The sequence below is a fragment of the Streptomyces sp. NPDC107500 genome (genome assembly GCF_055582785.1).
Genome location: NZ_JBVJPF010000002.1, coordinates 284,776 through 400,118 on the forward strand (window position 1 = coordinate 284,776; position 115,343 = coordinate 400,118).

General features: G+C 72.6%; 94 protein-coding genes and 1 tRNA gene (2 of these 95 only partly in view). 32 read left to right on the plus strand and 63 right to left on the minus strand.

Annotated elements, in window-relative coordinates; all coding sequences use genetic code 11:
* From ACZ67M_RS07375 to ACZ67M_RS07385, 3 genes are all read right to left on the minus strand, one after another.
* Positions 1–308 carry the 5' portion of a glycoside hydrolase family 3 C-terminal domain-containing protein gene (locus tag ACZ67M_RS07375; RefSeq protein WP_469849951.1) on the minus strand. Its footprint begins 2,428 nt before the window's first position, so the window shows 308 of its 2,736 coding nt (coding positions 1–308); the start codon lies at positions 306–308; the stop codon falls past the left edge of the window.
* Between the two features lie 38 nt (positions 309–346).
* Complete coding sequence (locus tag ACZ67M_RS07380) at positions 347–2,116, minus strand: discoidin domain-containing protein (protein WP_467321186.1); 1,770 nt, start codon at positions 2,114–2,116, stop codon at positions 347–349.
* 90 nt (positions 2,117–2,206) lie between these two features.
* Complete coding sequence (locus ACZ67M_RS07385; RefSeq protein WP_392235548.1) at positions 2,207–3,292, minus strand: DUF1996 domain-containing protein; 1,086 nt, start codon at positions 3,290–3,292, stop codon at positions 2,207–2,209.
* Between the two features lie 264 nt (positions 3,293–3,556).
* On the opposite strand from ACZ67M_RS07385, the gene ACZ67M_RS07390 reads away from it, so the two are divergent.
* Positions 3,557–5,398, plus strand: a complete 1,842-nt coding sequence (locus ACZ67M_RS07390; RefSeq protein ID WP_469849952.1) for a coagulation factor 5/8 type domain-containing protein — start codon at positions 3,557–3,559, stop codon at positions 5,396–5,398.
* A 57-nt stretch (positions 5,399–5,455) separates the two neighbouring features.
* Here the strand turns inward: ACZ67M_RS07390 and fusA are convergent, their stop codons facing one another.
* Both fusA and ACZ67M_RS07400 read right to left on the minus strand, forming a co-directional pair.
* On the minus strand, positions 5,456–7,501 hold the full coding sequence (gene fusA / locus ACZ67M_RS07395) for an elongation factor G (RefSeq protein WP_392102215.1): 2,046 nt from the start codon (positions 7,499–7,501) through the stop codon (positions 5,456–5,458).
* Between the two features lie 383 nt (positions 7,502–7,884).
* A tRNA-Leu gene (locus tag ACZ67M_RS07400) sits at positions 7,885–7,969 on the minus strand.
* A 140-nt stretch (positions 7,970–8,109) separates the two neighbouring features.
* Here ACZ67M_RS07400 and ACZ67M_RS07405 point away from each other — a divergent pair.
* Positions 8,110–9,441, plus strand: a complete 1,332-nt coding sequence (locus ACZ67M_RS07405) for a DUF2254 domain-containing protein (protein WP_392102214.1) — start codon at positions 8,110–8,112, stop codon at positions 9,439–9,441.
* Positions 9,442–9,445: 4 nt separating this feature from the next.
* Here the strand turns inward: ACZ67M_RS07405 and ACZ67M_RS07410 are convergent, their stop codons facing one another.
* Genes ACZ67M_RS07410 through sucC form a run of 3 tightly spaced genes read right to left on the minus strand, consistent with a single transcriptional unit; the run spans position 9,446 to position 13,061 of the window.
* Positions 9,446–11,005 carry an aldehyde dehydrogenase family protein gene (locus tag ACZ67M_RS07410; RefSeq protein ID WP_469849954.1) on the minus strand — a complete coding sequence of 520 codons (1,560 nt, stop codon included), beginning with the start codon at positions 11,003–11,005 and terminating at the stop codon, positions 9,446–9,448.
* A complete protein-coding gene (gene sucD, locus ACZ67M_RS07415; RefSeq protein WP_469849956.1) occupies positions 11,002–11,904 on the minus strand; it encodes a succinate--CoA ligase subunit alpha in 903 nt (300 codons plus the stop codon). The genes ACZ67M_RS07410 and sucD overlap by 4 nt, the downstream gene beginning before the upstream one ends.
* 14 nt (positions 11,905–11,918) lie before the next feature.
* Positions 11,919–13,061 carry an ADP-forming succinate--CoA ligase subunit beta gene (gene sucC / locus ACZ67M_RS07420; protein ID WP_469849958.1) on the minus strand — a complete coding sequence of 381 codons (1,143 nt, stop codon included), beginning with the start codon at positions 13,059–13,061 and terminating at the stop codon, positions 11,919–11,921.
* A gap of 143 nt (positions 13,062–13,204) precedes the next feature.
* Between sucC and ACZ67M_RS07425 the strand changes: the two genes are divergently transcribed.
* From ACZ67M_RS07425 to ACZ67M_RS07440, 4 genes are all read left to right on the plus strand, one after another.
* Positions 13,205–14,887, plus strand: a complete 1,683-nt coding sequence (locus ACZ67M_RS07425) for a thiamine pyrophosphate-binding protein (protein ID WP_469849960.1) — start codon at positions 13,205–13,207, stop codon at positions 14,885–14,887.
* An 11-nt stretch (positions 14,888–14,898) separates the two neighbouring features.
* A complete protein-coding gene (gene frc / locus ACZ67M_RS07430) occupies positions 14,899–16,131 on the plus strand; it encodes a formyl-CoA transferase (RefSeq protein WP_392013428.1) in 1,233 nt (410 codons plus the stop codon).
* 4 nt (positions 16,132–16,135) lie between these two features.
* A complete protein-coding gene (locus ACZ67M_RS07435) occupies positions 16,136–18,280 on the plus strand; it encodes an acetate--CoA ligase family protein (RefSeq protein ID WP_469849962.1) in 2,145 nt (714 codons plus the stop codon).
* Positions 18,281–18,402: 122 nt separating this feature from the next.
* Entirely contained in the window at positions 18,403–19,782 is a 1,380-nt protein-coding gene (locus ACZ67M_RS07440; protein WP_392013432.1) for an OFA family MFS transporter, read from the plus strand.
* Positions 19,783–19,876: 94 nt separating this feature from the next.
* On the opposite strand, the gene ACZ67M_RS07445 is transcribed toward ACZ67M_RS07440, so the two are convergent.
* From ACZ67M_RS07445 to ACZ67M_RS07535, 19 genes are all read right to left on the minus strand, one after another.
* On the minus strand, positions 19,877–21,094 hold the full coding sequence (locus tag ACZ67M_RS07445) for a sugar phosphate isomerase/epimerase family protein (RefSeq protein WP_361358799.1): 1,218 nt from the start codon (positions 21,092–21,094) through the stop codon (positions 19,877–19,879).
* A gap of 111 nt (positions 21,095–21,205) precedes the next feature.
* Positions 21,206–22,585: an alkaline phosphatase family protein gene (locus ACZ67M_RS07450; RefSeq protein ID WP_361358796.1), complete on the minus strand. Its 1,380-nt coding sequence runs from the start codon at positions 22,583–22,585 to the stop codon at positions 21,206–21,208.
* Positions 22,582–23,754, minus strand: coding sequence for a metabolite traffic protein EboE (eboE, locus tag ACZ67M_RS07455; RefSeq protein WP_469849965.1), 1,173 nt, complete (start codon positions 23,752–23,754; stop codon positions 22,582–22,584). The genes ACZ67M_RS07450 and eboE overlap by 4 nt, the downstream gene beginning before the upstream one ends.
* 3 nt (positions 23,755–23,757) lie before the next feature.
* Positions 23,758–24,606, minus strand: coding sequence for a TatD family hydrolase (locus ACZ67M_RS07460; RefSeq protein ID WP_360887159.1), 849 nt, complete (start codon positions 24,604–24,606; stop codon positions 23,758–23,760).
* Positions 24,606–25,343 carry an EboA domain-containing protein gene (locus ACZ67M_RS07465; RefSeq protein WP_392013437.1) on the minus strand — a complete coding sequence of 246 codons (738 nt, stop codon included), beginning with the start codon at positions 25,341–25,343 and terminating at the stop codon, positions 24,606–24,608. The genes ACZ67M_RS07460 and ACZ67M_RS07465 overlap by 1 nt, the downstream gene beginning before the upstream one ends.
* A 14-nt stretch (positions 25,344–25,357) precedes the next feature.
* Complete coding sequence (locus ACZ67M_RS07470) at positions 25,358–26,272, minus strand: sugar phosphate isomerase/epimerase family protein (protein ID WP_385793485.1); 915 nt, start codon at positions 26,270–26,272, stop codon at positions 25,358–25,360.
* Positions 26,269–27,411 carry an SCO3242 family prenyltransferase gene (locus tag ACZ67M_RS07475; RefSeq protein WP_469849967.1) on the minus strand — a complete coding sequence of 381 codons (1,143 nt, stop codon included), beginning with the start codon at positions 27,409–27,411 and terminating at the stop codon, positions 26,269–26,271. Before ACZ67M_RS07475 ends, ACZ67M_RS07470 begins: the two co-directional genes overlap by 4 nt.
* Positions 27,408–28,580 carry an inositol-3-phosphate synthase gene (locus ACZ67M_RS07480; RefSeq protein ID WP_469849969.1) on the minus strand — a complete coding sequence of 391 codons (1,173 nt, stop codon included), beginning with the start codon at positions 28,578–28,580 and terminating at the stop codon, positions 27,408–27,410. Before ACZ67M_RS07480 ends, ACZ67M_RS07475 begins: the two co-directional genes overlap by 4 nt.
* Before the next feature lie 121 nt (positions 28,581–28,701).
* Positions 28,702–32,412, minus strand: coding sequence for a ThuA domain-containing protein (locus ACZ67M_RS07485; protein ID WP_469849971.1), 3,711 nt, complete (start codon positions 32,410–32,412; stop codon positions 28,702–28,704).
* Between the two features lie 263 nt (positions 32,413–32,675).
* Entirely contained in the window at positions 32,676–33,674 is a 999-nt protein-coding gene (locus tag ACZ67M_RS07490) for a sugar phosphate isomerase/epimerase family protein (protein ID WP_385793495.1), read from the minus strand.
* Between the two features lie 16 nt (positions 33,675–33,690).
* Positions 33,691–34,944, minus strand: coding sequence for a Gfo/Idh/MocA family protein (locus ACZ67M_RS07495; RefSeq protein ID WP_469849972.1), 1,254 nt, complete (start codon positions 34,942–34,944; stop codon positions 33,691–33,693).
* Between the two features lie 95 nt (positions 34,945–35,039).
* Positions 35,040–36,083: a substrate-binding domain-containing protein gene (locus ACZ67M_RS07500; protein ID WP_361358770.1), complete on the minus strand. Its 1,044-nt coding sequence runs from the start codon at positions 36,081–36,083 to the stop codon at positions 35,040–35,042.
* A gap of 17 nt (positions 36,084–36,100) precedes the next feature.
* Entirely contained in the window at positions 36,101–37,120 is a 1,020-nt protein-coding gene (locus tag ACZ67M_RS07505; protein ID WP_361358767.1) for an ABC transporter permease, read from the minus strand.
* The gene (locus ACZ67M_RS07510; protein ID WP_307016133.1) at positions 37,117–38,634 is read right to left on the minus strand and encodes a sugar ABC transporter ATP-binding protein; all 1,518 of its coding nucleotides are present in this window, start codon (positions 38,632–38,634) and stop codon (positions 37,117–37,119) included. The genes ACZ67M_RS07505 and ACZ67M_RS07510 overlap by 4 nt, the downstream gene beginning before the upstream one ends.
* A gap of 109 nt (positions 38,635–38,743) precedes the next feature.
* Positions 38,744–39,925: an ROK family transcriptional regulator gene (locus ACZ67M_RS07515; RefSeq protein WP_122619004.1), complete on the minus strand. Its 1,182-nt coding sequence runs from the start codon at positions 39,923–39,925 to the stop codon at positions 38,744–38,746.
* 240 nt (positions 39,926–40,165) lie between these two features.
* Positions 40,166–40,843, minus strand: a complete 678-nt coding sequence (locus ACZ67M_RS07520) for a GntR family transcriptional regulator (protein WP_361358764.1) — start codon at positions 40,841–40,843, stop codon at positions 40,166–40,168.
* 133 nt (positions 40,844–40,976) lie between these two features.
* Positions 40,977–41,927, minus strand: a complete 951-nt coding sequence (locus ACZ67M_RS07525; RefSeq protein ID WP_361358761.1) for a beta-ketoacyl-ACP synthase III — start codon at positions 41,925–41,927, stop codon at positions 40,977–40,979.
* Between the two features lie 176 nt (positions 41,928–42,103).
* Positions 42,104–42,247 (minus strand): MFS transporter small subunit, encoded by a 144-nt coding sequence (locus tag ACZ67M_RS07530; RefSeq protein ID WP_181849452.1) that lies wholly within the window; start codon positions 42,245–42,247, stop codon positions 42,104–42,106.
* A complete protein-coding gene (locus ACZ67M_RS07535) occupies positions 42,216–43,556 on the minus strand; it encodes an OFA family MFS transporter (protein ID WP_361358758.1) in 1,341 nt (446 codons plus the stop codon). The genes ACZ67M_RS07530 and ACZ67M_RS07535 overlap by 32 nt, the downstream gene beginning before the upstream one ends.
* Positions 43,557–43,725: 169 nt before the next feature.
* On the opposite strand from ACZ67M_RS07535, the gene ACZ67M_RS07540 reads away from it, so the two are divergent.
* The 7 genes from ACZ67M_RS07540 to ACZ67M_RS07570 all read left to right on the plus strand — a co-directional run bounded on the left by ACZ67M_RS07540 (position 43,726) and on the right by ACZ67M_RS07570 (position 50,879).
* Positions 43,726–44,697, plus strand: a complete 972-nt coding sequence (locus tag ACZ67M_RS07540) for a 2-dehydropantoate 2-reductase (RefSeq protein ID WP_392102199.1) — start codon at positions 43,726–43,728, stop codon at positions 44,695–44,697.
* The gene (locus ACZ67M_RS07545; RefSeq protein WP_469849975.1) at positions 44,694–46,637 is read left to right on the plus strand and encodes a molybdopterin oxidoreductase family protein; all 1,944 of its coding nucleotides are present in this window, start codon (positions 44,694–44,696) and stop codon (positions 46,635–46,637) included. The genes ACZ67M_RS07540 and ACZ67M_RS07545 overlap by 4 nt, the downstream gene beginning before the upstream one ends.
* A complete protein-coding gene (locus ACZ67M_RS07550; RefSeq protein ID WP_469849977.1) occupies positions 46,618–48,549 on the plus strand; it encodes an NAD(P)H-dependent oxidoreductase subunit E in 1,932 nt (643 codons plus the stop codon). The genes ACZ67M_RS07545 and ACZ67M_RS07550 overlap by 20 nt, the downstream gene beginning before the upstream one ends.
* Positions 48,546–49,406: a 2Fe-2S iron-sulfur cluster-binding protein gene (locus ACZ67M_RS07555; protein WP_125490634.1), complete on the plus strand. Its 861-nt coding sequence runs from the start codon at positions 48,546–48,548 to the stop codon at positions 49,404–49,406. The genes ACZ67M_RS07550 and ACZ67M_RS07555 overlap by 4 nt, the downstream gene beginning before the upstream one ends.
* 18 nt (positions 49,407–49,424) lie before the next feature.
* A complete protein-coding gene (gene fdhD / locus ACZ67M_RS07560) occupies positions 49,425–50,273 on the plus strand; it encodes a formate dehydrogenase accessory sulfurtransferase FdhD (protein ID WP_385793513.1) in 849 nt (282 codons plus the stop codon).
* A gap of 164 nt (positions 50,274–50,437) precedes the next feature.
* Entirely contained in the window at positions 50,438–50,665 is a 228-nt protein-coding gene (locus ACZ67M_RS07565) for a DUF6400 family protein (RefSeq protein WP_392235582.1), read from the plus strand.
* A complete protein-coding gene (locus ACZ67M_RS07570; RefSeq protein WP_122618995.1) occupies positions 50,649–50,879 on the plus strand; it encodes a hypothetical protein in 231 nt (76 codons plus the stop codon). The genes ACZ67M_RS07565 and ACZ67M_RS07570 overlap by 17 nt, the downstream gene beginning before the upstream one ends.
* A gap of 34 nt (positions 50,880–50,913) precedes the next feature.
* Here ACZ67M_RS07570 and hypE read toward each other — a convergent pair whose 3' ends face one another.
* The 15 genes from hypE to ACZ67M_RS07645 form a co-directional block, all read right to left on the minus strand.
* Positions 50,914–51,981, minus strand: a complete 1,068-nt coding sequence (gene hypE, locus ACZ67M_RS07575; RefSeq protein ID WP_385793518.1) for a hydrogenase expression/formation protein HypE — start codon at positions 51,979–51,981, stop codon at positions 50,914–50,916.
* Entirely contained in the window at positions 51,974–53,110 is a 1,137-nt protein-coding gene (hypD, locus tag ACZ67M_RS07580) for a hydrogenase formation protein HypD (protein WP_392013453.1), read from the minus strand. The genes hypE and hypD overlap by 8 nt, the downstream gene beginning before the upstream one ends.
* Positions 53,107–53,436, minus strand: a complete 330-nt coding sequence (locus tag ACZ67M_RS07585; RefSeq protein ID WP_361358738.1) for a HypC/HybG/HupF family hydrogenase formation chaperone — start codon at positions 53,434–53,436, stop codon at positions 53,107–53,109. Before ACZ67M_RS07585 ends, hypD begins: the two co-directional genes overlap by 4 nt.
* A 10-nt stretch (positions 53,437–53,446) precedes the next feature.
* Positions 53,447–55,870 carry a carbamoyltransferase HypF gene (hypF, locus tag ACZ67M_RS07590; RefSeq protein WP_469849981.1) on the minus strand — a complete coding sequence of 808 codons (2,424 nt, stop codon included), beginning with the start codon at positions 55,868–55,870 and terminating at the stop codon, positions 53,447–53,449.
* On the minus strand, positions 55,867–56,562 hold the full coding sequence (gene hypB / locus ACZ67M_RS07595) for a hydrogenase nickel incorporation protein HypB (RefSeq protein WP_361358733.1): 696 nt from the start codon (positions 56,560–56,562) through the stop codon (positions 55,867–55,869). The genes hypF and hypB overlap by 4 nt, the downstream gene beginning before the upstream one ends.
* Positions 56,563–56,564: 2 nt before the next feature.
* Positions 56,565–56,957, minus strand: a complete 393-nt coding sequence (locus ACZ67M_RS07600) for a hydrogenase maturation nickel metallochaperone HypA/HybF (RefSeq protein WP_307016120.1) — start codon at positions 56,955–56,957, stop codon at positions 56,565–56,567.
* Between the two features lie 145 nt (positions 56,958–57,102).
* Complete coding sequence (locus ACZ67M_RS07605) at positions 57,103–57,219, minus strand: DUF6893 family small protein (RefSeq protein ID WP_373463032.1); 117 nt, start codon at positions 57,217–57,219, stop codon at positions 57,103–57,105.
* A 45-nt stretch (positions 57,220–57,264) separates the two neighbouring features.
* Positions 57,265–57,780 (minus strand): hydrogenase maturation protease, encoded by a 516-nt coding sequence (locus ACZ67M_RS07610; protein ID WP_469849983.1) that lies wholly within the window; start codon positions 57,778–57,780, stop codon positions 57,265–57,267.
* Entirely contained in the window at positions 57,777–59,240 is a 1,464-nt protein-coding gene (locus ACZ67M_RS07615; protein WP_469849984.1) for a hypothetical protein, read from the minus strand. Before ACZ67M_RS07615 ends, ACZ67M_RS07610 begins: the two co-directional genes overlap by 4 nt.
* A complete protein-coding gene (locus tag ACZ67M_RS07620; RefSeq protein ID WP_469849986.1) occupies positions 59,237–59,875 on the minus strand; it encodes a DUF6084 family protein in 639 nt (212 codons plus the stop codon). Before ACZ67M_RS07620 ends, ACZ67M_RS07615 begins: the two co-directional genes overlap by 4 nt.
* A complete protein-coding gene (locus tag ACZ67M_RS07625) occupies positions 59,872–60,534 on the minus strand; it encodes a DUF5947 family protein (protein ID WP_361358870.1) in 663 nt (220 codons plus the stop codon). The genes ACZ67M_RS07620 and ACZ67M_RS07625 overlap by 4 nt, the downstream gene beginning before the upstream one ends.
* Positions 60,535–60,701: 167 nt before the next feature.
* Complete coding sequence (locus ACZ67M_RS07630; RefSeq protein WP_469849988.1) at positions 60,702–61,271, minus strand: hypothetical protein; 570 nt, start codon at positions 61,269–61,271, stop codon at positions 60,702–60,704.
* Positions 61,268–63,049 carry a nickel-dependent hydrogenase large subunit gene (locus ACZ67M_RS07635; protein WP_382812497.1) on the minus strand — a complete coding sequence of 594 codons (1,782 nt, stop codon included), beginning with the start codon at positions 63,047–63,049 and terminating at the stop codon, positions 61,268–61,270. The genes ACZ67M_RS07630 and ACZ67M_RS07635 overlap by 4 nt, the downstream gene beginning before the upstream one ends.
* A gap of 54 nt (positions 63,050–63,103) precedes the next feature.
* The gene (locus ACZ67M_RS07640) at positions 63,104–64,189 is read right to left on the minus strand and encodes an NADH-quinone oxidoreductase subunit B family protein (protein WP_361358715.1); all 1,086 of its coding nucleotides are present in this window, start codon (positions 64,187–64,189) and stop codon (positions 63,104–63,106) included.
* A 55-nt stretch (positions 64,190–64,244) separates the two neighbouring features.
* Positions 64,245–65,975, minus strand: a complete 1,731-nt coding sequence (locus ACZ67M_RS07645; protein ID WP_469849990.1) for a hydrogenase maturation protein — start codon at positions 65,973–65,975, stop codon at positions 64,245–64,247.
* Positions 65,976–66,224: 249 nt separating this feature from the next.
* Between ACZ67M_RS07645 and ACZ67M_RS07650 the strand changes: the two genes are divergently transcribed.
* Together ACZ67M_RS07650 and ACZ67M_RS07655 are read left to right on the plus strand one after the other, a co-directional pair.
* Positions 66,225–66,614 (plus strand): hypothetical protein, encoded by a 390-nt coding sequence (locus tag ACZ67M_RS07650; protein WP_361358709.1) that lies wholly within the window; start codon positions 66,225–66,227, stop codon positions 66,612–66,614.
* Between the two features lie 115 nt (positions 66,615–66,729).
* Positions 66,730–68,619, plus strand: coding sequence for an exo-alpha-sialidase (locus tag ACZ67M_RS07655; RefSeq protein WP_392013467.1), 1,890 nt, complete (start codon positions 66,730–66,732; stop codon positions 68,617–68,619).
* 22 nt (positions 68,620–68,641) lie between these two features.
* Here ACZ67M_RS07655 and ACZ67M_RS07660 read toward each other — a convergent pair whose 3' ends face one another.
* Positions 68,642–69,676: a bile acid:sodium symporter family protein gene (locus ACZ67M_RS07660; protein WP_469849992.1), complete on the minus strand. Its 1,035-nt coding sequence runs from the start codon at positions 69,674–69,676 to the stop codon at positions 68,642–68,644.
* 145 nt (positions 69,677–69,821) lie between these two features.
* Here ACZ67M_RS07660 and ACZ67M_RS07665 point away from each other — a divergent pair, with 145 nt between their 5' ends.
* The gene (locus ACZ67M_RS07665; protein ID WP_307016109.1) at positions 69,822–70,703 is read left to right on the plus strand and encodes a LysR substrate-binding domain-containing protein; all 882 of its coding nucleotides are present in this window, start codon (positions 69,822–69,824) and stop codon (positions 70,701–70,703) included.
* Here ACZ67M_RS07665 and ACZ67M_RS07670 read toward each other — a convergent pair.
* Entirely contained in the window at positions 70,682–71,665 is a 984-nt protein-coding gene (locus ACZ67M_RS07670) for an Lrp/AsnC family transcriptional regulator (protein ID WP_469849994.1), read from the minus strand. The two genes, ACZ67M_RS07665 and ACZ67M_RS07670, sit on opposite strands and share 22 nt — an antisense overlap.
* 114 nt (positions 71,666–71,779) lie before the next feature.
* Between ACZ67M_RS07670 and ACZ67M_RS07675 the strand changes: the two genes are divergently transcribed.
* The 3 genes from ACZ67M_RS07675 to ACZ67M_RS07685 all read left to right on the plus strand — a co-directional run bounded on the left by ACZ67M_RS07675 (position 71,780) and on the right by ACZ67M_RS07685 (position 76,241).
* Positions 71,780–73,285, plus strand: coding sequence for an MFS transporter (locus ACZ67M_RS07675; protein WP_469849995.1), 1,506 nt, complete (start codon positions 71,780–71,782; stop codon positions 73,283–73,285).
* Positions 73,286–73,497: 212 nt separating this feature from the next.
* Entirely contained in the window at positions 73,498–75,324 is a 1,827-nt protein-coding gene (locus ACZ67M_RS07680; protein ID WP_361358694.1) for an AMP-dependent synthetase/ligase, read from the plus strand.
* Between the two features lie 83 nt (positions 75,325–75,407).
* Positions 75,408–76,241: an aldo/keto reductase gene (locus ACZ67M_RS07685; protein ID WP_392013474.1), complete on the plus strand. Its 834-nt coding sequence runs from the start codon at positions 75,408–75,410 to the stop codon at positions 76,239–76,241.
* A gap of 169 nt (positions 76,242–76,410) precedes the next feature.
* Here ACZ67M_RS07685 and ACZ67M_RS07690 read toward each other — a convergent pair whose 3' ends face one another.
* Together ACZ67M_RS07690 and ACZ67M_RS07695 are read right to left on the minus strand one after the other, a co-directional pair.
* Complete coding sequence (locus ACZ67M_RS07690) at positions 76,411–77,331, minus strand: class I SAM-dependent methyltransferase (protein ID WP_469849997.1); 921 nt, start codon at positions 77,329–77,331, stop codon at positions 76,411–76,413.
* Positions 77,332–77,483: 152 nt separating this feature from the next.
* On the minus strand, positions 77,484–79,202 hold the full coding sequence (locus tag ACZ67M_RS07695; RefSeq protein ID WP_361358686.1) for a glycoside hydrolase family 6 protein: 1,719 nt from the start codon (positions 79,200–79,202) through the stop codon (positions 77,484–77,486).
* 514 nt (positions 79,203–79,716) lie between these two features.
* On the opposite strand from ACZ67M_RS07695, the gene ACZ67M_RS07700 reads away from it, so the two are divergent.
* Both ACZ67M_RS07700 and ACZ67M_RS07705 read left to right on the plus strand, forming a co-directional pair.
* Positions 79,717–82,638: a glycoside hydrolase family 48 protein gene (locus ACZ67M_RS07700; RefSeq protein ID WP_469850000.1), complete on the plus strand. Its 2,922-nt coding sequence runs from the start codon at positions 79,717–79,719 to the stop codon at positions 82,636–82,638.
* 243 nt (positions 82,639–82,881) lie between these two features.
* Positions 82,882–85,536 carry a cellulose binding domain-containing protein gene (locus ACZ67M_RS07705; RefSeq protein WP_469850002.1) on the plus strand — a complete coding sequence of 885 codons (2,655 nt, stop codon included), beginning with the start codon at positions 82,882–82,884 and terminating at the stop codon, positions 85,534–85,536.
* 44 nt (positions 85,537–85,580) lie between these two features.
* Here ACZ67M_RS07705 and ACZ67M_RS07710 read toward each other — a convergent pair whose 3' ends face one another.
* From ACZ67M_RS07710 to ACZ67M_RS07730, 5 genes are all read right to left on the minus strand, one after another.
* Complete coding sequence (locus ACZ67M_RS07710) at positions 85,581–87,497, minus strand: caspase family protein (protein ID WP_469850003.1); 1,917 nt, start codon at positions 87,495–87,497, stop codon at positions 85,581–85,583.
* The gene (locus ACZ67M_RS07715; RefSeq protein WP_469850005.1) at positions 87,481–87,903 is read right to left on the minus strand and encodes a hypothetical protein; all 423 of its coding nucleotides are present in this window, start codon (positions 87,901–87,903) and stop codon (positions 87,481–87,483) included. Before ACZ67M_RS07715 ends, ACZ67M_RS07710 begins: the two co-directional genes overlap by 17 nt.
* 140 nt (positions 87,904–88,043) lie before the next feature.
* Positions 88,044–89,918 carry a rhamnogalacturonan lyase gene (locus ACZ67M_RS07720; protein ID WP_469850006.1) on the minus strand — a complete coding sequence of 625 codons (1,875 nt, stop codon included), beginning with the start codon at positions 89,916–89,918 and terminating at the stop codon, positions 88,044–88,046.
* A gap of 76 nt (positions 89,919–89,994) precedes the next feature.
* Positions 89,995–90,735 (minus strand): class I SAM-dependent methyltransferase, encoded by a 741-nt coding sequence (locus tag ACZ67M_RS07725; protein WP_469850008.1) that lies wholly within the window; start codon positions 90,733–90,735, stop codon positions 89,995–89,997.
* A 4-nt stretch (positions 90,736–90,739) separates the two neighbouring features.
* A complete protein-coding gene (locus ACZ67M_RS07730) occupies positions 90,740–91,045 on the minus strand; it encodes a 4a-hydroxytetrahydrobiopterin dehydratase (RefSeq protein ID WP_361358671.1) in 306 nt (101 codons plus the stop codon).
* Between the two features lie 132 nt (positions 91,046–91,177).
* Here ACZ67M_RS07730 and ACZ67M_RS07735 point away from each other — a divergent pair, with 132 nt between their 5' ends.
* From ACZ67M_RS07735 to narI, 6 genes are all read left to right on the plus strand, one after another.
* Positions 91,178–92,005, plus strand: coding sequence for a helix-turn-helix domain-containing protein (locus tag ACZ67M_RS07735; RefSeq protein ID WP_361358668.1), 828 nt, complete (start codon positions 91,178–91,180; stop codon positions 92,003–92,005).
* An 86-nt stretch (positions 92,006–92,091) separates the two neighbouring features.
* Positions 92,092–92,955: a helix-turn-helix domain-containing protein gene (locus ACZ67M_RS07740; protein ID WP_355825533.1), complete on the plus strand. Its 864-nt coding sequence runs from the start codon at positions 92,092–92,094 to the stop codon at positions 92,953–92,955.
* 236 nt (positions 92,956–93,191) lie between these two features.
* On the plus strand, positions 93,192–96,887 hold the full coding sequence (locus ACZ67M_RS07745) for a nitrate reductase subunit alpha (RefSeq protein ID WP_469850010.1): 3,696 nt from the start codon (positions 93,192–93,194) through the stop codon (positions 96,885–96,887).
* Complete coding sequence (gene narH / locus ACZ67M_RS07750) at positions 96,887–98,482, plus strand: nitrate reductase subunit beta (RefSeq protein WP_392013483.1); 1,596 nt, start codon at positions 96,887–96,889, stop codon at positions 98,480–98,482. The genes ACZ67M_RS07745 and narH overlap by 1 nt, the downstream gene beginning before the upstream one ends.
* Before the next feature lie 4 nt (positions 98,483–98,486).
* Positions 98,487–98,981, plus strand: coding sequence for a nitrate reductase molybdenum cofactor assembly chaperone (gene narJ, locus ACZ67M_RS07755; RefSeq protein WP_361358659.1), 495 nt, complete (start codon positions 98,487–98,489; stop codon positions 98,979–98,981).
* A complete protein-coding gene (gene narI / locus ACZ67M_RS07760; RefSeq protein WP_361358656.1) occupies positions 98,978–99,700 on the plus strand; it encodes a respiratory nitrate reductase subunit gamma in 723 nt (240 codons plus the stop codon). Before narJ ends, narI begins: the two co-directional genes overlap by 4 nt.
* 3 nt (positions 99,701–99,703) lie before the next feature.
* Here narI and ACZ67M_RS07765 read toward each other — a convergent pair whose 3' ends face one another.
* The 4 genes from ACZ67M_RS07765 to ACZ67M_RS07780 form a co-directional block, all read right to left on the minus strand.
* A complete protein-coding gene (locus ACZ67M_RS07765) occupies positions 99,704–100,129 on the minus strand; it encodes an OsmC family protein (protein WP_122618962.1) in 426 nt (141 codons plus the stop codon).
* 73 nt (positions 100,130–100,202) lie between these two features.
* On the minus strand, positions 100,203–101,600 hold the full coding sequence (locus ACZ67M_RS07770) for an amino acid permease (protein WP_361358652.1): 1,398 nt from the start codon (positions 101,598–101,600) through the stop codon (positions 100,203–100,205).
* Positions 101,601–101,684: 84 nt separating this feature from the next.
* A complete protein-coding gene (locus ACZ67M_RS07775) occupies positions 101,685–103,829 on the minus strand; it encodes a phage holin family protein (RefSeq protein WP_392013486.1) in 2,145 nt (714 codons plus the stop codon).
* Between the two features lie 102 nt (positions 103,830–103,931).
* Positions 103,932–104,333 carry a hypothetical protein gene (locus tag ACZ67M_RS07780; protein ID WP_361358867.1) on the minus strand — a complete coding sequence of 134 codons (402 nt, stop codon included), beginning with the start codon at positions 104,331–104,333 and terminating at the stop codon, positions 103,932–103,934.
* A gap of 94 nt (positions 104,334–104,427) precedes the next feature.
* Between ACZ67M_RS07780 and ACZ67M_RS07785 the strand changes: the two genes are divergently transcribed.
* A complete protein-coding gene (locus ACZ67M_RS07785) occupies positions 104,428–105,201 on the plus strand; it encodes an MBL fold metallo-hydrolase (protein ID WP_307016086.1) in 774 nt (257 codons plus the stop codon).
* Positions 105,198–105,824, plus strand: coding sequence for a DedA family protein (locus ACZ67M_RS07790; RefSeq protein ID WP_469850013.1), 627 nt, complete (start codon positions 105,198–105,200; stop codon positions 105,822–105,824). Before ACZ67M_RS07785 ends, ACZ67M_RS07790 begins: the two co-directional genes overlap by 4 nt.
* Before the next feature lie 46 nt (positions 105,825–105,870).
* Here ACZ67M_RS07790 and ACZ67M_RS07795 read toward each other — a convergent pair whose 3' ends face one another.
* From ACZ67M_RS07795 to ACZ67M_RS07825, 7 genes are all read right to left on the minus strand, one after another.
* Entirely contained in the window at positions 105,871–106,971 is a 1,101-nt protein-coding gene (locus ACZ67M_RS07795; protein WP_469850014.1) for an MBL fold metallo-hydrolase, read from the minus strand.
* Positions 106,968–108,230, minus strand: coding sequence for an aminotransferase class I/II-fold pyridoxal phosphate-dependent enzyme (locus ACZ67M_RS07800; protein ID WP_392013490.1), 1,263 nt, complete (start codon positions 108,228–108,230; stop codon positions 106,968–106,970). Before ACZ67M_RS07800 ends, ACZ67M_RS07795 begins: the two co-directional genes overlap by 4 nt.
* A gap of 81 nt (positions 108,231–108,311) precedes the next feature.
* Positions 108,312–109,163 carry a hypothetical protein gene (locus ACZ67M_RS07805; protein ID WP_469850015.1) on the minus strand — a complete coding sequence of 284 codons (852 nt, stop codon included), beginning with the start codon at positions 109,161–109,163 and terminating at the stop codon, positions 108,312–108,314.
* Between the two features lie 187 nt (positions 109,164–109,350).
* Positions 109,351–110,145 carry an RNA polymerase sigma factor SigF gene (locus ACZ67M_RS07810; protein ID WP_361358631.1) on the minus strand — a complete coding sequence of 265 codons (795 nt, stop codon included), beginning with the start codon at positions 110,143–110,145 and terminating at the stop codon, positions 109,351–109,353.
* 285 nt (positions 110,146–110,430) lie between these two features.
* A complete protein-coding gene (locus tag ACZ67M_RS07815) occupies positions 110,431–110,847 on the minus strand; it encodes a VOC family protein (RefSeq protein ID WP_361358628.1) in 417 nt (138 codons plus the stop codon).
* A 5-nt stretch (positions 110,848–110,852) separates the two neighbouring features.
* The gene (locus ACZ67M_RS07820) at positions 110,853–111,281 is read right to left on the minus strand and encodes a helix-turn-helix transcriptional regulator (protein WP_125490675.1); all 429 of its coding nucleotides are present in this window, start codon (positions 111,279–111,281) and stop codon (positions 110,853–110,855) included.
* Between the two features lie 58 nt (positions 111,282–111,339).
* Positions 111,340–113,730, minus strand: a complete 2,391-nt coding sequence (locus ACZ67M_RS07825) for an excinuclease ABC subunit UvrA (protein WP_361358622.1) — start codon at positions 113,728–113,730, stop codon at positions 111,340–111,342.
* 200 nt (positions 113,731–113,930) lie between these two features.
* Here ACZ67M_RS07825 and ACZ67M_RS07830 point away from each other — a divergent pair, with 200 nt between their 5' ends.
* On the plus strand, positions 113,931–114,329 hold the full coding sequence (locus ACZ67M_RS07830) for a DUF2795 domain-containing protein (RefSeq protein ID WP_361358619.1): 399 nt from the start codon (positions 113,931–113,933) through the stop codon (positions 114,327–114,329).
* Between the two features lie 25 nt (positions 114,330–114,354).
* Positions 114,355–114,897 (plus strand): type 1 glutamine amidotransferase domain-containing protein, encoded by a 543-nt coding sequence (locus ACZ67M_RS07835; RefSeq protein ID WP_385793592.1) that lies wholly within the window; start codon positions 114,355–114,357, stop codon positions 114,895–114,897.
* 37 nt (positions 114,898–114,934) lie between these two features.
* Here ACZ67M_RS07835 and ACZ67M_RS07840 read toward each other — a convergent pair whose 3' ends face one another.
* Positions 114,935–115,210: a DUF6158 family protein gene (locus ACZ67M_RS07840; RefSeq protein ID WP_125490678.1), complete on the minus strand. Its 276-nt coding sequence runs from the start codon at positions 115,208–115,210 to the stop codon at positions 114,935–114,937.
* A gap of 60 nt (positions 115,211–115,270) precedes the next feature.
* Between ACZ67M_RS07840 and ACZ67M_RS07845 the strand changes: the two genes are divergently transcribed.
* Positions 115,271–115,343: the 5' end (the start) of a baeRF2 domain-containing protein gene (locus ACZ67M_RS07845; protein ID WP_361358612.1), read on the plus strand. 1,049 nt of this gene lie beyond the right edge of the window; the window shows 73 of its 1,122 coding nt (coding positions 1–73); the start codon lies at positions 115,271–115,273; the stop codon falls past the right edge of the window.

Genomic DNA, 115,343 nt, shown 5'->3' on the forward strand with positions numbered 1-115,343 from the left:
GGGGCGAGCAGGACGTCCACGCCCTTGCGCCGGGCCTCGGCGGCGAGGAGGCCGCCGAGGCTCTCGACCAGGGGTTCGTCCCAGGTGGCGGCGAGCGCCGAGGCCGAGGGCAGCAGGACGGAGGTGTCGCGTTCGTCCCATGCCTCGCCCCGTACGCCCGCCGGGCCGTCGGACATCACCAACTCCCGCAGGCCCAGGGCCGGTTCCGCTCTGGTGCGCCAGGTCGTGGCACCGTCGAGCAGCAGCGCGCGGGCGCGCGGTGTCAGCTTGCCGAGCAGCCGGTCGATCTCTTCGTCGCTCGTCCCCACCGGGTCTCCCCTCCCCTGTCGTGCGCGGTCGTCCGGTGTCAGCTGTAGACGCCGAACTCGTAGAGCGAGTAGCCGTAACCGGTGCCGCGCGCGGTGCCGTTGACGCGCACATAGCGGCCGGTGCCGGTCACGTCGAGGGTGTCGACGCCGCCGTTGCCGTCGGTCACCGTGCGCACGGTCTGCCAGTTCTGTCCGTCGTCGGAGGTCTGGACGGTGTAGGCCCTGGCGTAGGACGCCTCCCAGTACAGCTGGACGTGCCGGAAGGTGGTGCGCGTCCCGAGGTCCACCTGGACCCACTGCGGGTCGCTCCAGTCACTCGCCCAGCGGGTGTTCGGGTTCCCGTCCACGGCGTTGGCCGCGGGGCAGGGGCAGTCGCCGTAGCTCGGCTGGAAGGAGGAGGCGGTGGCCGGCTTCCCGAGGGCGACGTTGGTGCCGTCCACGGCGGGCGGCACGACCCGCGCCGAGAGGGTCTCCACCCCGACGTTGCCCTTGCCGTCGGTGGCCTTGACGTACAGCTTCCAGACGCCGGGCCGGTCGGGTGCGGTGACCCTCAGGCGTCCGCCGCCGAGGTCGGTCGCGGGGAGCGTGGTGAGCTGCTTGCCCTGGTCGATGTAGTTGCTGTTGGCCAGCACCTCGTACGCGATCGGGTCGCCGTCGGGGTCGGTGGCGCGGGTGGTGAGGACGAGGTCCTTGCCCGCCTGCACCTTGCCCGCGTCGCCCTCGACGCCGAAGGCGGAGACGACGGGCGGGGTGTTGTCGCCGGAGGTGTCGCCGCCGTAGGCCCGCTTGACCGCGTAGTACGACAGCCGCTTCTGGCCGGCAGGGAGGAGGTTGAACCAGATGCCGCCGAAGTCGTACTCCGTGCCGTAGTGGAACAGGGTCGCGCCCAGGGCGACGCCCCGGTGCCCGGTGACGCAGTTCCAGGCGTCGGTGTATCCCTGGGCCTTGGCCTGGTCGGTGGGTTCCTTCGGTACGCCGTTGGCGTCGTCCGGCACCTCCCACTCGCCGGCCGGACCGCCCTCGGTGACGATGTAGGGCTTGGTGTAGCCGCCCTGCTCCCACGCGCCCCGGACACCGCAGACCGCGTCGTAGGAGTTGACGGCGTACAGGTCCAGGTCGGGGGCGTTCTTCTTGTAGTACGGCCAGGCGCCGACCCAGGCGTCGGTGGAGGTGACCGGGTGGTTCGGGTCGACGGCGTGGATCTTCTTCGTCACGTCGTTGACGAAGGTGGTGTAGGCGTCGCGCTGGCGCTCCAGTTCGTCGCCGCTGTAGCAGTTCTGGAGTCCGAGCACCGACTCGTTGCCGACGTTCCACATCAGGACGCCCGGGTGGTCCTTGTACTCCTGGACCCAGCGCGGGAACTCGGCCAGCATCTGGTCCTTGTACGCGGTGTCGGTCAGGTAGTTCACGCAGCCGCCGCTGCCGGGCCCGCCGCCGGGCTGGAGCCAGAAGCCGGCGATGACCTTGACGCCGTGCGCGGCGGCGGAGTCGAGGAGGGGTTTGCTGCTCGCGTCGGTGCCCCAGGTGCGGATGGTGTTGACGCCCATGGACTTGAGGTCGGGCATGTACCGGTCGGCGTCGTTCGGTGAGGGGCCCCAGGTGAGGCCCTTGACCTGGTAAGGGCTGCCGTCCACGGTCAGCTGCCAGTTGCCCTGGCCGCCGGTGACCTTCACGACGCTGCCGGCGGCGTGCGCCTGCTGGGCGGGCACGGCGGTGAGGGCGCAGGCGGTGAGCAGCGCGGCGGTCAGCGGGACGGTGAGTCTGCGGGCCGGGGCGGGGCCCGGGGTGGGGGTGCGGGGTCGGCTCATGGTGGTGTGTCTCCGGTCTGCGGGTGGGGCGGCCCGGCCGCCCGCGGGGCAGTGGACGGCCGGGCCGCCGGTCTCGGTGGGGGGCCGGGGTCAGGGGAGTTCGTAGTTCGCGTCGAGTGCCGCCCCCGCCTCGGGGTGCGTCTCGTCGTAGCCGCGCGCGTTGCACTGGAGGCCGCCGACGACGCAGTGGTCGACGAGGGCCTTGAGGGTGGGTTCGTCCCAGGCGTTGAAGAAGTCGTAGTGGAACGAGTAGCTCGCGCCACTGGCGAGCCGGACCCGGGACAGGTCGCCGTTGACCGGGAACGCCATCTTGAACTCGATCATCGGCAGGGCGACCGGGTGAGTGGCCGGGCAGATGTTGTTGTTGGTCCCGGGGTTGACCACCGGATACGCCATGTGGCTCTTGTGGTCGGGCGTGTCCAGGTTTCTGCCGTCCCAGCAACTGGGCGCCTGGAAGCGGATGTTGACCTGGACGTCCTGGCGGTCCGGGCAGTTGGCCGGGAAGTCGACGTTGAAGAAGCTGTCGCCGCACTCCCAGCCCTCGACGAAGCCCCGGTGGTTCCGGAACTCCTGGCCGCTCTGCATCGGGCTGCCGACGACGTAGCGCAGGCCCTTCGGGAAGGGCCGGACGCTGGTGTAGTCGGTGACGCCGGCCTTGTAGTAGATGACCTGCGGGCCGATCGGCAGCACCGGCCGGTCGCCGTCGTACATGGTCGGCATCCAGTACCCCGACCGGTCGCCGGGCGCGAGGCAGGTCGTGGAACCCGCCTCCAGCGAGGCCGTCGTGCTGTTCGCGTTGGTCGTGGTGTTGCCCATGAACGTGTGGTCGTGCGACTTGCCGGGCTGCTGCGGATAGACGATCGGGTCGTCCGGTGCCGTGTGGCTGACCGCGCAGTTGGCCTGGAACTCGTGGAAGTAGCGGTGCGGCGGCTCCTTCGTGGACGGGGTGACGCCGGTGACCGGCGGGTTGGCGGGGATGTAGCCGTCGCCGTCCGGGTCCTCGGGCGAGAAGGCGGTCGAGGCGGCCATGGTGTGCCCGGAGTGCGCGGACTGCGCGGTCGCCGGGGGCGGGGTCGCGGCACCGGCGTTCACCGCGAGGGTGCCGACGCCGATCGACGTCAGCAGCAGCGCGCTTGCGACGAGGGTGCCGGACAGGACTTTCGATCTCCGTGGCATGGAGACCTCCTGGGAGTGTCGGGGAAAATCTCGGAGAGCGCTCTCCCACGGCGGAGTGTTGAGGGACGCGGCAGGAGGTGTCAAGGGATTCGACAGGAAGGCCAGGTGCGGGCCAACGCGACTGCTGTCCCTACTTGTTGAACACAGCACACGAGAAACGGTCACAACTCTTGACGCGCCGTGCGGGCGGATGAAACATGCACACCCAGAGAGCGCTCCCCCACCCCCACTTCGTTCATTTTCCGAACAAGGAGAGCCGCCCCCATGCCCTCTTCCCCCACGCCCTCCCCCACGCCTTCTTTCACGTCCGAGCCGTCCGGAGTACGACGGCGCAGCGTCCTGACGGCGGCCGCCGCGGCCCCGGTGATCGCCGGGCTGGCCGGTGCCGTGCCCGCGGCCGCCGCCACCGGCACCGGCACCGGCACCGGCAGCGCCGCCCCCGGCGACGGCCCCCGCGCACTGCCCGGCGGCGGCGACCTCGGGCCGAACGTCATCGTCTTCGACCCGTCCACGGCCAACATCCAGGGGCGTCTGGACGAGATCTTCCGGCAGCAGGAGTCGGCGCAGTTCGGCACCGGCCGCTATGCCCTGCTCTTCAAGCCGGGCACGTACAACGGGCTCAACGCCCAGATCGGCTTCTACACCTCCATCGCCGGGCTCGGCCTCTCCCCCGACGACACCACGATCAACGGCGACGTCACGGTCGACGCCGGCTGGTTCAACGGCAACGCCACGCAGAACTTCTGGCGTTCGGCGGAGAACCTCGCCCTCGTCCCGGTCAACGGCACCAACCGCTGGGCGGTGTCGCAGGCGGCGCCCTTCCGGCGCATGCACGTGCGCGGCGGCCTCAACCTCGCCCCCGACGGCTACGGCTGGGCGAGCGGCGGCTACATCGCCGACAGCCGGATCGACGGCAGCGTCGGGCCGTACTCCCAGCAGCAGTGGTACACCCGGGACAGCTCGGTCGGCGGGTGGCTCAACGCCGTGTGGAACATGGTGTTCTCCGGCGTGGAGGGCGCGCCCGCGCAGAGCTTCCCCGACCCGCCGTACACCACGCTGGAGACGACGCCCGTCTCCCGGGAGAAGCCGTTCCTGTACCTCGACGGCGACGCGTACCGCGTCTTCCTGCCGGAGAAGCGCACCAACGCACGTGGTGTGTCCTGGGGCAACGGCACCCCGCGCGGCACCTCGCTCCCGCTCACGCAGTTCTACGTCGCCAAGCCCGGCGTCTCGGCGGCCACGCTGAACCAGGCGCTGGAGGAGGGCCTGCACCTGCTGCTGACGCCGGGGATCTACCACCTGGACGGCACCGTCGAGGTGAAGCGCGCGGGCACGGTCGTGCTGGGCCTCGGCTACGCCACGCTCATCCCCGACAACGGCGTCACCGCGATGAAGGTCGCCGACGTGGACGGGGTCCGGCTCGCCGGGTTCCTCGTCGACGCGGGGCCGGTCAACTCCTCGACGCTGCTGGAGGTCGGGCCGGCCGGCGCGTCCGCGGACCACTCCGCCAACCCGACCACCGTGCAGGACGTGTTCATCCGGATCGGCGGCGCGGGCCCGGGCAAGGCGACCACCAGCATGGTGATCAACAGCCGGCACACGATCGTCGACCACACCTGGGTGTGGCGCGCCGACCACGGCGAGGGCGTCGGCTGGGAGACCAACCGCGCCGACTACGGCGTGGTCGTCAACGGCGACGACGTCCTGGCCACCGGGCTGTTCGTCGAGCACTTCAACAAGTACGACGTGCAGTGGAACGGCCAGCGGGGCCGCACGATCTTCTTCCAGAACGAGAAGGCGTACGACGCCCCCGACCAGGCCGCCGTCCAGAACGGCTCGATCAAGGGGTACGCCGCCTACAAGGTCGGCGACCAGGTCACCGAGCACGAGGGCTGGGGCCTGGGCAGCTACTGCTACTACAACGTGAACCCGTCCATCGTGCAGCACCACGGCTTCGCCGCGCCGAACCGGTCCGGGGTGCGCTTCCACGGGCTGCTCGTGGTGTCGCTGGGCGGCAACGGGCAGTACGAGTGCGTCATCAACGACACGGGTTCGCCCACGTCGGGGACGTCGACCGTGCCGTCGACGGTGGTGCAGTACCCCTGAGCGTGCCGTCCGGGAGAGCCGCCCCCGCCCGGTACGGGCGGGGGCGGCCCGGCGACGCTACCGCGCCGGTGCCGCGGCCGGTGCCGGCGCGTAGCCGGTGGGCCGGGCCGTGAAGGTGCCGCGGCCCTGGGTGCGGCTGCGCAGCCGGGTCGCGTAGCCGAACAGCTCGGCCAGCGGCACGGTGGCCGTGACCACGGTCGTACCGCCCCGCGGCTCGGAGCCGGTGACCCGGCCCCGGCGCGCGGCGAGGTCGCCGAGTACGGCTCCGACGGCGTCCTCGGGCACGGTGACCGCGACCTCCACGACCGGCTCGAGCAGGACCATCTCCGAGGCGCGCAGGGCGTCGCGGAGACCGAACCGGCCGGCGGTGCGGAAGGCCGTGTCCGAGGAGTCCTTCACGTGGGTCCGGCCGTCGGTGAGCGTGACCCTGAGGCCGGTCACCGGGTGCCCGCCGACCGGGCCCTCGGCGAGGGCGTCCCGGCAGCCGGCCTCGACGGCCCGCACGAACTCCTGCGGCACGCCGCCGCCGGTCACCGTCGAACGGAACACGAACCCGCCCTCCTCCCAGGGCTCGACGTCGAGCACGACGTGCGCGAACTGGCCCGCTCCGCCGTCCTGTTTGACGTGCCGGTGGACGAATCCGGTCACCCCCTCGCCGACCGTCTCGCGGTACGCCACGCCGGGACGGCCGACCGCGACCGCCAGGCCGTGCTCGCTCCTGACCCGCTCCACCGCGACCTCCAGGTGGAGTTCGCCCATGCCCGACAGGACGGTCTGCCCGGTCTCCGGGTCGGTCCGCACGGCCAGCGAGGGGTCTTCCTCGGTCAGCCGGGCGAGCGCGGCGGCCAGCTTGTCGGTGTCGGTGGAGCGCCGGGCCTCCACGGCGACGTGCACGACCGGTTCGGCCACGCCCGGAGGTTCCAGGACCAGCGGGTCGCCCGGCGCGCACAGCGTCGAGCCGGCCCGGGCTGCCTTCAGCCCGACCACGGCGACGATGTCCCCGGCGACCGCCCGCTCCAGGGGGTCGTGCCGGTCGGCCCGCACCCGCAGGATGCGGCCGATGCGCTCGGTGCGGCGCGTGCCCGCGTCCCACACGGTGTCTCCCTTCTCGATGGTGCCCGAGTACACCCTCAGGTACGTCAGCCGTCCCGTCGGGGTGGCGCTCACCTTGAACGCCAGCGCGGTCATCGGCGCCGCCGGGTCGGCGGGCCGTTCCTCGTCCGCGCCGTCGTGGGTGCCGCGGACCGGTGGCACGTCCAGCGGTGACGGCAGGTAGGCCACGACGGCGTCGAGCAGCGGTTCGACTCCGCGGTCGCGGTAGGCCGAGCCGCACAGCACGACCACGCCGTCGCCGTCGCGCGTGAGGTCGCGCAGCGCACCGGCGAGGGTGTCCGCGGTGAGCGTCTCCCGGTCGCAGAACTCCTCCAGCGCGGCCGGATGGCGTTCGGCCACCGCCTCCTCCAGCAGCCGCCGCCTGCGTACCGCCTCCTCGCGCAGGGCGTCGGGCACCGGGCCCTCCTCGGCCGTCTCCGCGCCGTCGGACCACACGAGCGCGCGCATGCGCAGCAGGTCGACGACGCCGGTGAAGCCGTCCTCGGAGCCGATGGGCAGCTGCACCACCAGGGGTACGGGGTGCAGTCGCGCCCGGATCGAGGCGACGGCCGTGTCGAGGTCGGCGCCCGCCCGGTCCATCTTGTTGACGAACGCGATCCTCGGCACGCCGTGCCGGTCGGCCTGCCGCCACACGGACTCGCTCTGCGGCTCGACCCCGGCGACCGCGTCGAACACCGCGACGGCGCCGTCCAGGACGCGCAGCGACCGCTCGACCTCGTCGGCGAAGTCGACGTGCCCCGGGGTGTCGATCAGGTTGATCCGGTGACCGTCCCAGGCGCAGCTGACGGCCGCGGCGAAGATGGTGATGCCGCGATCGCGCTCCTGCGGGTCGAAGTCGGTGACGGTCGTGCCGTCGTGCACCTCGCCGCGCTTGTAGGTGGTGCCGGTGGTGTAGAGGATCCGTTCGGTGACGGTGGTCTTGCCGGCGTCGACGTGGGCGAGGATGCCGAGGTTGCGGATGGTGGCGAGGGGGTTGGTACGGGTACGCACGGCCGGTGGCCTTTCGCTGGTCTGCGAGCAGGGCGGCGCGATTCCCGGAACGGGCGGCACGTCGGAATGGGGTCACGGCCCCTCAGGGCAGGCGTGACGGGACGTCAGAGACCGGTCGCGGGCGTCCGGTGCCGGCCGCGCGGCGGACACCGGAGGACCCAAGACACCAGGATCACCTCGTACCGGGACGGGGGAACGACGGCAGCGGTGCGGATACGCACGGCCCTGCTCCCCTCACTCGGTCTCGGTGTCGTGGTGAGTGTAGGGAGATCGTCGGGGTCCGCGCACCGCGTTTTTCCGGCGCGCGGAGCCGGGGAGGGCGGAGAACGCGAAATGCCGGCCGGGATCTCTCCCGACCGGCATCCCACTGCTGCCTGATCTTGTGTCCGAGGGGGGACTTGAACCCCCACGCCCGATAAAGGGCACTAGCACCTCAAGCTAGCGCGTCTGCCATTCCGCCACCCGGACCAGGTGTCTGTCGCGGCGCGGGGGCGTCCCCGCGGCGACATGGACAACCATACCAAGGTTTCGCAGCGCCTTTCACCTGCGTTTCCTTCCCCTGAGCGGCGGTCCGCGGCCGGCGGGGCCGGGGCGCCTAGGGTCGCACCATGAGTGACTGGATGGTTACCCGGAGCCCGCTTCCGCGTCGCCGGGCGCGGGCGCTGTCGCCGCTCAGGGAGCATCTGCGGGACACGTTCTGGTTCGCGCCCACCGCGGCGATGGTGGGCGTCTTCGTGGTGTGGCTGGTGGCCGAGCAGCTCGATGCCGCTCTGGTCCGTTCGCTTCAGGACGACGGGGACTTCGACACGCTCGCCGAGCTGCTGCGGTTCGCGGACGACGCGAAGACGGTGGTGTCGGCGGTCGGCTCGGCGATGATGACGTTCATCGGGGTGGTGTTCAGCATCTCGCTGGTCGCGGTGCAGATGGCGAGCGGGCAGTTCACGCCGCGCGTGGTGCGGCTGTTCGTCCGCAGCCGGATCACCAAGGCGACCTTCGCGGTGTTCCTGGCCACCTTCGTCCTGACGCTGCTGGTCCTGACCAGTTACGACAGCACGCCTGACCCCCGTGTCGCCACGTCCGTGCCGCTGGTGCAGTCGGTGCTCACCCTCCTCATGGTCGCGCTGAGCCTGCTGCTCTTCGTGCTGTACGTGAACGGCACGCTGCGGCTGATGCGGATCGGCCATGTGATCGCCCGGATCGCGGCGGAGTCCTTCCGGGCGGCGGCGCTGATGCCGGCGACCGCGGAGGACGGGGAAACGGACGGGCCGGGCCCGGTCACGGCGTGGGTCGCGCACGAGGGGCGGGCCGGGGTGCTGCGGGACGTCGACATCGCGCGGCTGGTGCGGGTGGCGCGCGGGCACGGGGTGGTGCTGCGGCTGGTCCCGCGAATCGGTGACTTCCTGGTGCCGGGCACGCCCGTGCTGGCGGTGCACGGCGGGGCCGCGCCGCCGCGCCGGGCCCTGCGGTACACGCTGTCGGTGGGGGTGGAGCGCACCTTCCACCAGGATCCGGCGTTCGGGCTGCGCCAGCTGTCCGACATCGGGCTGCGTGCCCTGTCCCCGGCGGTGAACGATCCGACCACGGCCGTGCAGGCCCTGGACCGGGTCGTGCAGATCCTGGCCGCCCTGTCCCGCGTGCCGCTGGACGCCGTGGTGCACCGGGACCGGCGCGGTGCGGCCCGGCTGGTGCGGTCCGTGCCCGGGTGGACGGAGCTGGTGGACCTGGGCTTCGCCGAGGTCCGCGGCTGCGCGGTGGGGGCGCCGCAGGTCTCGCGCCGTCTGCTGGCCGGGCTCGACGACCTGCTGCTGCTCGCGCCGCCGGAACGGCACGAACCCCTGCTGCGCCACCGCGAGCTGCTGCGGCAGGCCGTCGAGCGTGGCACGCCCGCCCCGGCGGACCGGGCCTTCGCGCTGCTGCCGGACCGCCAGGGCATCGGCTGAGCCGCTACGGCATCAGGTGGTGGTCGGGGAAGTTGCCGGGCAGCCGCTCCCCCGCCGGGCCGCGGGTGACGGCCCGCACCAGCAGCTCGCCGCCCACGAAGGCGCCGCGCCAGGACGCCCCGTGGCCGCCGAACAGCTCGTCGCGGTCCCCGCGGGAGCGTGCCACACCGTGGCCGACCTTGAAGGCGCGGATGTGCGGCGCCAGCCTGTCGTACGTCGCCGGGTCGTCCGTCGACAGGGTGGCCACCAGCGCGCCGTTGGAGGCGTTCATCGCGGCGAGCAGCTCGGCCTCGGTGTCGACCAGGACGATGGTGTCGACCGGCCCGAACGGTTCCGCGTGGTGCAGCGGCGAGGACCGGGGCGGGTTGAGGAGGGTGACCGGATGGACGTAGGCGGAGGTGTCCTGGCCGGGGAGGAACCGCGCGTCGGCGGCGCTGCCGCGGTGCAGGGGCACGGCGCCCCGGTCGACGGCCTCGGCGACCTGGTCGTGCAGTTCCTTGGCCTTGGCCGCGCTGATGACCGGCCCGAGATCGAGCGCCGGGAAGGGGTCGTCCGGTGCCTCGACGGCGAGCGGGTGACCGACGCGCAGGGTGCGGACCGCCGGGAGGTACGCGGCGAGGAACGCGTCGAACAGCTGCCGCTGGACGACGAAGCGCGGGTAGGCGGTGCAGCGCTGCTTGCCGTAGTCGAAGAGGCGCGGGACGACGGCGGCCAGGCTGTCCCAGTCGGTGAAGTTCCAGATGCCCCAGGTGTTGAGGCCCTCCTGTTCGAGGATGTGCCGCTTGCCGAGGTCGGCGACGGCGGTGGCGACGGCGGCGCCGGTGTCGCGGCCGCCGACGAAGGAGACGCAGCCGATCTCGGGTGACCGCACCAGCGCCCGGGACAGTTCGCCCCCGCTGCCGCTGACGAGGGTGACGGGAACGCCCTCACGGGCTGCGAGCGCGCAGGCCAGGGTGAGGCACGCGACGCCGCCGTCGGTCGGGGTCTTGGCGATGACCGCGTTGCCCGCGAGGGCCTGGACGAGCAGGGCGTGGACGAGCACGCTCATCGGGTAGTTCCAGCTCGCGATGTTGGACACCGGTCCGTCCAGCGGGGCCCGGCCCTCGGTCATCGCGTCGATGCCGTCGACGTACCAGCGCACTCCGTCGACGGCCCGGTCGACGTCGGCCCGCGCGAGCCGCCAGGGCTTGCCGATCTCCCAGACGAGCAGCAGCGCGAGCAGGTCCCGGTGCTGGGCGAGGGCGTCGAGGGTGGCGGCGACGCGGGCGCGGCGTTCGGGCAGCGGGACGTGGCGCCAGGCGCGGTGCTGGTCGAGGGCGGCGCGTACGGCGCGGTGGGCGGCCGCGCCGTCCAGCCGGGGCGGGCCGGTGACGGGGGTGCCGTCGACCGGGCTGGTGGCGGGCAGGACGCGGCCGTCGGCCCGCCAGCCGGCGTCCCAGAGGTTGAGGACGCGGTCGTCGCGGAACGCCTCGGGGGCGACGGTGCGGCAGCGCTGCCAGGCGTCGGCCCAGGCGGTGCCGGACTTGAGGGTGAGGCCGTGGGCTCCCTCGGCGGCGGCCGTCATGCGCGGGCTCCGTCGCGTGCGGCGCCGCCGAGTACGGAGAGGACGTGCCGTGCCGTCTCGGTCGGGGTACTGCCGACCAGGACGCCGGCCGCCTCCAGTGCCGCCTGCTTCGCCCGGGCCGTGCCCGAGGAGCCGGACACGATCGCGCCGGCGTGGCCCATGGTCCGGCCCTCGGGTGCGGTGAAGCCCGCGATGTAGCCGATGACGGGCTTGGTGACGTGGTCGCGGATGTAGTCCGCGGCGCGTTCCTCGGCGTCGCCGCCGATCTCGCCGATGAGGACGACGAGTTCGGTGTCGGGGTCGTCCTGGAAGGCGGCGAGGCAGTCGATGTGGCTGGTGCCGACGACGGGGTCGCCGCCGATGCCGACGCAGGTGGAGAAGCCGATCTCGCGCAGTTCGTACATGAGCTGGTAGGTGAGTGTGCCGGACTTGGAGACCAGGCCGACGGGTCCCGGCTTGGTGATGTCGGGCGGGATGATGCCCGCGTTGGACTGGCCGGGGCTGATCAGGCCGGGGCAGTTGGGGCCGACGACCCGGGTGCCGCGCGTCCTGGCGTGGGCGGTGAACGCGACGGAGTCGTGGACGGGGATGCCCTCGGTGATGACGACGGCGAGCCCGATGCCGGCGTCGGCGGCCTCGGTCACGGCGGCCTTGGCGAAGGCGGGCGGCACGAAGACGACGGTGGCGTCCGCGCCGGTGTGTTCGATGCCCTCGCGCACCGATCCGAAGACGGGGACGGCGCGTTCGTCGAAGTCGACGGTGCGGCCGGCCTTGCGCGGGTTGACGCCGCCGACCACGTCGGTGCCGGCGGCCAGCATCCGGCGGGTGTGCTTCATGCCTTCGGCGCCGGTCATGCCCTGGACGAGGACCTTGCTCTCCTTGGTGAGGTAGATCGCCATGTCGATCTGTCTCCTTATCCGGCGGTGGACGCGGCGGTGGCGTGCCGGGCGGCACGGCGGGCGGCGCCGTCCATGGTGGTGGCCTGTTCGACCAGGGGATGGGCGCGTGCGTCGAGCAGGGCACGGCCCCGGGCGGCGTTGTTGCCGTCGAGGCGGACGACGAGCGGCTTGGTCGGCCGGACCTCGTCCAGGGCGCGGACGATGCCGTCGGCGACGGCGTCGCAGGCGGTGATGCCGCCGAAGACGTTGACGAGGACGGACTTCACGGCGGGGTCGGAGAGGACGACGGACAGCCCGTCGGCCATGACCCGGGCGGAGGCGCCGCCGCCGATGTCGAGGAAGTTGGCGGGCCGGGCGCCGCAGCCCGCGACCACGTCGAGCGTCGACATGACCAGTCCGGCGCCGTTGCCGATGACGCCGACCTCGCCGTCGAGCCTGACGTAGTTGAGGCCCTTGGCGGCGGCCCGTGTCTCCAGCGGGTCGGCGGCCGGGTCCGGTCCGCTTCCCCAACGGGTCTGCCGGAAGCGGGCGTTGTCGTCGAGGGTGACCTTGCCGTCCAGCGCCACCATCCGCCCCTCGACGGTCCTGACCAGCGGGTTGACCTCGACCAGCAGGGCGTCCTCGCGGACCAGTACCTGCCAGAGCCGGACGAGCACGTCGACGCTCTGCGGTGGCAGGCCGGCGGCGTCCGCGATGCGTACCGCCGTCGCCGTGGTGACGCCCGCCGCCGGGTCGACGGGGACGCGCGCGACGGCCTCGGGCCGCTCGGCGGCGATCTCCTCGATCTCCGTGCCGCCCTCGGCGGACGCGATGGCGAGGAACCGGCCGGCCGCGCGGTCGAGGACGTAGGAGACGTAGAACTCCCTCTCCATGTCGACGGGTTCGGCGAGCATGACCTCGCCGACGGTGTGGCCCTTGATGTCCATGCCGAGGATGTCCCGGGCGGCCTGCTCGGCCGCGGCCGGGTCGGCGGCGAGCCGTACGCCGCCCGCCTTGCCGCGTCCGCCGGTCTTCACCTGCGCCTTGACGACGGCGCGGCCGCCGAGCGCGCGGGCGATCTCGCGGGCCCGTGCGGGCGAGTCGGTGACCTCGGCCCTCGGCACCACGATGCCGTGTTCTGCGAAGAGTTCCCTTGCCTGGTGTTCGTACAGGTCCATTCCGGCTCCTGACTGAAAGTGCCGCACGCCCCCTGGACACCACCCACCGGATGCGGGATAACAAGCTTCATACAGTATTCGTCGACTGTATGCAATCTACCGCGAGAGCGCCCCAACCCCCCGTGAAGGGACAGGACTTCGCCATGCCCGACGACACCCAGGACCTCATCTCCGGCGGTCACCTCGTCGCCAAGGCACTCAAGGCCGAGGGGGTCGACCGCATCTACACCCTGTGCGGCGGCCACATCATCGACATCTACGACGGCTGCGTCGACGAGGGCATCGAGGTGGTCGACGTACGCCACGAGCAGGTCGCCGCGCACGCCGCCGACGGCTACGCCCGCATCACCGGAAAGCCCGGCTGCGCGGTGGTCACCGCGGGACCGGGGACCACCGACGCCGTCACCGGTGTCGCCAACGCCTTCCGCGCCGAGTCGCCGATGCTGCTGATCGGCGGTCAGGGGGCGCACACCCAGCACAAGATGGGGTCCCTCCAGGACCTGCCGCACGTCGACATGATGACGCCGATCACCAAGTTCGCGGCGACCGTGCCGGACACGGCACGGGCCGCCGACATGGTGTCGATGGCGTTCCGCGAGTGCTACCACGGCGCGCCGGGCCCCTCCTTCCTGGAGATCCCGCGCGACGTGCTGGACGCCAAGGTGGCGGCGGACAGGGCGCGGGTCCCGAAGGCCGGGGCGTACCGCGCCTCGACGCGTTCGGCGGGCGACCCGGAGGCGGTGGAGCGCCTCGCCGACCTGCTGGTGCACGCGGAGAAGCCCGCCATCCTGCTCGGCAGCCAGGTGTGGACGACCCGGGCGACCGAGGCCGCCGTCGACCTGGTCCGCACGCTGAACGTCCCGGCGTACATGAACGGCGCCGGCCGCGGCACCCTGCCGCCCGGGGACCCGCACCACTTCCAGCTCTCGCGCCGGTACGCCTTCTCCAACGCCGACGTCATCATCATCGTCGGCACGCCCTTCGACTTCCGCATGGGCTACGGCAAGCGGCTGTCGCCGGACGCGACCGTCGTCCAGATCGACCTCGACTACCGCACCGTCGGCAAGAACCGCGACATCGACCTCGGGATCGTGGGCGACGCCGGGCTGGTGCTCCGGTCGGTGGCCGAGGCCGCGTCGGGGCGGCTCAACGGGGGCGCGGCCAAGCGCAAGGAGTGGCTCGACGAGCTGCGCGCGGCGGAGCGGACCGCGCTGGACAAGAGGCTGCCGCAGCTCAGGTCGGACGCCTCCCCCATCCACCCCTACCGGCTGGTCAGCGAGATCAACGACTTCCTCACCGAGGACTCGGTGTACATCGGCGACGGCGGCGACATCGTCACCTTCTCCGGGCAGGTCGTGCAGCCCAAGTCGCCGGGCCACTGGATGGACCCCGGGCCGCTCGGCACGCTCGGCGTCGGGGTGCCCTTCGTGCTCGCCGCCAAGCAGGCGCGGCCCGACAAGGAGGTGGTCGCCCTCTTCGGCGACGGCGCCTTCTCGCTCACCGGCTGGGACTTCGAGACCCTGGTCCGCTACGACCTGCCCTTCGTCGGCATCGTCGGCAACAACTCCTCGATGAACCAGATCCGCTACGGCCAGGCCGCCAAGTACGGCAAGGAGCGCGAGCGGGTCGGCAACACCCTCGGCGACGTGCCCTACGACGAGTTCGCCCGGATGCTGGGCGGCCACGGCGAGGAGGTCCGCGACCCCGCCGAGATCGGCCCGGCCCTCAGGCGCGCCCGGGAGTCCGGCAAGCCGTCCCTGGTCAACGTCTGGGTGGACCCGGACGCGTACGCCCCCGGAACCATGAACCAGACGATGTACAAGTGAGGTGAAGGCCCATGACAGCCAAGGCTCTTGAGGGCATCCGCGTCCTGGACATGACGCATGTGCAGTCCGGGCCCTCGGCGACCCAGCTGCTCGCCTGGCTCGGCGCGGACGTCGTCAAGCTGGAGGCGCCGAGCGGCGACATCACGCGCAAGCAGCTGCGCGACCTGCCGGACGTCGACTCCCTGTACTTCACGATGCTCAACTGCAACAAGCGGAGCATCACCCTCAACACCAAGACCGAACGCGGCAAGGACATCCTCACCGAGCTGATCCGGCGCTCGGACGTCATGGTCGAGAACTTCGGGCCGGGCGCGGTGGACCGGATGGGGTTCACCTGGGACCGCATCAAGGAGATCAACCCACGGATCGTCTACGCCTCCATCAAGGGGTTCGGCGACGGCCCCTACACCGCCTTCAAGGCGTACGAGGTGGTCGCGCAGGCCATGGGCGGATCGATGTCCACCACCGGTTTCGAGGACGGGCCGCCGCTGGCGACGGGCGCCCAGATCGGGGACTCGGGCACGGGTGTGCACGCCGTGGCGGGCATCCTCGCCGCGCTGTACCAGCGGGAGCACACCGGGCGCGGGCAGCGGGTGAACGTGGCCATGCAGCACGCGGTGCTCAACCTCTGCCGGGTGAAGCTGCGCGACCAGCAGCGCCTGGCCCATGGTCCCCTCGCCGAATATCCCAACGAGGACTTCGGCGACGAGGTTCCCCGGTCCGGCAACGCGTCCGGCGGCGGACAGCCGGGCTGGGCGGTCAAGTGCGCGCCGGGCGGCCCGAACGACTACGTGTACGTCATCGTCCAGCCGGTCGGCTGGCAGCCGCTCAGCGAGCTGATCGGCCGGCCCGAGCTGGCCGGCGACCCCGAGTGGGCCACGCCGCAGGCACGGCTGCCGAAGCTGGGCAAGATGTTCCAGCTGATCGAGGAGTGGTCGTCCACGCTGCCCAAGTGGGAGGTGCTGGAGCGGCTGAACGCCCACAACATCCCGTGCGGGCCGATCCTGTCCACCAGGGAGATCATCGAGGACGCCTCGCTGGCCGCCAACGAGATGGTCGTCACCGTGCCGCACCCCGAGCGGGGCGAGTTCGTGACCGTCGGGAGTCCGCTCAAGCTCTCCGACTCGCCGGTGCGGGTGACCAGTTCGCCCCTGCTCGGCGAGCACAACGAAGAGGTGTACGTCGGCGAGCTGGGTCTCGGCGACGAGGAACTGCGCCTGCTCAAGTCGAACGGGGTGGTCTGACGTGATGGCCGAGGACCGGGTGGCGCGGGTGCGGGCACTGCTGGACTCCGTGCGGGCCGAGGGGCGCACCGCGCTCACCGCACCCGAGGGGAAGGTGCTGGCGGACGCCTACGGGATCGCCGTACCGGGCGAGGAGCTGGCCCGGGACGTCGAGGAGGCGGTGGCCTCGGCGGCGCGCTTCGGCGGGCCGGTCGTGATGAAGATCGTCTCGCCCGACATCCTGCACAAGACCGACGCCGGCGGTGTGGTCGTCGGGGTCGAGGGTGCGGCGGACGTGCGGGCCGCGTTCCGCCGGATCGTCGACAACGCGCGAGCGTACGACGCGTCGGCGCGCATCGAGGGCGTGCAGGTCCAGGAACTGCTGCCACAGGGGCAGGAGGTCATCGTCGGCGCGGTGACCGATCCGACGTTCGGGAAGGTGGTGGCGTTCGGGCTGGGCGGCGTGCTGGTCGAGGTCCTCAAGGACGTCACCTTCCGGCTGGCACCGGTGGACGCCGACGAGGCGCTGTCCATGCTGGACTCGATCCGGGCGGCCGAGGTGCTGCGCGGGGTGCGCGGGCGGGCCGGCGTCGACCGGTGGGCGGTGGCCGAGCAGATCCGCCGGGTCTCCGAACTCGTCGCCGACTTCCCGGACATCGCCGAGGTGGACCTCAACCCGGTGATCGCCACGCCCGAGGGCGCGGTCGCGGCCGACATCCGGGTCATCCTGGCCACCGACACGCCGAAGGAGCGCCGCCGGTACACGCGCGAGGAGATCCTCACCTCGATGCGGCGCCTGATGCAGCCCTCCTCCGTGGCCGTCATCGGCGCGTCGGCCGAGTCCGGCAAGATCGGCAACTCGGTGATGCGCAACCTCGTCGACGGCGGCTTCGCGGGCGAGATCCACCCGGTGAACCCGAAGGCCGATGACATCTTGGGCCGCAAGGCGTACAAGAGTGTCACCGACGTTCCCGGTGAGGTGGATGTGGCGGTCTTCGCGATCCCCGCGCGGTTCGTGGCGGCCGCCCTGGAAGAGGTGGGCCGCAAGCGGATCCCCAACGCCGTACTCATCCCCTCCGGCTTCGCGGAGACCGGCGAGCAGGCGCTCCAGGACGAGATCGTGGCGGTCGCCGAGCGGTACGGCGTACGGCTGCTCGGGCCGAACATCTACGGCTACTACTCGACCTGGCAGGACCTGTGCGCCACGTTCTGCACGCCGTACGACGTCAAGGGCGGGGTCGCGCTGACCTCGCAGTCGGGCGGGATCGGGATGGCGATCCTGGGCTTCGCGCGGACCACGAAGACCGGCGTGTCGGCGATCGTCGGTCTGGGCAACAAGTCGGACCTGGACGAGGACGACCTGCTGACCTGGTTCGGTGAGGACCCGCGCACCGAGTGCATCGCGATGCACCTGGAGGACCTCAAGGACGGCCGCGCGTTCGTCGAGGCCGCGCGGGCGACGGTGCCGAGAAAGCCGGTGGTCGTGCTCAAGGCGGGGCGGACGGCGGCGGGCGCGAAGGCCGCCGGGTCGCACACCGGGGCGCTGGCCGGGGACGACGCCGTGTACGACGACGTCCTCCGGCAGGCGGGCGTCATCCGGGCGCCCGGGCTGAACGAGATGCTGGAGTACGCGCGCGCGTTGCCGGTGCTGCCCGCGCCGGCGGGCGACAACGTGGTGATCATCACCGGCGCCGGGGGCAGCGGCGTGCTGCTCTCGGACGCGGTGACGGACAACGGCCTGTCGCTGATGGAGATACCTCCGGACCTCGACGAGGCGTTCCGCGCGTTCATCCCGCCGTTCGGCGCGGCGGGCAACCCGGTGGACATCACCGGGGGCGAGCCGCCGTCGACGTACGAGGCGACGATCCGGCTGGGTCTGGAGGATCCGCGCATCCACGCGCTGGTCCTCGGCTACTGGCACACCATCGTCACTCCCCCCATGGTGTTCGCCGAGCTGACCGCGCGGGTGGTGGGCGAGTTCCGCGCGCGGGGCATCGATAAGCCCGTGGTGGCCTCCCTGGCCGGCGACGTCGAGGTGGAGGAGGCGTGCCAGTACCTCTTCGAGCACGGCGTCGTGGCCTACCCGTACACGACGGAGAAGCCGGTCGCCGTCCTCGGGGCGAAGTACCGCTGGGCGCGGGCGGCGGGACTGCTGGGGGGCGGTACATGACGTAAGCCGGCGGTGGGCCGGCCGACGGGTGCGCGTCGGCCGGCCCCGGAACCCGCGCGCGCACGAAAGGCACGGGACAGGGGGCGCTGGCCAGTTCTTTCGACGCAAGGGGTGCGAACGACATGACAACCACAGACGTCACACGGGTCGCCGTCCACCGGGAGGTGACCGACCGGAACGGACGCGTCTACCGGGTGGGCGAGTCCGACATCGACATCATGGGGCGCAAGCGCAAGTGGATGGTGATCCTGCCCTGGATCGGCATGATGGGCATCTCCTCCGCCGAGTACGCGTTCGCGTCCGCGGAGGACACGCTCCACGAGGCTCACAACTGGTCCAGCGGCAGCATCTACTGGATGATGACCGTCTGGATCTTCTGCCAGGCCGCGGTCGCGTTTCCGGCCGGGCGCCTGCGGGAGAACGGCAAGCTGCCGGCCCGCTGGGCGATGATGCTGGGCTCGGGCGGCACGCTGCTGGGCTATCTGTCGCTGGCGTTCGCGCCGCACGTCGTGCTCGCCTTCATCGGCTTCGGCGTCTTCAGCGGCATGGGCGCGGGCATGGTCTACGCGACCTGCGTCAACATGGTCGGCAAGTGGTACCCGGAGCGCAGGGGCGGCAAGACCGGCTTCGTCAACGGCGGTTTCGCCTACGGCTCGGTGCCGTTCGTCTTCATCTTCCACGGCTACATGGACGGCTCCAACTTCCGCTGGGTGCTGGTCTCGGCGGGTGTCTTCCTGGCCGCGATGGTGGCCCTGGCCGGCTTCTACTTCCGGGACCCGCCGAAGAACTGGTGGCCGGCGTCGATCGACCCGCTGAACCCGCCGGACGACCCGCGGGCCCGGCGCTCGCTGGAGAAGAACCCCCCGGCCACCAAGCAGTTCTCCCCGCTGGAGGCCTGGCGGACCGGCCGGGTGGCGCTGATGTGGTTCTGTCTCGCCTGCACCTCGGGCGTGAACATCTTCGGCATCGCCTTCCAGGTCGACATCGGCGAGGAGGCCGGCTTCGCGGCCGGGATCGTGGCCACGGCGATGTCGCTCAAGGCGATCGTCAACGGCACCGGGCGCGGGGTCATCGGCTGGCTCTCCGACCTCTACGGCCGCAAGCAGTGCCTGCTGTACGTGTGCGCCATCCTGGGCCTCGCCCAGTTCGGCATCATCTGGGCCGCCGAGATCCAGAACCTGCCGCTGTTCCTGTTCTTCTCCGCCGTGTCCGGATTCGGCGGCGGCGCCATCTTCCCGATGTTCGCGGCGCTGACGGCGGACTACTTCGGCGAGAACAACAACGCCACCAACTACGGGATGGTCTACAGCTCCAAGCTCGTCTCGGGACTGGGCGCCGGCATGGGTGCCGTGGTCGTGGGCGCCTGGGGCTACAACGGGGCGTTCATGCTGGCGGGCTGCATCTCCATCTTCGCGGGATTCGTGGCGCTGTTCCTGCAACCGCCGGGACGGCCGAGTGACAAGCGCGTCGCGCCCAACCCACGGCCGCTCGGCGAGGAGTGACCGCACCACGCGGCTTCGCACGGCTTCACACGGTACGTACGGACGGGCGGCCCTCCCCGCGGTGTTGGGGAGGGCCGCCCGTCCGTGCGGCGCGTCAGCAGCGCTTGCGCAGGGCCGCCAGGTTGTCGTAGCTGATCTTGGCCTCCCGCAGCGACTGCGCCGGGTCGGTGGCGCTCGGGGAGTTGTCGTCCTCGATCATCGGGTTGTGGTAGTTCCGCTCCCCGACCCGGGAGAAGAACGTGCGGTAGTCGATGACACCCGTGCCGAAGGGCACCATGTCGTAGCCCATGCCGTTGGTCGTGCTGACCACGCCGTCCTTGGCGTGGAACAGCGGGTAGCGCTTGTTGTTGCGGGCGACCAGACCCGCCGGGTCGAAGACGTTCTTCCGGGTCGAGCCGTCGTGGGCGGTGTAGGAGTGGAACTTGTACTGGGCCACGTGGGCCCAGAAGATGTCCATCTCCAGCCAGACCACCTTCGGGTCGGTGACCTTGAGGAAGTACTCCAGCTTCCGGATGCCCGAACTGCGGGTCGGCCGGCCCTGGTCGTCCAGCGGGCCGCCGTCGAGCAGGAAGCCGTAGGCGCCGTCGTGGTTGTGGGTGTAGAGCTTGATGCCCTCGCGGCGGGCGATCTGGCCGAGGGCGTTCCACTTGTCGGCGGCCACGTCCCAGTCGGCGCGGTAGGAGCTGCCGGTGGGGTCGCCGCCGGTGCCCATGTGGTCCATGCCGAGGATGTTGGCGATCTCCAGGTGCTTCTTGAAGGTCTCCTTGTCCTCGGTGGTCAGCGGCCAGGAGGACGGGATGAAGCCGTGGTTGCCCTGGGCGCGCAGGCCGTAGTCGTCGAGCCAGGAGCGGAGCAGCTTCGCGCCCTGGACGGACTCCAGGCTCGCGCCGCCCGGGGCGTTGGCGTGCTGGTTGTATCCGGCGAACTCGACCTGCCGGTAGCCGTGGCGGGCGAGCTGCTTGAACACCTCGCGGAAGCCGGAGGGCAGGTCGGAGGCGAGGGGGTCGCGGGCGGTGGCGTCGCGGACGGTGTAGAGGATGATGCCGCGCCTGTCCGCCGGGACGAGGACCTGCCCGTGACCGTGGCCGTGGTCATGACCGTGTCCGTGGCCGTGGTCTCTGCCGCGGTCCTGCGCGAGGGCCGGGGAGGCCCCGAAGACGGGGGCCGCGACGGCGCCGGCGGCGACGGCGGTGCAGGTGGAGAGGAAGCGGCGGCGGCCCACGCCGAGGCTGCGGCGGAGGCTCTCGTCCGGGCCGTCGAGGGCCGGGTCCGTGCCGGCGTCGGTGCGGGAAGGGTCGGTGAACGGGCTCACGGTGCCTGCCTTCTGGGTCGTGGCCTGCCGCGATGCGGCTCGGGCGGGCCGTTGTCAGTGCCGTGTGTTTCACTCTCAGTAGTCGGATCTCGGGGCGCGGATGCGGGTGCGTCAGTCGAGTCCGGCCAGCCGGAGCAGGAGTTGTTTCACATCGGTGGCCGCTACGCGGTCTCCGACAGCGCGGGGGGTGGAGCAGATGAGGAGCGGACCGTCGTCGTCGCTCGCGGGGAGGCGGCCGTGGCTGCCTCGAATAGGTGAGGGATCCAGGGGCACCACCGCCATGCGGTAGCGCATGCCGAGCTTCTTGCGGGCCAGGGCGGAGGCCGCCTTGACCTTGACGTAGGGGTCGAGCGGGTCCATGAACAGCTCGACCGGGTCGTAGCCGGGTTTGCGGTGGATCTCGACGAGCTGCGCGAAGTCGGGCGCGCGGTCGTCGTCGAGCCAGTAGTAGTACGTGAACCAGGCGTCCGGCTCGGCTACGGCGACCAGCTCGCCGGAGCGGGGATGGTCGAGGTGCTGGGCCTTCTTGCCCTCGTCGTCGAGGAGTTGGGCGAGGCCGGGCAGCCCGTCCAGCGCGGCGCGGGTCGCGTCCAGGTCCTCGGGGCGGCGGACGTACACGTGGGCGATCTGGTGGTCGGCGACCGCGAAGGCGCGGGAGGCCATCGGGTCGAGGTACTCCATGCCGTCCTGGGTGTGCACCTCGAGGAGGCCGGCGCGGCGCAGGGCGCGGTTGATGTCCACGGGCCGGCTGACGGGGGTGATGCCGTACTCGGAGAGCGCGACGACGGTGCGTCCCTCGGCGCGGGCGTCCTCAAGGAGCGGGGCCAGCGCCGCGTCCAGGTCGGCGGCGGCCTTCAGGGAGCGGGGGTCGTCGGGGCCGAAGCGCTGGAGGTCGTAGTCCAGGTGAGGGAGGTAGCAGAGCGTCAGGTCGGGATGCCGGGTGGCCATGATGTGCCGGGTGGCGTCGATGATCCACTGGCTGGAGACCAGGTCCGCGCCCGGCCCCCAGAAGTGGAAGAGCGGGAAGGTTCCGAGCTTGTCGGTGAGTTCGTCGTGCAGGGCCGGGGGCCTGGTGTAGCAGTCGGGTTCCTTGCGGCCGTCGGCGTAGTAGACGGGACGGGGGGTGACGGTGAAGTCGGTGTCGGCGCCCATGGCGTACCACCAGCAGATGTTGGCCACGGTGTAGCCGGGGTGGGCGCGGCGGGCGGCGTCCCAGAGTTTGTCGCCGGCGACAAGTCCGTTGTGCTGGCGCCACAGCAGGACGTCGCCGAGTTCGCGGAAGTACCAGCCGTTGCCCACGATGCCGTGCTCGGAGGGGTGGGTGCCGGTGAGGAAGGTGGACTGGGCGGCGCAGGTGACGGCCGGCAGCACGGTGCCGAGCGGTGCCCGGGAGCCGGACTGGCCCAGCCGCTTGAGGTGGGGCATGTGGTCGAGGAGACGGGGGGTGAGGCCGACGACGTCCAGGACGAGGAGTGGAGTTGGGCGGGTCATGGCAGTTCCTTCAGGCCGAGGTCGGTCAGCAGGTCGCGGGCGAGGGTCAGCTCGGCGGCGATGCCGTCGGTGAGCTGCGCGCGGGCGCGGGGCCGCAGCTCGGGCGGGAGGGCCTGCCAGGTGTAGGTCTCGACCTCCAGGTGGCGGGTGAGGGGGCGCGGCCCGCCGACGAGCCGGGTCAGCGCGGCCTTGAGCACGGGGAGGGTCGAGGTGAGGGGCGCGGCGGGGGCCGCGTGCAGGGGGACGTGGAAGTGGGCGCGCCAGGGCGCCGTGTCGGGCAGCGGGCCGCCCTGGGCCAGGGCCTCGTCGAGGTCGTCGGTGCCGAGCCGGCCGCCGGCCGTGGTGGTCCGGGTCTGGTGCAGGAAGCGCGGCTCGGCGAAGGCGGCCAGCGCCTCCCGGACCGCCGGGTCGCGGGGGTGCTCGGCGTGCAGGGCGGCGGACAGCTGGGACTTGACGACGGGGACGCGGGCGGCGGCGAGGGCGTCCAGAGCGGTGTCCGGATCTTCGAAGGAGGTGGCGAGGTGGCAGGTGTCGACGCAGACGCCGATCCGGTCGTGGCCGATCGCGGTCAGCGGGGCGATCGCGTCGTGGGTGGTCTCCACGACGCAGCCGGGTTCGGGTTCCAGGCCGATGCGGATGGAGCGTCCGGTCAGTTCCTGGAGTGCGTCGAGGCGTTCGGCGAGCGTGCCCAGCGCGGCTTGCGCCTTGTCGGCGCGGGTCTGGTCGTACGCGGTGCGCCAGGCGAGGGGCAGGGTGGAGATGGTGCCGTCCGTGACGTCGTCGGGCAGCAGTCCGGCGAGCAGGCGGGCCAGGTAGGTGGTGTGTTCCAGGCGCTCCGGGTCGGCCCAGTCCGGCTTGTAGACCCGGTACTTGACCTCTTCGGCGCCGAAGCCCTCGTAGGGGAAGCCGTTGAGGGTGACGACCTCCAGGCCCCGCCGGTCGAGTTCGGTGCGCAGGCCGCGCAGCGCGGCGGGGTCGGTGACCAGGGCATGCGCGGCGTCGCGGGCGAGCCACAGCCCAATGCCCAGGCGGTCGCGGCCCAGGCGGCGGCGGACCGGCTCGCAGTGGTCGCGGAGCTGGGCGAGGACGCCGTCGAGGGTCTCGGCGGGGTGGACGTTGGTGCAGTAGGCGAGGTGGACGGTGGAGCCGTCGGGGTGCCGGAAGCGCATGGCTCACTCCCCTCCGCGCAGGATGGAGTTGCCCTCGTGCGTGGCGTCGGCGGTGGCGACGTCCAGCTCCAGCCGCCCGCTGAGTCCGTAGAAGGCGACGGGATTGCGCCACAGGACCAGGTCCACGTCGTCCTCGGTGAAGCCCTCGGCGAGCATCAGGTCGCCGACCTTGCGGGTCTTGAGGGGGTCGCTCTTGCCCCAGTCGGCGGCGGAGTTCACCAGGACCCGCTCCGGGCCGTACTCGCGCAGCAGGGCCACCATCCGGGCCTCGTCCATCTTGGTGTCCGGATAGACGGAGAAGCCGAGCCAGGCGCCGCTGTCCTTCGCCTCCTTGACGGTGGTCTCGTTGAGGTGGTCGACCAGCACGTGGCCGGTGGGCAGCGCGGACTCGCGGACCGCGTCCAGGGTGCGGCGCAGGCCGGCCAGCTTGTCGCGGTGCGGGGTGTGCACGAGGGCGGGCAGGCCGTGGTCGGCGGCGAGCTGGAGCTGGGCGGCCAGGGCGGTGTCCTCGGCCGGGGTCATGGAGTCGTAGCCGATCTCGCCGACCGCCACCACGCGGTCCTTGACCAGGTAGCGGGGCAGTTCGTCGAGGACGGGGAGGCAGCGGGGGTCGTTCGCCTCCTTGGGGTTGAGGGCGATCGTGCAGTGGTGGGCGATGCCGTACTGGGCGGCGCGGAAGGGTTCCCAGCCGAGCAGGGCGTCGAAGTAGTCGCGGAAGGAGTCGGGAGAGGTGCGGGGCTGGCCCAGCCAGAAGGACGGTTCGACCACGGCGCGGACGCCGGCGGCGTGCATGGCCTCGTAGTCGTCGGTGGTGCGGGAGGTCATGTGGATGTGGGGGTCGAAGATGCGCATCAGGACTCCTTGCCGTGGGGGTCGGCGTTGCCGGGCGCGGGAGGCTGCTCGGTCCCGGTCAGGGCCAGGACGCGGTGCAGGTCTTCGGGGACGGCGCGGCCCGCGGCGGTGCGTTCGGCGGCGTAGTCGGCGAGCATGCGGGCGAGTTCGTCGTCGCCGCGGGCCCGGCCGGCGAGATCCGTCACGCGCTCGACGGCGACGCCGGTGAACAGGCACTTCAGTACGGCGTGCCGCCACTGGTGGGCGTCGAGGTGACGGGCGGCGTACGGGCCGAGGGCGGCGGCGACGAGCCGGGTGTCGTTGGTGCGCAGCGCGTCCTCGACCAGCGGGAGGGCGTCCGGGCCGGGCACCAGGTGGGGCAGCGCGTGCAGGACGGCGCGGCGTTCGTCCGCGGTGCCCTGGGAGTAGACCCGGCTCAGGGCCTCCGTGCCGGCGCGGGCGGCGTGCAGGACGAGGACCCGGGCGGCGTCGGCGTGGGCGGGACCGCAGCGCCGGCCCGCCTCGGCGAGGCGCAGCTCCCACACGGAGATGGGGCCGTGGGTGCCGGGGTGGGCGGCGGCCTCGTCCAGGGCCTGGTCCAGCCAGGCGCGGGCGGCTCCGCCCAGCTCGGCGGTGAGTGCGGCGCGCAGGTCGGCGGGCGGGACGTGGGCGGGGTTGGTGCCCTGGCGGTCCTGCCCGGCGGGGTCGCCATCCGTGCCCTGGGTGGGGGTGGCGTGGGTGGCGCGTGGCTGCGTCATGGGTGTGGCTCCCTTCAACGGGTGGCGGAGGGCTCGCCCGAGCGGTCGGTACGGGGTGACGCCGCCGCGGCCCGGCGGAGGAACGGGAGGGAGCGTTCGGCGAAGTGGGGACCGGCGTGGGAGTGGCGGGGCAGTTCGACGACGGTCAGGCCCTGGTAGCCGGTGGCGGCGAGGGCGTCGAGGACGGGCGGGAAGTCGATCTCGCCGTCGCCGAAGGGGAGGTGTTCGTGGACGCCGCGGCGCATGTCCTCGATCTGGACGTGGCGCAGCCAGGGGGCGGCGGCGCGTACGCAGTCGGCGGGAGGGAGGGGTTCGAGGCACTGGCAGTGGCCGATGTCCAGGGTGAGGCCGAGGTGCTCGGGGTCGCCGAGGGCGTGGCGCAGGGTGTGGAAGTCGGCGAGTTCGGCCAGGAGGTGGCCCGGTTCGGGCTCGACGGCGAGGGGGACGCCCGCGGTGGCGGCGGCCTCCAGGACCGGGGTGAGGGACTCGGCCAGCCGCTTCCACGCCGTGTCCTCGTCGGTGCCGGCCGGGGTGACGCCGCTGAAGCAGTGCACCGCGTGGGCCCCCAGGTCGGCGGCGACCCGGACGGCGCGGACCAGGAGGCCGGCGCGGCGGGCGCGGTCGTCGGGGTCCGGGTCGAGCAGGGAGGGGCCGTGCTTGCGGCGCGGGTCGAGGACGTAGCGGGCGCCCGTCTCCACCGTGACGCCCAGCCCGAGCGCGTCCAGCCGGCGGGCGACCCGGCGGGTGCGGTCCGCCAGGTCGTCGCCGAGGGGGTCGAGATGCATGTGGTCCAGCGTCAGGCCGACGCCGTCGTAGCCCAGGTCGGCGAGGAGGCCGAGGGCGTCGTCGAGCCGGAGGTCGGCGAGGCCGTTGGTGCCGTAGCCGAAGCGGAGGGGGGTCGACGGGGTGGTGTGCGGGGCGTGGCTCACGTGATGCTCACCTTCCTCATGGCGGCCCTCCTCGCGAACATCCGGCCGGCCGGGGCCAGGGCCGCGATCAGCAGGGACGTGGCGGGTGCCCCGGCGCGGGCGGCGAGGGCGGCCTGGAGGGGGACCGTGGCCCGGATGCCGCCGCCGACCGCGCGTTGGGTGAGCGGGGGTGAGGGGTTGAGCGTGGCATGGAAGTAGGGACGGGCCGCCGTGGCGGCGTACGCGGCGCCCAGGGCGGCGGTGAGGACGTCACCGGCCTCCGGGGCGCCCGCGGCCCGCTTGGAGCCCGACAGGCCGGGGGCGGCTGCTGCCCGCCGGCCTGCCGGGAGTCGGGTCCGGCGGTGGCCGGCCACCAGCCGGGTCAGCACCCCCGTCGTCGCCAGGGCCGCCGAGGGTGCCAGGACCGAACCGCCGGTGGTCTCCCGGCGGGAGACGGCCGTGACCGCGAGGGTGTGGCTGCCGAGCAGCGCGGCGGAGGGCAGCGCGGCGCGGGTCCCGCCGGAGGTGGCGGCCGCGCCCAGGAGCAGGTCCAATCCGCGGGCGGCGGCCATGGCCGCGGGCCCTGCGGGTGTGTGCTTCAGGACGAGGTCGTAGGCCCACACGGACCCCGCGAGCGGCGCGGCCACCGCGAGGGCGGGGCGCCCGGCCGCGGCGGCGAGTGCGAGACCGGCACCGGTGAGGCCGCAGGCCGCGGCGAGGGCGGCGGCCGGACGGATCCGGCCGGACGGTATCGGGCGGTGCGGACGCTCCGCGGCGTCCTCGGCCCGGTCCGCCCAGTCGTTCAGGGCCATGCCCGCTTCGTACAGGCACAGGGACGACCCGATGGCGAGCAGCGTACGGCGCCCGGGCCGCACCCCGGCCGCGGCGGCCCCGGCCAGGGCGTCGCCGGGGACGGTGAACAGGGCGGGCAGCCGCAGCAGTTCGGCCCAGGCACCGGCGCGGCCGGAGCGGGGGCGGGGCCCGCGGGCCGAGGCACCGGCTGCGGGCGGCGCCGCGAGGCCGGCGCCCTGGTCACCGGCGGGCGGCGGGGCGGCGTCGGCACCATGGCCGTCCGCCGGCACGCCGGGTACGGCGAGCACCCCGGACGAGGCGGACGAGGCCGACGACCCCGATGCGTCCCGCGCCCCGGCGCGGCTCATCGCCGCGCCCCGTCCTCGGCCGCGGCGCCCCCGTCGTCGCGCAACCGTCCGGCGAAGGCCCGCAGCTGCGCGTACTGCTCCGCAAGGGACGATGGGCCGTCGCCGACCGGGTCCTTGAAGTAGAAGCCCAGTTCGCCCAGGGGGCCGGAGAGACCCTTCTCCCGGGCGCGGGCGGCGAGCCGGGCCAGGTCGAGGACGAGCGGAGCGGCCAGCGCCGAGTCGCAGCCCTGCCAGGTGGTCTGGAGGACCATCCGGGCGCCGAGGAATCCGTCGAAGGCGATGTGGTCCCAGGCGGTCTTCCAGTCGCCGAGCGCGGGCACGTCGTCGATGTGGACCTCGCCCTCGGGCGCGGCTCCGAGCGTGTCGACGAGGACGCGTTCCTTGCCGGCGTTCTTGGCGGCGGCCGCCGCGGGGTCGGCGAGGGCCGCTCCGTCGCCGCCGCCGAGGAGGTTGGTGCCGGACCAGGCGCGCACGGCGAGGGCCCGCTGGAGGAACATCGGGCCGAGCACCGAGCGGAGCAGGGTCTGCCCGGTCTTGCCGTCGCGGCCGGCGTAGGGGAGCCCGGAGGACTCGGCGAGCGCGGCCAGCGCCGGGTGGTGCAGGCCGGTGGACGGAGTGAAGTTGACGTAGGGGCAGCCGGCGCGCAGGGCGGCCGCCGCGTACAGCGAGCTGGGCGGCAGGGTGTCGTCGGTGGGCGCGGGCTCGGTGGAGGCGACGTTCACGACGACGGCGCCCGCGAGGTCCTGGCGGCGCACGAAGTCGCGGATGTCGGACGCGAAGGCGTCGATCAGCGCTTCCTGGCTGGGCGCGGGGGCGCCCGGCAGCGGACCGCCGGGCCGGATCTCCCGGTCGGCGGCGACGAGTTCGGCGTGCACCGCGGAGGGCAGGCCGTGCGGCAGCACACCGCCGTCGGCGAGGTGCTCGGCGCGCTTGGGCAGCGGGCAGTCGAGGGTGTCGTGACCGCCGAAGACGAGCGACGACAACGATGGCAGACCGCACGACGTGAAGGGCGCGGTCTCGGTGACCATGCCGGTCGCCGGGTGGAGCCCGGCGGCGACGGCGGCGCAGCCCGCGATCGCGGTGGTGGCCACGGAGCCGCGTGCCCCGATGAGCCAGACGCCGAACCGCGGGGCCGTGGAGGGGGTGGGCAGGAACGGTTCGGCGGACATGGGCAGCCTCCTTGTCGTACGCGAACCGGATGTGAGCGCCGGAAGCGGGGGCCGGGCGCGGGGCCCGGCGGGACGGCGGGCGGAGGTCCGGCGTCCTCCGCCCGCCGCCGTCTGATCGCCCTTAGGAGGGCAGTTCCTTGAGCTGGATGTTGCGGAAGGAGACCTGGTCGTCGGCGCCGTGGTTCTGGAGGCCGACGTACCCGTCGGTCAGGCTCCGCTCGGGGTCCTTGTTGGTGAAGTCGTTGATCTTGACTCCGTTGAGGAACACCTGGAGGCGTTCGCCCTGGACCTTGATCTCGTAGGAGTTCCACTGGCCGGGCGGCCGCAGAACCTGGTCACGGGCCTTGATGTTCGCCGACTTGAAGGAGTAGACGGACCCGGTGGTGCGGTCCGGCGCGTCCGTGGCGTCGATCTGGATCTCGTAGCCCTTGTTCACCGCGGACCAGGGGTCGTCGGAGGCGGGGAAGCCCACGAAGATCCCTGAGTTGTCGTCGCCCTGCATCTTCCAGTCGAGCTTGAGGGAGTACGACTTCAGCTCCTTGGCCTGGTACCACAGCAGGCCCATGCCGCCGTCGGACTCCAGGGCGCCGTCCTTGACGTTGAACTTGCCGGGGCCGGCCTGCTTCCAGCCTTCCAGGGTCTGGCCGTTGAAGATGTCCCGGTAGTCCTTGCCCGGCTTGCAGTCCGCCTTGACCTGGCCGGTGGCGTACTGCATGCCGCCGAGCAGGTGGCCGCGGAAGGCCTCGTCCGCGTAGGACTCCTTGGTGTGGCCGAGGCCGGTGTAGAAGGCGCGACCGCCCTCGTACGGCTGGCACCAGGCGATCGGGTGGTCGCCCTTCATGTTGCCGCCCTGGTAGGTGGTCTCGTCCAGGGTGGCGAGGACCTTGGCCTGCTCGCGCGGGTTGGTGCGGTAGTTGTACAGCTCGTCGGTGTGCTCCCAGGCGTCGTCCAGGTGCGCGGTGGACGGGTGGTCGTGGTCCTCGACGCGGACGGTGGCCTTCTGGATGGCCGGGTGCGAGTCGAAGTAGGCGCCGACCAGGCCGCCGTAGAACTCCCAGTCGTACTCGGTGTCGGCGGCGGCGTGGATGCCCAGGTAGCCGCCGCCGTTCTTGACGTAGTTCTCGAACGCCGTCTGCTGGGCGGCGTTGAGGACGTCACCGGTGGTGGACAGGAAGGCCACCGCGTCGTACTTGGCGAGGTTGGCGGTGGTGAACTGCCCGGCCTCCTCGGTCGCGGTGACGGAGATGCCGGCGGGGGCGCCGATCTCCTTCAGCGCGGCGATGCCCGCCGGGATGGAGTCGTGGCGGAAGCCGGCCGTCTTGGAGAAGACGAGGACCTTCTTGCCGGCCTTGAAGGGCTCGGTGGAGAACTCGAAGTCGTCCACGTCGTACAGCGCGCCCTCGCCGCCCTTGAAGACCAGGTAGACGTCGGTGGTCTTCCCGGGCAGGGACCGCAGCGGTACGTCGACGTCCTGGAACGTCTCCCAGCTGCCGGTCGGCGGGATGTACGCGGAGCCGTGCAGCTTGCCGGTCGGCGAGCCGGTGCGCACCTCGATGTAGCCGCCGGCGCCGCCGGAGGAGGCCCGTACGGTCAGCTTCTTCTGGCCGTCGAACTTGTAGGGGCTGAAGGAGATCCAGTCGCCGTCCTCGATGTTGCCGACGGTCTTGCCTCCGTTGGCCCCGGTCTTGTCGATGACCGAGACGCCGGACTGGCCGCCGAAGTGCTCGGCCTGGCGGTGCGGCGGCTGGATGACGGTGCGGGCGGTGCCGGTCAGGGCCTCCTGGCCGTTGGCCCCGCCGTCGGTGTAGCTGGCACCGACGACGCCGTAGATGTTGGCGTTGGGGTCGTGACCGCCGTCGCCGGGCGGCGGCTTGAGGGTGCCCTCACAGCCCATCTCGCTGGTCAGCTCGTGGGCGTGGGAGTCGTGGCCGAGGCTGTAGGCGACCTTGACCTTGGAGCAGTCGACGGTCTCCTCGGGGTCGGTGACCTTCACCTTGAACGGGATGGGCTCGCCCATCGGGAGCAGGGTGCCGTTGCCCGGGGTCTCGATGGTCACCGTCGGCGCGGTGTTGCCGACCACGATCCGGACGCTGGCGTTGCCGGTGTTGCCCTCGGGGTCCTTGGCGGTGAAGGTCGCGGTGTAGGTGCCGACCTTCTTGTACTTGTGGGTGGGGGTCAGACCCTCGCCCTTGGTGCCGTCGCCGAAGTCCCAGCTGTAGGTGAGGTCCGGGGAGTCGGCGTCCTTGGCGCTCGCCGTGAACTGGACCTTGAGGCCGGCCGCACCGGACGTCTTGTCGGCGCTCACCTCGGCGATCGGGGAGAAGCCGTCCTCGGCGTTCTCGATCCGGTAGAGCGCGGAGTTCTCGTCGCCCTGGAACCAGGAGAGTCCGTAGTCGAGGACGTAGAGCGCGCCGTCGGGGCCGAACTCCATGTCCATGATCTGGGTGCCGGTCCACGGGAAGTCGTTGATCTTCGCGACCGTGCCGTCGGCGTTCTGCTCGATCCGCTTGATCCACTGGCGGCCGAACTCACCCGCGAAGAAGTCCCCGTCGTACTCCTCGGGGAACTTCACGCTGGACTCGAGGTCCGGGTCGTACCGGTAGACCGGGCCGCCCATCGGGGACTCGGAGCCGGTGCCGAACTCGGGCACGGAGGCACCGTCGTACGGGATCCAGGCGGCCTCGGCGGGCGGCAGGTCGGTGAGGCCGGTGTTGTGCCGGGAGGTGTTCTTGGGCGCGGCGCAGTCGAACTTGGCTCCGGATGTCCCGGTGCCGAAGTCGTAGTCGTTGTAGGCGTCGTTGTCGCCCGTGCAGTACGGCCAGCCGAAGTTGGCGGCCTTGGTGACCTTGGCGAACTCGACCTGTCCGGCCGGTCCGCGGTTCGGGTCGGCGGCGCCGGCGTCGGGGCCGTAGTCGCCGACGTAGACCGTTCCGGTCTTCTCGTCGACGTTCAGCCGGAACGGGTTGCGGAAGCCCATCGCGTAGATCTCGGGGCGGGTCTTCTCGGTGCCCGGGGCGAAGAGGTTGCCCTCCGGGACGGTGTACGAGCCGTCCTCGGCGACCTTGATCCGCAGGATCTTGCCGCGCAGGTCGTTGGTGTTGCCGGCGCTGCGGCGGGCGTCGAAGGCCGGGTTGCGGTCCGCCCGCTCGTCGATCGGCGTGAAGCCGTCCGAGGCGAAGGGGTTGGTGTCGTCGCCGGTGGACAGGTAGAGGTTGCCCTCGGCGTCGAAGTCGATGTCGCCGCCGACGTGGCAGCAGGTGCCGCGGGAGGCCGCGACGTCCAGGACCTTCTTCTCGCTGGCCTGGTCGAGGGTGCCGTCGGGCTTGAGGACGAAGCGGGAGAGGCGGTTGACGCCGTCGAACTTCGCGAAGTCCGCCGCGGTGCCGGTCTCGGGGGCGTCGCCCGCCGGGGTGTCGAGGGGCGGGGCGTAGTAGAGGTAGATCGCCCGGTTGTTCGCGAAGTCCGGGTCGATGCCGACGCCCTGGAGGCCCTCCTCGTCGTGGCTGTAGACGTCGAGTTTGCCGGCGACCTTGGTGACGCCGCCCTGGTCGGTCAGGCGGAGCGTGCCGTCGCGCGAGGTGTGCAGGACGCTGCGGTCCGGGAGCACGGCGAGCGACATCGGCTCGCCCATCTCGGGCTCGCCCTTGGCGAGGGGTACCTGCTGGAACTGTCCCTCGGCCGCCGGTTCGTCGTGCTCCGGGTGGCCGGGGTGGGCGCCGGCGACGGCCGCCGGGGCGCCAACGGCCAGCATCAGGCCGGTGAAGAGGGCGAGGGTGGTGCGGAGCCTGGGACGCCTCGTGGTCCTGGTGCTTTTGAGTCTGCTTCTGTGCACGAAGTCCCTCCGGGAACGGGTGGGCCGTACGGAACGGGTGCGATGACGTGCGATGCGGGCGCCGGGGTGCGCCGTCACCCCGGAGGCGTGGGTGTCCTGAACACTTCAGGGACGGTAACCGCGTTCGTCCGGGGCCAACACCCCTTGGGCCGGGACTTGTTTGAACTTTTTCCCAACTCAGGACAAAGCGGGATCCGGGCAGGCCGGACCGGGGACCGGTGCTTTCACCGGCCCCCTTCCCGGCCTGCTGCCGGAAGCGTGGGTCAGCTGTTGAACGCGGCGTCGAAGGACGCGCTGGGCGGCTCGAAGTCGAAGGCCTTGAGGCTGGTGAGGGCCTCGGGGGCGCCCTGGAGCCGGTCCATGCCGGCGTCCTCCCACTCGACGGAGACGGGCCCCTGGTAGTCGATGGAGCGGAGCATGCGGAAGACGTCCTCCCAGGGGACGTCGCCGTGGCCGGCCGAGACGAAGTCCCAGCCGCGCCGCGGGTCGCCCCAGGGCAGGTGGGAGCCGAGGCGGCCGTTGCGGCCGTCGAGGCGTTTGCGGGCCTCCTTGCAGTCGACGTGGTAGATGCGGTCGCGGAAGTCCCACAGGAAGCCGACCGGGTCGAGGTCCTGCCAGACGAAGTGCGAGGGGTCGAAGTTCAGCCCGAAGGCGGGCCGGTGGTCCACCGCCTCCAGAGCGCGCTGCGTGGTCCAGTAGTCGTAGGCGATCTCGCTGGGGTGCACCTCGTGCGCGAACCGCACGCCCTCCGCGTCGAAGACGTCGAGGATCGGGTTCCAGCGGTCGGCGAAGTCCTGGTAGCCGCGCTCGATCATGGACTCGGGGGCCGGCGGGAACATGGCGACCAGGTGCCAGATGGCCGAGCCGGTGAAGCCGATGACGGTGTCGACGCCGAGGCGGGCGGCGGCCCGCGCCGTGTCCTTGATCTCGGCGGCGGCGCGCTGCCGCACCCCCTCGGCGTCCCCGTCGCCCCAGATGCGGGCGGGCAGGATGGCCTCGTGGCGTTCGTCGATGATGGCGTCGCAGACCGCCTGGCCGACCAGGTGGTTGGAGATCGCCCAGCACTTGAGGCCGTACTTGTCGAGCAGCTGGTGCCGGGATTCGACGTAGGAGGGGTCCGCGAGGGCCTTGTCGACCTCGAAGTGGTCGCCCCAGCAGGCGAGTTCGAGGCCGTCGTAGCCGAAGTCGCGGGCGAGGCGGCAGACCTCCTCCAGGGGCAGGTCCGCCCACTGACCGGTGAAGAGAGTGAAGTTGCGCGGCATGTCGCTGCCAGCCTCCTCAGGGAGCGATCGGGGTGTAGACGGAGTTCTTGGCGGCGCTCTCCTCCACCGCCGCGAGCACCCGCTGCACCTGGAGCCCGTCCGCGAAGGAGGGTTCGGGGCGGCGGCCCTCGGCGACGGCGTGGACGAGGTCGCGCGCCTGGTGCACGAAGCTGTGCTCGTAGCCGAGTCCGTGGCCCGGCGGCCACCAGGCGTCCAGGTAGGGGTGCTCGGGCTCGGTGACGAGGATGCGGCGGAACCCGGCGTGCTCCCCGGGCTCCGTACCGTCGTGGTACGACAGCTCGTTGAGCCGTTCCAGGTCGAAGGCGAGCGAGCCGCGCTCGCCGTTGAGTTCGATGCGCAGGGAGTTCTTGCGGCCGGTGGCGTACCGGGTGGCCTCGAAGGAGACCAGGGCGCCGGAGGTGAGGCGGCCGGTGAACACGGCGGCGTCGTCGACGGTGACCTCGCCCGTGGCGCCGTCCGCCGAGCCCGCGCTCAGGCCCCGCGCGGCGCCGGCGGCCAGCGGGCGCTGCCGTACGAAGGTCTCGGTGAGGGCGGAGACGCCCGCGATCCTCTCCCCCGTCAGGTACTGGGCGAGGTCGACGATGTGGGCGCCGAGGTCGCCGAGCGCCCCCGATCCCGCGAGTTCCTTGCGCAGCCGCCAGGTGAGCGGGGCCTGGGGGTCCACCAGCCAGTCCTGGAGGTAGGTCACCCGAACGTGCCGCAGCCGTCCGACGCGGCCCTCGGCGACCATCCGCCGGGCCAGCGCGGTGGCGGGCACCCGGCGGTAGTTGAAGCCGACCATGGCCAGCTGGCCGCGCGTGCTCGCCTCCGCGGCGACGCGCGTCATCTCCTCGGCCTCCTCGACGGTGTTGGCCAGCGGCTTCTCGCACAGCACGTGCTTGCCGGCGGCCAGCGCGGCCAGCGCGATCTCGGCGTGGCTGTCGCCCGGGGTGCAGACGTCGACGAGGTCGATGTCGTCCCGTTCGACCAGGGCCCGCCAGTCCGTCTCGGTGCTCTGCCAGCCGTGCCGGTCGGCCGCCGTGCGGACGGCGTCGGCGTCCCGCCCGCAGATCGCGGCCAGCACCGGGTTCAGCGGCAGGTCGAAGACCCGGCCGGCGGTGCGCCAGCCCTGGGAGTGGGCGGCGCCCATGAAGGCGTAGCCGACCATGCCGACGCGCAGGGGCGGTCTGTTCGCGGATGCCCCCGTAGCCCCGTTTCCGGTCCCGGCGGCTGCTGCCCCGGCCCCCTCGGGCTGCTGCGGCTGTCCCATGCGGATGTCCTCCTCGTCGTGGTGGCGCGGTGGGGGGTGGGACCCGCCCCGGCGGGCTGGTCAGGCCGCTGCCGGGGCCGGGTCCTTGGGACCCGTCACTTGAAGCCCGTGGACATGTACTGGTCGACGTTCTCCTTGTCGACGACGGCCGAGTAGCAGGTGACCGTCGAGGGGATCTCGAACTCGGCGAGTCCGCTGACGCCCTTGCCCTGGCCGAGGGCGCGGGCCAGGTCGATCGCGGAGGCGGCCATGGTCGGCGGGTAGAGCACGGTCGCCTTCAGCACGCCGCTGTCGGCCTTGATGGCCTGGAAGGCGGAGAGCGCGCCGGCGCCGCCGACCATCAGGAAGTCGTCGCGTCCGGCCTGCTCGATGGCGCGCAGGGCACCCACGCCCTGGTCGTCGTCGTGGTTCCACAGGGCGTCGAAGTCCGACTGGGCCTGGAGCAGCTGGGCCATCTTGGACTGCCCGGACTCGACCGTGAACTCGGCGGCCTGGCGGGCCACCTTCTTGATGTTCGGGTAGTTCTTCAGGCCGTCGTCGAAGCCCTGGGTGCGCTGCTGGGTCAGTTCCAGGTTGTCGATGCCGGCCAGCTCGATGACCTTGGCGTTCGGCTTGTCCTTCAGCTTCTCGCCGATGTAGTGGGCGGCGTTGAGCCCCATGCCGTAGTTGTCGCCGCCGACCCAGCAGCGGTAGGCCTGGGGGGAGTTGAAGATGCGGTCGAGGTTGACGACCGGGATGCCGGCGCGCATCGCCTTGAGGCCGATCTGGGTGAGGGCCTTGCCGTCCGCGGGCAGGATGACCAGGACGTCGACCTTCTTGTTGATGAGGGTCTCGATCTGGCCGATCTGCTGGGCGGTGTCGTTGGAGCCCTCGGTGACCTCGAGGGTGACGTCCGAGTACTTCTTGGCGCGGTTCTGCGCCTGGTCGTTGACGGCGTTGAGCCAGCCGTGGTCGGCCTGCGGACCCGCGTAGCCGATGGTGACCTGCTTGCCGGGCTTGTCGTCGGCGGCCGGCTGCGTGTCCGCCGCCTTGTCGCCGCCGTCGTCCGGGTCGTTGCTCGTGCACCCGGTGAGGACGGCACCGGCGGACACGGCGGCGGCTCCGAAGAGCAGCCCTCTGCGACTCGTGAGCTTCGTCATGACGGTGAACCCTTTCCTCAATGCGTGCTTGCGGTACGGCGCTGGACCAGCACGGCGGCGACGATGATCGCGCCCTTGGCGATCTGCTGCACGTCGGTCTGCAGGTTGTTCAGGGCGAAGATGTTCGTGATGGTGGTGAAGATCAGGACGCCGAGCACGGAACCGACGATGGTCCCGCGCCCGCCGCTGAGCAGCGTGCCGCCGATGATCGCGGCGGCGATGGCGTCGAGTTCGTAGAGGTTGCCGTTGGTGTTCTGGCCGGAGCCGGCCAGGGCGATCAGCAGGAAGGCGGCGATGCCGCAGCACAGCCCGGAGAGCAGGTAGATGTAGAGGCGCTGGCGGCGGACGTCGATGCCGGCCAGCCGGGCGGCCTCCGGGTTGCCGCCGACGGCGACGGTGCGGCGGCCGAAGGTGGTCCGGTTGAGCACCAGCCAGCCGATGACGGTGACGGCCGCGAAGACCAGGACCAGCGGCGGGATGCCCAGCACGTAGGAGTCCCGCTCGGCGAGGTCGAGGACGCCCGGCACCGTGACGACCTGGGTGCGCCCGTCGGTGATCTGGAGCGCGAGGCCGCGTGCCGACGCCAGCATGGCGAGGGTGGCGATGAAGGGCACCATCGTGCCGTACGCGATGAGCACGCCGTTGACCAGGCCGCAGCCGACTCCGACGATGATCGCGGTGAAGAGGATGCCGGCGAAGCCGAAGTCCTGGGTGGCGACGGTGGTCGCCCACACCGAGGACAGGGCGACGATGGCGCCCACGGAGAGGTCGATGCCCCCGGACATGATCACGAAGGTCATGCCGACGGTGACGACGCCGATGACGGACGCCTGGGTGAGCACCAGCTGGAGGTTGCGGGTGTCGAGGAACGAGTCGGGCTGGGTGATGCCGCCGATGAGGACCAGGACGGCGAGCACGCCGAGCAGGCTGAGGGTGCGGACGTCGGCGCCGGCCGTCAGGTTCTTCCAGGCGGGCCGGGTGTCCACCGGTGCCGCCTTGCCGGTGCCGTCCCGCGGCGGGGACACGTGCTGCGTCATGACGCCGGGCTTCCTTCCATCACGAGGTCGAGTACGCGGTGTTCGTCGAGTTCGCGGGCGGGGGCCTCGTGCACGACGCTCCCCTCGCGCAGTACCAGCACCCGGTCGGCCAGGCCCAGTACCTCGGGGACCTCGCTGGAGACCAGCAGGACGGCGAGGCCCTCGTCGGCGAGGCGCCGGATGACGGCGTACAGCTCCGCGCGGGCGCCCACGTCGACGCCGCGGGTGGGTTCGTCGAGCAGCAGGACCCGGCAGCCGCGCAGCAGCCAGCGGGCGAGGACCGCCTTCTGCTGGTTGCCGCCGGAGAGGGTGCGCACCGGCGCGGTGGGGTTGTCGGGCCGCAGCGACAGTTCGCGGGTCGCGGCGCGGGCCGCCTTCAGTTCGGCGCCGCGATCGATCCAGCCACCGCGCGAGAAGCGGGACATGGCGGAGACCGACACGTTGCGGGTGACGGACTCCAGCATCAGCAGGGCCTGTGCCTTGCGCTCCTCGGGGGCGAGCCCGAGTCCGGCGCGGACCGCGGCGCGCACGCTGCCCGGCCGCAGCGGTCGTCCGTCGACGAGGACCTGTCCGGCGTTCGGCTTGCGGGCGCCGTAGACGGTCTCCAGGATCTCGGAGCGGCCGGAGCCGACGAGTCCGGCGAGGCCGACGATCTCGCCGGGCCGTACCTCCAGGTCGAGCGGGGCGAATTCGCCGTGCCGGGTCAGTCCGCGGACGCTCAGCACCGGCTCACCGGTGCCGGGGGCGGCGGGCCGCTCCGGGAAGACGTACTCGACGTTGCGTCCCGTCATCAGCGCCACCACCTCGCGGGTGGGCGTCTCCTTGGCGGGCAGCCCGCCGGCCACCGCCCGGCCGTCCTTGAGGACGGTGACCCGGTCGCCGATGCGGCGGATCTCCTCCAGGCGGTGCGAGATGTAGACGACGGCGACGCCGTCCGCGGTGAGGTCGGCGACGATGCGGAAGAGGTTGTCGACCTCGTCCGGGTCGAGCGCGGCGGACGGCTCGTCCATCACGATGAGCCGTACGTCGTGCGAGAGCGCCCGCGCCATGGACACGATCTGCTGCTGCGCCGCGGAGAGGTCCCCGACCAGCCGGCCCGGGTCGACCTCGGGGTGCCCGAGCCGCTTCAGCAGCTGGGCCGTCGAGGTCTTCGCCGCCTTTCCGCGCACGACGAAGCCGGCGCTGGTCGGCTCGTGGCCGAGGTGGACGTTCTCGGCCACCGACAGGTGTTCCACCAGGTCAAGTTCCTGGTAGATGGTGGCGATGCCGAGGCGCATGGCCGCGATGGGCGAGCGCAGGGTGACGTCCTCGCCGCGCCAGCGGATGGTGCCGGTGTCGGGCTGGTGGGCGCCGGCCAGCACCTTGATGAGGGTGGACTTCCCGGCGCCGTTCTGGCCGAGCAGGCAGTGCACCTCGCCGGCCTGGACGTCGAGGTCGACGCCGTCCAGGGCCCGGACTCCGGGGAACGACTTGGTGATGCCGGACATGCTGAGCAGCGGTGGTTCTGGTGCCATGTGAGGTCCCCTCGGCGGGCATGCGGGCCGGTGTCAGGGCAGAGCGGGGCAGAGCAGGGCAGGGCAGAGCGCTGTACTGGTGGAGCGTGGCTGAGGTACCGAACGGTGCCTACGCGGGTGAGAACAGGTGGTCGCTGATCAGGCGGGCCGCGCCGATGACTCCGGCGGTGGGACCCAACTCCCCCAGAACGATGGGGAGGTTGCCGGTCGCCAGCGGCAGCGACTGGCGGTAGACCTGGGTGCGGATCGCGGCGAGCAGGTTGTGGCCGAGGCCGGTCACCCCGCCGCCGATCACCACCAGGCCCGGGTTGAAGAAGCTGACCAGGCCCGCGATGACCTGGCCCGTGCTGCGGCCGCCCTCGCGGATCAGGTCGAGTGCGGTGGCGTCGCCCGCGGCGGCCGCGGCGGCGACGTCGGCGGCGCTGAGGACGCCGTTCGCCTCCAGCCGGTTCGCGAGTTCGGCCGAACCGCCCTGTTCGGCGGCCTCCATGGCGTCGCGGGCCAGCGCCGCGCCGCTGAAGTGGGCTTCCAGGCACCCCCGGTTGCCGCAGGCGCACTGGCGCCCGTCGGGCACGGCCTGGATGTGCCCGATGTCGCCCGCGCTGCCCGTGGTCCCCCGGTACACCTCACCGCCGACGACGATGCCGCAGCCGATGCCGGTACCGATCTTGACGACGAGGAAGTCGTGCACGGTGCGGGCGACGCCCGCGTGCTGCTCCCCCAGTGCCATCAGGTTGACGTCGTTGTCGACCATGACCGGGCAGCCGAGGTCCTGGCTGAGCGCCTCCCGCACGGGGAAGCCGTCCCAGCCCGGCATGATCGGCGGAGCCACCGGCACACCCTCGGGGAAGCGGACCGGCCCCGGGACGCCGATGCCGGCGCCGTCGAAGCCCTCCGCGAGTCCCGAGGCCCGCAGCTTGGCGGCCATGGACAGCACCTGCTCGAAGACCGCGACGGGTCCCTCGCGTACGTCCATGGGCTGGTTGATGTGGCCGAGGATCTCCAGCTCGGCGTTGGTGACGGCGACGTCGACCGAGGTCGCGCCGATGTCGACGCCGAGGAAGCGCAGTTCCGGGTTGAGCCGGACGTTGTGGCTGCGGCGCCCGCCGCGCGAGGCGGCGAGTCCGTCGGCCACGACCAGGCCCGTCTCCAGCAGCCGGTCCACCTCCACGGCCAGCTTGGACCGGGAGAGGTCGACCTGGTCGCCCAGCTGGGCACGGGAGTTGGGCCCGCCGTCGCGCAACAGCTGGAGCAGTCGCGCCTGGTGGGTGTTGGCGGGTCGTGCGGTCATGCGTCTCACGAGCCCCTCCCCGCCTCAATCGGCCTTGAGTGTGCCGGTTTCCGGCCACGTTCCGTGGCCTGCTTTCGGAGGGAACGTAGCAGTGGGCGCCGGGTGTGGGAAGAAGTCACGCACGAATTACTGCGAACTTTCTCCACTGAGTGGACAAAGGCGGGGGTGGCGTCGGTCGTACGCGGGCACGACGAAGCCGCCCGGCCTGTCCGCCGGGCGGCTCGCGTACAGGCTCTGACCTCAGGATTCTCCGCGCGCGTGGTACGAACGCCGGGTGTGCTCGGTGTGCTCGCGCATCAGCCGGGTCGCCGTCTGCTCGTCCCGGTCGGCGATGGCGGCGATCAGCCCGCGGTGCTCGATCCAGGACTGCCGGCCGCGCTGCCGGGCGATCGGCGTGTAGTACCAGCGGACCCGGCGGTCCACCTGTGCGGCCAGTTCACCGAGGACGGCGTTGCTCGCCAGGTCCATGATCTTCGCGTGGAAGCGGGCGTTGAGGACGACGGCGGCGTCCACGTCGTCGGCGGCGACGGCCCGCTCCCCCTCGTCGCACAGCTCCTCCAGCGCGGTCACGCCCGCTCGCCCGGCGTTGGCCGCGGCGAGCCGGGCCGCCTCGGCCTCCAGGAGTGTGCGCACCGTCAGGAGCTGGTCCGCCTCCTCCTCGGTCGGCTCGTGCACGAACGCCCCCTGCGCCGGGCGCAGATCGACCCAGCCCTCGGTGTTGAGCCGCTGGAGGGCCTCCCGCACCGGCTGCCTCGACACCCCCAGGTGGCCGGCGAGTTCGCTCTCGACGAGGTGCTGGCCGGGCCGGAGGGCGCGGGTGGTGATGAGTTCGAGCAGCGCCTCGTAGACGCGGTCGCGCAGCGGGCCGGGGCGTTCGAGCCTGGGCACCGCGCCCTGCGGCAGTCCTGCGGACAACATCGGTCCCCCTCGAAAGCCGGCACACAACCCCGTACGGGGAAGTATCGATTGTCTTTCGTCTACAGTCTACGGCGCACAGCGGACGGGGAGCCGGGGTGTAGGGCACGTCACATCGGGGGGCGGGCCGGGGTGTTCAGGGGCAGCGGACGACCTGTCCGGCGTAGGAGAGGTTGCCGCCGAAGCCGAAGAGCAGGACCGGGTCGCCGGTGGTGATCTCGCCGCGCTCGACCAGCTTGGAGAGGGCGAGGGGGATGCTCGCCGCGGAGGTGTTGCCGGACTCGACGACGTCCCGGGCGACCACGGCGTGGGGCGCGCCGATCTTCGCGGCGAGGGGTTCGATGATGCGCAGGTTGGCCTGGTGCAGGACGATCGCCGCGAGGTCGGCGGGTTCGAGGCCGGAGCGCTCGCAGGCCTGGCGGGCGATGGCGGGCAGCCGCGTGGTCGCCCAGCGGTAGACGCTCTGGCCCTCCTGGGCGAACCTCGGGGGCGTGCCCTCGATGCGGACCGCGTTGCCCATCTCGGGCACCGAGCCCCACAGCACGGGGCCGATACCGGGCTCCTCGCCCGGCGCGCAGGCCTCCACGACCGCGGCCCCCGCCCCGTCGCCGACCAGCACGCAGGTGGTGCGGTCGGTCCAGTCGGTCACCTCGGACATCTTGTCCGCGCCGATGACCAGCGCCCGGCTCGACGAACCGGCCCGGACCGCGTGGTCGGCGGTGGCCAGGGCGTGGGTGAAGCCCGCGCACACGACGTTGAGGTCCAGCGCCGCCGGGCCGGGCATGCCGAGGCGGGCCGCGACGCGGGCGGCGGTGTTCGGGGAGCGGTCGATCGCGGTGGAGGTGGCGACCACGACCATGTCCACGTCGGCGGGGGTCAGGCCGGCCGAGGCGAGCGCCTTGGCTGCGGCGTGGCCGGCCAGCTCGTCGACCGGCTCGTCCGGCCCGGCGATCCGTCGGGTGCGGATTCCCGCCCGGCTCCTGATCCACTCGTCACTGGTGTCGACCATGCCCGCCAGGTCCTCGTTGGTCAGGACCCGGGCGGGCTGGTAGTGGCCGACGGCGGTGATCCGGGAGCCTTGGTGCATGGGTGGAGTCCTCGCTGCCTCGGGTACGGGATCCACCAGTGTGATCAGTGACCGACGGGTACGACGGCAGGTGATACGACAGGAAACGGGCGCCCGGCTTGTCGGCTTCGGTCAGCATCCCTCCGCCGGCGGGACACCCGTTCCCGTCCTCCCCCGTCCGTCCACGTCGGCCTCGGCTACCCGGTGAAGAGCTGGGTCGCCTTGCGGACGAGTTCGTACAGCCCGTAGGCGAGCGGTGCGCCCACCCAGAGCCAGGTGAAGGCGATCAGCGGCCGCCGGTCGGGGACCTCAGGCGGACTCGGGCTGCTGTCGTGGGACATCGGCGGCCTCCTTCGGTGCCTCGGGCGTGGGCCGGTGGTGGCGGGGGTGGACGGGGCGGACGAGTTCGTTGGCGACGAAGCCGACCACCAGCAGCCCGATCATGATGACGAAGGAGGTGCCGTACAGGGCGGAGCCGTGGCGTCCGGCCTCCTCCTGCCGGTCGGCGATCCAGTTGACGATCAGCGGGCCGAGCACGCCGGCGGTGGACCAGGCGGTGAGCAGCCGGCCGTGGATGGCGCCGACCTGGTAGGTGCCGAAGAGGTCCTTGAGGTAGGCGGGGATGGTCGCGAAGCCTCCCCCGTAGAAGGAGAGCACGACGAGGGCGCACAGGACGAACAGCGGCTTGGAGGAGTCGCCGAACAGGGCGATCAGCGCGTACATCACCGCGCCGACACCCAGGTAGACGCGGTAGATGTTCTTGCGTCCGATCAGGTCGGAGGTCGAGGACCAGCCGATCCGGCCCGCCATGTTGGCCGCCGACAGCAGGGCGACGAAGCCCGCCGCGGCGGTCACCGACACCGGTGTGGAGGTGTCGGCGAAGAAGTCCGTGATCATCGGCGCGGCCTTCTCCAGGATGCCGATGCCGGCCGTCACGTTCATGCAGAGCACGACCCACAGCAGCCAGAACTGCGGGGTGCGCAGGGCGGCGCGGGCCGAGACCTGCACGCCCTCCAGGGCGACCGGGGTGCCGTCCGCCCGCTCTTTGGGACGGGGCACCCGCACCAGCAGCACGCCGAGCAGCATGAAGACGGCGTACGCCAGTCCGTGCACGAGGAAGGCGAGCGCGATGCCCGAGCTGTCGGTGCCGAAGGACTCCAGCATCTGCGCCGACCAGGGCGAGGCGATGAGGGCGCCGCCGCCGAAGCCCATGATGGCGATGCCGGTGGCCATGCCCGGCCGGTCCGGGAACCATTTGATCAGGGTCGAGACCGGCGAGATGTAGCCGATGCCGAGACCGATGCCGCCGACGAAGCCGTAGCCGAAGACGATCAGCCAGTACTGCTCCACGGCCGCGCCGAGCGCGGAGATCAGGAAGCCGGACGAGAAGCAGACCAGGGCGACGGTCATCGCCCAGCGCGGCCCGTGCCGTTCCACGAGCGTGCCGCCGAACGCGGCCGACAGGCCGAGCATGACGATGCCGAGCTGGAAGGGCAGCGCGCTCTGGGTGCCGCTGAGGCCGAGCGCGGATTCCAGGGGCGGTTTGAACACGGACCAGGCATAGGCCTGACCGATGGAGAGATGGATCGAGAGTGCTGCCGGGGGAACGAGCCAGCGGCTCCAGCCCGGGGGTGCGACGGGGGGACTCATGGGTCCCCAACCGTATGGACTGGGAAAGCGCTTGAGAAGACTGTTGAGCACACAACCACTAGTGCTGCACAAAGCCTTGCTGCGCCAACCTCCATACTGTAGACAATATTTCGTCGACATCTCGTTCGGCAGTTCCGCGGTATCCCTCGACCGAACGGAGCTTCCCGTCATGAAAGTCGCAGTCCTCGGCGCCGGGGCGATCGGCGCCTACGTCGGTGCCGCGCTCCACCGTGCGGGCGCCGACGTGCATCTCATCGCCCGTGGACCGCATCTGGCGGCCATGAGGCAGTACGGAGTACGAGTACGCAGCCCGCGCGGCGACTTCACCGCGCACCCCCGCGCCACCGACGACCCGGGCGAAGTCGGCCCGGCCGACTACGTGTTCCTGGGCCTGAAGGCCAACTCGTACGCGGCGTGCGGGCCGCTGATCGAGCCGCTGCTGCACGACACCACGGCGGTCGTGGCCGCCCAGAACGGCATTCCCTGGTGGTACTTCCACGGCCACGGCGGCCCCTACGACGGGCGCCGCCTGGAGAGCGTGGACCCGGCCGGCGCGGTCAGCGCGGTGCTCGCGCCCGAACGGGCCGTGGGCTGCGTGGTCTACGCGGCCACCGAACTCGAACAGCCGGGCGTCGTCCGGCACGTGGAAGGCACCCGCTTCTCCGTGGGCGAGCCCGCCCGCGGTGTCTCGGCACGGTGTCTGGCGTTCAGCGAGGCGATGCGCGCGGGCGGCCTCAAGTGCCCGGTCGAGCCCGACCTGCGGGGCGACATCTGGCTGAAGCTGCTGGGCAACATCTCCTTCAACCCGATCAGCGCCCTGGCCCGCGCCACCATGCGGCAGATGTGCCTGCACGGCGGCACCCGGCAGGTCATCGAGACCATGATGACCGAGACGCTGTCGGTGGCCGCCGCGCTCGGCTGCGAGGTCGGCGTCTCCATCGAACGCCGCCTCGCGGGCGCCGAGCGCGTCGGCGACCACCGCACCTCCACGCTCCAGGACCTGGAGCGCGGCAAGCCGCTCGAACTGGACGTGCTGCTCGCGGCCGTCGTCGAGCTGGCGGAGATCACCGGGGTCCCGGTGCCGACCCTGCGCACCGTGCACGCCCTGTCGGACCTGCTCGCGCTGAGGAGCGCCGCATGAGCCAACGCCAACGAAACCACCGGGACCGGAACCCGAAGACCTACACCCGACTCACCCACCCCCTCGTCCGGGACTCGCGTGACGCGCCCTTCCGCCGCGCCACCTGGGACGAGGCCCTGGACCGCACCGCGCGGGGCCTGACCGCGGCGCGCGGCGCCTTCGGGCTGTTCTCCTGCGCCCGGGCCACCAACGAGATGAACTACGTGGCGCAGAAGTTCGCCCGGGTGGTCATGGGCACCCACAACGTCGACTCCTGCAACCGCACCTGCCACGCGCCCAGCGTCGCGGGCCTGTCGGCCGCCTTCGGCTCGGGCGGCGGAACCTCGTCGTACGAGGAGGTCGAGCACACCGACCTGATCGTGATGTGGGGCTCCAACGCCCGTTTCGCGCACCCGATCTTCTTCCAGCACGTGCTGAAGGGCATCCGGGCCGGCGCCCGCATGTACGCCGTCGACCCGCGCCGCACCTCCACCGCCGAGTGGGCGGAGAGCTGGCTCGGGCCCAACGTGGGCACGGACATCCCGCTGGCGCACGCGATCGGCCGCGAGATCATCCACGCCGGGCTGGCCAACGAGGCGTTCATCGCACGGGCCACCACCGGCTACGCCGAGTACCGGGCGCTGGTCGAGCCCTGGACGCTCTCCCTCGCCGAGAAGGTGACGGGCGTACCGGCGGCCGCCATCCGCGATCTGGCGCACGCCTACGCCCGCGCCGAGCGCGCCCAGCTGTGCTGGACCCTCGGCATCACCGAGCACCACAACGGCACCGACAACGTCCGCGCGCTGATCAACCTCTCCCTGCTCACCGGCCACGTCGGCCGCTACGGCTCGGGCCTCCAGCCGCTGCGCGGCCAGAACAACGTGCAGGGCGGCGGGGACATGGGCGCCATCCCCAACCGGCTGCCCGGCTTCCAGGACGTGCTGGACCCGGAGGTCCGGCTGAAGTTCGAGTCGGCCTGGGACACGGTCATCCAGCCGCACCACGGCCTCACCCTGACGGAGATGTTCGAGGCGATGGAAGAGGGCTCGCTGCGGGCCGTCTACTGCATCGGCGAGAACCCGGCCCAGTCGGAGGCGGACAGCGAACAGGCGATCCGCCGGCTGCGGGCGCTGGACTTCCTCGTCGTCCAGGACATCTTCCTGACGAAGACCGCCGAACTGGCCGACGTGGTCCTGCCGGCGACGGCCGGCTGGGCGGAGACCGACGGCACCACCACGAACAGCGAGCGCCGCGTGCAGCGCGTCCGCCGCGCGGTGACCCCGCCCGGTGCGGCCCGGGAGGACATCGACATCCTCTGCGACCTCGCGACCCGCCTCGGCCACGACTGGAAGTACGCGGACGCCGAGTCGGTCTGGAACGAACTGCGTTCTCTGTCCCCGGACCACCACGGGATGACGTACGCGCGCCTTGAGGAGCACCAGGGCATCCAGTGGCCGTGCCCGAGCACCGAGGCACTGGAACCCACCTACCTGCACGGCAGGTTGTGGGAGCCGGACCCGGCCCTGCGCGGCCTGCCCGCGCCCTTCGGGATCGTGGCCCACGACCCGCCCGTGGACCTCACCGACGAGGAGTACCCGATCCGGCTCACCACCGGACGGCGCCTCGACTCCTACAACACCGGTGTGCAGACCAGCGGCTACGCCTCCCCGCTGCGCCGTGGCGAGTCCGTCGAGCTGTGCCCCGAGGACGCCGAGCGCTACGGGGTGGTGGTCGGCGAGGAGGTGCGGGTGACCTCGCGGCGCGGCTCGCTGCTCGCGCCCGTCTGGGTCGACACGGCACTGCGCCCCGGGCTGGCCTTCATGAGCTTCCACTTTCCCGACGAGGTGGACACCAACCAGCTGACCATCGAGGCCAACTGCCCCATCGCCGGGACGGCGGAGTTCAAGGCCTCGGCGATCCGGATCGAGAAGGTGAGCACCGGTGGACCTGCGCTTCGGTGACGGCAAGCCGACGGACGAGGAACGCGCGGCCGTGGACGCCCTGCTCGGCCCGCCCGAGTCGTCCTGGGAGGGCGCCGACCGCTCCGACGCCGACCTGAGGTGGGCCCGCGGCGGCCGCGAGGCCCGGGACCGCCGCGACCTGCTGCTGCCCGGACTGCACGCCCTCAACGACCGGATCGGCTGGATCAGCGAGGGCGCCCTGGACTACCTGTGCCGCCGCCTGACCGTGCCGCCGGCCGAGGCGTACGGCGTCGCCACGTTCTACGCCATGTTCTCGGTCCGCCCCCGCCCGGCGACGGTCCTCCACGTCTGCACCGACCTGGCGTGCACGACGGCGGGCGCGGGCGAGCTGTGCGCGGCGGTGGAGGCACGTCTGGGCCCGGAGAGCGGCGTCAAGGTCGAACGCTCCCCGTGCCTCGGCCTGTGCGAACGAGCACCCGCGGCCTTGGCGATACGCGCGGGCGCTCCAGCCCGTCCGGCGTTCGAGGACGAGACCGTCCAGGCCGACAGCGGCGGTCCGGGGGCGGCAGCCCCCGGGGTCGGGAACGGGAAGGGGCGGCGGGGGCGAGAGACCCGCCACGCCACCGCCGTCGTCGCCCCCGCGACCCCCGAGGCCACCGTCAACGCGGCCACCGCCCCCGAGACGGCGCCGCCAGAACCCGCCCCCGCGCTCGCGGTCCCCCAGGCCGGCTCACCCGGCCTCACCCTGCTCCAACGCATAGGCGCCACCGACCCCACCTCCCTGGACGCCTACCGCGCCGCCGGCGGCTACACCGCCCTGCGCCGCGCCTTCGCCCTCGGCCCCGCCGGCGTCATCCGCGAGGTCACCGACGCCGGCCTGGTCGGCCGCGGCGGCGCCGCCTTCCCCACCGGACGCAAGTGGCAGGCGACCGCCGCCCAGCCCGACCACCCGCACTACCTGGTCTGCAACGCCGACGAATCCGAACCGGGCACCTTCAAGGACCGCGTCCTGATGGAGGGCGACCCGTACGCCCTGGTCGAGGCGATGACGATCGCGGCGTACGCGACCGGCGCGCACCGCGGCTACCTCTACCTCCGCGGCGAGTACCCGCGCGCCCTCGCCCGCCTCACCCACGCCCTCGCGCAGGCCCGCGCCCGCGGCCTGCTCGGCGACGACGTCCTCGGCCAGGGATACGCCTTCGACATCGAGATCCGGCGGGGGGCGGGCGCGTACATCTGCGGTGAGGAGACCGCTCTGTTCAACTCCATCGAGGGCTACCGGGGCGAGCCGCGCTCCAAGCCCCCGTTCCCCGTGGAGAAGGGCCTGTTCGGCAAGCCGACGGTGGAGAACAACGTCGAGACCCTGGTCAACGTCCTGCCGATCCTGACCATGGGCGCCCAGGCGTACGCGGCGATCGGCACGCCGACGTCCACCGGGCCGAAGCTGTTCTGCGTGTCGGGCAGCGTGCGCAGGCCCGGTGTGTACGAACTCCCCTTCGGCGCGACCCTGGGCGAACTGCTCACCCTCGCGGGTGTCCGGGACAACCTGCGGGCGGTGCTGCTGGGCGGCGCGGCCGGCGGGTTCGTCCGCCCCGACGAACTCGGCATCCCGCTCACCTTCGAGGGCACCCGCGAGGCCGGCACGACGCTCGGATCCGGGGTCGTGATGGCCTTCGACGACACCGTTGCGCTCCCCCGGCTGCTGCTGCGCATCGCCGAGTTCTTCCGCGACGAGTCGTGCGGCCAGTGCGTGCCGTGCCGGGTCGGGACGGTGCGTCAGGAGGAGGCGCTGCACCGGATCGCGGACCGCACGGGCGCCGCCGCGGCCGGGGACGTCGCACTGCTGCGGGAGGTCGGGCGGGCGATGCGGGACTCCTCGATCTGCGGACTGGGACAGACCGCGTGGAACGCCGTGGAATCCGCCATCGACCGTCTGGGGGCGTACGAATGACCGCGATACCGCTCGGAGTGCCGCGCCGGCTGGTGGAGTTCACCCTCGACGGGCAGGAGGCCCGGGTCCCCGAGGGCTCGACGATCCTGGACGCCTGCCGGGCCGCCGGGAAGGACGTCCCGACCCTGTGCCAGGGCGACACCCTCACCCCGAAGAACGCCTGCCGGGTCTGCGTGGTGGAGGTCGAGGGCGCCCGGACGCTCGCCCCGGCCTGCTCGCGCCGCGCGGAGCAGGGCATGGTCGTGCGCACCGACACCGAGCGCGCCCGGCACAGCCGCAAGGTCGTGCTCGAACTGCTCGCGTCCTCGGTCGACCTGTCGACGACCCCGTCGGTCGCGCAGTGGATCAAGGAGTACGAGGCGAAGCCGGACCGTTTCGGTCCCGACGCGGCCCGCGTCGACGAGGAGCCGCGCGTCGACAACGACCTGTACGTGCGGGACTACGGCAAGTGCATCCTCTGCTACAAGTGCGTGGACGCCTGCGGCGACCAGTGGCAGAACAGCTTCGCCATCTCCGTCTCCGGCCGGGGTTTCGACGCCCGGATCGCGGTGGAGCACGACGGTCCGCTGACCGACTCCGCGTGCGTCTACTGCGGCAACTGCATCGAGGTGTGCCCCACGGGCGCCCTCTCCTTCAAGTCGGAGTTCGACATGCGGGCCGCCGGGACGTGGGACGAGGAGCGGCAGACCGCCACGACGACCGTGTGCGCGTACTGCGGAGTGGGCTGCAACCTCACGCTCCACGTGCAGGACAATGAGATCGTGAAGGTCACCTCACCGCACGACAACCCGGTGACCCACGGCAACCTCTGCATCAAGGGCCGCTTCGGCTACCAGCACGTACAGAACCGGGACTGACCGGCAAGGGGCACGGACATGGGACGAGTCACGGAACGACGCAAGGTGATCCGCGTACGGGACGGCGCGGTCACCACCCGCCCGGACACGCTCGTCGCCGAGGAACCGCTGGAGATCCGGCTGAACGGCAAGCCGCTGGCGATCACGATGCGCACCCCCGGCGACGACTTCGCGCTGGCGGCCGGCTTCCTGGTCAGCGAGGGCGTGCTCGCCGAGCGGGACGATCTCCAGAACATCGTGTACTGCGCCGGCGCCACGGTCGACGGCTCGAACACGTACAACGTGGTCGACGTGCGGACCTCCCCCGGCGTGTCGATCCCCGACATCACCCTGGAGCGGAACGTCTACACGACCTCGTCCTGCGGGCTGTGCGGCAAGGCGAGCCTGGACGCGGTGCGCACGACCGCCCGCTGGCCCATCGCCGACACTCCCCCGGTCCTGGTCACCCCGGAGCTGCTGGCGGACCTGCCGGACCGGCTGCGCGCCTCCCAGCGGGTCTTCGACCGGACCGGCGGACTGCACGCGGCGGCCCTGTTCACCGAGGACGGGGAGCTGGTCGACGTGCGGGAGGACGTCGGGCGGCACAACGCGGTCGACAAGCTGGTCGGCCGCGCCCTTCAGAACGGGGACCTGCCGCTGTCCCGCTCCGTGCTGCTGGTGTCGGGCCGGGCCTCCTTCGAGCTGGCGCAGAAGGCCGTGATGGCGGGCATCCCGGTGCTGGCCGCGGTGTCGGCACCGTCCTCGCTCGCGGTGGACCTGGCCGCCGAGACGGGGCTGACGCTGGTCGGGTTCCTGCGCGGCAGCTCCATGAACGTGTACGCGGGCGAGGACCGCGTCGCCCTGCGGGCCACGGCCGGCCAGGGCTGACCCCGCTCCCCGCGGCACGGCGGCGGGGCCCCGGCCGGCGGGGAGCGCCCCCTGCGCCGCGGGGCCCCGCCGTGGATGGCGTCGGTCACATCGCCTTTCCCCACGGCCTCACGCTCTGGTAGGAGTGGCTGGACCCGTACGTTCCCCCGCGAAAGCCGCGTTCCATGAGTGACTTCGTGCTCGACCTCTCCCTCGAGGAGGCCCGTAGGCGTGCCGAGGTGGTGGCGGCGCTCGGCCCCGACTGGGACCCGGTCGCCGCGCTGCGTTCGGAGCAGGAGGCGCACGCCCTGCTCTACTCCGGGCTGGACGCGGAGCAGGAGCGGACGTACGCGATGCTCGTGGCGGCCGGTGTGCTGCCGGAGGCGGACCGGGGCGATGCGTCTCCCCATTGATCCGCAGGCCGACCGGGCCCGCCGCGCCTGGGTCCCCTGCCCCGGCTGCGACGACGCCCGCGACTGCGGGACGTGCGCCGCGCGGCGGAACTGCCCGGCGCACTGGCGCTACCTCATTGCCAACGACGGCCCGCGCGTCCACCTCCAGTGCCCGGGCTGCACCCACACCTGGACCCTGGACACCCGCCCCGGACGGCGCGGCCGGTCCGGCTGACCCGGCACCCCGGCCCGCCCCGTCGCCGGACCGGTCAGCAGATCCGCGGCAGTTGCTCCCCGAGCGGCATGTCCACCACCCGGGTGCCACCGAGCCCGGTCCGGGCGACGACCATGCCGGGGTGGTCCGCGACCACCTCGCCGACCACCGCCGCCTCGGCGCCCAGCGGATGGGCCCGCATCGCGGCGAGGACCGCGTCGGCGTGGTCGCGCGGGACGAAGGCGACGAGCTTGCCCTCGTTGGCCACGTACATCGGGTCGAGGCCCAGCATGGCGCACGCCCCGGCGACGGGCGCCGGCACCGGGACCGCGCGCTCCTGGACGGCGATCCCGCATCCGGAGGCGGCGGCGATCTCGTTGAGCGAGGCCGCCAGGCCGCCGCGGGTCGGGTCGCGCAGCGCGTGCAGGTCGGGGCAGACCGCCAGCATCGCCTCGACCAGCCCGCCGAGCGCCGCGCAGTCGCTCTCCACGTCCGTCTCGAACCGCAGGTTCTCCCGCTCGCTCAGGATGGCCACGCCGTGCACGCCGATGGCGCCGCTGACCAGGACGACGTCGCCCGGCACGACCCGGCGCGGGTGCGGGTCGACACCGTCGGGGACCAGGCCGATGCCGGAGGTGTTCACGTAGACGCCGTCGCCGTGCCCGGCCTCCACGACCTTGGTGTCGCCCGTGACGACCCGGACCCCGGCCGCGCGGGCGGCGGCCCCGAGCGCCTCGGACACCTTGGCGACCGTGTCGATCGGGACGCCCTCCTCCAGGATCAGCCCGCAGGAGAGGTAGGCGGCACGGGCACCGCTCATGGCGAGGTCGTTGACCGTGCCGTTGACGGCGAGGTCGCCGATGCTGCCGCCGGGGAAGAACAGCGGCCGGACCACGAACGTGTCGGTGGAGAAGGCGAGCCGGGCCCCGCCCAGTTCGACCACGGCCGAGTCGGTCAGCGGCACCGGCGCGGGACCGGCGAGCGCCGGGACGACGACCTGCTCGATCAGCTCGGCGGAGAGGGCACCGCCCCCGCCGTGGCCCATCACCACGCGCGGCCCGTCCCGCAGGGGCGCCGGGCAGGTCCAGGAGAGCATGTCCGGTGCTGCGGTGGTGTCAGACAACGGCGCTGTCCTCCAGGCTCGTGGCGGCCGGACGGGCCGGCAGTTCCAGCCGCCGGTACAGGTAGTACGCCGCGCAGGCGCCCTCGCTGGAGACCATGGTGGCTCCGAGTGGCGTGCGCGGGGTGCAGGTGGTGCCGAAGACCTCGCACTCGTGCGGTTTGATCAGGCCCTGCAGGACCTCTCCGCTGCGGCACTCGGCGGGCTCGCGGGTGGCGATGTCGCCGACCTGGAAGCGGTGTTCGGCGTCGTGGTCCCGGTAGCGGGCGGAGAGCCGCCAGCCGCTGTCCGGGATGGTCCCGATGCCTCGCCAGGCACGGTCGGTGACCTCGAAGACGTCGTCCAGCATCGCCAGGGCGGCCGGGTTGCCCTCGGGCCGCACCGCGCGCGGGTAGGCGTTCTCGACGGTGTGCTCGCCCCGTTCGAGCTGACGCACCGTGCGGCGTACGCCCTCCAGGATGTCCAGCGGTTCGAAGCCGGTCACCACGATGGGCACCTTGAACCGTTCGGCGAGCGCCGGGTACTCCTCGGTGCCCATCACGCTGCACACGTGCCCGGCGGCCAGGAAGCCCTGCACCCGGCAGTCGGGCGACATCATGACCGCCTCGATCGCCGGCGGGACGCGCACGTGGGAGACGAGCAGGCTGAAGTTGCGGATGCCACGCCTGCGCGCCTGGTGGACCGTCATGGCGTTGGGCGGCGCGGTCGTCTCGAAGCCGATGCCGAAGAACACGACCTCGCGGCCGGGGTTCTCCTCGGCGATCCGCAGCGCGTCGAGCGGGGAGTAGACGACCCGGACGTCGCCGCCCGCGCCCCGGACCTGGAACAGGTCACGGCCGGTGCCCGGCACGCGGAGCATGTCGCCGAAGGAGCAGAAGATCACCCCGGGCCGGGAGGCGATCTCCAGGGCCTTGTCGATGACCTCCAGCGGGGTCACGCACACCGGACAGCCCGGCCCGTGAATCAACTCGATCTCGTCGGGCAGCAGTTGGTCGATGCCGTGCCGGATGATGGTGTGCGTCTGGCCGCCGCACACCTCCATCAGCGCCCACGGCCTGGTCACCGTGGCCCTGATGTCGTCGAGGAGGCGGGCCGCCAGCTCCGGGTCCTGGAACTCGTCGATGTACTTCACGGCCGTACCTCCTCGGCGAGGCCCTCGCCGTCCGCCGGGCCGGACTGCCCGGCCCGCGCCGCCAGTTCGGCCTGTTCCCACGGGTCGCCGAACTCCTCCTGGAGCATCCCGAGGTTCTCGAACAGCTCCAGCGTCCTGCGGGCCGACTCCTCGTCGAGCCGTTGGAGGGCGAAGCCGACATGGACGATGGTGTACTCGCCGACCTTCAGGTCGGGCAGGTACTCCAGGCACACCTCCTTGACCACGCCGCCGAAGTCGACGGTGGCCATCCTGGTGCCGTCCCTGTCCTCGACGCCCAGCACTCTGCCGGGTACCGCCAGGCACATGTCTGTCTCCTCACTGGTTGAGAGCCGCCGCGCGGGCGGCCACGACGAGCTGGCCGAGGGCCAGTCCACCGTCGCCCGGCGGGATGGCCCGATGGCGCAGCACGGTGAAGCCGTCGGCGCCGAGGCCGCGGGCGCAGGCGGAGGAGAGCACCGTGTTGGCGAACACTCCGCCGGTCAGGGCAACCGTCCGCAGGCCGGTCTCCTCGCGGGCCGCCGCGCACACCGTGCGCACCAGGCGGGCGACGGCGTGGTGGAACCGGGCCGCGACGACGGCCGCGGGGGTGCCCCGCCGTACGTCCTCCACCACGGCGGCCAGCAGGGGCGCGGGGTCGGCGCTCAGCGGGGTGCCGTCGTCCCGCTCGCGGCCGGCCGTCAGGTGGAAGGCGTGGCGCGGATCCTCGCCGGCCTGGTCCCCGGCGAGGACGGCCGCCGCCTCCAGCTCGATCGCGGCCTGTGCCTCGTAGCCGGCGTGGTGGCAGACGCCGGCCAGTGAGGAGACGGCGTCGAAGAGCCGGCCCATGCTGGAGGTCGGTACGCAGTTCAGCCCGGTCTTCAACTGCTGTCGCAGCAGTGTGAGTTCGGCGGGCGGGCAGGCCGCGGTGCACGGCAGGTCGGGGGCGGCGGCGAGGCCCGCCGCGTGCAGGTGCGCCAGCGCCATGCGGTAGGGACGTCGTACCGCCGCGTCGCCCCCGGGCAGCGGCACGTGGGCGAGGTGGGCGAAGCGGCGGAAGCCGTCGTACCCCGCGAGCAGGAACTCGCCGCCCCACACGGCGCCGTCGTCCCCGTGCCCGGTGCCGTCGAAGGCGACGCCGATCACCCGCTCCCCCTCGGGCACACCGTGCTCGGCGAGGACCGAGGCGATGTGCGCGTGGTGGTGCTGGACCCGGAGCACCGGGCGGCCCCCGGCGTGCCGTCGCGCCCAGGACGCCGACCGGTACGCCGGATGCGTGTCGGTGACCAGCAGCTCCGGGCGGACGCCGGTGACCGACTCCAGTTGCCGGGCCGCACGCCCGAGCGCGCGCTGGGTCGACAGGTCGTCCATGTCGCCGATGTGGGCGGAGAGCCAGGCCCGCTCGCCCTGGCCGAGGCAGAAGACGTTCTTGAGGTCGCCGCCCACGGCGAGTGACGGGACCACCGGGACGGGCAGCGTCACCGGCAGCGGGGCGTAGCCGCGGGAGCGGCGCAGGACCAGCGGCTCGCCGTCGCAGACGCGGACGACGGAGTCGTCGCACGGCACGTGGATCGCGCGGTCGTGGGTGAGCCAGGCGTCGGCCAGCCCGGCCAGCCGCTCCAGGGCCTCGTCCTCGTCGGTGACGATGGGTTCCCCGGAGAGGTTGCCGCTCGTCATCACCAGCAGCCGGGGCGCGTCGCCCGGGCCGTCCGGGCCGGTCGTCCCGAGCAGCAGATGGTGCACGGGCGTGTACGGCAGCATGACGCCGAGGTCGGGGCTGCCCGGCGCGACGCCGTCGGCGGGCATCGGGGCGCCCGGCACGGCGACGGCGTCCGTGCGCCGCCGCATCAGGACCACCGGGCGGACCGCGCCGGTGAGCAACTCCCTCTCCACCGGGCCGAGGTGCACGAGGTGTTCGATGTCCGCGACGTCCCGGGCCATCACCGCGAACGGCTTGGCGCCCCGGGCCTTGCGGCGGCGCAGCTCGGCGACCGCCTCCGCTCGGGTGGCGTCGCAGGCGAGGTGGTAGCCGCCGATGCCCTTCACCGCGAGGACGGCCCCCGCGGCGAGCAGCGCACGCGCCGCGGCGACGGGGTCGGCCCCGGACGCCGAGCCGTCCGGGGCGACGGCGTCCCGGCCGTCCGCCGTGACGAGCCGCAGCCGTGGTCCGCACGCGGGACAGGCCACGGGCTGCGCGTGGAAGCGGCGGTCGGCGGGATCCCGGTACTCGCGGTCGCAGTCGGCGCACAGGGGGAAGCCCGCCATCGTCGTCTGCGCACGGTCGTAGGGCAGGCCGGTGACGATGGTGAAGCGCGGCCCGCAGTGCGTGCAGGTGATGAAGGGGTGGCGGTGGCGCCGGTCGGCGGGGTCGGCGAGTTCGGCCAGGCAGTCGCGGCAGGTCGCGGTGTCGGGTGCCACGAGGGTGCGGACCCGGTCGCCGGTGCCGGAGGGGACGATGCTGAATCCGCGTTCCTCGGTGGCGGGGACCTCGGTCGTCTCCACCGAGTCGACCACCGCGAGGGGCGGTGCGCCGGGTGCGAGCCGGGCGCAGAAGAGGTCGACGTCCCCGGTCGGTCCCTCGACCTCCACCAGGACGCCGTCACCGGTGTTGGTCACGTGCCCGGCCAGCCGCAGGTCCGTGGCGAGCCCGTACACGAACGGGCGGAAGCCCACCCCCTGCACCACGCCGCGTACGACGACGCGGGTCCGCCGTGCCGGCGGGTCCCCCTTCGGTGGTGCGCCGGTGCCGGGGCCGGTGTTCACACCTGTGCCCGGTCCATCACCGGGGCGTGGACCGCGTCCCCGGCGGCGGCGGCGAGTGCCCGGTCGACGAGCACACCGGCGCCCTCGCCGGTGCGTACGGAGCTGAGTACGACGTCGACCCCCGGGTTGACCCGCTGCACGTGGGCGCGGAAGGCGGCCTCGTCGAACTCGGCCGGTCCGGCCAGGTCGGACTTGGTGACGATGACGAGCTGGGCGAGGCCGAACGCGGTGGGGTACTTGAGCGGCTTGTCCTCGCCCTCGGTGACGGAGGCGAGGACCACCCGCAGGGATTCGCCCAGGTCGTAGGAGGCGGGGCAGACGAGGTTGCCCACGTTCTCCACGAAGAGCAGGCCGGTGTCCTCGGGCAGCCAGTCGTGCAGGTGGCCGGCGAGCATGTCCGCCTCCAGGTGGCACAGCCCGTCGGTGAGCACCTGCTTGACCGGTACGCCGGCCCGGGCCAGCCGGTTGGCGTCGTTCTCGGTGGCGAGGTCCGCGGTGAGGGCCGCGACGGCGATGCCGCGCTCCCGGGCCAGCCGCAGCTCACGCTCCAGCAGGGCCGTCTTCCCGCTGCCCGGGCTGGAGAGGAGGTTGATCACCGTCGTGCCCCGGGCGGTGAGTTCGGTGCGCAGGATGCCCGCCGCCATCGTGTTCTTGGCGAGCACGGCCTGCCGGAGGTCGACTGTGCGGCACATCGTCAGTTCTCCTCGGGGTGCGTTGCGGGGGTGGTGGTGACGGGCGTCCCGTCCGCCCAGCCCACTTCGGTGATGGTCAGTTCGCGCCCCGACAGCAGTTCGGTGGCGGCCCCGTGGCAGTGGGCGCACACCAGGTCCGGGGGCATCCCCGTGTCCCAGGTCCGTGCGCAGGGGGTGCAGCCGGCCCGGCCGGGGACGGTCCGGGTGCGGAGTTCGCAGCCCTCCAGGACCGTGCCGGCACAGGCGAGTTCGAAGCAGAAGCCGAGCGCGTCGGGGACCACTCCGGCCAGTTCGCCGATGTCGACGCTCACCTGTCGCACCCCGTGGGCGCCGCGGGCGTGCGCGGCCTGTTCGACCTGGTCCACGACGGACATCGCGACGGACATCTCGTGCATCGCCACTCCGTCCTGGGCGGGGGATGACAGGCGCCGCTCATTGGTTGCGCCGCTCATTAGAGGAGGCTCGCCGGTGCCGGACCGACCGGCGCGCCGGGGCGGAACGGACGCGTAGCCCGTTCGGTGCAGGTGCTGCGAGGCGGTGTCACATCCTGCGGATGCGCAGGTACCGCCGGACGTCGGGCCAGAAGCTCGCGACGGCCACCGCCAGGGCGGTCGCGGTGAGGGAGGCGGCGGCACCGCCGACGAAACGCTTGTTCATGGGGTTCTCCGTTCTCGGTTCTCGGTGGCATCGTGCGGCGGCGGGTCAGACGACCGCGGTGTCGCGGATCAGTTCGCCGGTCATCCGCGCCGCCTCCGGCACGGCCGCGGCGACCCGCGGGCTGAGGCCGATGCCCTCCTCGACGGTCTGCGGTTCGCAGCCGACGACCAGGGTCCGGCGTGGCGGCCGCGCGCCGGTGCCCGCGCACAGGGTGTCCAGCAGGGCCAGTACGGCATCGGGCGACATCCGGTGGCCGTCCAGGGCGGGAGCGTCGGGTGCCCGGCGGGCGCCGGGGGCGGAGGCGTCGATCACGTACAGCGTGCCCGGCTCGCCGCCCCGCGCGGTCGCGTCGAGCAGGATGAGCGTGTCGTACCCGTCGAGGAGCCGGTAGGCGAGGTGGACGCCGCGGATGCCGATGTCGGTGACCTCGACGCCGTCGGGGAGGTCCTGGGCGGCCAGGACGCGGGCCGCCTCGACGCCGAAGCCGTCGTCGCCGAGGAAGATGTTGCCCACCCCGGCGACCAGGGTGCGGGCGCGGGCGGGTCCGGTGCCGGCGGTCATACGGCCTCCTCGGTGTCCGCGACGTCCACCTCGTCGGGCTGGAAGTAGAGGTAGCGGCCCTGTTCCCGGCGGATGTCGGCGCCGGGGTCGTCCTCGACGGTGACCGCGATGTGCACGCCCCCGTCGACGTCGTGGAGGACGGCCTCCACCAGGGCGCGCCGCCCGCTGAGGAAGAGGTCCTGGGCGTCGGAATGCCGCAGCCGGGGCCGCAGTACGACGCGGCTGCCGGCCCGCACGTGGTGGCCGTCGACGAGGACGTGGTCGGTGGCCGGGTCCACGGAGTCGTCGGCACCGGGGTCCCACCAGGGGGTGCCGGGCCGTACGCCGCCCGGCCCCGCGGAGCCGGGATCGGGCGGGGGTCCGCCGAACACCGGTACGGCGTCGGGCGGCAGAGGTGCGCCGGGGGTGGTGATCTCGCGCAGCCCGCGGACCGCTCCGTGCAGCCGTTCCAGCACCTCGGCGGGCATGGAGTCGGCGAGGTCGATCACCGCGGCGGCCCGGTCGTCGGTGCCGCGGGCCTCGCGCTTCTCCTCGTCGGTGAGGGCCGCGGTGCGCAGGGCGAGGATCTCGTCGATCTCCGTGGCGTCGTACAGCGCGCCGGGGCTCTCGGGGGCGATGGCCGGGTGGTCCTCCAGGATGATCGGCGAGGACAGCACCAGGTCGGCGGAGCCGGGTTCACCCGCGAGTACGGGCCAGGTGTGCAGGTTGCGGCACTGGGCGACGGCGCCCTTGGCCCACTCCGGCGGGTCCGTCGGCGACAGGAACCGTCCGGCGTCCAGGCTCAGCAGCGTGTGGGCGGCGACCAGGGACCGGGACAGGGCGGTGTCGCGGGTGGTGCCCTCCTCCGGCGTCCAGTCGCTGGTGTTCTCCAGGACCGCGCGGAGGCGCTGGGTGGTGTACGGGCCGTCCAGCTCGTGCGCCGACAGGCGCAGCCGGGCGCTGATCTCCTCGCGGCGGCGCAGCAGCCGGCCCACGACGCGTCCGGTGGCGTCCGTCACCGGCTCGGTCTCCTCCGCGGCCGGGCGGGTGACGGGGACGGTGACTCCGGTGCCCGCGAGGGCGTCCACGGCGACGGTGAGCCGGACCCGTTCCTCGTGCCCCTCGTCCCAGGGGACCAGGACCCGGTCGTCCAGGCGCAGTTCGGGTACGGTCTCGAAGCCGCCGTCCGGCAGGGCCCGCTGGACGGTGCGCCGCCCGGCGTGCAGGAACCGCACCTCGACGGCGAGGTTCGCGCCCTTGCGGGGTTCCATCAGCAGCTCGGTGTGCTGGAAGTCGTGCTCCTCGGCGGCCGAGGTCCAGGACGGGGGTACGAGGACGCCGAACTGCCAGCGCAGCCGGTTCTTGGCGGCCGAGGCGCGGTAGGGGTAGAGCACGTACCCCTCGAACAGCACGGCGTCGGCGACCTGGCGCGCGACGGCCAGCCGGGTCTCGGTCGCGGAGGTGAACGTGGTCGTGGTCACGGTGTCCTCTCCCCCGCCGCCCGCAGCAGGTGGTCGACGGTGGCCTCCCAGGAGGGCAGCGCCTGCCGGGACCGGTAGTCGAGCAGCGCGTCCATGGCGTCCCGGGGCAGGCGCAGCCAGCCGGAGCCGGGGAAGTGCTGCTCGACCATCTCCCGCCAGGTCTTCACCGGCATCCGGAACGCGGCCTCCTTGTCCCAGGGGACGGGTTCGACGTGGAAGCCGCGGGCCCCGGTGAAGGCGGTGCCGGAGAACAGCATCAGCAGGGGCACCTCGCCCTCCTCCAGGGCGTTGAAGTAGCGGGTGGAGGCGATGTCCATGTCGTAGGTGCAGGGCACCACCAGGTCGGTCTCGGTCTCGCCGGTGAACCCCTGGACCATCAGCGGCACTTGGGCGAACTGCACGGGGTTGAGGCTGCTGCCCCAGCGGGACCGCTCGCCGAAGAGGTCGGCCAGGGCCCGGGCCTCGGCGTCGCCGTAGCCGCGGCGGGCCGGCTCGATGCGGATCTGGCAGCGCAGCGCCAGCACGTGCACGCGGGTGCCGGGGGACGCGGTGACACGCAGCCGGAAAACGAGCGTGGGACCCGCGGCGTACGGGTCGGCGCGCACCCCGGTGCAGGCGAAGTCGAACGCGGTCACGCGCGGCTCCCTCGGTGGTCGCGGGCCCGCTCGCGGACGTGGGTGAAGAAGGCCTCCAGGTCGGCACGGGCCTCCGCGCCCCCGTCGAAGCCCTGCCACCGCAGCCGCATGCGGCCCACCAGCTCGTAGCAGATGTCGACCGGGACCAGGTGGCACTCGACGCGGTCCTGGTGCTTGCGCAGCAGCAGCGCCTCCACGTCGGGTTCGAGGAGGCCGGCCAGGGAGGAGGCGGCGAGCACCGGCTGCCAGGACTCCGGCTCCAGTTCGCTCTCGGTCGCGCCGGCCGGGCTGGGGTAGAGGGCGACCAGCCGGTCCAGCGCGGAGTTGCGGAAGAAGAAGGCGACGGAGACGGGGATGCGCAGGCGTTCCCACGCCTGCGCGTCGACCTGGTGCCCGGGGTCGCTCAGGTAGCGTCCGGGGACCGTGCGGAAGCGGCCGGTGGTCCCGCCGGAGCGGTCCAGCAACTGGGCGCAGGGGTCGCAGGCACAGGCCAGCGCCCGCTGCTCGGTGTCGACCAGATGCCGGTGCCGGGTGTCGGCCAGCGGCGCCGCGCACAGCTCGCACCGCTCCTCCCGGGGTGGGCGGGGCGCCGTGAACCGCCGCAGCCCGCGGGGCCCGGGGTGCGGCGCACCCGGTCCGACCGCGGGCGGGTCCGGCAGGGTGGCGGGTGGCGCCGCACGCTCGGCCGGAGCTGCCGGGTGGTGGCCTGCGGAGGTCCGCCCCGCGTGGGAGCCGCGCGGGGCCGGCCGCCCGGCGGCGGCACCGCCCTCGTCGGCCGAAGGACGGGCGCCGGTGCCCCGTTGGGCCGCGGCCGGGCTGCGGGCCGTCACCGCGGTGTCCGGGCCGGTGAGTGGGGGACGCCCCCGGCCGCCCGCGGCGGGGCCGCGCCGATCTGGAGCAGGACCGGTTCCCCTGCCGTGTCGTCCTCCAGGACGACCTTGGTGACCTCGGGGGCCAGGCAGGCGAGCGCGTCGCGGGCCGACTCCTCGACGGCGTCCCGGGAGCCGCCGCAGCCGCACCCGCCGGACGCGACCGGGAGCAGGCGCAGTTCGCCGGTGGCCGGGTCGAAGCCGGTGTTCTCCACGGGTTGCGGGAGGCCCTCCAGAGCGCGGGCGATGCGGGTGGCGGCGTCGTGCGGGTGCAGTCCGTGCAGGACCAGCAGGCTCGCGACGAGATCGTCGGCGAGCAGCGCTTCCAGGGCACCGGCGGCCGGTCTGCCCGGTTCGCGGCCGAGCAGTTCGACGGTGCGGGCGAGTCCGGCGCCGTAGAACTCCATGAGGACGCGCACCAGTTCGTCGGCGGCCTCGCACGCCGTGCGGTCGCCGGAGGCGGCGAGCCGGTCCAGGATCTCCTCGACCCGCCGGCCGGCCCGCTCCGCGTCGAGTGCGCCGCTCATCCGGCCAGACCGCTCAGTCCGGTGGGCACGTGCATCGACTTCACCGTCCGGCCCTCACCGGTGTACATGTGCACTCCGCACGGCAGACAGGGGTCGAAGCTGCGTACGGCGCGCATGATGTCGATGCCCTTGAAGTTCTCCGGGGAGTTCTCCTCGAAGATCGGCGTGTTCTGCACGGCGTCCTCGTACGGGCCGGGGGTGCCGAACGTGTCGCGGGTGGAGGCGTTCCAGGGGGTCGGCGGGTACGGGTGGTAGTTGGCGATCTTGCCGTCCCGGATGACCATGTGGTGCGAGAGCACGCCGCGCACCGCCTCGGTGAAGCCGACGCCGATGGACTCCTCGGGCACCTCGAACTTCTCCCAGGTCTGGGTGCGTCCGGCGCGGACCTCGGCGAGGCCCATCTCCGCGCAGTGCAGGGCGACGGCCGCCGCGTAGGCCTGGAAGTAGGTGCGGGCGCGGTTGCGCTCCAGCGCGTTGCTCCACTTCGGGATCTTCCACTCGAAGGTGGTCTCCGGCTTGGTGAGCGTGCGCGGCAGGTTGATGACGACGCTGTGGCCGGTGGCCTTGACGTAGCCGATGTCGACGAGGCCCGACAGCGCGGTGGACCAGAGGCGGGCGATGGGGCCGCCGCCGGTGTCCAGTGCCAGGTGGTCCTTGCCGTCGAACCAGCGCGGTGACATCACCCAGCTGTACTTGTCGTCGAAGTTCCGCTTCTGCGGCGCCGGGATGGTGTGCTGGTTCCACGGGTGGCGGGGGTCGACCGGGTTGCCGAGCGGGTCGTGGGTGACGAACTGCTCCTGGCCCTCCCAGTCCTCGTAGTACGAGGAGCCCAGCAGGATGCGGATGCCGAGGTTGATGTCGGTGAGGTCGTTGGTGACCAGCTTGCCGTCCACGACGACGCCCGGGGTGACGAACATGCGCCGTCCCCAGTCCGACATGTTGGCGTAGGTGAAGTCGCAGTACTCGGGGTCGTTGAGGGCGCCCCAGCAGCCGAGCAGGACGCGCCGGCGGCCGACCTCCTCGTAGCCGGGCAGGGCCTCGTAGAAGAAGTCGAAGAGGTCGTCGTGGAGGGGCACGACCCGCTTCATGAACTCCACGTAGCGCATGAGCCGGGACATGTAGTCGGTGAAGAGCTGGACCGAGCCGATGGTGCCGACGCCGCCCGGGTAGAGGGTGGAGGGGTGCACGTGGCGGCCCTCCATCAGGCAGAACATCTCGCGGGTGTACCGGCTGACCTGGAGCGCCTCGCGGTAGAACTCGCCCTCCAGCGGGTTGAGCGAGCGCATGATGTCGGCGATGGTGCGGTAGCCGTGCTCGGCGGCGTGCGGTGCCTCGGTGCGTTCGGCGAGTTCGAGGACACCGGGGTTGGTCTCGCGGACCATCTTCTCGCAGTAGTCGACCCCGACCAGGTTCTCCTGGAAGATGTTGTGGTCGAACATGTACTCCGCGGCCTCGCCGAGGTTGATGATCCACTCGCCGAGGTGCGGCGGCTTCACGCCGTACGCCATGTTCTGCGCGTACACCGAGCAGGTGGCGTGGTTGTCGCCGCAGATGCCGCAGATGCGGCTGGTGATGAAGTGCGCGTCGCGCGGGTCCTTGCCGCGCATGAAGACGCTGTAGCCGCGGAAGACCGACGAGGTGCTGTAGCACTCGGCGACCCGCTTCTGCTTGAAGTCGATCTTCGTGTGGATGCCGAGGCTGCCCACGATCCGGGTGATCGGGTCCCACGCCATCTCCACCAGACCGGTGCCGTCACCGGCCGTCGTCGAGGTCGCCATGGTGTCTGTGCTGCCCTTCGTTGGGTTGGGGTCTGCGGGAGAGGGTGCGGGGTCTCACCACGGCGGCCGGTAGCCGGTGGTGATCTCGCGGCCGGTGTGCCGCCACTTGGGCTCCTTGTCGACCGTCCGGGCCGTGATGGTGCGCAGCCTGCGGATCACGGCGCCGTACGCGCCGCTCGCGGTGCTGGAGAGCTTGCCGCCGGGCGGCTCGTCCATGAACGGCATGAACTTGTCGGGGAAGCCGGGCATGGTGCAGGCGATGCAGATGCCGCCCACGTTGGGGCAGCCGCCGATGCCGTTCATCCAGCCGCGCTTTGGCACGTTGCACTTCACGACGGGGCCCCAGCAGCCCAGCTTCACCAGGCACTTGGGCGAGTCGTAGGACTCGGCGAACTGGCCCTGCTCGTAGTAGCCGGCCCGGTCGCAGCCCTCGTGGACGGTGGCCCCGAACAGCCAGGTCGGGCGGAGCTTGTCGTCCAGTGGGATCATCGGCGCCGAACCCGCTGCCTGGTAGAGCAGGTAGGTGAGGGTCTCGGCGAAGTTGTCGGGCTGGATGGGGCAGCCGGGCACGCAGACGATCGGGATGCCGGCCTGCGACTTCCAGTCCCAGCCCAGGTAGTCGGGCAGGCCCATGGCGCCGGTCGGGTTCCCGGCCATCGCGTGGATGCCGCCGTACGTGGCGCAGGTGCCGATCGCGACCACGGCCAGCGCCTTCGGGGCGAGCCGGTCGATCCACTCGGACGTCGTGATGGGCTGGCCGGTCTCCGGGTTGTCGCCGAAGCCGCACCAGTACCCCTCCTGCTTGATCGACTCGTTCGGGATGGAGCCCTCGACCACGAGGACGAAGGGGTCGATCTCGCCGCGCTCGCCCTTGAAGAACCACTCGATGAACGTGTCCGAGCCGCCGACCGGTCCGCACTCGAAGTCGATGAGCGGCCAGTGCACGGCGATCTTCGGCAGGCCGGGCAGGGCACCGAGGGCGATCTCCTCGATGCTGGGCTGCATGGCGGCGGTCAGGGCGACCGAGTCACCGTCGCAGCTGAGGCCGGCGTTGATCCAGAGGATGTGGATCGGTTTCTCGTCCGTGCCGACCGCGGCGGAGTCCGGTTCCGCGCCCGTGGCCGGGGGTGCTGCGTTCATCACTGCCTCCCGGGGAGGAAAACGGCGAAGCCGACGGATCGGCCTTTTGTCCTGGCTAAGAGTCGGCCAGCTCCGCCGCCCGCGCACCCGTGGACCGCGGCCGGTCCGGCGCCGTCTCCTTGCGGACGAACGCCCGCCGCAGCGCGTGGTAAGGGGCTTCGGGGTCGAAGAAGATCTCGCGCATGCGGCCGAGTTCACGCTCACGGACCGCCGCCAGTGGTGCGACGGCCTCCCGGCGCTCGTGCTCGGCCTTCTTCGCGGCGAGGCGGGTCTGCGCCCCGGGCGCGGCCGACCAGCGTTCGGCCAGTCGGGTGACCTCGTCGGTGAAGCGGGCGGGAGCGCACTCGACCACCCGGTCGACCAGGCCGGTCTCCCGGGCCCGGCGGGCGCTGACCGGGAGGGCCTCGCGGGTCAGCCGTTCCGCCATGGTGGCGCCCACCCGGCGCGGCAGGCTGTACGTCCAGTACTCGGAGCCGGTCAGGCCCATGAGCCGGTAGTGCGGGTTGAGCACGGAGCCGGAGCGGCACCACACCTCGTCGGCGGCCAGCGCCAGCATGACCCCGCCGGCCGCGGCGTTGCCGCCGATGGCGCCGACGACGAGCCGGTCGGTCGTGGTCAGGACGGCCTCGACGAGGTCGTTCATCGCGTTGATGTTGGCCCAGGACTCGGCGGCCGGATCGGGGGCCGCCTCGATGGCACCGAGGTGGATGCCGTTGGAGAAGAAGTCGCGGGCGCCGCCCAGCACCAGGACGGAGGTCGGCCGGTCGCACGCCGCACGGTAGGCGTCGAGCAGGCGCCGGCAGTGGTCGGTGGACTGGGCGCCGCCGGGGAACGAGAAGGACAGCACGCCCACCGCCCCCTCCTCCCGGTACCGGATGTCCGACCAGCCGTCGCCGTCCGCCGAGGGCAGCACGGGCGCCGGGGCCTCCCGCACTCCGGCGGGCAGCCCGGTCGGCACTGCGGCCGCCAGGGCGAGCACGGCGGGCAGCTTGCAGGCACGCGGGGCGCCGGCGCCGGTGCGGGCCCGCAGCTCGGGAAGCCACACCGCGCCGTCCACCGTGGCCCGGCAGACCGCGCCCGCCCGGGTGGCGAGCAGGTCGCCGGGGCGTCCGCGCAGCCGCGGCTCGGCGTGGCCGCCGTGCAGGAACCACTCCCGGCCGAGCAACTCGTCCAGGACGCCGGGCTGGGAGTCGGCGGCGCGCAGTTTGCGCAGGACGGTCGCGGTCGGATCGGCGGCCCAGTCGATGCGGCGCGTCCCCTGGCGCATCGGGGGCCGGGTCCGGGCACCGGCCACGCTCGGCAGCGCGCCCTGGTCGACCGGGGTGTACGTGCCGGACGCGAACCGGTCGACCGCGGTCAGTACGGCGTCCAGGGCGGCGTCGGCCAGCTCGTTGCGGTACAGGTCGCTCTTGCCGACCCATGGTGCCGGGCAGCTCGCCGTCGCCCACACGGGGCCCGCGTCCATCTCCTCCTCGGCCTGGAGGACGGTCACGCCCCATGCGGCGGCGCCCTCGTGGACGGCCCAGTCCAGGGAGGACGGTCCGCGGTCGCCGACGGGCCCGGGGTGCACGATCAGGCAGGTTCTCGCCGTCCAGACCGCACGGGGCACGACGGTCCTGAGCATGGGGGCCACGATCAGGTCGGGGGCGTGCCGGTCGGCGGCCGCGCTCACGTCGTCCCCGCGGGGTGTCACCTCGGCGTGCACGTCGTGCCCGCGGTCCCGCAGCTCGGCGTGCACGCGCTGGGTGAGGCTGTTGTAGGCGCTGGCGATGAGCAGGATGCGCATGGCGACCCTTCCGAGGGTGCGTCGGGCGTCGGTGCTGTGGGCGTCCGGCTGCCTGTGATGGTCGGACAGGCGGGCCCTCGAACGTGGACACCGGCCCCGCACCTCACCCGCACGGGTGACACTTCCCGCCACATGGCAGGACTCCGACCGAGGGAGACAAAAGTGCCACCAATCAGAGCAAGTGGGACACTGGAGTTGTTCTGGGCACGGACCGACGTGCCCTCCCGCGAGCGCACAGGCAGGTCGGCAATGTCCGAGGAACGGAAGTCGTCGCAACCGTCGAACGGCCACGGAACCAGTCGCCACCAGGGCCGCGAGCAGCACGGCTGGTCGCCGGACGTCGACGAGACGCGGCAGCAGGAGGACAATCCGAGCGCCCGCCGGTCCTTCCACGCCGAGAAGCACGCGCCGGGGCGCGGAGCGGGCCGGAAGGCCTCGAAGGAGGAGCGCACGCCGGTCCCCGGCGACGTCGCTCCGGACAACGCCCGGCGGGGCGAGAAGCGCGGCGCCGAACCGGAGGAGGGCATGCGGGACACCGGTGTCCGGGGCCGCTCCGGACGCCCGAGCGGCACCAAGGACGACGCCGCCTTCACCGGCGTCGACCCGGACGAGCCCAGGGGCAGGCGCCGGCCCGGCTGATCCCCGCTGCCGCGGCCGACACGCGCGTGATCATGTAGGACGCGCTCGGAACGTACTGCTGTATTGATGTCCGGACGACCGGCTCCCCCCAGCCGTCCGAAGGGCAGACCGTTCCATGCCGTCATCACGTTCCCGCACGCGTGTGCGCACCCCCTGGTTCGCCCTCGCGGCGCTCTCCGCCCTGGCCGTGTCCCCCCTGCCGGCCCACGCCCGGTCCGACAACCGGGCGCCGGAGTTCGAGGAGCGGGTCCTCTTCCAGGCGGCCGCCGACCCGGGCGGCTACGCCTGCTTCCGCATCCCGGCGATCGTGCGGACGACGGACGGCACGCTGCTCGCCTTCGCCGAGGGCCGCGTCCTGAACTGCGGGGACGCCGCCGACATCGACATCGTCCTCAAGCGCTCCACCGACGGCGGACGCACCTGGGGCCCGCTCCAGGTCGTCAACGACGGCGGCGGCGACACCCACGGCAACCCGGCGCCGGTCGTCGACCGCGCCACCGGCCGCGTCCTGCTGACCGAGACCTACAACGCCGGCCGCACCGACGCCGCCAACTGCGCGATCCCCTGCGCCCGCACGCCCCACCTCCAGTACAGCGACGACGACGGGCGCACCTGGTCCGCGCCCCGCGACCTGAGCCCCGCGATCCTGCCGTCCGGCTGGAACTCCTGGTACGCCACCGGCCCCGTGCACGGCGTCCAGCTCACCGGCGGCGGCCACCCCGGGCGGCTCGTCGTCGGCGTCAACGCCGAGACCTGGGACGGCGACCGCGTCACCGCCAACCACGCGGCCCTCGTGGTCAGCGACGACGGCGGCGAGCACTGGAAGGTCGGCGCCACCGACACCTGGCCCGTCGCCGCCGACGGCACCTTCCGGCAGAAGCCCTCCGAACTGACCCTCGCCGAACGCGCGGACGGAGCGCTCCTGGTCAGCGGGCGGGAGGAGCGGGGCACCGACCTCGGCCACCGCACCCAGGCCGTCAGCCGGGACGGCGGCGACAGCTTCGAGGCCCCCTTCCGCACCCTGCCCGGCCTGTACACCCCGCAGGTGCAGGGGGCCCTGCTCCGCCTGGGCGACCGGATGCTGCTCTCCGCCCCCGCCGATCCCGACCGCCGCCGGACGATGTCGGTCCGCTCCTCCTACGACTCCGGCGCGACCTGGGACAGCGTGGACCGCGGCACCGTCGTCACCCGGGACTGGTCCGGCTACTCCGACATGGTGGCCGTCGACGACACGACGGTGGGCCTCATGTACGAGGCCGGGGCGGTCGACGCCCGCGACGAGATCCGCTTCGCCCGCTTCACCGAGGACTGGCTCCTGCCGCGCCGGGCCGCCGATCCCACCACCTCCGACCTCGCCCCCGGCGCGGCGCCCGCCGCGGTGCTCGGCGGTGCCGGGACGACCCCGGGCGCGGTGGGCGGCGCGCTCGCCTTCGACGGCGCCGACGACGCCGTACGGCTGCCGTTCGACGAGCGGCTGCCGCTGGGGGCCGGTGACTTCACGGCGTCGCTGCGGTTCCGGTACTCGGCGGCCGACGGGGAGCAGCCGCTGCTGTGGATGGGCGGCGTCGGGACCTCGCAGCCGCAGGTGTGGCTGCGGGCCGAGCCCGGCGACGGGCGGGTCCAGGGGCTGATCACCGCGCGCGACGGCGCGGCGGCCCCGCGCTCGGCGTGGGTGCGCACCGACGGCGCGCTCAACGACGGGCGGTGGCACCACCTGGCGCTGCGCCGAGGCGGGGGCCGGCTCGCGCTGTTCGTGGACGGCGCGGCGGTCGGCGAGACGGCGGACGTGCCCGGGTCGGTCGGCCGCGACTCGCCGTTCGGCGTGCACGTCGGCGAGCGCGTGGACGGCCGGGCCCGCCTCACCGGCGCGGTCGACGACGTGCACGTGTGGAACCGGGCGCTGACCGACGAGGAGATCGCCGCCGCGGACCCGACCGAGGGCATCGGGAACACCGTCGTGCACCTGCCCATGGACACCGTGGACGGCGTGGCGGCGGGCGGCTGAAAGTCCCCCCGGGGGCGGGGGCTCAGCGGTGGCCGGAGCCCACCGGTGCGGGCACCGACGCGGCGGTGCCGTCGCCGGGCGCGGGCGCCTCCGGGTCGTGTGCGCGGCGCTTGGCGATGACCGCGCACACCATGAGCTGCATCTGGTGGAAGAGCATCAGCGGCAGCACGGCCAGCGAGGCGTGGGCGCCGAACAGGACGCTCGCCATGGGCAGTCCGGCGGCGAGCGACTTCTTCGACCCCGCGAACTGGATCGCGATCCGGTCCTCCCGGCCGAAGCCCAGCCCCTTCGCCCCGTACCAGGTCAGCAGCAGCATCACGGCGAGCAGTACCGCCTGAACGGCCAGCAGCCCGGCCAGCCGGACGGGGCTCACCTGATGCCAGATGCCCTGGACCATGCCCTCGCTGAACGCGGTGTAGACGACGAGGAGGATCGAGCCTCGGTCGACGAGCTGGAGGCCCTTCTTGTGCCGGGCGACGAAACCCCCGATCCAGCGGCGCAGCACCTGCCCGGCGGCGAACGGCACCAGCAGTTGCAGCACGATCTCCAGCAGCGAGTCGGCGGAGAACCCGCCCCCGCCGCTGCCGAGCAGGGCGGCGGCCAGCAGCGGCGTGACGACGATGCCCACCAGCGAGGAGAAGGACCCGGCGCAGATCGCGGCGGGCACGTTGCCGCGGGCGATGGAGGTGAAGGCGATCGAGGACTGGATGGTGGAGGGGACCAGGGTGAGGAAGAGCAGGCCCTGGTAGAGGGGGTCGGTCAGGAAGACGGGCACCAGTCCGCGCGACGCCAGCCCGAGCAGCGGGAAGACGACGAAGGTGCAGGCCAGCACGGTGACGTGGAGCCGCCAGTGACGTACCCCGTCCATCGCCTCACGGGTGGAGAGCCGGGCGCCGTAGAGGAAGAAGAGGAACGCGATCGCCGCGGTGGAGGCACCGGAGGCGACGTCCGCGCCCGTGCCGCGGGCCGGCAGCAGGGCCGCGAGGCCCACCGTCCCGAGCAGCAGCAGGATGTACGGGTCGATCGGCATCCAACGGGGCCATCGCAGGCGTTTCACGGTGCTCCACTTGCTTGTTCACGGTCGTTCGAGGACTCGCGTGCGAAGGCTCGCGGGTCCCCGCTCCATCCTGCTCGCCCGCGCTGCGATCGGGAATCCGGTATACCGCTCTGACTGTCATCACGGAACGCGATAGCCTGGTGGCGTGTACGACCCCTCCCACCTGCGTACGTTCCTGTCGGTCGCCCAGACGCTGAGTTTCACGCAGGCCGCCCGGCGGCTCGGGCTGCGCCAGTCCACCGTGAGCCAGCACGTGCGGCGGCTGGAGGACGCCACCGGGCGTCAGCTGTTCAGCCGCGACACGCACTCGGTGGAGCTGACGGAGGACGGGGAGGCGATGCTCGGGTTCGCCCGCCGGATCCTGGAGGTGCACGAGCAGGCCACCGCCTTCTTCACCGGCACCCGGCTGCGCGGGCGGCTCCGGTTCGGGGCCTCGGAGGACTTCGTGCTGACCCGGCTGCCGGAGATCCTGGAGGGCTTCCGGCACGACCACCCCGAGGTCGACCTGGAGCTGACGGTGGAGCTGTCGGGCACGCTGCACCGGCAGTTGGCCGACGGGGAGCTGGACCTGGTGCTGGCCAAGCGGCGGCCGGAGGACCCGCGGGGCGAGCCGGTCTGGAGCGACCGGCTGGTGTGGATCGGCGCGGAGCGGCTGCGTCTCGACCCCGACCGCCCGGTGCCGCTGATCGTCTATCCGCCGCCGGGCATCACCCGTGCGCTCGCCCTGGAGGCCCTCCAGCGGCAGGGCCGGGAGTGGCACGTCGCGTGCACCAGCGGGAGCCTCAACGGCCTGATCGCGGCCGCCCGCGCGGGCCTGGGCGTGATGGCGCACTCGCGCGGACTCGTCCCGCCCGGCCTGGTACGCGTCCCGGACCGGGCCGGACTGCCCGAGCTGGGCCGCGTCGACTTCGTGCTGGTGCACGGGCGGCGCCGGCCCTCCGCGCAGGGCGCGGCGGACGCGCTGGCGGCGGCGGTCCTCGCGGGCGGCGACCGGCTGCACCGGCCTCAGCGGGCGGGGCTCGGATAGGTGAGCTGCTTGACCCGGCGCAGGAAGGGCGACGCCTCCACGTGCTGGACGCCCTCCAGCCGGCCGAGCGGGCCGCTGAGGTAGGCGTAGAGGTCGGCGGTGCTGCGGACGACCGCCGTGGCGATGATGTTGGAGGGGCCGGCCGTGGCGGCGGCGTGGGCGATCTCGTCGTGCGCGGCGAGGGCCTGGCCGACCCGGTGGAGGGCGGCCGGGCTGGTGGTGATCCACAGGACGGCGGCGGTGGGGTAGCCGAGGATCTCGGAGTGGTACTCCACGTCGACGTAGACGGCCCCGGAGGTGAACAGCGCGGCCATGCGCCGCTTGACGGCGGACTCGGAACGACCGGTCGCCCGCCGCAACTCCGGGTGGGTGGCGCGCCCGTCGCGTTCCAGGACGGCCAGCAGCGGCTCGTCCTCGGGTTCGATGCGGGCCGGTTCCCGCGCCGCCGGGCCGTGCCGGGGGCGCAGGGCGGCGACCTCGTCGTCACTGAGCACGGCGAACTTGCGCAGCCAGCCGCTGGGTCCGCCGTAGAAGCGGTGCAGCATCTGGTGGGCGTGGATCTCCAGGACGCGCGGGGTGCGCGGCAGCTTGCCGAGCAGCAGGTCGTCCCGGTCCCCCGCGCTGCGCGGACGGGTACCGAAGATGATCTCCGTACCGCCCGCCGCCAGCCCGATCCAGCTGGTGTCGGGCCGCTTGGCGAGGGCGTCGGCGATGGCCGGGGCGCTGTCGGGGACGCAGCGCAGACGCAGCGTCCAGTGGTCCTGGCCGAGCCGCTGGGCGTCCCGCACGGCGACCACTCGCAGCCCGCCCTCGGCGCAGAGCCTGCGGTAGCGGCGGGCGACGGTCTGGTCGGAGACGCCGAGGACCGCCCCGATGCGGCTGAAGGAGGCGCGGCCGTTGACCTCCAGCGCGTCGAGGACGCGCAGGTCCAGCTCGTCGAAGGTGTCGGATTCCATCCGCATGGCCGCTGCTCCCATCGGATTTCGTCGGCCGGACGCCCAGGACCGGCGCGATCGGCCGGACGCGCCTCATCGTACGGAGGCACGGGAAGTCGTCGCACACAGGGAGAAGACGGAATGCGTACATGGGGGCCGCTCACGGCGGTGTGCCTCGGGACGTTCATGCTGCTGCTGGACGTGACGATCGCGGTCGTCGCGCTGCCGGACATGGCCCGGGGGCTGCACGCGTCGCTCAGCGATCTGCAATGGGTGATGGACGGCTACGCGCTGGCACTGGCGGCGCTGCTGCTCGGCATGGGGGCCGCCGCCGACGTACTGGGGCGGCGCCGGGTGCACGTGGCGGGCGTGGTGCTGTTCGCGGCGGCGTCGCTGCTGTGCGGGCTGGCCACCGGGCCGGGGATGCTGGTCGCCGCGCGCGGGCTCCAGGGCGTGGGCGCGGCGGCGATGTTCGCCACCACGCTGCCGCTGCTCGGCTCGGTGTACCAGGGGCGCCGGCGGTCGATGGCGCTCGGCGTGTGGGGCGCGGTCAGCGGTGCCGCGGCGGCCGTGGGGCCGGTGCTCGGCGGGCTGCTCACGGACGGTCCGGGCTGGCGGTGGATCTTCTGGGTGAACCTGCCGGTGAGCGTGGCGGCGGTCTGGCTGACGCTGCGCGTGGTGCCCGAGTCGCGCGGTGCGCGCGGGCGCCGCGTGGACTGGGCGGGTACGGCCACGTTCGCGGCGTTCGCGGGTGCGGTGACCTACGGGGCGGTGCGGGCCGGGTCGCACGGCTGGACGGAGGCGGGCACCCTCGTCTCCTTCGCCCTCGCGGCGGCGGCGCTGGGCGGCTTCGTCGCGGTCGAGCGCCGGGTCGCCGATCCGCTGCTCGACCCGCGGCTGTTCCTGCGGCCCGCGTTCTCGGGCGTGATGCTGGGCGCGCTGGCCTTCAACGCGGCGGCGTTCGGCGTGATGGCGTACACCTCCATCTGGCTTCAGACGCTGCTCGGGATGAGCCCGGTGCGGGGCGGGCTGGTGTTCGTGTGGCTGTCGCTGGCGTCGTTCGTGGTGGCCGCGGCGGGCGGGCGGCTGCTGCACGGGGTGCCCGCGCGCCTCACCATCGGGGGCGGGCTGCTGCTGATCGCGGCGGGGCAGTTCGCGATGGCGTTCCTGGACGCCTCGTCCGGCGCGTCCGCCCTGGTGCCGGGGCTGCTGCTGGTGGGCGTCGGTACGGGCCTGGTGTCGCCGGGGATCGCGGGCGCGGCGCTGGCGGCGGTGCCGTCGGAGCGGGCCGGGATGGCGGGCGGCGCCGTCAACACCTTCCGGCAGCTCGGGTACGCGCTCGGCATCGCCGTGTTCGGCACGGTGCTGACCTCGCGGATGACGGACACGCTGCCGTCCGACGCGGCGCACGGTCTGGCGGGCGGCGCGGCGAGCGCCCTGGAGGGCGTGTTCGGCGAGCACGCGCTGCGCGCCGCGTTCGCCTCCGGGCTGAACGCCGCGGCGCTGACCGCGGGCACGGTCGCGGCCGTCGCCGGGGTGCTGGTGCTCGTGCTGGTGCGGGCCGGCCGCGAGAGCCGCGAGACGCGCGTGACGGCCGCCGCGGAGCCGGCCGCGGGGAAGGAGCCGGCGACACCGTACCGGCGGTAAGTGGGTCGTACAGATTCGGTGGAGATTACGCCACCGAAACTTACTCAACCGTCAGGAAACTGTCCGACCCTTCCCCATGTGAGCGCATTTTCTCTCGCTGACCAGCGCGAACATGAGCCCTGCTCGAATTTGGCACCCCTCCCGTCCCCGCTTCGGGTGGGGTAGCTTTCACCGCGCTGTTCGGGGCTTCATTCCAGAGCGGGGAGCGGGGTTTGCGTGAGTTCACCAGTCCTCCCTTGACGTCGGCACCGCCGGTGGGCGGTCTGGCCGACGTCGTGTTCGAGCATGCCCAGGAGGATCCGGAGTACATCGTCCTGGGGCGCAAGGACGCGGCCGGGCAGTGGCGGGACGTCAGCGCGGGTGCGTTCCGCGACGAGGTGCTGGCGCTCGCCAAGGGGCTGCTCGCCCAGGGCATCCGCTTCGGCGACCGGGTCGCCATCATGTCCCGCACCCGCTACGAGTGGACCCTGTTCGACTTCGCCCTGTGGACGATCGGCGCCCAGGTGGTGCCGGTCTACCCGACCTCCTCGGCCGACCAGTGCATGTGGATGCTGTACGACGCCGAGGTGACGGCCGCGGTCGTGGAGCACGAGGACCACGCGATGACGATCGCCACCGTCATCGACCGGCTGCCGCACCTGCGCGGCCTGTGGCAGCTCGACTCGGGCGCCGTCCAGGAGCTGTACGACGCGGGGGCGCACCTCGACGACGAGGTGGTCCACCGGCACCGCAAGGCGGTCACGCCCGACTCGGTCGCCACCATCATCTACACCTCCGGCACCACCGGACGGCCCAAGGGCTGTGTCATCTCGCACGGCAACTTCATGTGGGAGGCGGACACCGTCATCGAGCGGTGGGAGCCGGTGTTCCACTCCAAGAAGGGCGACGAGGCGGCGACCCTGCTGTTCCTGCCGCTCGCCCACGTCTTCGGCCGGATGGTGGAGGTCGCGGCGGTCCGCGGCAAGGTCCGTTTCGGCCACCAGCCGCAGCTGAACGCCGCGGCGCTGCTGCCCGACCTGGCGGCTTTCAGACCCACGTTCATCCTGGCCGTGCCGTACATCTTCGAGAAGGTGTTCAACGCGGCCCGGCGCAAGGCCGAGAAGGAGGGCAAGGGCGGTCCCTTCGAGAAGGCCGTCGACGTGGCCGTCAAGTACGCCGACGCGGTGGAGGCGAAGGCCTGGGGCACCGGGCCGGGGCCGTCCGCGGGACTGCGGATGCAGCACCAGCTCTTCGACAAGCTCGTCTACGCCAAGGTGCGGGCGGCGATGGGCGGACGCATCCGCAACGCCATGTCGGGCGGCTCGGCGATGGACCGGCGGCTGGGCCTGTTCTTCGCGGGCGCGGGCGTGCAGATCTACGAGGGCTACGGCCTGACCGAGTCCACGGCGGCGGCCACCGCCAACCCGCCCGAGCGCACCCGCTACGGCACCGTCGGCCGCCCCGTCCCCGGCGTCACCGTGCACATCGCGGACGACGGCGAGATCTGGCTGAACGGCGAGAACGTCTTCCAGCACTACCTCAACAACCCGAAGGCCACCGACGAGACCCTGCACGACGGATGGCTGGCCACCGGCGACCTGGGCGCCCTGGACGAGGACGGCTACCTCACCATCACCGGCCGCAAGAAGGAGATCCTGGTGACCTCCGGCGGCAAGAGCGTCTCCCCGGGGCTGCTGGAGGAGCGCGTGCGGGACCACCCGCTGATCAACCAGTGCATCGTCGTCGGCAACGACCGGCCCTACGTCGCCGCCCTCATCACCCTGGACCAGGAGGCGGTCGAGCACTGGCTGGCGATGCGGAACAAGCCGCAGATGCCCCCGGCCGACCTGGTGCACGACTCCGACCTGGAGACGGAGGTGCGGCGCGCGGTCGTCGCGGCCAACACGCTCGTGTCGCAGGCCGAGTCGATCCGCACCTTCCGCATCCTCGCCCAGCCGTTCACCGAGGAGCACGGCCTGCTGACGCCTTCGCTGAAACTGAAGCGCAAGGCCATCGAGAAGGCCTACGGTGCCGAGGTCGCGGCCCTTTACACGGCGTGAGTTCCACGGTCAGGAATGCGCGAGGGCTCGTGATCGTTGACGATATGAGTACCACCTGACCACAACCGAAGGATCAAGAGCTCGTGAGCAGCAAGGTCCCCCCGATCATCCTGAACAACGGCGTCGAGATGCCCCAGCTGGGCTTCGGCGTCTGGCAGGTGCCGGACGACGAGGCGGAGACGGCCGTGGTCCAGGCGCTGGAGGCCGGGTACCGCAGCATCGACACCGCCGCGATCTACGGCAATGAAGAGGGCACCGGCAGGGCACTCGCCGCCTCCGGCGTGGCCCGCGAGGATCTCTTCGTCACCACCAAGCTCTGGAACAGCGAGCAGGGGTACGACTCCACCCTCCGCGCCTTCGACGCCTCACTGGCGAAGCTGGGCCTGGAGTACCTGGACCTCTACCTGATCCACTGGCCGGTGCCGGCCAAGGACCGGTATGTCGACACGTACAAGGCGTTCGAGAAGCTGCTCGCCGACGGGCGGGTGCGGGCCATCGGCGTCTCCAACTTCCTGCCGGAGCACCTGGAGCGGCTGACCGGCGAGACGTCCGTCGTTCCGGCCGTCAACCAGATCGAGCTGCACCCGCACCTCCAGCAGCACGCCTCCCGCGAGGCCCACGCGGAGCAGGGCATCGCCACCGAGGCGTGGTCCCCGCTCGGCTCCGGCAAGGGGATCCTGGAGATCCCGGCGATCGTGGCCATCGCGCAGAAGCACAACCGCACGCCGGCCCAGGTCGTGCTGCGCTGGCACCTCCAGCTCGGCAACGTGGTGATCCCGAAGTCCGTGACGCCGTCGCGGATCAAGGAGAACATCGACGTGTTCGGCTTCACCCTGGACACCGAGGACCTGGCGGCGATCAGCGCGCTGAACGAGGACCGTCGTCTGGGGTCGGACCCGGCGGAGGTCAACTCCTGAGCACCGCCTGAGCATCATGCGCGAGGGGAGGGGTCCGGCCGGACCCCTCCCCTCCCGTCACCGCCCTCCCCCACCTCTCGGCTTCGCTCGAGCCGGGGGGAACCCCCGTCGCCTCCGGTGATGAGCGCGACCGGCGCTCTCGACGTCAAGGGCCCGGCTCGGCGGCCTTTCAGACCGGCCGTACCGCCGTGTACACGGTGTGCGCCACCAGCACGAACACGTCCTGCCGCCGGTGCACGCTCCCCTCGTCCCCGGGGTCGAGCAGCCGGTCCAGGGTGTCCCGGTCCACGGCGTCCAGACCGTCGCCGACCCGCTCGCGGAGCCTGGAGAGGGAGGACGCCGCGTAGTCGCGGGCCGCGTCGGAGAGGGGCGCGGGCAGGTCGAGGAGGAAGCTGCGGGTGCCGGTGTGCTTCAGGCCGGCGGCGGTCAGCAGCGCGGGCCAGTCCTCCGTCTCGGGCACGGAGCCGGGCAGGCCGGCGCGCATCTCGGCGAAGAAGTCCTCCTCCACGGCGTGGATCCTGGCCTGGAGCCCGGGACGCCCGAATCCGATGTCGCGGGGCAGGAACCGGGCGGGCAGTCCGCCCTCCAGGATCGCCAGCGTGCCGCCGGGCGTGAGATACCCGCCGAGGGCGGCGAGGGCGGCGCGCTGGTCGCCGAGGTGGTGCAGGCTCTGACTCGCCCACATCAGGTCGGCCGGGTACTCCAGCTCGCTCAGCGCACCGGGCAGGTCGCCGGTGAGGGTGCCGAAGCGGTCGGCGACACCGAGCCGGGCGGCCCGGTCCCGGGCCCGTTCCAGCAGCGGACCGGCACCGTCGGCGGCGACGACGCGGGCGCCGGGGAAGACGTCGGCGAACAGGCAGGAGACGACGCCCGGTCCGCTGCCGACGTCGACGACCAGACCGGGATCGGTCACGTCCCGCGCCAGCCAGCTCATGGCCTGCCGGTACAGCGGCGTGTACAGCTCGGCCTGCGCCTCCAGCAGCGGGGCCATCTCGGCCCAGTCCAGGTCGGTGTGGTCGTGTCCGGTTCCGTGGCCGTGGCCGTGCCCGTGCCCGGAACCGTGCTCGTCGTGGTGGTGGTCGTGCGCCATGCTGGTCAGCCTCCCGTTCGCGGTGACCTCAGGGTGCGACGACTCGGCCGGTCCGTGCAAACAACTTTGCCGGTCCCGCAAAAAACGGGGAGGCCGCCGGGGTCCGGCCCGCAAGGACCGGACCCCGGTGACTCACCCCTGGGAGAAGCCGCTCACGACAGCGGCGGGTAGGCGTTCTTCATCAGCTCCTGGAACTGCGCGGAGAACCAGTGCCCGGAGACCGGGGCGTTCGCCAGCGCGCCCGAGGGGCTGTTGCCGTTGCGCGCGTTGCCCTCGTAGGTGGGGTCGCACATCCGGTCGAAGCCCTTGCCCTCGTCGTTCGGGATCTCCTTGCTCGCACCGTCGGACTCGCCCGGGGGCTTCATCCAGACGTACGCGTCGATCCCCGCGGCGGGACTGGCCTTCGGACGTTCGCCGAGGCCGGCTCCGGACTGGTTGCACCAGTTCCCGAGGTGGATGCGCCGGTCGTAGCGTCCGCCGTTCACGTAGGTGTCCACGTTGGTCGTGGCACCCGGACCGGTGGGCCGGGCGGTGCCGCCCCAGCCGTTGCGCGAGGTGTCGATCAGCATGCCGAGGTTCTGGTCGAAGCCGATCGAGACCAGCTTCGCGCGCATGGCCTGGGCGTAGGACAGCTCGTCGGTGTAGCGGTTCCAGTCGACCCACTTGGACTGGCGCACGGAGGTTCCGTTCACCGAGTCCTCGATCTTGAAGTTCTCCTCCTTCAGGGCGCTGTAGTTGGCGGTGTTCACGATGAAGCCGTGCACGTCGCCGACGGTCGCGCCCTCGGTGGTGGCGGCGGTCTTGAACATGTCGGCGGAGGCGCCGAAGTTGTCGTCCCAGCCGAGCCAGCCGTGGTGGCCGGCGTCGATGTAGTTGTAGACGTTGCCGATGTCGCCGAGCTTGTTCAGGGCGTAGCCGACGCCCTTCTGGTAGTTGCCGTTGGCCTTCATCACGTCGCAGTTCGGCGTGGCGGTCGGCCGGCCGCTGACATTGGTGACCAGGTTGGGCAGCGAGTCGATCTCGACCGTGGTGACGATCCTGAGACCCGCGTACTTCGGGTCGGCGAGGATCTCGGCGATCGGGTCGATGTACTGCGTCTTGTACTTGTCGATCTCCGTCGGGCCCAGTTCGCCGTTGGAGGCGAGGGCGGCGCAGTCGCGGCCGGGCAGGTTGTAGATGACGAGCTGGACGGCGAGTTCGCCGGAGCCCTTCTGCGTCAGCGCCTCGTCGAGGTGATCGCGCAGGCCCATGCCGCCGTTCACACCGTTGATGGCGGCGATCCGGTCGAGCCACACACCGGTGGGCTGGTTCGCGATCCGGGAGCCGCCCGGTTCGGCGGCCGCCTTCGCGGACCACTCGGGGTTCACGTAGACCTTGGCGCCGTCATAGGGGTTGTTCACCCGGTCGGACGGTCCGGTCGGGTCGGTCGGGTCCGGCGGGTCGGTCGGGCCGCCGTCGACGTTGCAGGTCACGCCGTTGAGGGTGAAGGTGGCCGGGACCGCGTTGGTGCCGCTGTAGGTGGCCTGGAAGCCGAAGCTCGCCGAACCGCCCGTGGCGAGGGTGCCGTTGTACGACTCGTTGGCCGCGGTGACGGCGGCACCGCTCTGGCTGACCTTCGCGTTCCAGCCGCCTGTGACCTTCTGGCTGCCGGCGTAGGTCCATCCCAGCGACCAGTTCGAGGTGGCGGCACCGTTGTTGGTGACGGTCACGGCGGCGGTGAAGCCGCTTCCCCAGTCGTTCTGCACCTTGTAGTCGACGGTACAGGCGGCGGCCGCGGCTCCGGCGCTCGCGGAGTGGGCGGCCAGCGCCGTGCCGGAGGCGCCGGCGACCAGCGTCAGGGCAGCGAGCATCGCGGTTCTGGTACGGGTCATGAGTGCGGGTTCCTTCTTTCGTGGGGGTGCGGGTGCTGTCGTCCGGGGCCGCGCGTCCATCGGCGCGGCCCGCTGCCGATCGGCATGGGGGTGCCGTCGTGATCGAAGGTCAGGAACAGCCCGCGGGCACGGTGCGGGAGCCCGGGGTGGGTGCGGGCCGGCGGACCGGCCGGGAACGCGCGGGAGGACAGGCCGCGGCTGCGGCTAAAAGTCCTGAACGCGGAAGGTGGAGCGGGGGGTGTCGCATGAGCGACTCCTTGCAGTTCGGGCACGCCGTGACGGTCGCGCCGACTGATGGAACCGCTCCCACTGGTTCAGCGAAGGTAGCGCCAAGTGACGGCAAAGAACAGAGGAGTTACCGACTTTCTCTCCGTCCGCCCTGTCGAATCTTTTCGACTCTTCACGCATCTTGACCGCCGATGCCCCCCTCTCCACTATGGGAGCGCTCCCACTGGTTCAAGGCTTGTTGCTCCTCCCCCACCCCCTCCCCGAGCCGCAAGGAGGAACCAGCACCATGCACCCCCGACACAGACGCAGACGCCGCACCGCGCGGCGGCTGTGGACCGCCGCGCTGGCGGCCCTCGCACTGCCCCTCACGATGCTGAGCGCCGGTTCGACTCCCGCCCAGGCGGCCGCACTTCAGTGCAGCGTGGACTACAGGACGAACGACTGGGGCTCGGGATTCACCGCGGAGCTGACACTCACCAACCGCGGCACCGACGCCATCGACGGCTGGACGCTGACGTACACCTACGCGGGCGACCAGAAGCTGAGCAACGGCTGGAACGGCACCTGGTCCCAGTCGGGCCGGAACGTCACGGTCAGGAACGCCTCGTACAACGGGCGGGTCGCCGCCGGGGCCGCCGTCACCACCGGGGGGCAGTTCACGTACAGCGGCACCAACGCGGCCCCCACGGGCTTCGCGGTCAACGGCACCTCGTGCGTCGGCGCGCACCAGCCGCCGATCACGGTGCTGACCAGCCCGCAGGCGGGCGCGGTGTACTCGCAGGGCGAGGCGGTGCCGCTCGCGGCCACGGCCGCCGCGGCCGACGGCGCCGGCGTCAGCAAGGTGGAGTTCTACGACGACACCACCCTGCTCGGCACCGACACCAGCGCGCCCTACACACACTCGGCCTCCGGCTTGACCGTGGGCAGTCATTCCCTGGTGGCGAAGGCGTACGACAGCACGGGCGCCTCCGGCAGTTCGACGCCGGTCGGCATCACCGTCGCCTCGGGACCGATCGTGGTCGCCTCACCCGGCCAACTCGGCGTCCAGCAGGGCGAGTCGGGGACGTACGAGGTCAAGCTGTCGAAGCAGCCGACCGCCGGTGTCACCGTCACGACGACCCGCGCGAGCGGCAACACGGGGCTCTCGCTCACCGGCGGGGCGACCCTCACCTTCACCCCGTCGAACTGGAACACCGCCCAGCGGGTGACCGTCTCCGCGGACGCGTCGGGCACCGGCTCGGCGGTCTTCGAGTCGACGGCTCCCGGCCACGGCAAGGCCGCGGTCACCGTGACCCAGCTGGCCGCGGCGAAGGACTACGACGCCCGCTTCCTGGAGCTGTACGGGAAGATCACCGACCCCGCGAACGGCTACTTCTCCCCCGAGGGCATCCCGTACCACTCGGTCGAGACACTGATCGTCGAGGCCCCCGACCACGGGCACGAGACGACCTCGGAGGCGTACAGCTACCTGCTGTGGCTCCAGGCCATGTACGGCAAGGTGACCGGCGACTGGTCGAGGTTCAACAACGCCTGGGAGATCATGGAGACGTACATGATCCCCACCCACGCCGACCAGCCGACCAACTCGGCCTACAACGCCTCGAAGCCGGCGACCTACGCACCCGAACTGGACACGCCGAACGAGTATCCGGCACCCCTGGACGGCGCGGTCTCCGTCGGTCCCGACCCGATCGCCGCCGAGCTGAAGTCGGCGTACGGCACCGGGGACGTCTACGGCATGCACTGGCTCCAGGACGTCGACAACACCTACGGCTACGGCAACTCGCCGGGCAAGTGCGAGGCGGGTCCGGCGGACACCGGCCCCTCGTACATCAACACCTTCCAGCGCGGCGCGCAGGAGTCGGTGTGGGAGACGGTGCCGCAGCCGACCTGCGACGCCTTCAAGTACGGCGGCCGCAACGGCTACCTGGACCTGTTCACCGGCGACGCGTCCTACGCGAAGCAGTGGAAGTTCACCAACGCCCCGGACGCCGACGCACGGGCCGTGCAGGCCGCGTACTGGGCGGACGTCTGGGCCGAGGAGCAGGGCAAGGGCGACGAGATCGCCGGGACCCTCGACAAGGCCGCGAAGATGGGCGACTACCTGCGCTACGCCATGTTCGACAAGTACTTCAAGAAGGTCGGCAACTGCGTCGGGCCGTCGAGCTGCCCGGCCGGCACCGGCAAGGACTCCTCGCACTACCTGCTGTCCTGGTACTACGCCTGGGGCGGCGCGGTGGACACCTCGGCGGGCTGGGCCTGGCGCATCGGTTCCAGCCACACCCACGGCGGCTACCAGAACCCGCTGGCCGCGTACGCGCTGAGCACCTACGCCGACCTCAAGCCCAAGTCGGCCACCGGCGCCTCCGACTGGGCCAAGTCCCTCGACCGGCAGGTGGAGTTCTACCGCTGGCTTCAGTCCGACGAGGGGGCCATCGCGGGCGGCGCGACCAACAGCTGGGCGGGCCGGTACGCGACACCGCCGGCCGGTACGCCGACCTTCTACGGCATGTACTACGACGAGAAGCCGGTCTACCACGACCCGCCGTCCAACCAGTGGTTCGGCTTCCAGGCGTGGTCCATGGAGCGGGTCGCCGAGTACTACCAGCAGAGCGGCGACGCGGCGGCGAAGGAGGTCCTGGACAAGTGGGTCGACTGGGCGCTGTCGGAGACGACGGTCAACCCGGACGGCACCTTCCGGATCCCCTCGACGATGCAGTGGTCGGGGCAGCCCGACACCTGGAACGCGTCCTCCCCGGGTGACAACGGCGACCTGCACGTCACCGTCTCCGACTACACCAACGACGTCGGTGTGGCGGCGGCCTACGCCAAGACCCTGACGTACTACGCCGACCGCTCGGGCGACACGGAGGCGGCCGCGACCGCCAAGGCGCTGCTCGACGGCATGTGGGAGAACAACCAGGACGCGCTCGGCATCGCCGTCCCGGAGACCCGCGCCGACTACAACCGCTTCGACGACCCGGTGCACGTCCCGAACGGCTGGACCGGGACCATGCCGAACGGCGACACGATCGACGCGTCGTCGACGTTCTCCTCGATCCGCTCCTTCTACCAGGACGACCCGGCCTGGTCGAAGATCGAGGACTATCTCGCGGGCGGTGCCGCGCCCACCTTCACATACCACCGGTTCTGGGCGCAGGCGGACATCGCCCTCGCCATGGGTTCGTACGCGGAGCTACTGGAATAGCCCCCGCGGGGCGCTCCGCGGGTTGGGCGGTTGTTCGGCTGCGGGTCCGTTGTGGGTGATCGCGCCCGCGCGGCGGTAGCCGCATGTCGACACAGACCCGCGCCCCTTTGGGGCGCCTCAAGGCTCCGTGTGCTGGTCCTGTCACCGGACGACGGGACCGAACCGCCGGGCGGCCCTCGTTCATGGCGAGGGCCGCCCGTGCTCGTATGCGTTCTGCTCCTGACGGAAGGACGGTTCCCCACCGTGCGAAGAACCAGGACCCTCACCGTTCTGCTGGCGCTCGCGGCCGGTCTCCTGGCGGGCAGCCCGCCCACCGCACTGGCCGCCGGCACACCGGAGGCGGCCGTCACCGCCGACACCTACACCTGGAGGAACGCCCGTGTCGACGGCGGCGGATTCGTCCCCGGCATCGTCTTCAACCGCACCGAGAAGGACCTGGCCTACGCCCGCACCGACATCGGCGGCGCCTACCGCTGGCAGGAGTCGTCCCACACCTGGACGCCGCTCCTCGACCACGTCGGCTGGGACGACTGGGGGCACACGGGCGTGGCCAGTATCGCCTCCGACTCCGTCGACCCCGACCGGGTGTACGCGGCGGTCGGCACCTACACCAACGACTGGGACCCGGGCGACGGCGCGGTGCTCCGCTCCGCCGACCGGGGCGCGACCTGGGCGAAGACGGACCTGCCGTTCAAGCTGGGCGGCAACATGCCGGGCCGGGGCATGGGCGAGCGCCTGGCCGTCGACCCGCACGACAACGACGTGCTCTACCTGGGCGCGCCCAGCGGCCACGGCCTGTGGCGGTCCACCGACGCCGGCGTGACCTGGTCGGAGGTGACGGCCTTCCCGAACCCCGGGAACTACGCGCAGGACCCCGCCGACACGTCCGGCTACGCCTCCGACAACCAGGGCGTCACCTGGGTGACCTTCGACGAGTCGACGGGGTCGGCGGGAGCGGCGACGAAGACCGTCTACGTCGGCGTCGCCGACAAGGAGAACGCCGTCTACCGCTCCACGGACGCGGGCGCGACCTGGGAGCGGGTCGCCGGCCAGCCCACCGGGTACCTGGCCCACAAGGGCGTCCTGGACGCGGAGAACGGACACCTGTACCTGGCCTACAGCGACACGGGCGGGCCGTACGACGGCGGCAAGGGGCGGCTGTACCGGTACGCCACGGCGACGGGCACCTGGACGGACATCAGCCCGGTCGCGGAGGCGGACACCTACTTCGGGTTCAGCGGCCTGACCGTCGACCGGCAGAACCCGGGGACGGTCATGGCGACGGCGTACAGCTCCTGGTGGCCGGACACGCAGATCTTCCGCTCGACGGACAGCGGCGCGACCTGGACGCAGGCGTGGGAGTACACGTCGTACCCGACCCGCGAGAACCGCTACACCATGGACGTCTCCTCCTCCCCGTGGCTCACCTGGGGCGCGAACCCGGCCCCGCCCGAGCAGACCCCGAAGCTGGGCTGGATGACGGAGGCGCTGGAGATCGACCCGTTCGACCCGGACCGGATGATGTACGGCACGGGCGCCACGGTCTACGGCACCGAGAACCTCACGAACTGGGACGACGAGGGCGGCACCTTCGCCATCGAGCCCATGGTGCGCGGCCTGGAGGAGACGGCGGTCAACGACCTGGCCGCACCCCCGTCCGGCGCCCCGCTGCTCAGCGCGCTGGGCGACGTCGGCGGCTTCCGGCACACCAGCCTGACCGAGGTCCCGTCGATGATGTACACCTCCCCGAACTTCACCTCCACCACGAGCCTCGACTTCGCCGAGAAGAACCCGGACACGGTCGTCCGGGCCGGCAACCTGGACTCCGGCCCGCACATCGCGTTCTCCACGGACAACGGCGCCAACTGGTTCGGCGGCAGCGACCCGGCGGGGGTGAGCGGCGGCGGCACGGTCGCGGCGGGCGCGGACGGCGGGCGCTTCGTGTGGAGCCCCGAGGGCGCCGGCGTGCACCACACGACGGGCTTCGGCACGTCCTGGCAGGCGTCGAGCGGCATCCCGGCCGGGGCGGTCGTCGAGTCCGACCGCGTCGACCCGCAGACCTTCTACGGCTTCAAGTCCGGGACGTTCTACGTCAGCACGGACGGCGGCGCGACCTTCACCGCCTCGCCGGCGGCCGGCCTGCCCTCCGGTGACAGCGTCCGCTTCAAGGCGCTGCCCGGCGCCGAGGGCGACGTCTGGCTGGCCGGCGGGGCGGCGGACGGCCCGTACGGCCTGTGGCACTCGACGGACGGCGGCACCACCTTCACCAAGCTGGCCGGCGTCGACGCGGCCGACACCATCGGCTTCGGCAAGGCGGCCCCGGGCGCGACCTACCAGACCCTCTACTCCAGTGCGGAGATCGGCGGCGTCCGCGGCATCTTCCGCTCCACCGACGCGGGAGCTAGCTGGACCAGGGTCAACGACGACGCGCACCAGTGGGGCTGGACGGGCGCCGCCATCACCGGGGACCCGCGGGTGTACGGCCGGGTGTACGTGGCGACCAACGGCCGGGGGATCGTGTACGGCGACACGGCGGGCGACGGCGGCACCGACCCGGGCCCCGACCCGGGACCCACCGGCGCCTGCGAGGTGACGTACACGGTCACGAACCAGTGGCCCGGCGGCTTCCAGGCGGACGTCCGGCTCACCAACACCGGCACGGCGGCCTGGAACGGCTGGTCCCTCGACTGGACGTTCGCGGGCGGCCAGGGGGTGTCCCGGATGTGGAACGCCGAGCACACTCGGTCGGCCACCACGGTGACGGCGAGCAACGTCGGCTGGAACGCCCGCGTCGCCCCCGGCGCCTCGGTGAGCTTCGGCTTCACGGGCAGCTGGACGGGGACGAACGCGAAGCCGTCCGGTTTCCGGCTCGGTGAGCACAGCTGCACGCTGGAGTGACCCCGGGCCGGGGCGCGTACCGTACGGCGCGCGCCCCGGCCCGGTCAGGCCGATGGGTCGGACCCGGTCGGGGTGCCACCGTCATCCAGGCTTTCCCGGGCCTCTGCTCTGAGCTGGGCGATGATCTCGCTCCGGGACTCGTCGATCCCGGCCGCCAGGCCGCTCACCTGTGTCACGAGGTCCGAGGTGATCTCGGTGATGTCGTGGGGTTCCAGCGGCGAACCGTGGAGTTCCGAGACCGCCTCGCGCAGATCCCGGAGGGCCGCGAGCATCTCGCGGACGTCACTCGCCTCCTTCACATTCGTCAGCAGTGTGCTGGTACGCCGGTGCAGCGCCTTCGCACACGCCTCCTCGTCCAGGGGGCGGGTGAGTTCGGCCACCGCCTCCTCCACCACACCGCTGACAAACGTCTGGAGGTCACGGTCGTCGGCTTCCTCCAGGAAGTCGCGCACCTGTCCGAACACCGTGCGCAGTCCCTCCGCCAGCGTCCGGAGTGCGGTTGCCCCGTCCGCGTCGACGAAACGGCTCCTGCGGACGGCAGCGGCCAGTTCCCCGACCAGTTGCGGCACGGGGCCCCGTCCTCCGAGACCACGGAGGACGTGGGCCAGCGCCCGCAGATCTTCGGCGACCGTCTCCAGTGCCGCCAGTTGATCGGGTACCTGGTCCTCTCCCTGCCCGACGGGCTCGGTCGCCGTCCTGCGTATCGTGCGCGCAACGGCCTCGACGAACGTCCTGGCGGCGAGGGTCAACCGGCGCAGTTGCAGATACCGCTCGAAGCGCGTGAGCAGGGTCCCGAACAGTTCGAGGTAGTCGATCACCACTCTGAACAGTTCGTCCACGGCCTCGGACGAGGCGGCGTCGGCCACCTGGGCCAGCAGGGCGTCGCACAGGTCCGTCACGGCGAGGACCAGCACCGCGTCCCCGTTGAGGCTGTCCAGCGCGTGCAGAATGTCGTAGGCCGCGTCGACCAGACGCGTGGGCCGCCCCGGTGGGTCCACGGCGGCGACCATGTCACGCCACAGAACGCTCCCCTCGTGCGTACGCAACAGGTGCCGGAGCTTGTCGAGGGTGGCGAGGAGGAGATCCCGGGCTTCGACCGCGTGCGGGAAAGCGTGCAGCGCGTTCGCCATGGTGCCGGCCACGGTGCTTCCACCGGGCAGCACGAGGAGCGGGGCGGACGGCCGGTGGTAGGGGTTGCGGGCGATCCACACACTGCCGCGCCCGTCGCTGTACAGCTCCGGTGTCTGCGGGTCCCGGTTCCTCACGAGCGTCTCGGTCACGAAGTCGTACAGCTCGGATATCGAGACGTAACCGTCACGGTCCCGGTCGGCCAGACCGTTCCTGATGCCGTCCAACAGGACCGAGGTGAAGACCGAGCGCGGCCGCAACCCGGGCAGGGCACCGGAACCCTCCTCGTACGAGTACTGGAACGACGTGGAAGAGGTGAGGATGATGCGGCCCCGGCCCGACAGATGCACGGGCAGGTCCACCTTGCTCCTCGCGCCGCGCGACACGAGGCCGCGGCGGAACGCCCCGCTGAAGCAGCAGTCGAGGATGACCACCTGGGTCCGTGCGTCGCACTCGTCCAACTGCACCAGGATCGCCCGCGGGTTGAGTCCCGTCTGGGCCAGGCGGTCGGCCTCGGAGTCCTTCGCGGCGAGGTAGTAGCGGTTCTGCACGTCCTTCACCCCGTGGCAGGAGAAGTAGACGAGCACGAGGTCGTCCGGTTCCGACTCGGCGAGAAAGGACTTGAGGGCACGCTCGATCTCGTCCGCGAGACCGTTGAACATCTTGGTGACGTCGAACTGGCCCAGTCCCGGATCTCCGAGCACCTCGGCGAGGGCCTCGGCGTCGCCCGCCGGTGCGACCAGTTTCGTGAACTCCGGGTCCTCGTACGTGTCCGTGGCTATCAGAAGGGCCCTGCGCCGTCCGCGCCCGCGGTTGTCAGGACGCCGGGTCACCGTGGGTTCCGGGTGTCTCGTCGTCGCCCGCCCCGGAGGCGGCATTGTTCCTGAGCCACTCCGCGATCAGGGCCTGCTCCTCCTCCTTGGGGTGCCCCGTCACCGTCAGGCTTCCCGACGGCCCCGTCAGCTCGACCGAGCGGTGCTGTGCCCTGCCCACCCAGCCTGCTGCCAGGCGTACCACCTCGGAGAGGACCGGTGACGCGACGAGGGCCGCGACGAGGGACAGCGTGAGCGGATCCCCTTTGGTGCCCTGCGGGGCCCGCTGCCCGGTCCGGGGACGGACGAGTTGGGCGCCGAGATCACTCAGTCCGCTCCTGAACGGCTCAGCCGCTTCATGCCAGTCGTCCGGTTCCAGCGTGTCGTCGTACAGGCGCAAAGTGACGGGTACGCGTTCCGTGCTCATCAGTCCCCCACATGCCGTCGCGTTACGCGGTCAGTATGGTCCCGGCGAGATTCTCGCAGGTGCTGTTTCACCATTCACCTCCGTACCGCACCACTGGTGGACCCGCCGGGACGGGCGCCGCGTTCCGACGACTCAGTGACTCAGGGCGTGTACACCGCCGGCCTCGGCGCCGTCGGCATGCCGTCGCCGAGGAAGAAGCTCGGGTGCGGCGGCTGGTTGTACGCGGTGTTCTGCCAGGCCAGGGCCGTGCGGTACTGGGTGTCGTGGAGGAGGGTCGTGATGCGGGTGCCGGTGTCGTACGGCGTGGAGTAGACGCGCAGGGCCGTGTTGTCCGACGTGCGCCAGACGACCTCCTCGCGCCAGTCGCCGAGAAGGTCGCCCGCGAGGACCGGGGTGGCCTTGGTGCCGTTGTTGGACGCGACGCCGGACCCGGTGAGCAGGCGGTTGTCGCCGGAGGGGCCGTACTTGTCGACGCGGGTGCCGTCGAGGAGTTCGCGGACCGGGTCGCCGTCCCACCAGGACAGGAAGTTGGTGCTGGAGGGCTTGCGGCTGTTCACGACCGTGCCCCTGGGGTCGCGGATGCCGCTCTCGGCGGAGGACCAGGACTCGGCGCCCGGGCTGCCGGACCAGACGTCCCCGGCGACGCCCCGGCCGTTGTCGCCGCTCGCGCCGGTGGACCAGATGATCCGACCGGTGCGCGCGTCCGCCATCCAGGACGAGGGCTTCGAGGCGTCCTCGTCCACCTTGAACTCCTCCAGGCCCGCGCGGGACGGGTCGAGGTCGCCGACGTGCATGGCGTCGCCGTGGCCGTTGCCCGTGGTCCACAGGGCGTTGCCGTTGTCGTCGACGGCCATCGCGCCGTAGACGATCTCGTCCTTGCCGTCGCCGTCGACGTCCGCGACGGAGAGCTGGTGGTTGCCCTGGCCGTCGTAGCCCTTGCCGGTGTTGGTGGAGGAGTTGGTGTCGAAGGTCCAGCGGCGGGTGAACCGCCCGTCGCGCCAGTCCCAGGCGGCGATCACGGAGCGCGTGTAGTAGCCGCGCGCCATGATCAGGGAGGGCCGGGAGCCGTCCAGGTACGCGGTGCCCGCCAGGAAGCGGTCGACGCGGTTGCCGTAGGAGTCGCCCCAGGAGGAGACGCTGCCCCGGGCGGGGACGTAGTCGACGGTGCCCATGGCCCTGCCGGTCCCGCCGTCGAACATCGTCAGGTACTCGGAGCCGGACAGGACGTAGCCGGAGGAGTTGCGGTGGTCGGCCGAGGAGCTGCCGACGACCGCGCCGGTGCCGTCCCGGGTGCCGTCGGCGGTCTTCATCGCCACCTCGGCCCTGCCGTCGCCGTCGTAGTCGTACACCTGGAACTGGGTGTAGTGGGCGCCCGAGCGGATGTTGCGCCCGAGGTCGACGCGCCACAGCCGGGTGCCGTCCAGCCGCAGGCCGTCGACGATCGTGTTGCCCGTGTACCCGGACTGGGAGTTGTCCTTGGCGTTGGTCGGCTGCCACTTGAGGACGAGGTCGAGCGCGCCGTCGCCGTCGAGGTCGCCGACGGAGGCGTCGTTCGCCTCGTAGGTGTAGGAGACGCTGTCGGGTGTCGTGCCGCCGGCGGGCGGGCTGATCGGCACGTCCTTGTAGCCGGCCCGGAACTGGACGGCGTGGACGGAGTCGCCCTGCTCGGTGCCGTTGACGACGGCGCGGACGGTGTAGTCGGCGTGGGACGGGGCCCCGGCGTGGAAGAAGGTGGTGGAGCCGGTGAGGGGGGCTGCGTTGACCTTCGTGCCGGCCCGGTAGACGTTGAACGCGACGTTGTCCGGGTCGGTGCCCAGCCAGCGCCAGCCGACCAGGTTGCCGTCGCCGGTGTGGACGCTGACCACGCCCCGGTCGAGGGCCTCGACCTGACGTGCCGTGGCGGCGTGTGCGGTGCCGGGGGTGAGCGCGGTCAGGCCCGCGCCGACCAGCCCGGCGGCGGCGAGGGCGGCGGCCAGGGCGAGCGGGCGTCTGCGGTACGTGCGGGGGTGCCTCACGGGGCGGACCTCCTGGAGGACGGATGGGTTCCGCCTCTCAGTCGCCGCCCGGGAGGGCCGGGTTGCCGCCCCCGGCCTACGACTTCACGAACGCCCGGAGGGTGAAGACCGGGTCGGGCCGGGGCCGGTCCTGGTCCGGCAGGGCGGTGAGCCGGGCGGCGAAGTGCTCCGCGCCCGGCTCGCCGGGCGGCAGCGTGACGAACCAGCCGCGCCGCAGGTCGGCGACGGTACGGCGAGGACTGCGGCCCTGGCCGTGGCCGGTGAAGCGGGCCTCCCCCGCCGGGACCAGGCCGTGCGCACGGGCGTGCGCCTCGACGAGGGCGGCGGCGTCGTGCGCGGTGCTGGGCGGGCGGGCCGCGAGCACGGCGTCGATGTCACTGCCCACGTTGTGCGAGGCGCCCTTGTCGACGGTGGTCACGTACACCCCGCCGGGCCGCAGGACGCGGGCGCACTCGCCGACGATCGCCCGCACGTCCCCGGCGCCCTCGGCCAGGTGCAGCAGCCACACGCTGGTGACGGCGTCGAACCCGCCGTCGCGGAAGGGCAGCCGGCGGCTGTCGGCGAGCACGACGGCACCGGGCAGCCGGGCCGCGGCCCGCCGGGCCATGGCGGGGGCGAGGTCCGCGCCGGTCACCCGCGGGGCGCCCGGCGCGGCCGCCAGCCGACGGGTGACGATGCCGGTTCCGCAGGCGACGTCGAGCAGGCTGCGCGCCCTGCGCGGCACGAGGCTCAGTACCGCCCGTGCGGCGGCCTCGGCCCGGGGTTCGCCGCCGCGGGCCGCGTCGTACCGCTCCGCTTCCTTGTCGTAGTCGAGCACACCGTCAGTGTGCCCCGTGACCGGCGGCCAGATCCTGCACTCTGCGGGCCAGCTCGACGTCCTTCGCGGTGACGGCGCCGCCCGCGCTGTGCGTGTGCACCGCGAGGGACACGGTGTTGTAGCCGAGGGTGAGGTCGGAGTGGTGGTCGAGTTCCTCCTGCACCTGGGCGACGTGCACGACCATGGCGGCCGCCGCGAAGTGCGAGCCGAGCCGGTAGGCACGGGTGAGGCGGCCGTCCTCCAGCGACCACCCCGGCAGCTCGGTCAGCCGCTCTTCGATCTCCTGCCGCGACAGCGGTTCGACGGGCATGCGCCACGCTCCTGTCCTGGGGGCCCGGGTACCGGGGGTGCCCCTTCAGCCTGCCACAGCACGGCCGTCGGAGCCCTGGTCAGGAGGGCGGGCCGGTCCCGTCGCGGCCCGCCGTCGACTACCGTTCGGCCCATGACCGCACCCACGTCCGGCACCGTCCCCGCCACCCAGGGCGTGGGTCCGCTGCTGAGGGCCTGGCGGGAGCGGCGGCGGGTCAGCCAGCTGGAGCTGGCCCTGCGCGCCGACTCCTCCGCCCGGCACATCAGCTTCGTCGAGACGGGCCGCTCCCGGCCGAGCGAGGAGATGGTGCTGCGCCTCGCCGAGCACCTGGACGTCCCCGTGCGCGAGCGCAACGCCCTGCTGCTCGCCGCCGGTTACGCCCCGCACTACCCGGAGACCCCGCTGGACGACCCGGCGCTGGGCGCCCTGCGCGAGGGCATGGAGCGCCTGATCCGGGGCTACGAGCCGTATCCGGCGCTGGTCGTCGACGGGACGTACCAGGTGCTTGCGGCCAACCGGGGCGTGGCGATGCTCATGGACGGCGTCGCCGAGCATCTGCTCGCCCCGCCGCTGAACGCGATGCGGCTGACCCTGCACCCGGACGGACTGGCACCGCGCATCCGCAACCTGCGCCAGTGGCGGGGGCACCTGCTGGAGCAGATGGAGCGTCAGATCGCCCTCCAGCGCTCGGAGCCGCTGCGCGCGCTGTACGACGAGGTGGCGGCCTATCCGGTGCCGGAGACCGCGCCGGAGATCGCGCCGGACGGGGAACCGGAGGAGGCGGTGCCGTACTTCGCGCTGCCGATGCGGATCGAGCACGAGGGCCGGACGCTGTCGTTCATCTCGTCCATCTCCACCTTCAACACCCCGATGGACGTGACGGTGGCCGAGCTGGCCATCGAGACGCTGCTGCCGGCCGACCCGGCGACGGTTAAGTACCTGCACACACTGCTGTCCTGACAAGGTTGATCGCGAACACCCCTGTGAGAGCGGCGGGGGTACATGACAGACTGCGGTGTGACTTGGGCGCGTTGGGGAGGCGTGGCGTGAGTGAGCGACGGGCCGCACCCACCGTGGGCCAGGTGGTCCTCGGCAGGCGGTTGCAGGAACTGCGGGAGACAGCGGGCCTCAGACGCGAGGAGGCCGCCAAGGTGCTCCGCGTGGCCCCGGCCACGGTGCGGCGCATGGAGACGGCCGAGGTCTCGCTGAAGATACCGTATGTCCAGATCCTCCTGACGACGTACGGGGTCGCCTCCGACGAGGTCGTCGCGTTCGTCACCCTCGCCGAGGAGGCCAACCAGCCGGGCTGGTGGCAGCGGTACCACGACGTGCTGCCGGACTGGTTCAGCATGTACGTGAGCCTGGAGGGCGCCGCGCGGATCGTGCGCTCCTACGAGCCGCACTTCGTCCCGGGCCTGCTCCAGACCGAGGACTACGCGCGCTCGGTCCTGGAGGCCGGGACGATCGGCAACGCGGGCGGTGACGCCGTCGAGCGGCACGTGTCCCTGCGCATGGAGCGGCAGCGGCTGCTGGACCGGCCCGACCCGCCGCACCTGTGGGTGGTGATGGACGAGACGGTGCTGCGCCGCCCGGTCAGCGTGCACGGCCGGGTGATGCGCGAACAGCTGGACAAGCTGCTGGAGTTCGCGTCCCGCGACCGGGTGACGCTCCAGGTCGCCGAGTTCGAGGACGGGCCGCACCCGGGGACGTACGCGCCGTTCACCCTGTTCCGGTTCGCGGAGCCGGAGCTGCCCGACATGGTCTTCACCGAGTACCTGACCGGCGCCCTGTACCTGGACTCCCGGCCCGAGGTCTCGGCGCACCTGGAGGTGCTGGACCACATGACGGCGCGTGCCGCGTCGACCCAGCGCACCGAGAAGGTCCTGCGCGAGTACCGCGAGAACTACTGACCCGGCGACCCCGCCACCGAGGTCGGGGGTCCGGGGCTCTCGGGAGACGTCACGGCCCGACCGGATTCGACGGCGGCACCGCCCCCCATCGACACCAGCCGGCCGCACCCGGCGCGCGAGCCATGACCCGGACGCCGGACACCGGGCGCCCGCGCTGACCCGTACGGGCCCCGCGAACGGGTGCGCTCCCGTGCCCGCCCCTAGGTTCGAGAACCAGGGCGAGCAAGGGAGCGCACGTGACCGACACGCGGACACCGCCCACCGAGCCGGGCGCGGCGCTGCTGCGCGCGGGACGGTTCTTCCGGCCGGGGACCGCCGCACCCGACCTGCACAGCATCGGGCTGGTCGGCGGCCGGGAGGCGGACGCCTTCTACCGGGACCGCTGGAGCCACGACCGGGTCGTCACCTCCACGCACGGCGTGAACTGCACGGGCTCGTGCCGCTGGAACGTGTTCGTCAAGGACGGCATCATCACGTGGGAGACGCAGGCCACGGACTATCCGTCGGTCGGCCCGGACCGCCCCGAGTACGAGCCGCGCGGCTGTCCGCGGGGGGCGGCGTTCTCCTGGTACACGTACTCGCCGACGCGGGTGCGCTACCCGTACGTGCGCGGGGTGCTCCTGGAGATGTACCGGGAGGCGAAGGCGCGGCTGACCGACCCGGTGCTCGCCTGGGCGGACATCCAGGGCGACCCGGAGCGCCGGCGGCGCTACCAGCGGGCGCGGGGCAAGGGCGGGCTGGTCCGGGCGGACTGGGACGAGGCGGTCGAGATGATCGCCGCCGCCCACGTCCACACCATCCGCACCCAGGGCCCCGACCGCATCGCGGGCTTCTCCCCCATCCCCGCGATGTCGATGGTGTCGCACGCGGCGGGCGCCCGCTTCCACTCCCTCATCGGCGCGCCGATGCTGTCGTTCTACGACTGGTACGCGGACCTGCCCGTGGCGTCCCCGCAGGTGTTCGGCGACCAGACGGACGTGCCGGAGTCGGGCGACTGGTGGGACGCGGCGTACCTGATCATGTGGGGTTCGAACGTGCCGGTGACCCGGACGCCGGACGCCCACTGGATGGCGGAGGCCCGCTACCGGGGCCAGAAGGTCGTGGTGGTGTCGCCGGACTACGCCGACAACACCAAGTTCGCCGACCAGTGGCTGCACCCGCACCCGGGCACGGATGCCGCCCTGGCGCTGGCCATGGGGCACGTGGTGCTCAAGGAGTTCTTCGTCGACCGCGCCACGCCGTTCTTCGACGACTACGTGCGGCGCTTCACCGACCTGCCGTTCCTGGTGACGCTGACCGAGCGGGACGGGGCGTACGTCCCGGCGAAGTTCCTGCGCGCCGCCGACCTGGGGCAGGGCGGCGAGGACGCGCGCTGGAAGACGGTCGTGCTGGACGAGGGGATGGGCCGCGCGGTCGTCCCGAACGGCTCGCTGGGCTTCCGCTGGAACGAGGCCGACCAGGGCCGCTGGAACCTCGACCTGGGGGACGTGCGGCCCCGGCTGACCCTGCACGGCCACGAGATGGCCTCGGGTGTCGAGGTGCTGCTCCCCCGCTTCGACACCGAGGGCGGCGCGCACGGGCAGGGACGCGGTGACGTGCTGCGGCGGGGTGTCCCGGCGACGCGGCTCGGTGGGGCGACCGGGCCACTGGTGACGACCGTGTTCGACCTGCTGCTGGCCCAGTACGGAGTGGCGCGGCCGGAGGTGCCGGGCGACTGGCCGGCGTCGTACGAGGACGCGGCCGCGCCCGGCACCCCGGCCTGGCAGGAGACGCACACCTCGGTCCCGGCGGCGGCCTGTGTGCGCATCGCGCGGGAGTTCGCGCGGACCGCGGAGCGGTCCAAGGGCCGCTGCATGATCCTGATGGGCGCGGGCACCAACCACTGGTTCCACTCGGAGACGATCTACCGGACCTTCCTGGCCCTGCTCCAGCTCACCGGCTGCCAGGGCCGCAACGGCGGCGGCTGGGCGCACTACGTCGGGCAGGAGAAGTGCCGTCCGGTGACCGGCTGGGCGACGCTGGCCGCCGCGTCGGACTGGTCGCGCCCGCCGAGGCAGATGATCGGCACCGGGTACTGGTACCTCAACACCGACCAGTGGCGCTACGACCGGTTCCGCGCCGACGTGCTGGCCTCGCCGCTCGGCGAGGGGCGGCTCTCCGGCATGACGGGCGCGGACTGCCTCGCCCTGTCGGCGCGCACGGGGTGGATGCCCTCCTACCCGACCTTCGACCGCAACCCGCTGGAGCTGGGCGAGAGCTTCGGCGACCCGGTCGCGAACGCGGTGGCCGAACTGCGGGCGGGCACCCTGAAGTTCGCGTGCGAGGATCCGGACGCGCCGGAGAACTGGCCGCGGATCGTGACCCTGTGGCGGGCCAACCTGCTCGGCTCCTCGGGCAAGGGCGCCGAGTACTTCACCAAGCACCTGCTGGGCACCCAGTCCTCACTGCGCGCCGAGGAGGCCGCGCCCGGCGAGCGCCCGCGGGACGTCGTCTGGCACGAGGCGGCGCCCGAGGGCAAGCTCGACCTGCTGCTGTCGCTGGACTTCCGGCACACCTCGTCGACGCTCCTCTCGGACGTGGTGCTGCCCGCCGCGACCTGGTACGAGAAGCACGACCTGTCCAGCACGGACATGCACCCCTACGTGCACGCCTTCTCCCCGGCCGTGAGTCCGCCGTGGCAGGCGCGCACCGACTTCGACACGTTCAAGGCGATCGCGGAGAAGCTGAGCGAGCTGGCCGCCGGGCACCTCGGGGTGCGCAAGGACCTGGTGGCGGCGCCGCTCCAGCACGACACGCCCGGCGAGATCGCCCAGCCGGGCGGGGTGGTACGGGACTGGCGGCGCGGGGAGTGCGCTCCGGAGCCCGGCAAGACCATGCCGAACCTGGTCGTGGTGGAGCGCGACTACACGGCGATCGGCGCGAAGTTCGCGGCCCTCGGCCCGCTGGTGGAGACCAAGGGCCTGCCCGCCAAGGGCATCACCCTGAAGCCGGACGAGGAGGTGGAGCGGCTGCGGCGGATGAACGGCGCGGTGCGCGGCGGCCCGGCCGACGGGCGCCCGGCGCTGGACACGGCGGTCAAGGCCGCGAACACCGTCCTGGCCCTGTCCGGCACCACCAACGGGCGGCTGGCCACCCAGGGCTTCCACACCCTGGAGGCGAAGACCGGGCAGGAGATGGCGCACCTGGCCGCCGAACACGAGGGCAAGCGGATCACGTACGCGGACACGCAGGCGGCGCCCGTGCCGGTGATCACCTCGCCGGAGTGGTCGGGCAGCGAGGCCGGCGGGCGCCGGTACACGGCGTTCACCCTCAACACCGAGCACCTCAAGCCCTGGCACACCCTCACCGGGCGGCAGCACTTCTTCCTCGACCACGACTGGATGCACGAGCTGGGCGAGGCGCTGCCGGTGTACCGGCCGCCGCTGGACATGAGCCGGCTGTTCGGGGAGCCGCAGCTCGGTCCGGACGGCCACCGCGAAGTGACGGTCCGCTACCTGACCCCGCACAACAAGTGGTCCATCCACTCCGAGTACCAGGACAACCTGTTCATGCTGGCGCTGTCCCGGGGCGGCCAGTGCGTCTGGATGTCGCCGCAGGACGCGGACGCCATCGGGGTCGCGGACGACGACTGGATCGAGGCGGTCAACCGCAACGGCGTGGTGGTGGCCCGGGCGATCGTCTCGCACCGCATGCCGCCCGGCACGGTGTACATGCACCACGCGCAGGAGCGCACGGTGAACACACCGCTCACGGAGACCACCGGCAAGCGCGGGGGCGTCCACAACTCGCTCACCCGGCTGCTCCTCAAGCCGACCCATCTCATCGGCGGCTACGCCCAGTTGTCCTGGGCGTTCAACTACCTCGGCCCGACGGGCAACCAGCGCGACGAGGTGACGGTCATCCGCCGCCGCAGCCAGGAGGTCGAGTACTGATGCGCCCGATGGCCCAGATCGCGATGGTCATGAACCTCGACAAGTGCATCGGCTGCCACACCTGCTCGGTCACCTGCAAGCAGGCGTGGACCAACCGGCGGGGCATGGAGTACGTCTGGTTCAACAACGTCGAGACCCGCCCCGGCCAGGGCTACCCGCGCCGCTACGAGGACCAGGAGCGCTGGCGCGGCGGCTGGGAACTGAACCGGCGCGGCGCGCTGAAGCTGAAGGCGGGCGGCCGGATCAGGAAGCTCGCCGGGATCTTCTCCAACCCGAAACTGCCGGAGATCAAGGACTACTACGAGCCCTGGACGTACGACTACAAGAACCTCACCGACGCCCCGCTCGGCGACGACTACCCGGTCGCCCGGCCGGTCTCGCAGCTCGACGGCAAGCCGATGAAGATCGGCTGGTCCTCGAACTGGGACGACGACCTGGGGGGCGCGCCCGCCTACGGCGACCTGGACCCGATGGTGGAGCGGACCCGCCAACAGGCTTCGGACAAGGTGCGGTTCGCGTACGAAGAGACGTTCATGTTCTACCTTCCTCGCATCTGCGAGCACTGCCTCAACCCGTCGTGCGTGGCGTCCTGCCCGTCCGGGGCGATGTACAAGCGCTCGGAGGACGGCATCGTCCTGGTCGACCAGGACCGCTGCCGGGGCTGGCGGATGTGTGTGACCGGCTGCCCGTACAAGAAGGTGTACTTCAACCACCGCACCGGCAAGGCGGAGAAGTGCACCTTCTGCTACCCCCGCATCGAGATCGGCCAGCCGACGGTCTGCTCGGAGACCTGCGTGGGGCGGCTGCGGTACCTGGGAGTGGTCCTGTACGACGCCGACAAGGTGACCGAGGCCGCCGAGACACCGAACGAACGCGAGCTGTACGAGGCGCAGTTGGGGCTCTTCCTCGACCCGGAGGACCCGGCGGTGCGGCGGGCGGCCGAGGAGGCGGGGATCCCGTTCGACTGGATCGAGGCGGCCCGGCGCTCCCCCGTGCACGCGCTGGTCAGCAGGTACCGGGTGGCGCTCCCGCTGCATCCGGAGTACCGCACGATGCCGATGGTCTGGTACATCCCGCCGCTGTCGCCGGTGGTGGACGCGCTGACGGAGACCGGGCACGACGGCGAGGACGCGGACAACCTGTTCGGCGCGATCGACACCCTGCGCATCCCGCTGGAGTACCTGGCGGAGCTGTTCACCGCGGGGGACGTGGGCCCGGTGCGGGCGTCGCTGGAGAAGCTGGCGGCGATGCGCTCCCACATGCGGTCGGTCAACCTCGGCGAGGACCCCGACCCCGCGGTCTGCGCGGGCGTCGGCATGCGCCCCGAGGAGATCCAGGACATGTACCGGCTGCTGGCGCTCGCCAAGTACGAGGAGCGGTACGTGATCCCGACCGCGGCCGTCGGGGACGCGCACCGGCTGGAGGCGTCGGCGCTGCCGGACACGTGCAGCCTCGACACCGACGGCGGGCCCGGCATGGGCGGTGACGGACCGTTCGGCCAGGACTCGGGACGCAGGATGCTGCCGCTGGTGCCGGTGGAGAACTTCCACATCCTGCGCCGGCGGCAGACCGCGGACGACGAGAGGGAGGCCTGATCCCATGCCCGGGTTCGAGGTGCTGTACCAGGCGGCGGCGCTCTGCCTGACCTATCCCGACGACGACTTCCGCGACCGGCTGCCGCTGCTGCGCGAGGCGGCCCCGCAGCTGCGGGCCTTCACCGACCACGCGGCCGTGACGCCCCAGGGCGAACTCCAGGCGCACTACGTACAGGTCTTCGACTTCAAGAACCGGCACAGCCTGTACCTGAGCTGGTGGACCGACGGGGACACCCGCAACCGCGGGATGTCCCTGGTCCGCTTCAAGGAGCTGTACCGCGCCCACGGCCTGGAGTTCACCGGCGAGGAACTGCCCGACTTCCTGCCGGCGGTGCTGGAGTTCGTCTCCCGCACCGGTGACATCGGCATGCTCACCGAGCACCGCGGCGCCCTGGACGAGCTGCGCTCCCGGCTGACCGCCTTCGGCACGCCCTACGCCTGCGTGCTGGACGCCGTGTGCGCCACCCTGCCGCCCGCATCCACCGGAGCCCGCCGATGAACGTCTTCCTCTGGGGCGTCCTGCCCTACGCCGCCTTCGCCCTGCTGATCGCGGGCCTGGTCTGGCGCCACCGCTACGACCGGTTCGGCTGGACGACCCGCTCCTCGCAGGTCTACGAGTCGAAGCTGCTCAACATCGCCTCGCCGGTCTTCCACTACGGCATCCTCTTCGTGCTCGTCGGCCACCTGATCGGGCTGTTCGTCCCCGCGTCCTGGACCGGGGCGGTCGGCGTCAGCGAGCACGCGTACCACCTGTTCTCCCTGTACGGCGGCACCCTGGCCGGGGTCCTCACGGTCGCCGGGATCGGGATGCTGGTCTACCGGCGCCGCACCAAGGCCCCGGTGTTCCGCGCCACCACCGCCAACGACAAGTTCATGTACGTCTTCCTGCTCGGCGCCATCGTCCTCGGCATGATCGCCAAGCTCTCCGACACCTCCGGCGACGGCTACGACTACCGCAGCACCATCGCGCCCTGGGCCCGCAGCCTGTTCACCCTCAGCCCGAAGGTGGAGCTGATGGAGGGCGTGCCGGTGCTGTACCACGTGCACGCGGTCATCGGCATGATCCTGATCGCCCTGGTCCCCTACACGCGCCTCGTGCACATGTTCAGCGCGCCCCTCCAGTACCTGACCCGCCCGTACGTGGTGTACCGGTCGCGCGACCCCAGACAGCTGGGGCCGCGCCCGGACCGGCGGGGGTGGGAGCGTACGGGCTCCTAGCCGCTAGGCCAGCTTGGCGGTGAGGGTGATGGTGGTGCCGGTCAGGGCCTGGCTGACCGGGCAGTTCTTCTTGGCGTCCTCGGCGGCGGCGGTGAACGCGTCGGCGTCGAGGCCCGGGACGGTGCCCTCCACGGTGAGGTGGATGCCCTTGATGCCCTCGCCGGGCTGGAAGGTGACGTCGGCGGAGGTGGTGAGCTTGGTGGGCGGGGTGCCGGCGCCGGCCAGGCCGTGCGACAGCGCCATGGAGAAGCAGCTGGAGTGGGCGGCGGCGATCAGCTCCTCGGGGCTGGTCTTGCCGTTCGCCTGCTCGGCGCGCGACGGCCACGACACCGGCTGCTCGCCGATGCCGGACGAGTCGAAGGTGACGACACCGCTGCCCTCGAGCAGGTTGCCTTCCCAGACGGTGTGTGCGGAGCGCGTGGTTGCCACGGCGGGTCCTCTCGAATTCGCTTGCTGTACTGGGGCAGTGGAAGCCCGTGCCCGGGTTCCCGACCCCATCCGATCACACTCCGGCCCGGCCCGGCTTGCGCGCCGCCATCACCGCGTAGACCAGCACGCCCGCGAAGAGGAACAGCACACCCTGGTACACCGCCGCGTAGCCGGCGCCCGCGACGAGCCACAGCGAGAAGGCGGCGGCGACCGTCGCGATCACGCCGTCCCGGACCAGACGGGCCCGGTCGACCTTCTCGCCCTGGCCGGAGACCAGGTGGAAGATCTGGGCGGCGGCGGCCAGCAGGTAGGGCACGGTCGCGGTGAAGGTGGTGACGAGGACGAGGACCTCGAAGACCTTCGCCGAACCGGACGTGTAGTTGTAGACGGTGAGCAGGGAGGCGAGGACGACGGTGACGGCGACGCCGGTCGTCGGCACGCCCCGCCGCCTGCGCGCGAACGCGGCCGGGAAGAGGCCGTCCTTCGCGGCGGCGTACGGGGTCTGGGCGCTGAGCAGGGTCCAGCCGTTGAGGCAGCCGGTCATCGAGACCAGGGCGGCCAGCGCGACGGCCCAGCCGCCCCACGCGCCGCCGAACATGGTGTTCACGGCGTCGGAGAAGGGCGCGGTCGAGTTGACCAGGCGGTCGTGGGGGACGGTGCCGAAGACCGAGAGCGTGCCCAGCAGGTAGACGAGGGCGGCGCCCGCGGTGCCGATGACCGTGGCGCGGCCGACGGTGCGGCGCGGGTCCTTCACCTCGCCGGCGCTGACGGCGGCGGACTCCACGCCCAGGTAGGAGAAGAGCAGGATCGCGGCGGCGGCGGAGACCGCGCCGACGCCGCTGGAGCCACTGGCGTTGAACGGACCGAGGTTGTCCGGGTCGAAGAAGAACAGCCCGCCCACCGCGACGAGCAGCAGCGGCGCGAACTTCAGCACGGTGGCGACGAGCTGCACGGCGCCCACGTACCGGGTGCCCGCGAAGTTGGCGAGCGCGGGCAGCCACTGGATGACGAGCGCGGCGAGACAGGCGGTCCAGCGGTGGTCGTTGACCGGGATCAGGACGTCGAGGTAGCCGACGGCGGCGACGGCCAGCGCCGCGTTGGACACCCAGGTGGTGATCCAGTACGCCCAGGCGGCGAGGAAGCCTGCGAAGTCTCCGAAGGCGCCGCGGGCGTAGACGTAGGGGCCGCCGGTGCGCGGGTCGCGGGCGGCGAGGCGGCCGAAGACCAGGGCGAGCGCGATGGCGCCGACGGTCAGGACGCCGAAGGCGAGCAGGCTGACGGTGCCGAAGGGCGCGACGGAGGCGGGGAGCAGGAAGATGCCGCCGCCGATGATGTTGCCCATGACCAGGGCGGTGGCCACGGGAAGCCCGAAGCGGCGGGTGTGCCGGCCGTCGCCGGACGTGGGGTCGGGGGCCGCGGGGGTCTCCTGCGGTTCCGGAGCCGGTGGGGGGACGGTCCCGGTGACGTGCATGGGGTGGTGCGCCTCTCATGGAACTGTGGCCCGGGATCGCCGGGACGGCGCCCATGGTCGGGCACGGCCCGTCGCACCTCAAAATCAGGCGCTTTTCTCCTGCACGAACCCGTCCGCGACGGGAAAAGGTGCGTTCTCGACGACGTTCGGCCGTGGATCCTCCACTGGCACCTGGGGGCCGTTGGACTCCCGCAGCCAGCGGCGCAGCACCCGGTGGACGTGTTCGGCGCCGACGATCTCCGTGCCCTCCTCGGCCGGGTCGGACAGCACGGCCGGTGACAGCAGGAAGGCGTGCGACTGGGCGCCGCCGAGCCCGCCGTGGGAGCCGATCTGCTCCTCGAACGCGAGGACCTCGCCGTCGGCCGGGTCGTGGAAGGAGTTGACCATGATGTCGGCGGTGTGCGGGAAGGAGTGCGTGCGGCGTACGGCGTCGGCGGCGCCGGGACCGAAGGGGGCGAGCGGGCCGGGGTCCTCGTCGAGGCGGTCCAGGGGTATCTCGGCGCCGTGCGCGCCGAGCACCAGGCCGCCGTGGAGCTCGCTGCGCACCAGCAGGAAGCCGATGCCGGGGTGGTTGGCGAGGGTCGGCAGCAGCGCGGGGTGGCGGGCGTCGATCTCCTCCCTGGTCATCCGGTGCGGCACGTCCGGGAACGAGACCAGGCCGAGGTTGCCGGAGGCCAGCACGATCGGCTCGGAGCGGCGGCCGGTCGGGGTGTCGGCGGGCCGCTGCTGCGCGGCGCCCTCCTCGACGGGGCGGTGCAGGGCGGCGCGGACGGTGTTGCGGGCCTCGGCGCCGCTGCGGGTGCGCTGGGCGCGGCGCGGCACGGGCAGCCCGCAGCCGGCCCGGACCAGGTCGCCGAGGGTCAGTCCGTATCGGGCGCGGAAGGTCTCGCCGGGGCTCTGGCCGTGGTCGGACAGGAGCACGATCCGGTAGGAGCGGGGGGCCTGGTCGGCGACCTTCTCGATCAGCGCGAGGGACCGGTCGAGCCGCCGGAGGACGTTGACGGCGTCCCGGCCGTGCGGCCCGGAGTGGTGCGCCACCTCGTCGTACGCCACGAGGTCGGCGTAGACGGCGGTGCGGCCGGCGAGCATGTCGCCCATCACCGCGGCGACGACCACGTCGCGTTCGACGACGGTGGCGAAGGCGCGGACGAAGGGGTAGAGGCCGCCGCGGGAGACGCGCGGGCGGACCTTGTGGGCGCGGGCGCGGGTGGACTGGCCGATCTCCCGGCCCACCTCGGCGACGAAGGACATCGCGGTGCGGACGGCGTTGGCCGGGTCGGAGAAGTAGGCGAAGTAGCCGGACCTGGACCGGGTCTCGCGGCTGCGGCGGCGGGTGGCTATGGACAGCACCAGGGCCTGTTCGTCGGCGCCGCCGCCGAACAGGTTGCCGCGGCTCGCGCCGTCCAGGCTGAGCAGCCCGCCGTCGCCGGTGCGCCGGACGGCGCGGTGCTGGAGTTCGGCGGCGCTGGTCGGCCGGTTGCAGACCATGACCTCGCCGGTGTCCTTCTCGAACCAGCGGAAGGCGGGTACGTCGTGGTTGCTGCCGTGCAGGATGCCGAGCTGGCTGGCGCCGGTCTGGCTGGACCAGTCGGTGCGCCACGGGGCCAGGCGGTGGCTCGCGGACGCGCCGTGGCGGCCGAGCCAGCGGGCGACGGTGGGCATGGCGCCGCTGTCGACGGCGTCGAGCAGGACGTCGTGTCCCACGCCGTCCAGTTGCAGGAAGACGATGCCCGGGCCGGCCGGGCAGGGCGGGCCCGATCTGCGGCGGCGGTCGGCGAGGCGGTAGAGCCGGCGCCGGTAGGCGTCGTCGCCGCGCACGGTCAGGGCACCGCCGGTGGCGGAGGCGACGGCGGACATGACGGCGGCGACCACGACCGCGGTCTCGGGGGCGACGCCGCCGCGGCCGGCCGGGTTCACGTCGATCGCGAGGAGCAGCAGCCCGCCGTTGAGGAAGAAGACCAGCAGCCCGAGGACGAGCGCCGGCACCAGGAGCAGCAAGCGGACCATGAGCGGCCACACCACGGCGGAGAGCAGACCGAAGGCGCCCGCGCCGACCGCGGCGGTCATCGCGATGTCGGTGGCGCTGTCCCCGTCGGGCGACTGGAGCCGGAAGTCCGGCAGGATGCCCGCGAGCACGAGCATGGTGAGGGTGGACACGGCCCACACCGCGACAATCCGCCCGATCTGACTGGCGACCCGGCGCCAACGGCCTCCACCCACGCTCCGCACACCTCACGTCCCGGCCCGCCGTCCGGGCCCTCCCCACCCTGCCACAACGCTCAGGGGGACCCGTTTGTCCCCCTGAGGCCGGTTCACACCCCGAAGGGGTGGTCAGCGGCCGTCGTATCCCGCCGTGGGCATCGACAGCCTGCGGTGCACGCACGCCTTCATCCGGGCGTCGTAGGCCGGTTCCGCGTGGCCGACGGTCTCGACGCGGGCGCCGCGCCGCGCGCACTCCGCGGTGAAGTCGTCGACGGAGGCCAGCGCGCTCTCCAGCACCCGGCGGCTGGGGGCCACGAACAGGTCGCGGCCCGGGCGGACCCCGTCCCACAGGGCGTCGTGGTCCGGTCGCAGCCCGCGCACCAGCAGTTCCCTGGCGACGACGTAGCCGTGTTCCGCCGCCCAGCGGGCGCACATGGCGTGCTGGCTGCGGGAGTCGACCAGGAACGGATCGTCGTCCAGCAGTTCCAGCGGCGTCAGACTCGCGATCGCCGTCACCCGCACCGGCCCCATGGTGTCCCCCCTCACCTCCCGTCACCTCCCGTTTTCGCCGCCGACCCTACTCCTGGACGTAGGCTTCGGGGAGTCGCGCGAAGGAGGCAAAGAGGTGCCGGTGGAGCTCACGTGGTGGGGTCACGCCACCTGCACGGTCGAGGACTCGGACATCCGCGTGCTCACCGATCCCCTGTTCGCCCGCCGCCTCGCCCACTTGCGCCGCAGGCGGGGCGCGGTGCCGCCGCCGGACGCCTGGCGCGCGGACGTGGCGCTGGTGTCCCATCTGCACGCCGACCACCTGCACGTGCCGTCGCTCGCGCGGCTCGCGCCGGGCACGCGCCTGCTCGTGCCCCGGGGCGCGCGACGGGCGGTGCCGGGGCTGCGGCGGCTCGGTCACCTGGACGTGGCGGAGGTGGCGCCCGGCGACGTGGCGCACGTCGGGGACCTGCGGATACGGGCGGTGCCCGCACGGCACGACGGGCGGCGGCTGCCGGTCGGACGGCACCGCTCCCCCGCGCTCGGCTACGTCGTCGAGGGCGAGGCGCGGACGTACTTCGCCGGGGACACCGGCCTGTTCGACGGCATGGAGAAGGAGGTCGGGCCGGTCGACGCGGCGCTGTTGCCGGTGGGCGGCTGGGGCCCGTACCTGGGAGCGGAGCACCTGGACGCGGGGCGGGCTGCGGAGGCGCTGACCCGGCTGGCGCCGCGCACGGCGGTGCCGGTGCACTACGGCACGTACTGGCCGATCGGGATGGACGCCGTGCGCCCCCACGAGTTCCACACGCCGGGCGACGAGTTCGTGCGCCTGTCGGCGCTGCGCGCGCCGGGGGTCGCCGTGCACCGGCTGGGGCACGGCGAGAGCGTGCGGGTGGAGGTCGCGCGGTGAACTGGCTGGACGCCGCCACGACGAGCATTCCGACGGAGCCGACGCAGCAGGCGTTCGGGTATCCGTCGCTGTTCCTGCTGGTGCTCATCGGGGCGTTGGTGCCGGTGGTGCCGACGGGCGCGCTGGTGAGTTCGGCGGCCGTGGTGGCGATGCACCAGACGCTGCCGTTCTCCATGCTGATGGTGTTCGCGACGGCGTCGCTGGCCGCGTTCTGCGGGGACATGGCGCTGTACTGGCTGGGCCGGCGCGGGGTCGGCTCGAAGAACGGCTCGCGCTGGCTGGAGGCGATCCGGTCCCGGGCCCCGGAGGACCGGCTGGAGCAGGCGCAGGACAAGCTCGCCGAGCACGACGTCGCGGTGCTGGTGCTCTCCCGGCTGGTGCCGGCCGGGCGCATACCGGTGATGCTGGCCTGTCTGCTGGCCGAGTGGCCGCTGCGCCGCTTCGCCCACGGCAACCTGCCGGCCTGCCTGGCGTGGGCGGTGACGTACCAGTTGATCGGGGTCCTGAGCGGCGCGCTGTTCAGCAAGCCCTGGGAGGGCGTGGCCGCGGCGATCGCCCTCACCGTCCTGGTCAGCGTGGCACCGGGAGTGTGGCGACGGTTCCGGGGGCCGGCGAAGGCGTAGCGGTCGGGCCGGGCGTCTCGGGCGCCGTCCGTACGGCGCGTGGGGGCTACTCCAGTACGCGTGAAGCTCCCACCGGCAGGTCCCACAGGTCCTCCCGGGGCAGACCCGCGGCCTGCCAGGCGGCGCGGGTCCGGGTGAGGGGTTCCAGCACCGGTTCCGCGGAGAGGACGAACGTTCCCCAGTGCATCGGCGCCATGCGGCGGGCGCCGACGTCCTGGGCGGCCCGGACCGCCTCCTCCGGGTCGCAGTGCACGTCGCTGAGCCACCAGCGGGGGTCGTAGGCGCCGATGGGGAGCAGCGCGAGGTCGATGCCGGGGTAGCGGCGGCCGATCCGGGTGAACCAGTGGCCGTACCCCGTGTCCCCGGCGAAGTACACGCGCCGGCCGTCGGGCGCGGTGAGCACCCAGCCGCCCCACAGGCTGCGGCAGGTGTCGACGAGGCTGCGCTTGGACCAGTGGTGCGCGGGGACGAAGTCGAAGCGCACTCCCCCGCCCTTGCCAAGGGTGCCTTCGGCGCCGCCCCTTGGACGCAGTTCGGTCGCCTCCCACCAGTCCAGCTCGGTGACGCGGGTGAAGCGGCGGCGGCGGAACCAGCGGCCCAGTCCGGCGGGCACCAGGACGGGGGTGTCGCGCGGGAGCCTGCGCAGGGTGGGGGCGTCCAGGTGGTCGTAGTGGTTGTGGCTGATGACGACGGCGTCGACGCGGGGCAGGTCGCTCCAGGCGACGCCGACGGGGGTGATCCGGGCGGGGGTGCCGAGGATCCGGCGGGACCAGACCGGGTCGGTGAGCACGGTGAGGCCGCCGATCCGCACCACCCAGCTGGCGTGTCCCGCCCAGGTGACGGCGACGGTGTCCGCGTCCACGCGGGGCAGCGGGCCGGGGGCGCAGGGCAGGCGGGGGATGTCGGCGAGGCCCTCGCGGCCGGGTCTCACCGCGCCCTCGCGGGCGAATCTGGCGAGGGCCCTCAGGCCGGGCAGCGGCGCGGTCAGCCGGTCGTGGAAGGTGCGCGGCCACACGCGGTGTTCGGCGGGCGGCCGGGGATCGGCGAGCGGCGGGTACGAGGGGGCGTGGGCGGAGGTGACCGGCGGCGCGGTGGTGTCCTCGCGGGACGCGGGGGTGCTCGTGGTCGACCGGGGCTGCTGCGTCATCGAGGAGGCTCCCATCGCTGGGCGTCGCGCAGTTCGCCGAGGACCGACCCGAGAGCGGTCAACGCGCGTCGCACGTGTGGCAGTTCCAACGGGTCCGGGGAGGTGAGGCATTCCGCGCGCTGTCCGGCGGTGCCGGTGCCGAGCAGCGGGCCGGTGGCGAGCCGCACGCGAAGGGCCGCGAGGTCGTCGCCGAAGCGGTGTCCGCCGGGGGCGGGCATGCCGAGCCGGGTGGAGAGGAAGTCCTCCAGTTCCTGGGCGTCGCCGACGCCCTGCGCTCCCAGGGCGTCGCGCAGCGGGCCGAGGTCGGCGTACAGGTGACGCCCGGCCTGCGGGGGCCGGGCCGTGGCGCCCGCGGCGACGACGGCCGCGTGCACGGCGGCGGCCACGCGCGCGTGCAGGCGTACGGCGGCCGAACGGCGGGCGGTGACCGGCTCGGGTTCGTCGAGCGCGTACCCGGCCGCGGCGGCGACGGGCGCGGCCACGCCCGCGCCGAGGGCGGTGAGCACGTCGAGCACGCGCGCGTGCAGACCGTCGCCGGCCGCGGACGCCGGGAAGCGGGCGACGGCGGCCGGCCAGCCGGGCGGCAGCAGTCCCCCGGCGAGGTCCGTGACGACGGTGACCCGCTCGGGCAGCATCTCCGCGGGGCTGAGCAGCACGGTGGCGTGCGGGTCGTGCAGGGTGTCCCGCCAGGTCTCGTCGCTGACCAGGTGCAGCCCCTCCCCGGCGGCGGCCTCGACGGTCTCGTGCAGCAGTTCCGGCCGCGCGACGGTGCCGGTGGGGTCGTCGGCGACGGCCAGCACCAGCAGGCGGGGGTCGCCGCCCTCGGCGCGCACCCGGCGGACGGTCTCCAGGAGGGCGTACGGGTCGGGGACGCCACCGCTCTCGGCCGGCGTCGGGACGTGGAAGACGGGGCTGCCGAGCAGCCGGGCGTCCGGCGCCCACCAGGCGGCGCAGGGGCGGGGCACCAGGACGTGGCCGCCGAGCGCGGCGGTCAGCGCCAGCAGCAGGGTGTGCGCACCGGGGGCGGCGGCCACCTGGCCGGGCTCGGTGGGCAGGCCGCGCCGGTGCCAGTAGCCGCTCGCGGCGGCCGTGAGGGCGGGGGCGCCGCCGACCGGTTCCCCCCGGGCGCGGTCCGCGGCGGCGGCGAGTACGGCGGACAGTTCGGGCAGCACCGGCAGCCCGTCGTCGGGCAGGTGGGGGCCGTACCGGACGGGGCCGTGGCCCACGGCGTCGTGGCCTTCGGGGTCCGTGCGCCGCATGCGTACCTCCGCGCGGGTCCGTACTGCCGCTCACCGTCGTTGATCCCAGTACCCATCCGGCACGCGAGCCATGACTCCGGCTCAGCGCTCCCCGTCCTCCCCGCGCAGCCGGAGCCGCAGCCGGTGGGCGGCCGCCGCGCACGCGCCCGCGATCAGGACGCCGCCCGCGGCCAGGGCGGGCACCGAGTCGCTGAAGGTGCCGCCGGCCCCGGCCCGGACCCCGTGTTCCGCCTTCCCGCCGCCGCAGGACCTCCCGGCCTCGGCGGGCTCGCCGTACCGGGCGGTGGTCCCGGGGCACGGCGGCTCGGTGGCGCAGGGCGTGCCGTGGGTGGGCTTGTCGCCGTGCGGGGCGGTGGACGGGGGGCACGCGGGCTTGGCGGTGCCGTTCTCCCCCGCCGTGGCGCCCGGCACGTTCATGGTGGCGCTCCACGGGTCGCCCTCCCCGCCCGCCTCGTCCGGGCAGGAGCCGTCGACGGTCCAGTCCTCCTCGGCGCCCTCCGCGTCCGCCTCGCTCCCGAAGTCCTCGGCGGCGGCTATCCGGGCGGTCCCCCGGTAGGCCGGACCGGCGCCCGTGCCTTGCTCCTCCTCCACCTTGCGCAGCTCGACGGTGCCCTCGTCGAAGGCCAGGGAGGTGGCGTCGAGGGTCGCCGGCGCGGAGCCCGCGGTCGGGGCGCACGAGACCGACACGGTGACGGTGCCGCCCGGGGTGACGTCGGCGGGGCTGACCTCGGCGGCGGTCCGGCCCGCCGCCGGTGCGAGGTCCTCGGCGGCCGGCGGGGGTACGGGTTCCTCGGCCACCGGCGGCGGCACGGGCTCACCGGCGCCGGAAGGCGGCGGGGGGACGGCGGGATCGGCCGCGCTCGGCCCCGCGAGGGCGCCGAGGGCGGCACTGGCCAGGACGGCCACGGACAGGGCGCGGGCGGTGCGGCGCATGGTGCGGGCTCCTTCGAGCTGCGGTGGCGGGGGCACGGCGCTCGCGCCCCTCGGCCATCACAGCCCGCCCGCACCGGGTGCGCGCGCCACCCTGCGCCGTTCGCGCGAACGCGGCCCCCGGGCGGGTGAGCCCGAGGTTTCGGAGCCCGCGGACGCGGTTGCGGACCGGGTCGGCGCGAAGGCTTCCTCAGGTCCCGGGATCCCGCAGCACCTGCTCCCGCACCCGGTCGCAGCAGCGGCTGATCAGGCGGGAGACGTGCATCTGGGAGATGCCGAGCTGCTCGGCGATCCGGCTCTGGGTCATGTCGTCGAAGAAGCGCATGTACAGGATGGCGCGCTCCCGGTCGGGGAGGGCGGCCAGGCGGTCCTTGACGGCCTCGCGGTCCACGACGGTGTCGAGGGCGGGGTCGGGCCCGCCGAGGGCGTCGCCGAGCGAGAACCCGTCCTCGCTGCCCGGCAGCTCGGCGTCCAGGGACAGGGCGGTGAAGCTCTCCAGCGCCTCCAGGCCGACCCGGACGTCCTCCTCGCCGAGGTCGGTGTGCTCGGCGATCTCGGCGACCGTGGGGCTGCGGCCCGGGATGGTCTGGGAGAGCTCCTGGCGGGCGAAGCGCACGCGGTTGCGCAGTTCCTGGACCCGGCGCGGCACGTGCAGCGTCCACATGTGGTCGCGGAAGTGCCGCTTGATCTCGCCGGTGATGGTCGGCACGGCGTAGCTCTCGAAGGCGTTGCCGCGCTCGGGGTCGTACCGGTCGACGGCCTTGACCAGGCCGAGGGCGGCGACCTGGCGCAGGTCGTCGTAGCTCTCGCCGCGGCTGCGGAAGCGTCCCGCGAGGCGTTCGGCCATGGGCAGCCAGGCCTCCACGATCCGGTCGCGGACCACGTCGCGCTCCGGGCCGTCGGGGAGGGTGGTCAGCCGGCGGAACGCGTCCGCGGTGTCGGGGGCGTCGTCGTGCGGGTGCTTCACGCTGGCGTGGATCGGCATGTGCGTCGCAACTCCTTCGGAGTGCGGGGCCGGTCGTCGGTTCGGGGCGGGCCCCGGGCACGGCCCTCGTGGGGCGGCCGGAGTCCGTTGACCTCCGGCGCGCCGGACGGACGCCACCGGTTCGACGACACGACCCTGGGGGTCGGGCGGTCACCCGTGGGAGGGCGTCCGGCCCCGGACGGCCACGTCCGGGGCGGCGTCGCGCCGCTCCCACGGACGTGCCTCCTGTCCGAAGCACTGACTTTGCCCCTGCCCCCTGAAGCCCGTCGCAAACCCCCGGGCGGGTCAGCCGGTGCGCGGCCGGCTGAAGCGGACCATGTTCCCGGCCGGGTCGCGGAAGGCGCAGTCCCGGACGCCGTAGGGCTGGTCGACCGGTTCCTGGAGGACCTCGGCGCCGGCGGCCCGGATGTGTTCGAAGGTGGCGTCGACGTCGTCGGTGGTGAAGTTCAGGCCGCGCAGCAATCCCTTCGCCAGCAGTTCGGCCATGGCCTCCCGGTCGGTGACCGAGGCGCCCGGGTCGGCGAGCGGCGGTTCGAGGACGATGCCGACGTCGGGCTGGGCCGGGGAGCCGACGGTCACCCAGCGCATCCCCTCGAAGGCGACGTCGTCCCGGACCTCCATCCCGAGCACGTCCCGGTAGAAGGCGATCGCCGTGTCGTGGTCGTCGACGGCGATGAAGCACTGCGCGAGGTTGATGTCCATGCGTGTCACGCTACGGGCGGGCGCGCGGGCCGGGCTTCTCCGTTCCTGACCGGTCGGGTGTGGACCTTGGCGACGCAGGCGGGGATCGCGGCGCCGTCGGCGTGGTCGCGTTCCCGGTAGGCGCTCGGGCTCTCGCCGACCAGCTCGGTGAAGCGCGAGCTGAAGGATCCCAGCGACGTACAGCCGACTGCGAAGCAGACCTCGGTGACGGACAGGTCGCCGCGCCGCAGCAGGGCCTTGGCGCGCTCGATGCGGCGCGTCATCAGGTAGCTGTAGGGGGTCTCCCCGTAGGCGGCGCGGAAGCTGCGGGAGAAGTGGCCCGCCGACATGAGGGCGACCCGCGCCAGCGCCGGCACGTCGAGCGGCTCGGCGTACTCGCGGTCCATCAGGTCGCGTGCCCGGCGCAGCCGGGCCAGGTCCTCCAGGCTCGTCACGCCTTTACGATCCCACAGCGCCGGCCGCCACCGGTACCGGCGCCGTGGGCCGCCCCGGTCAGGCGCCGACGTAGGCCGCGAGGTGCTCGCCGGTGAGGGTGGTGCGGTCGGCGACGAGGTCGGCGGGGGTGCCCTCGAAGACGATCCGGCCGCCGTCGTGGCCGGCGCCGGGGCCGAGGTCGATGATCCAGTCGGCGTGCGCCATGACGGCCTGGTGGTGCTCGATGACGATGACCGACTTGCCGGCGTCCACGAGGCGGTCCAGCAGGCCGAGCAGTTGCTCGACGTCGGCGAGGTGCAGGCCGGTGGTGGGCTCGTCGAGCACGTAGACGCCGCCCTTGTCCCCCATGTGGGTGGCCAGCTTGAGCCGCTGCCGCTCGCCGCCGGAGAGCGTGGTGAGGGGCTGGCCGAGGGTGAGGTAGCCGAGTCCGACGTCGGCGAGCCGGTCGAGGATCTTGTGCGCGGCGGGGGTGCGTGCCTCGCCGGAGCCGAAGAACTCCTCGGCCTGGGCCACGGACATGGCGAGCACCTCGCTGATGTCCCGGCCGCCGAAACGGTACTCCAGCACCGCGGGCTGGAACCGCTTGCCCTCGCAGTCCTCGCAGGGGGCGGCGACCCCGGCCATCATGGCGAGGTCGGTGTAGATGACTCCGGCGCCGTTGCAGGTGGGGCAGGCGCCCTCGGAGTTGGCGCTGAACAGGGCCGGCTTCACGCCGTTGGCCTTGGCGAAGGCCTTGCGGATCGGTTCGAGCAGTCCGGTGTACGTGGCCGGGTTGCTGCGCCTGGAGCCCTTGATGGGGCTCTGGTCGACCGAGACGACGTCGGCGCCGGCCGGGACCGAGCCGTGGATCAGCGAGCTCTTGCCGGAGCCCGCCACGCCGGTGACCACGCAGAGCACGCCGAGCGGGACGTCGACGTCGACGCCCTGGAGGTTGTGCGTCGTGGCGCCGCGGATCTCCAGTGCGCCGGCGGGCTTGCGGACCGTGTCCTTGAGGACGGCCCGGTCGTCCAGGTGGCGTCCGGTGACGGTGTCGCCGGCCCGCAGCTCCTCGACGGTGCCCTCGAAGCAGACGGTGCCGCCCGCGGTGCCGGCGCCTGGGCCGAGGTCCACCACGTGGTCGGCGATGGCGATCGCCTCCGGCTTGTGCTCGACGACGAGGACGGTGTTGCCCTTGTCCCGCAGGCGCAGCAGCAGGTCGTTCATCCGCTGGATGTCGTGCGGGTGCAGTCCGATGGTGGGCTCGTCGAAGACGTACGTGGTGTCGGTGAGCGAGGAGCCGAGGTGGCGGATCATCTTGACGCGCTGCGCCTCGCCGCCCGACAGGGTGCCGGCCGGCCGGTCGAGGGAGAGGTAGCCGAGGCCGATCTCGACGAACGAGTCGAGGGCGTCCCGCAGGGCGCCGAGCAGCGGCGCCACGGACGGTTCGTCGAGGTCGCGCACCCACTCGGCCAGGTCCCGGATCTCCATCGCGCAGGCGTCGGCGATGCTGATCTTCCCGATCTTCGAGGAGCGGGCGCCCTCGCTGAGCCGCGTGCCGTCGCAGTCGGGGCAGACGGTGAAGGTGACGGCCCGCTCCACGAAGGCCCGGATGTGCGGCTGCATCGCCTCCTTGTCCTTGGACAGGAAGGACTTCTGGATCTTCGGGATCAGGCCCTCGTAGGTGAGGTTGACGCCGTTGACCTTGACCTTGACCGGTTCGCCGTAGAGGAAGTCCCGCAGCTGCTGCTCGGTGTACTCGCGGATCGGCTTGTCGGGGTCGACGAAGCCGGACTGGGCGTAGACCTGGACGGTCCACTGGCTGTCCGACTTCCAGCCCGGGATGGTGAAGGCGCCCTCGGCGAGCGACTTGGAGTCGTCGTAGAGCTGGGTGAGGTCGATGTCGGAGACGCTGCCGCGGCCCTCGCAGCGGGTGCACATGCCGCCGGTGCGCTCGTACGTCGCCTTGACCGCCTTCTTGTTGCCGCGCTCGACGGTGATCGCGCCGCTCGCCCGGACCGAGGCGGTGTTGAAGGAGTACGCGCTGGGCGGGCCGATGTGCGGCTCGCCGAGGCGGCTGAAGAGGATCCGCAGCATCGCGTTGACGTCGGTGGCGGTGCCGACGGTGGAGCGGGGATCGGCGCCCATCCGCTGCTGGTCCACGATGATCGCGGTGGTCAGGCCTTCGAGGATGTCGACCTCGGGGCGCGCCAGCGTCGGCATGAAGCCCTGCACGAAGGCGCTGTAGGTCTCGTTGATCAGCCGCTGCGACTCGGCGGCGATGGTGTTGAACACCAGCGAACTCTTGCCCGAACCGGAGACTCCCGTGAAGACCGTCAGGCGGCGCTTGGGGATCTCGATGCTGACGTCCTTGAGGTTGTTCTCGCGGGCGCCGTGCACGCGGATGAGGTCGTGGCTGTCGGCGACGTGCGGCACGGCTGCCCGGCTGCCCGCCCTCTTGGCGCTGCTCATCGTGTCTCCATCTGTCGGGGGCTCCATGTGAAGGCTGGCGCCCGCGGTCCTCACACGCTAGAGGGGCCGGCGGGACCCGCGCTTCTCGATTACTGATCCGGTGCCGGCCGGCCGAATCGGAGCGGAACCGTCCGGGTGAATCCGTGTCGGCCCCCGGTGTCCGGGTACGCGGTCGGCACCCTGAAGATCTGGAGGGAGACATGCAGCGAGGCAGCGACCGGATGAGCGCCCACCGCGACGACGAGATGAAGCACGAACTGCAGGGTCTGCTCAGGTCCGGGCACCCCACCCGGACCGAGGAGTGGCACGACCCGGAGCCGGTGGCGGAGGACGATCCGGACGTCACGCACGGGCCGGTGACACCGGGCCGCGGGCCGACGTACCTGGAGGCCCTGCGGCTCGAACTGGCCCGCAACCTGACCCGGGGCAGCTTCCCCGCCGGACCGCGGGAACTGACCCGCACCCTGCGCCACGGCAACGCGCCCGACGCCCTCGTCGAGGAGCTGGACCGGCTGCCGGACAAGGCGCGCTACGGCAACGTCCAGGAGCTGGCGGTGGCGCTCACCGAAGCCGGCCCTTCGGGGGCGCAGGGCGCCTAGGCGTCAGGAAAGGAATCCGAATCCCATGCGCATCGCATTTCTCACCGCGCCCGAGGGCGTGGAGCAGGTCGAACTGACCGAGCCGTGGCAGGCGGCGAAGGACGCGGGGCACGAGCCGGTGCTGGTGTCCACGCAGACCGGCGAGGTCCAGGGCTTCGACCATCTCGACAAGGCGGACACGTTCCCGGTGGACGAGGTGGTGGGTGACACCTCGGCCGACTCGTTCGGCGGGCTGGTCCTGCCCGGCGGGGTGGCCAACCCCGACTTCCTGCGGACCGACGAGAAGGCCGTGGCGTTCGTCCGGGCCTTCTTCGAGCAGGGCAGGCCGGTGGCGGCGATCTGCCACGCGCCGTGGACCCTGATCGAGGCCGACGTGGTGCGGGGCCGGGTGCTGACCTCGTGGCCCAGTCTCCGGACCGACCTGGTCAACGCGGGCGCCACCTGGGTCGACGAGCAGGTGAAGGTCTGCGACCACGGCGACAGCGTCCTCGTCACCAGTCGCAAGCCGGACGACCTCCAGGCGTTCTGCGCGGCCTTCCTCGCCGAGTTCGCCGAGGCGGGCGGCTGACCGGCGCGGACGGCGGCCGGGCCGCAGCCCCGGAGACCTAGGCTCCCGGGGTGGCGGCCTGGCCGCAGCCGCGTTCCCGGGCGCCCTCGCGGGTGCGGCCGGGGGCGACCGGGCGCCGCGGGTTGCGGCGCAGCCACTCGCCCTCCAGCCGCGCCATGCGGTCGTTGTGGGCCCGCAGCGCGTCGTTCGACCCGTAGAGCAGGGTGTCGTGGCGGGTCCGGTGGATGGTCTCCAGCTCCTTCATGAGCTGCTGGTCGTCCAGGCGGCCCGGGTCCACTCCGGTCATGGTGTCCCCCATGTCGTGTTCGTTCATGCGGTCCGGGTACCCGCCCCCGCGGCAGTACCACCCCCCAGCGCCACCCGGGAGAGCGCCATGGACCTCGCGTTTCTGCATCCCCTCTACGAGCACCAGGGGCCCTGGGCCTCCGTGTACGTCGATCTGTCCC

Excerpts from the sequence above, each read along its gene's own strand:
- ACZ67M_RS07380 (WP_467321186.1), bottom strand. The coding sequence starts at position 2,116 with ATGAGCCGACCCCGCACCCCCACCCCGGGCCCCGCCCCGGCCCGCAGA.
- ACZ67M_RS07385 (WP_392235548.1), bottom strand. The coding sequence starts at position 3,292 with ATGCCACGGAGATCGAAAGTCCTGTCCGGCACCCTCGTCGCAAGCGCG.
- ACZ67M_RS07390 (WP_469849952.1), top strand. The coding sequence starts at position 3,557 with ATGCCCTCTTCCCCCACGCCCTCCCCCACGCCTTCTTTCACGTCCGAG.
- ACZ67M_RS07405 (WP_392102214.1), top strand. The coding sequence starts at position 8,110 with ATGAGTGACTGGATGGTTACCCGGAGCCCGCTTCCGCGTCGCCGGGCG.
- ACZ67M_RS07410 (WP_469849954.1), bottom strand. The coding sequence starts at position 11,005 with ATGACGGCCGCCGCCGAGGGAGCCCACGGCCTCACCCTCAAGTCCGGC.
- sucD (WP_469849956.1), bottom strand. The coding sequence starts at position 11,904 with ATGGCGATCTACCTCACCAAGGAGAGCAAGGTCCTCGTCCAGGGCATG.
- sucC (WP_469849958.1), bottom strand. The coding sequence starts at position 13,061 with ATGGACCTGTACGAACACCAGGCAAGGGAACTCTTCGCAGAACACGGC.
- ACZ67M_RS07425 (WP_469849960.1), top strand. The coding sequence starts at position 13,205 with ATGCCCGACGACACCCAGGACCTCATCTCCGGCGGTCACCTCGTCGCC.
- frc (WP_392013428.1), top strand. The coding sequence starts at position 14,899 with ATGACAGCCAAGGCTCTTGAGGGCATCCGCGTCCTGGACATGACGCAT.
- ACZ67M_RS07435 (WP_469849962.1), top strand. The coding sequence starts at position 16,136 with ATGGCCGAGGACCGGGTGGCGCGGGTGCGGGCACTGCTGGACTCCGTG.
- ACZ67M_RS07440 (WP_392013432.1), top strand. The coding sequence starts at position 18,403 with ATGACAACCACAGACGTCACACGGGTCGCCGTCCACCGGGAGGTGACC.
- ACZ67M_RS07450 (WP_361358796.1), bottom strand. The coding sequence starts at position 22,585 with ATGACCCGCCCAACTCCACTCCTCGTCCTGGACGTCGTCGGCCTCACC.
- eboE (WP_469849965.1), bottom strand. The coding sequence starts at position 23,754 with ATGCGCTTCCGGCACCCCGACGGCTCCACCGTCCACCTCGCCTACTGC.
- ACZ67M_RS07460 (WP_360887159.1), bottom strand. The coding sequence starts at position 24,606 with ATGCGCATCTTCGACCCCCACATCCACATGACCTCCCGCACCACCGAC.
- ACZ67M_RS07465 (WP_392013437.1), bottom strand. The coding sequence starts at position 25,343 with ATGACGCAGCCACGCGCCACCCACGCCACCCCCACCCAGGGCACGGAT.
- ACZ67M_RS07475 (WP_469849967.1), bottom strand. The coding sequence starts at position 27,411 with ATGAGCCGCGCCGGGGCGCGGGACGCATCGGGGTCGTCGGCCTCGTCC.
- ACZ67M_RS07480 (WP_469849969.1), bottom strand. The coding sequence starts at position 28,580 with ATGTCCGCCGAACCGTTCCTGCCCACCCCCTCCACGGCCCCGCGGTTC.
- ACZ67M_RS07490 (WP_385793495.1), bottom strand. The coding sequence starts at position 33,674 with ATGCCGCGCAACTTCACTCTCTTCACCGGTCAGTGGGCGGACCTGCCC.
- ACZ67M_RS07495 (WP_469849972.1), bottom strand. The coding sequence starts at position 34,944 with ATGGGACAGCCGCAGCAGCCCGAGGGGGCCGGGGCAGCAGCCGCCGGG.
- ACZ67M_RS07500 (WP_361358770.1), bottom strand. The coding sequence starts at position 36,083 with ATGACGAAGCTCACGAGTCGCAGAGGGCTGCTCTTCGGAGCCGCCGCC.
- ACZ67M_RS07505 (WP_361358767.1), bottom strand. The coding sequence starts at position 37,120 with ATGACGCAGCACGTGTCCCCGCCGCGGGACGGCACCGGCAAGGCGGCA.
- ACZ67M_RS07510 (WP_307016133.1), bottom strand. The coding sequence starts at position 38,634 with ATGGCACCAGAACCACCGCTGCTCAGCATGTCCGGCATCACCAAGTCG.
- ACZ67M_RS07515 (WP_122619004.1), bottom strand. The coding sequence starts at position 39,925 with ATGACCGCACGACCCGCCAACACCCACCAGGCGCGACTGCTCCAGCTG.
- ACZ67M_RS07520 (WP_361358764.1), bottom strand. The coding sequence starts at position 40,843 with ATGTTGTCCGCAGGACTGCCGCAGGGCGCGGTGCCCAGGCTCGAACGC.
- ACZ67M_RS07525 (WP_361358761.1), bottom strand. The coding sequence starts at position 41,927 with ATGCACCAAGGCTCCCGGATCACCGCCGTCGGCCACTACCAGCCCGCC.
- ACZ67M_RS07530 (WP_181849452.1), bottom strand. The coding sequence starts at position 42,247 with ATGTCCCACGACAGCAGCCCGAGTCCGCCTGAGGTCCCCGACCGGCGG.
- ACZ67M_RS07535 (WP_361358758.1), bottom strand. The coding sequence starts at position 43,556 with ATGAGTCCCCCCGTCGCACCCCCGGGCTGGAGCCGCTGGCTCGTTCCC.
- ACZ67M_RS07540 (WP_392102199.1), top strand. The coding sequence starts at position 43,726 with ATGAAAGTCGCAGTCCTCGGCGCCGGGGCGATCGGCGCCTACGTCGGT.
- ACZ67M_RS07545 (WP_469849975.1), top strand. The coding sequence starts at position 44,694 with ATGAGCCAACGCCAACGAAACCACCGGGACCGGAACCCGAAGACCTAC.
- ACZ67M_RS07555 (WP_125490634.1), top strand. The coding sequence starts at position 48,546 with ATGACCGCGATACCGCTCGGAGTGCCGCGCCGGCTGGTGGAGTTCACC.
- fdhD (WP_385793513.1), top strand. The coding sequence starts at position 49,425 with ATGGGACGAGTCACGGAACGACGCAAGGTGATCCGCGTACGGGACGGC.
- ACZ67M_RS07565 (WP_392235582.1), top strand. The coding sequence starts at position 50,438 with ATGAGTGACTTCGTGCTCGACCTCTCCCTCGAGGAGGCCCGTAGGCGT.
- ACZ67M_RS07570 (WP_122618995.1), top strand. The coding sequence starts at position 50,649 with ATGCGTCTCCCCATTGATCCGCAGGCCGACCGGGCCCGCCGCGCCTGG.
- ACZ67M_RS07585 (WP_361358738.1), bottom strand. The coding sequence starts at position 53,436 with ATGTGCCTGGCGGTACCCGGCAGAGTGCTGGGCGTCGAGGACAGGGAC.
- hypB (WP_361358733.1), bottom strand. The coding sequence starts at position 56,562 with ATGTGCCGCACAGTCGACCTCCGGCAGGCCGTGCTCGCCAAGAACACG.
- ACZ67M_RS07600 (WP_307016120.1), bottom strand. The coding sequence starts at position 56,957 with ATGCACGAGATGTCCGTCGCGATGTCCGTCGTGGACCAGGTCGAACAG.
- ACZ67M_RS07605 (WP_373463032.1), bottom strand. The coding sequence starts at position 57,219 with ATGAACAAGCGTTTCGTCGGCGGTGCCGCCGCCTCCCTCACCGCGACC.
- ACZ67M_RS07610 (WP_469849983.1), bottom strand. The coding sequence starts at position 57,780 with ATGACCGCCGGCACCGGACCCGCCCGCGCCCGCACCCTGGTCGCCGGG.
- ACZ67M_RS07630 (WP_469849988.1), bottom strand. The coding sequence starts at position 61,271 with ATGAGCGGCGCACTCGACGCGGAGCGGGCCGGCCGGCGGGTCGAGGAG.
- ACZ67M_RS07635 (WP_382812497.1), bottom strand. The coding sequence starts at position 63,049 with ATGGCGACCTCGACGACGGCCGGTGACGGCACCGGTCTGGTGGAGATG.
- ACZ67M_RS07640 (WP_361358715.1), bottom strand. The coding sequence starts at position 64,189 with ATGAACGCAGCACCCCCGGCCACGGGCGCGGAACCGGACTCCGCCGCG.
- ACZ67M_RS07645 (WP_469849990.1), bottom strand. The coding sequence starts at position 65,975 with ATGCGCATCCTGCTCATCGCCAGCGCCTACAACAGCCTCACCCAGCGC.
- ACZ67M_RS07650 (WP_361358709.1), top strand. The coding sequence starts at position 66,225 with ATGTCCGAGGAACGGAAGTCGTCGCAACCGTCGAACGGCCACGGAACC.
- ACZ67M_RS07655 (WP_392013467.1), top strand. The coding sequence starts at position 66,730 with ATGCCGTCATCACGTTCCCGCACGCGTGTGCGCACCCCCTGGTTCGCC.
- ACZ67M_RS07670 (WP_469849994.1), bottom strand. The coding sequence starts at position 71,665 with ATGCGGATGGAATCCGACACCTTCGACGAGCTGGACCTGCGCGTCCTC.
- ACZ67M_RS07675 (WP_469849995.1), top strand. The coding sequence starts at position 71,780 with ATGCGTACATGGGGGCCGCTCACGGCGGTGTGCCTCGGGACGTTCATG.
- ACZ67M_RS07690 (WP_469849997.1), bottom strand. The coding sequence starts at position 77,331 with ATGGCGCACGACCACCACCACGACGAGCACGGTTCCGGGCACGGGCAC.
- ACZ67M_RS07695 (WP_361358686.1), bottom strand. The coding sequence starts at position 79,202 with ATGACCCGTACCAGAACCGCGATGCTCGCTGCCCTGACGCTGGTCGCC.
- ACZ67M_RS07700 (WP_469850000.1), top strand. The coding sequence starts at position 79,717 with ATGCACCCCCGACACAGACGCAGACGCCGCACCGCGCGGCGGCTGTGG.
- ACZ67M_RS07715 (WP_469850005.1), bottom strand. The coding sequence starts at position 87,903 with ATGAGCACGGAACGCGTACCCGTCACTTTGCGCCTGTACGACGACACG.
- ACZ67M_RS07730 (WP_361358671.1), bottom strand. The coding sequence starts at position 91,045 with ATGCCCGTCGAACCGCTGTCGCGGCAGGAGATCGAAGAGCGGCTGACC.
- ACZ67M_RS07735 (WP_361358668.1), top strand. The coding sequence starts at position 91,178 with ATGACCGCACCCACGTCCGGCACCGTCCCCGCCACCCAGGGCGTGGGT.
- narH (WP_392013483.1), top strand. The coding sequence starts at position 96,887 with ATGCGCCCGATGGCCCAGATCGCGATGGTCATGAACCTCGACAAGTGC.
- narJ (WP_361358659.1), top strand. The coding sequence starts at position 98,487 with ATGCCCGGGTTCGAGGTGCTGTACCAGGCGGCGGCGCTCTGCCTGACC.
- narI (WP_361358656.1), top strand. The coding sequence starts at position 98,978 with ATGAACGTCTTCCTCTGGGGCGTCCTGCCCTACGCCGCCTTCGCCCTG.
- ACZ67M_RS07770 (WP_361358652.1), bottom strand. The coding sequence starts at position 101,600 with ATGCACGTCACCGGGACCGTCCCCCCACCGGCTCCGGAACCGCAGGAG.
- ACZ67M_RS07780 (WP_361358867.1), bottom strand. The coding sequence starts at position 104,333 with ATGGGGCCGGTGCGGGTGACGGCGATCGCGAGTCTGACGCCGCTGGAA.
- ACZ67M_RS07795 (WP_469850014.1), bottom strand. The coding sequence starts at position 106,971 with ATGACGCAGCAGCCCCGGTCGACCACGAGCACCCCCGCGTCCCGCGAG.
- ACZ67M_RS07800 (WP_392013490.1), bottom strand. The coding sequence starts at position 108,230 with ATGCGGCGCACGGACCCCGAAGGCCACGACGCCGTGGGCCACGGCCCC.
- ACZ67M_RS07805 (WP_469850015.1), bottom strand. The coding sequence starts at position 109,163 with ATGCGCCGCACCGCCCGCGCCCTGTCCGTGGCCGTCCTGGCCAGTGCC.
- ACZ67M_RS07810 (WP_361358631.1), bottom strand. The coding sequence starts at position 110,145 with ATGCCGATCCACGCCAGCGTGAAGCACCCGCACGACGACGCCCCCGAC.
- ACZ67M_RS07815 (WP_361358628.1), bottom strand. The coding sequence starts at position 110,847 with ATGGACATCAACCTCGCGCAGTGCTTCATCGCCGTCGACGACCACGAC.
- ACZ67M_RS07825 (WP_361358622.1), bottom strand. The coding sequence starts at position 113,730 with ATGAGCAGCGCCAAGAGGGCGGGCAGCCGGGCAGCCGTGCCGCACGTC.
- ACZ67M_RS07830 (WP_361358619.1), top strand. The coding sequence starts at position 113,931 with ATGCAGCGAGGCAGCGACCGGATGAGCGCCCACCGCGACGACGAGATG.
- ACZ67M_RS07835 (WP_385793592.1), top strand. The coding sequence starts at position 114,355 with ATGCGCATCGCATTTCTCACCGCGCCCGAGGGCGTGGAGCAGGTCGAA.
- ACZ67M_RS07840 (WP_125490678.1), bottom strand. The coding sequence starts at position 115,210 with ATGAACGAACACGACATGGGGGACACCATGACCGGAGTGGACCCGGGC.